Genomic DNA, 115343 nt, shown 5'->3' with positions numbered 1-115343 from the left:
TCTGAGGCCATTGTTACGCAGCCTTCAGCGGGACAGGTTGCCAGCTATAACGCTACGCTGAGCGTGCTCTATGCGCAAAATATCCAGGAAAAACCGTCAGTTACCGATCTGCAAAACCAGCTGTTTGGCCGCTTCAGCGCCTCAATGAATGCGCTCGCTGGCGCTCTGGCAAATCAGGAAGAGCCTGAAACATTAAAAATCAGCCAGGTGAATAAAGGCAGTAATGATGCGCTGACTATCTCTTTTGTCGCGCAGAGTGCAAAAGAAGCGCAGGCGCAGCTGAAAAAGTATCTTACGACTGTGAATAACGAAGTCGTCAGCGATTATGGTCAGGATATAAAACATAGCCTGGGCGTGAAAGCTAAAGAGCTGAAAGAAATTCTGGATGCGCACAAGCAGATCGCCATTAACAAAAAACAGCATCGTCTTGATGTGATTACTCAGGCGCTGAAGGTAGCGGAAGCGGCTGGTCTTGAAAAATCGCAGCTGAGTCAGGCAGAGTATCTCTCTGATGACACACTCTATCTGCTGGGCAGTGAAGCGTTACGCGCGATGGTAACCAATGAAGCGACCAAGCCGCTCGATTTTGATGATGACTATTATAGTGCCGAGCGCGCGCTGCTCTCAATTACGCACGTCACCATCCAGGCAGACAACCTGCAGTCGTTCCGCTACATCGCTGAAGCTGACCTGCCGATTCGCCGCGACAGTCCGAAAAAGGCCCTTACCCTACTGTTAGCCCTGATCCTGGGCGGCGTGCTGGGTTCGGCTATCGTGATTGGCCGCAGCATCGTCAGCAACTACCGCAGTCGTCACTAAAATAAAAAAACCGGCCTCTGAGCCGGTTTTTTTATGCCATCACATCACCAGCAGCTCACCGCTGCGTCCTGCACTTTCCCCCGCCAGCCGCACCGCCAGCATCCCGGACGTGACAAACTTGGTGAGGTTTCTGGCGTAGAGCACGCCGCCATACTCAGCCACCAGCGGCGTAATGTGGTCGCTGACCGGATCGATCACTTCTGCCACCACTTCCCCCGGTTTAATCCACTCACCCAGCTTACGCCGGTTCAGCAGCAGACCGGAGTAGGGCGCATGAATATATTCACAGCCCGCCAGCGGCGTGGGGGGATGGCGCAGGGCAGGAGAGACGCCCGGATCGCCGCTGATATAGCCACTTTCGGTGAGCGCATTAATGATCGCATCGGCATCTTTTTCCGCCTGTTCCGCAGAGACGTCGGCGACGCCACGCAGCTCCAGCGTCACCGGCAGCAGACCGCGCGGCATCGGATAGTCATCGCCAAAGCGTTTTGCCAGCGTCAGCCAGGGTTCGCAGCACGCTTCGTCGAACGGCTCTCCGCCGGAAATCTGCGCCAGCAGCTGCACCTCGCTGCCGAGCCAGCGCGCCAGCGGTTCCACCTCAGACCAGGCGTGAGGCGTTGTATAGAGGTGCGGCAGCGCATCCCAGTCGCAGTGCAGGTCAATCATCAGATCGGCCTGACTTGCCATACGCATCAGGGTATAGCGCTGCGACTCCAGCTCGGTTCTGGCTATCTGATCGCGGTAGTAACGATCGATAGCATCGCGGATCAGGCGTCTGTTTTCATATTCACTCTGCGTCAAAGACCCCGCCAGTTCAGCGGCCAGCTTCTCACCCAGCGCCGGAAAGCGCCGGTTAAAATCCTGGCCAGAGAGAGTATGAAAACGTCCCAGATGCGTGCCGTGCCAGTGCTGACCCAGCGCCAGCGGATTGGCTACCGGGACCAGCGTGATTTTGGCTTTCAGCTTGCCGGCGGACTCCAGCGCCAGCAGCTTCTGTTTGAGATACCAGGCAACCGCCATACCCGGCAGCTCATCGCCGTGCAGAGCGGCCTGAATATAGACGCGCTTTTGCGAGTCGGTACCGAAATGAAAGCTGACTATCTCTCGCTGGGTGCCCAGCGAGGCGCTCAGTAATGGATGATGTTGTTGTTGCATAGGGCGGCCGGTGTCCTGTTTCTGAGGCTGCAGTAGCGCGCAGGCCTGTTAGGGTGACTGAACAGAGTATAGTTCCGTCAAAAAAGCGGCGGCAAACGCGCCGCCAGAGATTCACGGCTGGACAGAGATATCTGTCGCGAAGTAGCGCTTCTGAATAGTGTCAAACGTGCCGTTTTTCTTCAGCTCATCAAACGCGCCGTTGAGCGCCGCTTTCAGTTCAGTGTCGCCTTTACGCAGGCCGATAGCGGTGCCAGGGCCAATCAGCGGGTCCTGCACAATCGGGCCGGCCAGCGCAAAATCTTTCCCCTGCGGATGCTTCAGAAAACCGATAGCCGCCTGCGCAGCGTCGGTAAACACCGCGTCCAGACGGCCGGATATCAGGTCGCTTTCTACCTGGGCCTGGTCGCCATACGGCACCACATTGACGCCGTGCGGCTGCCATTTAGCGCGCGCATAACGCTCCTGCACCGTACCCTGTTCCACGCCCACGCTTTTGCCCTTCAGCGACTCTGCGGTCGGCAGCAGGCCGGAGCCTTTACGCGCTATCAGCTGCACATGCGTGTCATACATCGGTTCGGTAAAGTCGATCTGCTTCAGGCGCTCTTCGGTCACACCCATATCGGAGAGGATAGCGTCAAACTTGCGCGCCTTCAGCGCCGGGATCATGCCGTCAAACTGGCTTTCCACCCAGACGCATCTGGCCTGCATCTGCGCGCACAGCGCGTTGCCCAGATCGATATCAAAGCCTACCAGCTTGCCCTGCGGGGTTTTGGATTCAAACGGTGGATAGGTCGGATCAACTGCGAAACGCACCTGATCAATCTTTGCCTGCGCGCCAAAAGTGCAGCCAGCCAGCAGCGCCAGCGCTGCGGTATTGCGCAGACGCGCGGTAAAACGAGAGTGTGCCATAAACGGGTTCTTCTATTGTAAAAGCGGGTATTCCGAGAGTACCCCCCGCAATGGCGAATGGCAATTAGAGGATTATTTTCATCACGTTACCATTATGCAGCCGCGGATAGTGAGCATTCCGGAATGATAAGCAGGGCCGCTGGTGGCGACCCTGAAAATGCGGGATTACTTATGACGGGCGCGCAGGTTGTTAACGATCGCGCTTAAATCCAGATCCTGGTCCTGCAGCAGCACTATCAGGTGATAGAGCAGGTCGGAGGCTTCATTGGTCAGTTCATGACGATCGTTCACCGTGGCTGCCAGCGCGGTCTCCACGCCCTCTTCGCCAACTTTCTGCGCAATACGCTTGGTGCCGCTGGCGTAGAGGCTGGCGGTATAGGAGCTGGCGGGATCGGCATCTTTCCGCGACGCCAGCAGCTGCTCCAGTTGATAGAGGAACGTCCACTCTGGTGCGGCGGGCGAGAAGCAGCTGGAGGTGCCGAGATGACACGTCGGCCCGATCGGGTTCGCCAGCACCAGCAGCGTATCGTTATCGCAGTCTGGCGTAATGCTCACGACCTGAAGAAAGTGGCCGGAGGATTCGCCTTTGGTCCAGAGACGCTCTTTGGTGCGCGAGAAAAAGGTGACGTGGCCTTCCGCCAGCGTTTTTTCCAGCGCCGCCTCATTCATATAACCGTGCATCAGCACTTCGCCGGAGACGTTGTGCTGCACGATAACGGGCATCATGCCCGCGGTTTTGACCCAGTCCAGGCGGGCCAGTTGGTCTGCTGTTAACACGCGCGAATCTCCACACCGTTGTCGATCAGAAAGTTTTTCAGCTCACTGATATTAATAATCTGCTTATGAAACACCGACGCCGCCAGCGCACCATCAACGTTTGCCTGCGTAAAGGCGTCGAGGAAGTGCGGCATGGTGCCGGCCCCGCCGGACGCGATCAGCGGTACGCTGCACACTTCGCGGACCTTCTGCAGCTGAACCAGATCGTAGCCGTTACGTACGCCATCCTGATTCATCATATTCAGCACGATCTCGCCCGCGCCGAGCTTCTGCACTTCCCGCACCCAGTCAAGGGTTTCCCACTGCGTAACCCGGGTGCGCGCTTCATCACCGGTATACTGATTGACGTGATATTTACCGCTCGCCTCATCAAACCAGGTATCGATACCCACTACTATGCACTGCACGCCAAAACGGTCAGCGAGACGGGTGATCAGCGTCGGATCGGCCAGGGCTGGGGAGTTGACCGAGATTTTGTCAGCGCCAAACTGCAGAATGCGCGCGGCATCTTCTTCGCTCCTGATGCCGCCTGCGACGCAGAACGGAATGTCGATCACTTCCGCTACGCGTGAGACCCAGCTTTTGTCGACCACGCGGCCATCCGATGAGGCGGTGATGTCATAAAACACCAGCTCGTCGGCCCCTTCCTGCGCGTAGCGCTGCGCCAGCGGCACAATGTCGCCGATGATTTCGTGATTGCGGAACTGCACGCCTTTTACAACCTGTCCGTTACGCACGTCCAGACAGGGGATTATCCGTTTTGCCAGCATGAAATCGCCTCCGCTACCGTAAATTTATCTTCCAGCAGGGCACGACCAACGATCACGCCCTGCGCACCGCTGCCGCGCAGCGCGGCGATATCCGCCAGCGAGCCGATGCCGCCGGAACTTTGAAAGGCGATGTCAGGGAAAGCTTCTGACACTTCTTTATAGAGCGCCACGTTTGAGCCGCTCAGCGTGCCGTCGCGTGAAATGTCAGTGCAGAGCACGTGCTTCAGGCCCACCGGCTGATACCAGCTAATCACCTCTTCCAGCGTGACGCCCGCCGCTTCCTGCCAGCCGCTGATCGCCACTTCTTTACGATTGCTGGCGTCAATGCGCACATCCAGCGCCAGTACGATGGCGTCGGCACCGAATTCGCTGAACCAGCTTTTCACTTCTTCCGGCTGTTTGACTGCCGTCGAGCCGACCACCACGCGCGTGGCGCCGGCGGCCAGCAGGGCCGCCACATCATCACGCTGGCGAATGCCGCCGCCAACCTGCACCGGCACACTGACGCCGCGCAGCAGCGTGGTCAGCAGCGGGATCTGGCGCTTAGCCGGATCTTTCGCACCGGTCAAATCCACCAGGTGCAGCACGCTGGCACCCTGGCGTTCATACTCCTGCAGGCGCGGCAGCGGGTCGCTACCGTAGTCGCGCTGCTGACCGTAGTCGCCCTGATGCAGGCGCACCACCTTGCCATCAATCAAATCTAACGCGGGGATAATCATTACATCTCCAGGAAGTTTTTCAGCAGCTGCGCGCCCGCTTTGCCGGAGCGCTCGGGGTGAAACTGCACGCCAAAGAAGTTATCTTTCTGCAGCGCGGCGGTAAAAGGCAGGCCGTAGTCGCACTGCGCAATCGTGGCGGCGTTAACCGGCATCGCGTAGCTGTGCACAAAGTAGAAGTAGCTGCCATCCGGAATATCGCGGAACAGATGGTGTCCCGCTTTGGCGGTGATCTGATTCCAGCCCATGTGCGGCAGCGGCAGGCCCTGCGTATCCATCAGCGCCACCGGCTCATCAACGATACCCAGCGTGCTGATGCCGCCATTCTCATCGCTGCCGCGTCCCAGCAGCTGCATACCGAGGCAGATCCCCAGAACCGGCTGCGTACAGGCTTTGATCAGATCAATCAGCTCGCGCTCTGCCAGCTGGTTCATCGCCGCCTGCGCGGTGCCAACGCCCGGCAGCAGCAGCTTATCGGCGCGCAGAACCACATCGGCATCACGGCTCACTTCAGGCGTATAGCCGAGGCGCTCAATCGCCCATCTGACCGACGAGAGGTTGGCGCAGCCGGTGTCGAGAATGACCACGTTCATCACAGCACTCCTTTTGAGCTCGGCAGGGTATTCCCCTCCACGCGGATCGCCTGGCGCAGCGTGCGGCCAAAGGCTTTGAACAAACTCTCCACGCGGTGGTGATCGTTACGGCCTTTGGTTTTCAGGTGCAGCGTGCTCATCATGGCGTAGGAGAGCGAGCGGAAGAAGTGCTCGACCATCTCAGTACTGAGATCGCCCACGCGCTGATAGCTGAACTCCGCTTTGTATTCAAGATGTGGCCGGCCGGAGATATCCAGCGCGCAGCGCGCCAGACACTCATCCATCGGCAGCACAAAGCCGAAACGGCCAATGCCGCGCTTGTCGCCCAGCGCCCTGAGCAGCGCTTCGCCCAGCGCCAGGCCGGTATCTTCCACTGTGTGGTGATCGTCGATATAGAGATCGCCTTTGACGTCGATATTCATGCGAAAGCCGCCGTGTACCGCGATCTGGTCCAGCATGTGGTCAAAAAAGCCGACGCCGGTGTTGATTTTGCTGCCGCCTTCACGGTCGAGCCACACTTCCACTTTGATCTGCGTCTCTTTGGTGTTGCGGTTGACCAGCGCATAGCGGTCGCGTTTGGTAAGCTGCGCCTGAATGGAGGCCCAGCTCTCGCCCTCGGCGCCGTAGCGCAGGCCCTGAATCCCCATGTTTTCCGCCAGCTGCAGATCGGTCTGACGATCGCCAATCACATAGCTGCTGGCTTTATCCAGTGCGCCCTCTGCCAGCCACGCCTCAACCAGCCGGGTTTTGGGTTTACGGCAGTCGCAGTTATCGGCGGGCAGGTGAGGGCAGATCAGTACATCGCTGAAGTTAATTCCCTGCGAGGTAAAGATCTGCATCATCAGCGTATGCGGCGCATCGAAATCGGCCTGCGGGAAGCTTTCGGTACCCAGACCATCCTGATTGGTGATCATCACCAGCTGGTAACCCGCTTCCTGCAGCGCCAGCAGCGCGGGGATCACATCTTTCTCCAGCGCCAGCTTATCCAGGCGATCTACCTGAAAGTCAGAGGGCGGCTCGGCAATCAGCGTGCCGTCACGGTCAATAAAAAGGATCTTCTGGCTCATGCTTGCTCCACGGAAAAGGCTTGCAGCGCGGCGATCAGGCGCTCGCACTCGGTTCGGGTACCAATTGAGATGCGCAGGCATCCGGCAAGACCGGGATTTTTGTTCTGGTCACGCAGAATAATGCCCCGATCCCACAGCGATTTAAACACGGCTGGCGAGTCGGTGAAGCGCGCAAGGATGTAGTTGGTCTCGCTCGGAAACACCTGCTCAACCACGGGCAGCTGCGGTAGCTGCTCATACAGCCATGCGCGGTTCGCGTTGAGTTCAGCCACGTGCTGACGCATCAGCGCAATACCCGCCTCGCTCAGCGCCTGCGCCGCAACGTCAGCGACCGGCGTGGCCAGCGGATAAGGTGCGATCACCTTCATCAGCAGGTCGATAACCGGCTTGTTAGCCAGGGTGAAACCGCAGCGCAGACCCGCCAGCGCGAACGCCTTTGAGAGCGTGCGCAGGATCACCAGATGCGGATACTCCTGCAGCCATGCCGCAAGCGTTGCGGCCGGACAGAACTCAATATATGCCTCATCCGCTACCACCAGCGCTTTACCGGCGGTCATGGCGAGCAGCGCCCGGATATCATCCTGATTGATCAGGTTACCGGTCGGATTGTTCGGGCTGCAGAGGTAAACCACTTTTACGCCATCGAGCTTAGCGGCAATAGCCGGCAGGTTAAGCTGCCAGTCTTCCAGCGCTGGCACGGTACGGTACTCGATACCGATGGTTTCGGCGCTGACGCTGTACATACCGTACGTCGGCGGGCAGAACAGAATGGCATCTTTGCCCGGCTCGCAGAACGCGCGCATCAGCAGCTCAATGCCCTCATCAGCGCCGCGGCTGACCAGAACCTGCTCCGGGGTTAAACCGGCGTAGGCGGCATAGCGCTCAATCACCAGCCGCGGCTGGCACTCCGGATAGCGGTTCAGCGTCTGCTGTGACAGCTCAAACGGCACCGGCAGCGGAAATTCGTTGGCGTTCAGCCAGACGTCTCCGTTGCCGCCCAGGCGACGCGCTGACTGGTAGGGCGTCAGGGCGCGGACGTTAGCACGCGCTAACGCTTCAATTTCAGTGCTCATGCTTGCTCCTTCAGGGCGGCAACGCGCAGGGTAACGGCGTTTTTGTGCGCATCAAGCTGCTCGGCGGCGGCCAGGGTTTCAATGGTGGCGGCCAGGTTCATAAAGCCCTGCGGCGTCAGCTCCTGCACCGTCATCCGCTTCTGAAAATCTGCCAGTCCGAGGCTGGAGCTGGTGGCGGTATAGCCATAGGTTGGCAGGACGTGGTTGGTACCCGAGGCGTAGTCACCGGCAGATTCCGGTGACCAGTCGCCGAGAAATACCGAACCGGCGCTGGTGATAGCATCGACCAGATCGCGCGGCTGGCGCGTCTGAATGATCAGGTGCTCCGGGCCATACTGGTTTGAAATCGCCACGCACTGCGCCAGATCCTGCGCCACAATCAGGCGGCTGCTCGCCAGCGCCTGGCGCGCGGTGGCGGCGCGCGGCAGTGCAGCCAGCTGCGCCTCAACGGCCTGTGCCACCTCTTCAGCCAGCCTCTGCGACGACGTCAGCAGGATCACCTGAGAGTCAGGGCCGTGCTCCGCCTGCGACAGCAGGTCAGAGGCGACAAACGCGGGCGTCGCCCCTTCATCTGCGATCACCAGCACTTCAGAGGGGCCGGCAGGCATATCGATAGCCGCGCCGTCGAGTCGCTGGCTCACCTGACGCTTCGCCTCCGTCACCCAGGCGTTGCCCGGGCCAAAGATTTTGTCCACTTTCGGCACCGATTCGGTACCAAAAGCCAGTGCAGCAATCGCCTGCGCGCCGCCGACCTGAAACACCTCCTGCACGCCGCACAGCTGTGCGGCATAGAGAATTTCATCGGCAACCGGTGGTGGCGAGCAGAGCACTACGCGGCCGCAGCCGGCAATGCGCGCCGGAGTAGCCAGCATCAGCACGGTGGAAAAGAGCGGCGCAGAACCGCCCGGAATATAGAGGCCTACCGACTGCACCGGCCGCGTAATCTGCTGACAGCGCACGCCAGGCTGCGTTTCGACATCCACCGCGGCCAAAATCTGAGCGTTGTGGAAGGTCTCAATATTGCGCACGGCAACCGCCATCGCCTGTTTAAGCTCGTCGCTCAGGCGGGCACTGGCGGCCTGCATCTCTGCCGCAGAGACGCGCAGCTGGCTGACCTGCGCCTTATCAAATTGCGCGCTGAAATCGCGCAGTGCCGCGTCGCCGCGCGATTTCACTTCCGCCAGCACGTTCTGCACGGTGGCGCTGACGGTGGCAGAAGCGGCAATGGCCGGGCGCTGCAGCAGCGCCTGCTGCTGTGCGGCGTCACACTGCTGCCAGCTGATTGGGGTCATCAGGGTGCTCATCGGTTACTCCAGCATTTTTTCAATCGGCAGCACCAGGATCGAGCTGGCGCCCAGCGCTTTCAGTTTTTCCATGGTTTCCCAGAACAGCGTCTCGCTGCTGACCATGTGCATCGCCACGCGGCTCACTTCTCCCGCCAGCGGCAGCACGGTAGGGCGCTCGGCGCCAGGCAGCAGGGCGATGACCTCTTCCAGCCGCTCGCTCGGTGCGTGCAGCATGATATATTTCGATTCGCGCGCTTTGATCACGCCCTGGATGCGCGTCATCATGGTGTCGACCAGCGCCTGCTTCGCCGCCGGCAGCTCGCCGTCGCGCTGGATCAGTACTGCTTTGGAGCGGTAGATCACCTCGACCTCACGCAGGCCGTTGGCCTCCAGGGTGGCGCCGGTAGAGACCAGATCGCAGATCGCATCAGCCAGGCCCGCGCGCGGCGCAACTTCCACCGAGCCATTCAGCAGACAGGATTTAAACGGGATGCCCTGTTTGTCGAGATACTGTTTCAGCAGGTGCGGGTAGGAGGTGGCGATACGGGCATTATTCAGGCACTGCGGACCGGTATAGTCGGCATCTACCGGCATCGCCAGCGACAGGCGGCAGCCGCCGAAATCCAGACGACGCAGCGTAAAGTAGCGCGGATCCTCACCCTGCGAGCGGCGGGTCAGCAGCTCCTCTTCCAGCACGTTCTCACCGACAATACCGAGATCGACCACGCCATCCATCACCAGACCGGGAATATCGTCATCGCGCACGCGCAGGATATCGATAGGCATGTTCTCCGCAAACGCAATCAGACGCTGCTGCTGAAGGTTGATTTTGATGCCGCAGCGCGCCAGCAGTTCGCGTGATTCATCACTTAAACGGCCAGATTTCTGCATAGCTATGCGTAAACGGGTGTTATCTAACATGGTTCCTGTCCTCTTATTTGATCCTGTCTGAACGTGTTACGTTTGCGTTCGCCCATAAAAAAACCCCCGGAAGATGATCTTCCGGGGGTTCTCTTTGCGCTCGCACCACTGGAAGATCCTGAACGTCTCCCAGCACACATCGCCTGAAAGACTAGTCAGGGTGATGGTGGTGATGATGGTTGAACTGAACGCGTGTCATAATAAATTCCGTTGCTGAATGAGTATTCATTTGCGTGCTGATTAACCTAGCGAAGATGGCGCGGCTTGGCAACCCTTTTTTAACGTCAGTTTACGGAACCTTCCGCAACACTTTGCGCTGGTTTGCCGGGCAGCGCCGCTCTAAGATGAGATAACGATGGCGCGCAACAGCAGGAGCAGAGATGAAACGAGTCGCGATTACGGGTCTGGGCTGGCTGGGGATGCCGCTGGCAATGGCGCTGACGGCGCGGGGCTGGGAAGTGACCGGCACGAAAACCACGCCGGATGGTGTTGAAGCCGCGCGGCGCTGCGGCATTGAGGCGTATCAGCTGAAACTGACGCCGGAGATTGAGTGTGATGCTGACGAACTTGAGGCGCTGATGCAGGTGGATGCGCTGGTGGTTACGCTGCCGGCCAGCCGCACCGTGCAGGGGGCTGACGCCTATATGCAGGCGGTACAAAACGTGGTGGACACGGCGCTGGCAAGTCGGGTGCCGCGCATTATTTTCACCAGCTCCACCTCAGTCTACGGCGCAGGCGAGGGGATCATGAAAGAGCAGAGCGCGCTGCAGCCGGAGACAGTTGCCGGCAAAACGCTCGCCGAGCTGGAGCACTGGCTGCATGGCCTGCCGGGCACCAGCGTGGATATTCTGCGGCTCGCCGGTCTGGTAGGGCCGGATCGCCATCCTGGCCGCTTTCTGGCCGGCAAAACCGGGCTGGAACAGGGCAGTCACGGCGTGAACCTGGTGCATCTGGATGATGTGGTGGAGGCGATTATGCTGCTGCTGCAGCGTCCCAAAGGCGGACATACCTATAACCTCTGCGCGCCGCATCATCCGTCGCGGGATACGTTTTACCCTGACGTGACGAAGAAGCTGGGCCTGGCGCCACCCACGTTCAGTGCGCAGTCCGGCCGTCCGACCGGCAAACTGATTGATGGCACAAAAATCTGCGATGAGCTCGGCTTTGAGTATCGCTATCCCGATCCGGCACGCATGCCGCTGGCATAAACCCGGCGGGAGACGTGCGTCTCCCGCTGCGGCTCAGACGCCCAGCCGATCGCGCAGCGCATACCATACGGCGCCCATCGCCGTCAGAGGAACCTTAAACCGGCGTCCGCCGGGGAACGGCAGGTGCGGCAGCCGGGCAAAGGCGTCAAACCGCTCCGCCTGACCGCGCAGCACCTCGGCAATCAGCCTGCCGGCGAGATGCGTGCAGGTTACGCCGTGGCCGCTGTCGCCCTGCATAAAATAGGCGTTCCGCTCCAGCTGACCAAACTGCGGCATACGCGACAGCGTCAGCAGGAAGTTACCGCTCCAGCGGTGGCTGATTTTAATATTGCGCAGCTGCGGAAACGTGCGCTGCAGCTTGGGCAGGATCAGGGCGTCAATATCAGCCGGTTCGCGCGCGCCATATACCACGCCGCCGCCATACAGCAGACGGTTATCCGCGGTAAGACGAAAGTAATCGAGCAGATAGTTACAATCTTCTACGCAGTAGTTGTTAGGCAGCAGCCCGAGCGCCTGGTCGCGGCTCAGCGGTTCAGTGGTCACAATCTGCGAGCCGCACGGCATGCTTTTGCGGCTCAGGCGCGGCTCCAGCTGCGATGGCAGATAGGCGTTGCCGGCAAAGATCACAAAGGTGGCATGCACCTCCCCGTGCGCGGTGGTAATGCGGTGCGGTGCGCCGTAGTGCACGGCGAGGGCGGCGGAGTGTTCATAAATACGCCCGCCGTGGCGGCGGATCGCTTCCGCTTCCCCCAACGCCAGGTTCAGCGGATGCAGATGCGCACCGCGCTTATCCAGCAGGCCGCCGACATAGCGATCGGTAGCGATTTCCCGCCGGATGCCGCGCTCATCCAGCAGCTCCAGGCTCTGATTGCCGTAGCGCGCCCAGCTCGCCTGCTGACGACGCAGATGGCCCATCTGCCGCGGGTTGAGGGCAGCGAAAATACCGCCCGGCCGGTAGTCGCAGCTGATGGTGTAGCGATCGATACGGTCGCGGATAATATCGGCACCCTCAAACATCATGCTGCCGAGCATCGCGGCGGTCTCCTTACCGTAGCGCTGCTCAATCACATCCACGTCGCGGCTATAGGAATTAACCACCTGACCGCCGTTACGTCCGCTGGCACCAAAGCCGATGGTGGCCGCCTCCAGCACGACCACGTCGTAGCCCGCTTCGGTCAGAAACAGCGCCGAGGAGAGACCAGTAAAGCCGCCGCCGATAATACAGACGTCGCACTGAATACTCTCCTGCAGCGCAGGCCAGGGGGCGTGCGGATTAGCGCTGGCTGCGTAATAGCTCTCCACATGGTGCATCACATCCTCCTCAGGGTCGTGCCCGGTGATAATCGCTGGCGGCCTGAATAAATGCAGTAAACAGCTGGCGTGAAACCGGGTTCTGCTCAGACTGCCACTCCGGATGCCACTGTACCGCCAGCGCAAAAGGGTGATGACGCAGGCTCACCGCCTCAATCACGCCATCTGCGGCGCGTGCTTCTATGCGCAGCTGCGGACCCGGCGTGCGAACGCCCTGCGCATGCAGTGAGTTAACGGCAAAGGGGGTCTGGCAGTCTGGCAGCTGACTCAGCAGCCCGCCCGGTTCCGGCGTGACCAGGTGTGCCGCAGCATACTGCTGTGGCAGCGGCAAAGCAGGATCTTCACGGTGATCCTGAAACCCGTCAACCTGATGCAGCTGACGATAGAGCGCGCCGCCATTGGCGACCACCAGCTCCTGCAGGCCACGACAGATACCCAGCAGCGGCATCTGCCGGCTGGTGGCCCAGGTAATGGCCGCAAAGGCCAGGCGATCGCGCCCCGGATCGCTGTGCGCTTCGCTGCCCGCTTCGCCATAGTGCCAGGGTTCAATATTGCTGGGGCTGCCGGGCAGCAGCAGGCCGTCCAGCAGCGCCATGCTTTGCGCCAGCAGCTTTGGTGCCTGCAGCAGCTGATGCGGCAGCGGCAGCGGTACGCCACCGGCGGCGACCACCGCATCCAGATATTTATTGTGCAGCGTCTGAGCGGGGTGGGGACCGGCCATGTTCTGGCACATCACTATTCCGATCAGCGGTTTTACAGCATCTGTCATCATCGGGTTACCACGCTGAGAGTGCTGACGCTCTGCCGGCAAATTCAGGCAGGCGTTTAAGCGAGCCTGTTATTCTCAATCTAATCTGCCCGCGCCGAACTGCAAACCAGATTGTTACATTTGCACACTATTTGTGTTGGCGCTATGTTAGAGCTGTAGTTCGGAATTAAAGCATCGCGCAAACCTCATTAACGGTAACTGGCGGGTGGTATATGACGAATATCGTGGAAGTAGAAGATTTCACGCGGCACAGTGAAGAGAAGCGAACAAGCGCGTTCCAGCTGGAGGTGAAAACCTGGCTGGAACGCCATCCCGAAACGCAATATGTCGATATCCTGTTAAATGATTTAAATGGTGTTTTTCGCGGTAAGCGCATCCCTGTCGCCGCGCTGCCAAAGCTGGAAAAAGGGTGTTACTTTCCCGCCTCTGTGTTTGCCATGGACATTCTCGGCAACACCGTTGAGGAAGCCGGTCTCGGACAGGCGCTTGGCGAACCCGATAACCTCTGTATTCCCGTTCCTGGCACGCTTATCCCTTCTGCTTCCGATCCGCAACGCATCGCCCAGCTGCTGCTGACGATGTGCAACCAAGATGGCACTCCCTTTGACGTTGAACCCCGAAACGTGCTGAACCGGCTGTGGCAGCAGCTGCGCAATCGCGGGCTGTTTCCGGTGGTAGCGGTAGAGCTGGAGTTCTATCTGGTTGATAAGCAACGTGATGCCGGCGGCTTTATTCAGCCGCCGTGCTCGCCGGGCAGCGCAGAGCGCAACATGCACTGCCAGGTCTACTCCGTGGATAACCTCGACCATTTTGCTGATGTGCTGCGCGATATCGACGCGCTGGCGCAGCAGCAGGGTATCCCGGCAGATGGCGCCCTGGCGGAAGCCTCACCGGGCCAGTTTGAGATCAACCTGCATCACACGCAGGACATCCTTAAAGCGTGCGACGACGCGGTGCTGCTGAAGCGACTGGTGCGGCAGGTGGCGGAAAATCACGGTATGACCGCCACGTTTATGGCGAAGCCCTATGAAGAATATGCCGGCAGCGGCATGCACGTGCATATCAGTATGCTCGACGCGGCGGATCATAACGCTTTCTCACTGGATGATGGCAGCAACTCGCCGCTGCTGAAGCGCGCGCTGGCGGGCATGATTGACCTGATGCCGGCGTCAATGGCGCTGCTGGCGCCCAACGTCAATGCTTACCGACGCTTCTCGCCAGAGTCGTTTGTGCCGCTGCAGGCGTCGTGGGGACACAACAATCGCACCGTGGCGCTGCGTATTCCGTGCAGCGACAAAGAGAACCATCGCGTGGAGTATCGCGTGGCGGGCGCGGATGCAAATCCCTATCTGGTCATGTCAACAATTCTTGCCGGTATTTTGCACGGCCTGGATAATCAGCTACCTTTACCTCATGCGGTGACCGGGAATGGTCATGCAGCGGAGGGGCTGGCACTGCCGATTCGCCAGAGCGACGCGCTTTATGAGTTTGAGAGCAGCTACCCGCTGCAGAAGCTGCTGGGAGAGCGTTTCAGCCGCGTGTGGCATAGCTGCAAGCAGTGTGAGCTGCGCGAATTTGAACGGCTGATCACCGCCACAGAGATTGACTGGATGCTAAAGAACGCCTGACGCACAGAAGAATTGCGTTAACGTCTTGTGTCGATGGCATAAGTTGGGGCAAAATATGCCCCCTGCAAAAGACAGAACATAGCCGACGCACTGAGCGTCGGTTATTTTTTTGCATAATGTTTTTAATACATACATAACCGAGGCCGGACACGTATCCGGATAGATAGACACCGAAACACGCTTCTGCGTGAGATTTGAGGAACAAAGATGGGACTGTTTACAATTGCACCAGCACTGGCTGGTTCTCGCTTTCGTGATGATTACGGCGCGGCGACAATCGCAAACACTAATATCACTTCTCACTGCAGCACGTTGCGCAGTATCCCTGTGGTACAACTGACATCAGTTGCTGCTGTAGGGGGTCTGAACAATGTCGCTTAATACCTCTGCCGCACCTCAGCGTGCACATCTGAAAAAAACTCTGACCCTGCTTCCGGTCGTCATGATGGGCCTGGCGTATATGCAGCCAATGACCCTGTTTGATACCTTTGGCATTGTGTCAGGTTTGACCGACGGCCACGTCGCCACCGCCTATGCTTTCGCCCTGATTGCGATTCTGTTTACGGCTGTGAGTTACGGTAAGCTGGTACGCCGCTTCCCATCTGCGGGCTCCGCTTATACCTACGCTCAGAAAGCCATCAGTCCGCACGTCGGCTTTATGGTGGGCTGGTCATCGCTGCTGGACTATCTGTTCATGCCGATGATCAACATCCTGCTGGCAAAAAGCTACTTTGAGTCGCTGGTGCCGGGCATTCCGTCGTGGATTTTCGTTGTGCTGCTGGTGGCCTTTATGACCATCTCCAACCTGCGTGGTATCAAAACCGTGGCCAACTTTAACAGCGTCATCGTGGTGCTGCAGGTTGTGGTCATGGCCGTGATCACCGGTATGGTGGTTTACGGTGTGGCGCACGGTATTGGCTCCGGTACGCTGGTGAGCACGAAGCCGTTCTGGTCTGAGCATGCTCAGGTGGTGCCGATGATCACCGGTGCGACGATTCTCTGCTTCTCGTTCCTCGGCTTTGACGGTATCAGCTCGCTGTCGGAAGAGACCAAAGATGCTGAACGCACCATTCCGCGCGCCATTTTCCTGACGGCGCTGATTGGTGGCGTGATCTTTATCGCGGTCTCCTACTTCCTGCAGCTCTACTTCCCGGATATCTCGCGTTTCCAGAATCCGGACTCGTCACAGCCTGAAATCATGCTGTTTGTGGCCGGTAAAGCGCTGCAGATCGGGATCCTGATCTTCTCCGTAGTGACCGTGCTGGCGTCAGGCATGGCGGCACACGCAGGCGTTTCACGTCTGATGTACGTGATGGGCCGCGATGGCGTCTTCCCGCAGCGTATCTTTGGCTTCGTGCATCCAAAATATCGCACGCCGTCACTGAACGTACTGCTGGTCGGCGCGGTGGCACTGCTGGCTATCAACTTTGATCTGGTGACCGCTACGGCGCTGATCAACTTTGGTGCGCTGGTCGCGTTTACCTTTGTTAACCTCTCTGTGATCGCGCAGTTCTGGATCCGTGAGAAGCGTAACAAGACGCTGAAAGACCATCTCAACTATCTGGTGCTGCCTGTGATGGGCGCGCTGACGGTGGGAGCGCTCTGGATCAACCTCGAAGAGACTTCCATGGTGCTGGGTCTGGTATGGGGCGCAATTGGTATCATCTACCTGGCGTTCGTGACCCGTACTTTCCGTAATCCGGTCCCGCAGTTCAGCGAAGAAGTGTGATGTTCGTGACCGGGTGCGCAGCGATGCGCACCCGGTCTGCTATTAACTATTCCTGTCCCGCCAGTACCAACTCCCAGCTACCCGCACTTAACGTTTCCCTGCCTGTTTTACTCAGTTCCCTGTCGGTAATAACCTGATCGAAGCACGTCAGCGGCAATGCAAGCCAGGTGGCAATCTTATTATATTTAGAGCTATCGCTAAGCAGAATGCGCTTGCTGCTGACGTCACAGGCGGCCTGCTTAACCGGCACCTTATGCTCATCCGGCGTATAAAGACCCCGCGGCCCCCAGCATGAGGCCGAGATAAAGGCGATATCGATCGCCAGCGTGCGCAGCGTGCGCGCCGCCGCATCACCCACGCTGGAGCGGTTCTCGCGACAGACGCTGCCACCGGTATGGATCAGGCGGCAACCGCTCCCCTCCATCAGCAGGCGGGCAATAACAAAATCGTTGGTGACAACAAGCAGATCGTCACGCGCCAGCAGTTCACGCGCCAGCGCCAGCGTTGTCGTTCCGGCATCAAGATAGATACAGCTGTCAGGCGGGATATGCTGCGCCGCCCGTTGGCCGATGGCCATCTTCTCCTCGCTGTACATGCTGGTTTTTGCCAGATGTGACGGCTCTGTCGCCAGACGCTCCGCGGTACGTACGCCGCCCGATACTGAAATCACCGCTCCCTGTTCCTCCAGCTTCTGCACGTCCCGCCGGATGGTCATATGCGAAACGCCCAGACGTTCGGTTAGCTCAGCAATACTTACCACACCGCGTTCTGCCACCAGCGCCACTATCTGTTGATGACGTTCAGTAGGGATCATTTCACACTTCCTGAATTACCATTTTTTCACATTGTAAGGTATCTGTAATCGGTCCGCAGCAGAAATAAGCCGCGCCTTACCTCATTTATCGGGTGTGAAAAGTTGTTATGCCAGATCTTTGTTAGTTAATTTTTGTGAGGCGGAACACTTTCCGTTCATCACTTCTGCGGCACAATTAACAGCATTGAACAAAATATCACTTAATTTAACAAGAGAGGTGCGCTGTGGCTGCAACCGTAACTAATGTAGGTGTGATTGGTCTGGGATCGATGGGTATGGGCGCCGCGCAATCCTGTATTCGTGCGGGTCTCAACACGTGGGGGGTTGATCTCAACCCACAGGCGCTGGAGAAGCTGCGCCAGGCGGGTGCGCAGGATGCACAGACCACCGCAGCGGGCTTTGCTTCTCAGCTGGAGGCGGTGCTGCTACTGGTAGTTAATGCTGCACAGGTGAATGCCATCCTGTTTGGTGAAGCGGGTCTGGCACCACAGCTGAAGCCGGGTACCGTCGTGATGGTTTCATCAACCATTTCTGCGCAGGATGCGCAGGCCATTGCAGAGCGTCTGGCGCAGCATCAGCTGCTGATGCTGGACGCACCGGTTTCCGGCGGCGCGGTAAAAGCGGCGGCCGGTGAGATGACGGTAATGGCATCCGGCAGCGACGACGCTTTTGCGCGCCTGCAACCGGTACTCCACGCGGTGGCGGCAAAAGTGTACCGCGTGGGCAGCGAAATCGGCCTTGGCTCCACGGTTAAAATTATTCATCAGCTGCTGGCCGGCGTACATATTGCGGTGGGGGCTGAAGCGATGGCGCTGGCAGCACGCGCCGGTATTCCGCTGGAAACCATGTATGACGTGGTGACCAATGCCGCAGGCAACTCCTGGATGTTTGAAAACCGCATGCGTCATGTGGTGGAGGGCGACTACTCACCTAAATCCGCCGTAGACATCTTTGTTAAAGATCTTGGCCTGGTGGCAGATACCGCGAAATCGCTGCACTTTCCGCTGCCGCTCGCCTCAACTGCACTGAACATGTTCACCGAGGCGAGTCACGCCGGTTACGGGCGGGAAGATGACAGTGCAGTGATTAAAATTTTCAGCGGCATTGTACTGCCACAGGCCGGGGAGAAAGCGTAATGCGTTTGGGTGTTATTGCAGATGACTTCACCGGTGCCACCGATATCGCCAGCTTTCTGGCGCAAAACGGGCTGCCGGTTATTCAGTTCAGCGGCGTGCCGCAGCAGGATACTGACGCCACGGCGCAGGCGCTGGTTATCAGTCTGAAGTCGCGCTCCTGTCCGCCGGAACAGGCGATAGCGCAGTCGCTGGCGGCGCTGGCGTGGCTGCAGCAGCAGGGGTGCGATCGTTTCTATTTCAAATATTGCTCCACCTTCGACAGCACCGCGCAGGGCAATATCGGTCCGGTAACGGATGCGCTGCTGACGGCGCTGGGCGAAACGCAGACGGCGATCTCTCCGGCATTGCCAGTTAATGGCCGTACCGTCTATCAGGGCCACCTGTTTGTCGGCGACCAGCTGCTGAACGAGTCAGGTATGCGCCACCATCCGGTCACGCCCATGGAGGATAGCAGTCTTGTGCGTCTGATGATGCGTCAGGCGCGGGGGCGCGCGGCAGTGATCCCGGTGGCACGGATTGAGCAGGGGGCGGCGGCAGTACAGGCAGAGCTGGCCACGCTTAAGGCGCAGGGCGTGAGCTATGTGGTACTGGACGCTATCAGCGAGCAACATCTGCTGACGCAGGGCGCGGCGCTGCGCGATATGCGGCTGGTGACCGGGGGATCGGGTCTCGCCATTGGCATCGCTCGTGCCTGGGCCAGCGCGCAGGCTGCCGGCGAAGCGGAGGCGGCGGGTCGTCCGCAGGGGGGGCGCGCGGTAGTCATCGCCGGCTCCTGCTCGCAAATGACCAATCAGCAGGTTGCCGCCTATCGCCAGCAGGCGCCCGCCATGGCGATCAGCGTTGAGCGCTGTATCACGGAAGCCGCTGCCTATGCCCGTGAGCTGTGTGACTGGATCAGCGCGCACGCTGACAGGCCGCTGGCACCCATGCTTTACGCTACCGCTGACGCGCAGCAGCTGCAGGCCGTGCAGTTACAGTATGGTGCGGCGCGCAGTAGTGAAGCGGTGGAGCAGCTCTTCGCGGCGGTAACGCGTGAGCTGAAAGCGCGTGGCTGGCAGCGTTTTATTGTGGCGGGTGGCGAGACCTCAGGTGTAGTGGCACAGAGTCTCGGCGTCACAGCGTTTCATATCGGACCCGCTATTTCTCCGGGCGTGCCCTGGGTACGTGATACGCAGCAACCGCTCTCGCTGGCACTGAAATCCGGCAATTTTGGTGATGAACAATTTTTTGCACGTGCGCAGACGGAGTTTACTTATGACTGAACAACAGGCCCGTACCGAGATGGTGCAGCTTGGCGCTTCTTTTTTTCAGCGCGGCTACGCCACGGGCTCAGCGGGCAATCTCTCGCTGCTGTTGCCCGACGGTCATCTGCTTGCCACGCCGACCGGCTCCTGTCTGGGTGAGCTGCAGGCGGAGCGGCTGTCAAAAGTTACCCTGCAGGGGGAGTGGATCGGCGGTGACAAACCCTCCAAAGAGGTCGCGTTTCATCGCGCACTCTATCTCAATAACCCGGCATGCAAAGCAGTGGTGCATCTGCACAGCCACTATCTGACCGCGCTCTCCTGCCTGAGCGATCTCGATCGGCAGAATTGTATTCGTCCCTTTACGCCCTATGTGGTGATGCGGGTAGGGGATGTGCCGGTGGTGCCTTACTACAAACCGGGAGACGTCAGGCTGGCTGAAGATCTTGCCCGGCTGGCACCGCGCTACAGCGCATTTCTGCTGGCAAACCATGGTCCGGTAGTCACCGGGAGTTCCCTGCGCGAGGCAGCAAATAATACGGAAGAGCTTGAGGAGACGGCACGCCTGATGTTTACCCTGGGCGATCGTAAAATCCGCTACCTCAGTGCAGATGAAGTTGCTGAGCTGAGGAGCCGCTAATGCCAAAGTTTGCCGCTAATTTATCCACGCAGTTCACTGAATATCCCTTCCTGGCGCGTTTCGCTGCCGCTGCGCAGGCGGGATTTCGCGGGGTAGAGTTCCTTTTCCCTTATGACTATCCGGCTGAAGTGATTCAGGCTGAGCTGACGCGCCATCAGCTGGAGATGGTGTTATTTAACACCGCAGCCGGTAACACCGCTGCAGGTGAATGGGGCGTATCCGCTATTCCTGGCCGTGAGGCTGAAGCGCGCCGGGATATTGATTGTGCGCTGGAGTATGCCCTGGCACTTAACTGTCCGCAGGTACATATCATGGCCGCCACGCTGCCGCCCGGTGCAGAGCGTGCCGCCTATGAAGAGACGTTTGTGCGTAATATGCATTACGCCGCCGCGCGCTTTGCTCCGCACGGTATCCGCCTGCTGCTGGAGGCGCTCAATCCGGTCACTAAGCCGGGCTATCTCTATGCCAGCCAGTATCAGACGCTGGAGATGATGGCGCGTATTGATCGGCCAAACGTTTTTACCCAGCTCGATCTGTTTCATGCCCAGCTGGTCGACGGCAACCTCAGCCATCTGATCCGCACCTTTGCCGGGCGCTACCGGCATGTGCAGATCGCCTCCGCGCCGGATCGCCACGAGCCTGACGAGGGCGAAATCAACTATCCGTGGCTGTTTTCCCTGCTGGATGAAGTGGGCTACGACGGCTGGATAGGCTGTGAATATTTTCCGCGCGGTAACACGGTGGCGGGCCTTGGCTGGCTGCAACCCTGGCTGGAGCCCTGAGCTCCGGCGTCAACACCAGAAACCTGCTGATAACTATAATACTTCTCTGAGGTAAGACATGACGACCCCTCTGTTACTCCTGATCGCGGCGGTCAGCGTGCTGCTGCTCCTGCTGCTGGTGATCAAAGCTAAGGTACACCCGTTTATTGCGCTGCTGGTCGCCAGCCTGTTTGTTGCCCTCACTACCGGTATCCCGGGTGATAAAATCATGACGGTGATTCTGGGTGGGATGGGCAGTCTGCTGGGCAATATCGCCGCGATTATTGTTCTGGGCGCGATTCTCGGTGCGGTGATTGAAGCGTCAGGCGGTGCTGATGCGCTTGCCAGGCGGTTTACGGCGCTGCTCGGACCGCAGCGCATGGTGGCCGGATTGACCACCGTCGCCTTTATACTGGGGCTGCCCGTGTTCTTTGATGTGGGTTTTATTATCGTGGTGCCGCTGATTTACGGCTTCGCCAAAGTGCTGCGTCTTTCGCCGTTGAAATTTGGCCTCTCTATGGCCGGTGTGATGCTGATGGTACACGTAGCGGTGCCAACGCACCCTGGCCCGGCCGCCGCAGCCGCACTGCTGAATGCGGACATCGGCTGGCTGATGATGACGGGCATTGGTATTTCAGTGCCGGTGGGCGTGGTGGGTTATCTGGTGGCAAAGTGGCTTAACCGCAAAAACTATCAGCTGTCGGTCAGCGTGCTGGAGCAGGTGCAGCTGACAAAGCAGCAGGCTCCGGCGCAACAGGTGGCTGCGCCCCCGGCAGCCGGCCTGGTCGCCAGCCTGATTGTGCTGCCGATTGCGCTGATTATGCTGGGCACGCTACTGCCGTCGCACCTGACGCCCGGCAGCATGGCGCACGGTCTGCTGACGCTGGCTGGCGCACCAGCCATGGCGCTGCTGATTACGCTGGCGCTGGCGTGCTGGCTGCTCGGCATCCGGCGCGGCTGGGGCAAAGAGAAGCTGGAGACGCTGTCAGAAAGCGCCATCGCCAACGCCGCCGGTGTGATCCTGGTATCCGGCGCTGGCGGGGCGTTTGGTAAAGTGCTGGTGGAGTCAGGCGTGGGTAAAGCGCTGGCGGAGTCGCTCACCACGATTCATTTGCCGCTGATCCCGGCTGCCTTTATCCTTTCACTGGCGCTGCGCGCATCCCAGGGCTCAGCCACGGTCGCGATTGTCACTACCTGCGGCCTGCTGACTACGGCGGTTACCGGACTGGGTGAAATGCAGCTGGTGCTGGTGGCGCTCTCTGCCTGCTTTGGCGCGCTGGGATTATCGCACGTTAACGACTCTGGCTTCTGGGTCGTCACGCGTTATCTTGGGCTGTCAGTTGCGGACGGACTAAAAACCTGGACCGTACTCACCACGGCGATGGGGCTGGCAGGATTTGCGCTGACCTGGCTTATCTGGTTACTGCTATAACATATGCGCGGCGGCGGGCAACACCCTGCCGCCGCAGCGCCTCTCCTCAGGAGACCAGCGCCTGAGCGTAGTGATAGAGCGCTTTCAGCTGCGCCATCTTATCCGCATCCTCTTCGTGCAGGCTGGCGAGCGACTCCAGCTCCAGCAGAAACGCCTGGACCCGCTCTGCATTTAACGCTTCGCGGCGATGCTGCAGCCAGCGCTGCTGCTCGCGATCGTCGAGCGTGCCGGGAAAATTACGCGCCCGGTAGCGGAACAGCAGCGGATTAACGCGCGCGTCGTTAAACGTGAGATCCAGCGCGGGCAGATTCTGCGGCGCCGTCTGACGCAGAATATTCATGCCGGCGCGATCGGCATCGCTGAAGAAGCCATCATAGAGCTGCGCATCAACATCCTCCGACGGCGTAAACGGCTCCGCTTCCGCAAACAGCGTCACCACTTTTTCGCGTACGGCGACGTGCTGGCGCAGCAGGGCGAGGTTCGCCAGGCAGTGCTGGCGATCGATCCCGAGCCGCTCCGCATCCTCCGGGCGCAGCGTACTGGCCGGGGCCAGCACCGGGCACTTATTGATGTGCACCAGCTTGATCGGCACCGGAACCGCATCGCCCAGTTCGCTCTGCCGCGTATAGAGGCGCTCGCGCAGCGCGTCCGGCTCCAGCTCCAGCAGCGGCGTCATATTGCCCGCCAGGTCCGCCACAATCAGCGCATTTTTATTATCAGGATGCCACGCCAGCGGCACGATCCAGCTGGTATTGCCGCGCGCGGCGCCAAACATACCGGAGACGTGAACCAGCGGCTTCATCTGCGGAATATCAATCAGGGTCATCAGCTTCTGCTTATTGCGATGCGCAAACAGAAATGCATACAGCTTTGGCTGCTTCTCTTTGACCAGTTTTGCCATCGCCAGCGTCGCCCATACATCCGACATCGCATCGTGCGCCTGTTCGTGCGCCACGCCGTTGGCCTGCGTGAGATGCTCCAGCTTAAAGCTGGGAAAGCCCTCATCATTTTCAGGCCAGACAATCCCTTCCGGGCGCAGCGCATAGCAGGCGCGCATCACATCCAGCAGATCCCAGCGCGAATTGCCGTTCTGCCAGCTCCAGCCGTAGGGATCAAAAAAGTTGCGGTAGAAGATATTGCGCGTGACCTCGTCGTCAAAGCGCACGTTGTTATAGCCGATAACACAGGTATTGGGCTGGGTAAACAGCGCGTGGATACGTGCGGCAAACTCCGCTTCCGTAACGCCGCGTGCGCGTGCAACCTGCGGCGTAATGCCGGTGATCATCACCGCTTCCGGCTGCGGCAGATAGTCATCTGCAGGCTGACAGTAGAACACCTGCGGTTCACCCACCGGGTTAAAGTCGGCATCGGTGCGCAGGCCGGCAAACTGGGCCGGACGATCCAGCGACGGGCTCTTCCCGAAGGTTTCATAATCATGGAACAGAAAGGTGAACTCAGAGGCGGGCACGGCGTTATCCTGGATTGAAAAATCAACCCACAGAATAGTCGGGCGTTTCAGTCAGCACAACCCTCATCCATTGCGCTGCGGGCGGGGCTGAGCTTTTTCTGTACGGGACATACTTTTTTTCAATTTATTCAGATATCAAAGCGCTATTTGCCGTACAACGTGCGGCGGTAAATTCATTTTTAAACTGAGGACGATGTGTTGAAAAGGCGTGTGTGGGTAACTCTTTCTGGATTAGTGTTTGTGGCATCAATAGCGCAGGCGGATGACAGCCTGGCGTTTCCCGTGACGGCGCCGGGTATTGATGCCGCATCATGGGTATTAATGGACGCTACCACCGGGCAGATCCTCACTGCCGGCAATCCGGATGCGGAGCGTAATCCCGCCAGCCTGACCAAACTGATGACCGGCTATGTGGTCGATCGCGCCGTCGATCAGGGGAAAATTACCCGGGATGATGTTGTCACCGTGGGCAAAGATGCCTGGGCAGCCGGAAATCCGGTGTTTAAAGGCTCTTCTCTAATGTTCCTCAAGCCAGGTGATAAAGTCACGGTGCGCGATCTGATGCGCGGGGTCATTATCGACTCCGGCAACGACGCCTGCGTGGCGCTGGCAGACTATGTCGCCGGCAGCCCGGAGAGCTTTGTCACCATGATGAATCACTATGTGCAGAAGCTCGGTCTGACGCATACCCATTTTGAAACCGTGCACGGCCTTGATGCGCCGGGTCAGCACACCACCGCGCGCGATCTGGCGGTGCTCTCGCGCGCCATTATTAATGGCGAGCAGGACTTTTACGCTATGTACAGCGAAAAGACCCTGAGCTACAACGGCATTACGCAGAACAACCGCAACGGCCTGCTGTGGGATCAGCATCTGCACGTGGACGGCATGAAAACCGGCCATACCGAGAGTGCCGGGTTTAATATCGTCGCCTCCAGCGTTGAAGGCCGTCACCGGCTGATTGCGGTGATCATGGGCGGCAAAAGTTCCAAAGGACGCGAAGAGCAGGCGCGCAAACTGCTGACGTGGGGGCAGAGTAACTTTGATACCGTACAGCTGTTCCATGCCGGCAAGAAGATCGGCAGTGAAAACGTCTGGTATGGCAATCCGCATAAAGTCGAAGTAGGCACCACGCAGGATATCTATCTGTCTCTGCCGCGCAGCGAAGTGGCTAACGTGATGGCGAAATATGTTATCGATCGCAAAGATCTCACCGCGCCGCTGAAAGCGGGCGAGCAGATTGGTGAGATTCAGGTACTGGATAAAGACAAACAGCTGGCAAGCTATCCGCTCTATGCGCTGCAGACGGTTGAAGAGGCGGGCATCCTTACCCGTATCAGCGACTACGTGAAGCGTAAACTCTGACCGGTTTAATCGTGGTGTTACCACTGCGTTTCCTTATTGAAAGCAGAATGTAACGCCACGGTTACCTGATGGGTACGGATAGAAAAAAAGCGGGAAAAAGCGGCAGCAGGGGCTGAAGCCAGCTGCCATGCCAGGGTAACATAGCGCGCAAATTTTTCCCGTTTCCGGATCACCATGTTACGCGCTGACAAGCCTGTCTCGTCGATTGAATTCTGGTTCTACCGTCACTACCGCGCCGTACACGGCGTGCGTATCGCTATCGCCTTTGTGCTCTGCTTTCTGTTTGTCAGGCTGACAAATATTCCCGAAGGTACCTGGCCCCTGATTACGCTGGTGGTGGTAATGGGACCTATCTCCACCTGGGGAAACGTGCTGCCGCGCGTGATCCAGCGCATCAGCGGAACCTTTGCCGGGCTGATTTCCGGTCTGATTGCGCTGAAGCTGGAGCTAATCTCGCTGCCGCTGATGCTGGTCTGGTGCTTTGCGGTAATGATTGTCTGTGGCTATCTGACGCTGGGCAAACATCCCTATATGGCGCTGCTGATTGGCATCACGCTCGGCGTGGTGGTAGGGGCGCCAGCCGGTGATTTCACCGTGGCGCTGTGGCGCGGCGGCGATGTGATTTTAGGCTCGCTGATGGCGCTGCTGTTCAGCGCTATCTGGGCGCAGCGCGCCTATAGCCACTGGCGTATACAGCTTTCAGATGCGTTTGTCAGCATGGCAAAGATCCATCACGCCGGCTTTTCCCCTAATCTGGTCGAGAAGCCGCGTCTCAATACGCGCTTTCAGAAGCTGCTCAGCAGCGTGATCAGAATGCGCGCGCTGCTTGAGCCCGCCAGCAAAGAAACCCGTATTCCAAAATCGGTGTTTGAAGCGATCCAGACCATCAACCGTAACATGGTCAATACCATGCAGATGCAGATTGAAGCCTGGTGGGCCTCACGCGAGAGTCATCTGCTGCTGCTCAGTGCACCTGCGCTGCGGCGTACCCAGCAGATGACCGAAGAGACGCTGAACGCGCTGGCGCTGCTGCTGCAAAAAGGCGAGACGGAGCAGGTTATCGCAAACAGCCACGCCCTCGAGGAGATCGTACAGGAGCTGGAGGCGCTGATCGCCAGCGGCAGCGCGCAGCTTGAAACCACGGCAATCTACGGCTACGTCTGGCTGAGCCTGGAGCAGGCGCGGCAGCTGGAACGCATGACCGATCTGGTCCGGCTGGCGCTGCGTAAATAGTTTTCTCCGGCAACCACTTAGTGCGAATCGCCCTTTCTTTGCGCTAAGATAAGAGCCAGTCTGAAATTTGCTGTGAGAATTGCTAACCCGGCTCAACAGCCGCTAAGCTACAACTCTTGACGTTATATGACTATTCCGCCTGCTGCTGCAGGCCTTAAGAAAGGTGCCAACATGGAAAATGCCAAGCAATCATTTCAGGACGTGCTGGAGTTTGTGCGTATGTTTCGTCGTAAAAACAAACTGCAGCGCGAAATTCACGATAACGAAAAGAAAATCCGTGATAACCAGAAACGTGTGTTGCTGCTGGATAACCTGAGTGAATATATTAAACCCGGCATGAGCGTGGAGGCGATCCAGGAGATTATCGCCTCTATGCGCGTGGACTATGAAGATCGCGTGGATGAGTACATTATTAAAAACGCCGATCTGTCAAAAGAACGCCGCGATCTGTCGAAAAAGCTGAAAGGCATGGGTGAACCGAAAGGGCACTAAGCTCAACGATGTGGTTTCACTGTGACGAGGTCGCCATTATGGCGACCTTTTTAATGCCTGCGCCAGAACCTGCAGCTGGCGGGCAATTTCATTGTTATTCAGGCCATCCCGCTGCGGAGCGGCCGTGGTTTCGCGCAAAATCAGCCCGGTTTCGAGCAACGGCGCAGGCAGCGTCTCTCCGGCCAGCTGCGCCAGGATCCGGTCCACGCTGATACGCCCAAGCTGCTGCAGATCCTGCCGGATGGTGGTCAGCGGGGGCTGATACCAGGCGCTCTCTGCGGTGTCATCGTAGCCAATCAGCGAGATATCTGCCGGGATCGCCACGCCGTGCTGATGTAGCGCGCGCATCGCACCCAGCGCCATCTGATCGTTAGCCACCAGCAGCGCCTGTGGCAGCCGATTCGGCAGCAGGGTGAGCAGCGCCTGATAGCCGGACGCCGCGCTCCAGTCACCCTCCAGAATGCAGCAGGGCTGCAGCTGATGCTGCGCCAGCGCCCGCTGCCAGTCCGCAAAACGTGCGCGGGCAGACGCTGAGCGCGCCGGACCGTTCAGCACGCCGATTTCACGATGCCCCAGCGCCACCAGATGATCCACCGCCTGCTGTGCCCCGCAGCTGCTCTGATACTGACACTGCGGCACCGGCGCACAGGCTTCGACATCAAGAAACAGGGCGGGTTTACTGCCGCACTGCTGCTGAATCTGCGCCGCCTGCGCGGCATCCAGCGGCAGGTTAATCAGCAGGGCATCAACACGCTGTGCCAGCAGCTCATTGACCGTATCCGGTGCGGCACTCTGCGCGTTAGCCATGGCGATTACCAGGTGATATCCCGCAGCGGCAGCCTGTTGCTGAATCGCAGAGGCGATCTGCGCCGGCGCCATCAGCGCCAGATCGCTGGTGGCCAGCCCCAGCGTGCGCGTTGCCTTTCCCGCCAGCTGCTGCGCCACCCGGTTGGGTACGTAGCTGAGTTCTGCCATCGCCGCCTCTACCCGGGCGCGCGTGCGTGCCGAGACCTGCGACGAATGGTTCAGTACCCGGGATACCGTTTGATAAGAGACGCCGGCCAGGCGGGCGACATCATCCAGCGTTACAGAGCGCGCGGTCATTACATTCTCCTGAATTGACTGCGGCGAGTGTAACAAATTTTCCCGTTGCTCACCTGTTCCCGCGCTGTTCAAAGCCGGGTAACGCCCATGGCTGCCGCCTGCTGCTCCCACGCGAGCACCTCATCGTAGTAGCTGCGGCGGGGCACGGAGAAACCGGCAAGCAGATTGGCCTGCATCAGCGGTTTGAAATCCTCAACGTTGGCCAGTTCAAATAACGCGCTGCGCAGCTTTTCCAGCAGCAGGCTGTCGGTGCGGGCAGAGGTAATAAGCGGCAGGGCCGGGCAGAGCGGCGTCTCGCCAATAATGGCCACATCGGCCAGCGCCTGCGGCTGATATTTCTGCAGCAGCGCCCAGGTAATGCAGTCAATGGCGGCGATATCCGCTTCATTGCGGCGCAGCGCTGCCAGCGACTGCTGATGGCTGCCGCTGAAGTGCGTTTCGGCAAAAAATTTACCGTTCTCTGCAAGCGGTGCAATCGCATAGCGCAGGGCGTTGTAACCGGAGTGTGAGTCAGCGCTGTTGCATACGGCACGGCGTCCGCGAAAATCTTCCAGCATGCGGGCATTCTCCGTCTGGCGCACCACCAGCCAGCTGCGATAACGCAGATCCTGGCAGCCCGCTGCGCACGACTGCAGCGTACCGACCAGCTGTACTTCCGGCAGCTGGCTGACCAGCGCATAGCCGCAGGTCTGGCTCAGCAGCAGATGGTCGTCGCGCCAGTGGCTAAGCAGATTGTCCGGGGCGACCACCTCTGCTGTCACATCACGTTTTGCCAGCAGTTTCAGCAGCGCATCGGTTGTAGCCGCCGTTGTCGCGCTGTCGATGTCATACATAGGTAAAGAGATAAGGTGCATAGGGCATCCCTGAGTGCATCAGCCTGTTCGGCAAATCAGTGCTTTAAGAATAGCTGAGATTGATAAGCGAGAGGGTGGCTGCAGTTGTACAAAAAAGTTGAAGATGCGCACGAAAACTATTGGCTATCACTGCCTGCCGCACTGGCGTACCCTCTGTTTATCGATTTATGCATACGTAACGCCAGGCGGTCCTGTCGCTGGCGGGGAGCACTGAAACATGAAAAAAATTGGTTTTCTCTCATTTGGTCACTGGACGCCGTCGCCTCATTCTGCCACCCGCTCGGCGCAGGATGTACTGCTGCAATCTATCGATCTTGCGGTGGCGGCAGAAGAGCTGGGGGCCGACGGCGCCTACTTCCGCGTCCACCATTTTGCCCGTCAGCTGAGTTCACCGTTTCCGCTGCTGGCGGCGGTGGGGGCGAAAACCCGCCGCATTGAAATCGGGACTGGCGTTATCGATATGCGTTATGAAAATCCGCTCTATATGGCAGAAGATGCGGGCGCAGCCGATCTGATCTCTAACGGTCGTCTGCAGCTCGGGCTGAGCCGCGGTTCACCGGAGCAGGTGATTGAGGGTTATCGCTACTTTGGCTTCGATCCCCGCGCCGGCGAGAGCGATGCAGATATGGGACGCCGGCATACCGAGGCGCTGCTGGACGTGCTGCGCGGCGAGGGGTTTGCAAAGCCAAATCCGCAGCCTATGTTTCCAAACCCGCCAGGGCTGTTGCGCCTGGAGCCGTTCTCTGAAGGGCTGCGCGAGCGTATCTGGTGGGGCTCCGGTTCAAACGCCACCGCCGTCTGGGCTGCAGAGCAGGGGATGAACCTGCAGAGTTCTACGCTGAAAGATGATGAAACCGGCGAACCCTTCCATATGCAGCAGGCGCAGCAGATCCGTGCCTACCGCGCAGCCTGGGCTGCCGCAGGCCATCAGCGCACGCCGCGCGTGTCGGTGAGCCGCAGTATTTTTGCGCTGATGAATGATACCGATCGCGCCTATTTTGGCCGTGGCGGTCAGGATCAGGATTCAGTCGGTTTTCTGGATGAGAAGACGCGCGCCATCTTCGGCCGCAGCTACGCCGCCGAGCCGGATCGCCTGATAAAGATGCTGGCAGAAGATGAAGGCATCGCAGAGGCTGATACGCTGCTGCTGACGATTCCAAATCAGCTCGGCGTGGATTATTGCGCGCACGTTATCGACAGCATCCTCACCCACGTCGCCCCGGCGCTCGGCTGGCGTTAACTGACCGCATATGAAACCAGGGCCGCATTAATGCGGCCCCTACATATACCGCCACCGTAGGGGCGCCATTAATGGCGCCCTGGCCGCCTATGAACCCGAGGGCCGCATCAATGCGGCCCCTACGCGCATCATCATCGTAGGGGCGCCATTCATGGCGCCCTTTACCGCGTGTGAACCCGAGGGCCGCATCAATGCGGCCCCTGCGCGCATCATTATCGTAGGGGCGCCATTAATGGCGCCCTGGCTGCGTATGAAACCAGGGCCGTAATAATGCGGCCCCTACATATACCGCCACCGTAGGGGCGCCATTCATGGCGCCCTTTGCCACGCATGAACCCGAGGGCCGCATCAATGCGGCCCCTACGTACATCGCCACCGTAGGGGCGCCATTAATGGCGCCCTTTGCCGCGTATAAAACCAGGGCCGCAATAATGCGGCCCCTACGCGCATCATCATCGTAGGGGCGCCATTCATGGCGCCCTGGTCGCATGTGAACCTGAGGGCCGCATCAATGCGACCCCTGCGCGCATCATCATCGTAGGGGCGCCATTAATGGCGCCCTTTACCGCATATGAAACCAAGGCCGCAATAATGCGGCCCCTACATACATCGCCACCGTAGGGGCGCCATTAATGGCGCCCTGGCCGCACATATAAAAAAGGGCCGCATCAATGCGACCCCAGCGGCATCAAGCGGTGCCGCGCTCCCACCACAACTTGTCCAGCGCATAATAGCGGTCGCGCTCTTCTTCTGGCTGATTGAGATCGCGCTTCCACGGCTTGGCGAGGATATAGTGCAGGTTTTTAACCTTATCCTGCTGCCACATAGCGCTATGCTGAAATGGCAGCGTCTTCAGCGCGTTATAGATATAGGAGAGCGGCAGCCAGCGTCCGGCAAACACTTCATTCAGCAGATCCTGCTCGGAGAAGGGATAGCGTTTAAGATCGTCAATCTCCTGCACTTTCTGCTGCAGCCAGCTGAACACAGCGTTATCCGGTTTCAGCACCAGAAAACCGCCGTTGAGATAAGCATCAAGCGTGGCGGGTGCTGCTTCACCCCGGTCATGCCAGGTATAGTGGCAGTTTTCCGGCTGCCAGCTGGCCGGATAGCTCGCAATCTGGTTTGGATTACAGCGGCAGGCGTGGCAGGCGGCCAGCGCATACTTACCCATATCCAGCGTAAACAGCTCATCCATATTCTGCAGAACCAGCATATCGGCATCCAGAAAGACCACGCGCTCATAATCGGTCAGCTCCCATGCGCGTAGTTTGCTCCACACCTCGCCAAACTGTGCCGAGGCGTAGTGCTGCTCCAGCGCGCTGTCAGGCATCAGCGGCGCGACCGGGTGGATCACGCAGCCCGCAGCCTGCAGCGCAGCGCGCGTGTCAGCATCGATTGCATCCGTTACCATAACAACCAGCGGCCAGCGGGTTTCACTGCGCTGAAGCGAACGGTGCAGTGCTTTCACGCCAATAACATAATCGGGCTGCGTCAGCAGCGTTACCCAGGCGAACATACTCTCTCCCTGTACAAACATCAGTCAAAAAGCGCGGTGGTATAGTCGTTACTGAAACGACGGGAAGGATCCAGCGTCTCACGCACCGCGCGAAACGCATCCCACTGCGGATAGATATCGCGCCACTGATAGCGCTGCGGATCGTAATATTTTCCCCAGTGCGGGCGTCCGCCTTCGGCGGCCAGCAGCTTCTCCACTTCCGTCAGAAAATGCAGGCCCTCCTGCGACAGCGAGCCATCATCCGCGTAGTAGACCACAAAGCCAAAGAAGCAGGAGGGCTGCTGATGTGACGGGCTCAGCCAGCCCTCCGAGGCGCCGGTGCAGCGCAGGATAATCGGGTAGTGCATATGCGGCTGATGCTCAGCGTACCAGGCTTTGATTTTGCTGATAATCTGCGGCGTCTTATCGAGCGGCACGGCAATTTCTACGTTGATCTGCGGCACCGCGATGCCGCGACAAAAAAGCTGATAAATATCGCCGCTGACATCGGTGAAGTCGCGGAAGCGGGTGACGGTGCGGAACTGTTTACCGCCTTTACCGTGGATTTGCGTATCGCGGTGCATCTGCGCCAGCGTCTGATCGATCGTATGGTTCAGGCTGCTGTCGGCGTTATCGCCATGCTCAATCACCTGACGTCCGTTGGCGTGCCAGGCCTGCGTATCCTCATCGCTCGCCTGCTCAGCGTTCCAGACGTGCATCAGGTTGTCATCGACAAACCACCAGGCTTTGCTCAGCTCGTAGTCGCTGTTCCACTTCAGCAGATCCTGCTCCAGCCCATCGGCGCTGACGGCAAACTTGTAGCAGGTAAATAAGCGAAACGGCTGGGTGCGCAGTGTAACCGCCGTCACAACGCCAAGCGAACCCAGTGCAACCTGCGCTGCCGGGAACTCGGGCTCGCCGCGCGTAAACTCGCGTACGCTGCCATCAGCCAGCACCATACGGATGCGCAGCGCTTCATCGGCCAGTGAGCTCTGCTGTAATCCCTGACCGTGGGTGCCGGTTGCCAGCGCGCCGGCCAGCGTCTGAACGGCAATCACGCCTGGCGAAGAGGCGAGCATGCGATCGCGTGCGGTTAAGGTGTCATAAACTTCCTGCAGCAGCGTACCGGCGGCAAAAGTGATGGAATTGTCATCTTCAGCCACCACGCCGGTAAAGGCGCTCAGGTCAAGCAGCAGATCGTCAGGCTGCACGCAGAGCATCCGGCCTGGCGACAGCCGGCTGCCGACCAGACGCACTTTTCCGCGCGTATCGCGCAGCAGCTGCTGCAGCTCAGCTTCCGTTTGTGGCTGATGCAGCTGCTGACGCTGGCCTACGACAGAGTTCTGCGCCCAGTTCCACAGGGCCGTATCATGTTCAGTATCCTGGGTGTTGCGTAACGGATAGAGAAGGGCATCTTTATTCACTTCAGTGTTCCTTAGTCTCAGGTCTGTGACGGTCCCGTTGATGAGATCAAGCGTAGACCATCACAGCGAACCCGCAGACGACGGGGCCTGGCGAATGTAACGCAGCGTTGCCGCCACGGCCAGCTGACGGTTGCGGCGGATGGTTTCCGCTTCGCTGTCGTCAGGGGTGAACAGCGTATGAAAGGTGTAGCGATTTGACACATGATGCACGCAGATACTGCTGATTAGGCGGTGCACATCCACGCTGTTGAGGTCGCGGTAAAACAGACCCTGCTGCTGGCCACGCGTCAGTATCGCTTCAAGCAGATCGAGCGCGCTGCGGTTAAGCGTTTTGATCCGCTCAGACTGCATGATATAGCGCCCGCGCAGCAGGTTTTCGCTGCAGACCAGCCGCATAAAATCCGGGTGCGCCACATGATAATCAAAGCTCGCCTCAACCAGTTTGATCATCGCCTGCTCCGGTTCGAGCGTGGCAAGCTGCAGGCTGGTTTCATGCTCGCGCATGGCGCGATACACCTGCTCCAGCACCTCGATGTAGAGCGCCTCTTTGCTGGTGAAGTGATACACCACCATGCGTTTCGTGGTCTGCGCCAGCGCTGCAATCTGCTCCATGCGCGCGCCCGGCAGGCCATATTCAGCGAAAACAGAGAGCGCAGCCGCAATGATACGGCGCTTTAATCCTTCCGGATCGTTTTTGCGTTTACCGGGGGTTTCAGACATGGTTTTCACAGTATTGATCAAAAACTCCATGATAACACAGGCTTCCTGCGGCCCGGACAGCACGACGTGTGGCGCGAAGCCAGCGGTGAATTTCAGGCCATAAAGAGCGAATTTAGAAAGCGCGCAGAGAGGAGATCATTTTTACTATAGGGCTCTTTTTAAGACACAATTCAGGAGAAGTTATGTCAGTTCCCTCTTTAATCAGTACCAAAGAAGCTTCCCGGCTTAGCGCATATGCAATGGGCATCGGCAGTGAATTAAATATGAAAGATGTTACCCGGCCCAAAGGTATGCTGGAGCATGTTATCGATGTCTTTACATTAGGCGGAGTCAGAAGAGAAAAAGAGGAAGTCTATAAGTCAGTAATATCTGAGCTTAGAAGCGTGCTTCATGATAAAAAAATTACGCCAGATTCGCTGCAAAGTATGAAAAAAATAAAGTTAAATCTCAATAAAATGGATATTACGTTAAGGCCCGATAGCCGGTATAACGCAATGCAGATTATCGTATCAAAAGGAAGCGAAAAGGCAGAGGGTTTTGTACCTGACAGCAATTTTACTGCTCTCTGTTCATCGATCATGCTCAGAGAAAAATTAGGGCTCAGTAGAGATAATGATCTTCTTATGCCATCAGGAGAAATTAATCTTACAGATATTCATGAAGCTAATTTGAATTCAAAGGATGTTGTTTCGATTCTTAGTAATGTGCCTCCTCAGATAAAATTAATTACAACTGAAGAGAATGTAGATAGGTTAAAACTTGACTGTGATAAATTATCAGGAATAAATCATAATACTAAAGTTTCTGGCAGCAATGAACCAGAAATAAAGATAAATATCTTAGGAAAAAGCATAACAAGCAACGATGTGGTTTTTTTTATCGAACCCCGGAAAAATTCTGACTCTGATTTTGATTCTGCTGCAAAAAATTCTTCGAGTGTACATTTCGGTGGAGAAACGTTAAATCTTTATTATAAGCCTGAAGAAGATGCTGAAAGCCATCCACCTCTTTATGACAATATGCGAAACCGCAAAGACCTGTCGGTTAAAGTCAGTTAACACTTCGCAAAGCCTGACCCTTCAGGCCAGCCTGGTACATCACCAGCCAGTACCACATCAAAACATAATATAGCAAAAAGCCCGCTCAGGTTTCCCTGAGCGGGCTTTTCAGATTCTGGCTCCTCTGACTGGACTCGAACCAGTGACATACGGATTAACAGTCCGCCGTTCTACCGACTGAACNCCTGAGCGGGCTTTTCAGATTCTGGCTCCTCTGACTGGACTCGAACCAGTGACATACGGATTAACAGTCCGCCGTTCTACCGACTGAACTACAGAGGAATCGTGTGAACGAGGCGAATAGTAGCGAGCCCGATCCCGCTTGTCAAAGCCGCACTGCACACTTTTGGTTTAAGTGCGCGCAAAAGCACCATTCTGCTGCTTTTCTGCCTGATATGGCGGCAAAGCAAACTGCCAACAGGATCTCACTTCAGAGGCATTTCCGCTGAGATGTTAGAGGCGTGTCAAATTTTTGCGGTTTGCTGATTTTAAAACAACCGTTTCAGTGCTTTTATGATGAAAATTTCATATGAAGCAAGTATGAAACAAATGAACTGCTTATCATCACGCCGGAAACTATTTTTTACCCGGTAGCGGTGACAGCAAAATTAACCTGTTGATAAGGAGTACGTTCTTCAGAGCAACATCAGCTGGCTTCAGCGCGAAAAGTGCAACTATCCAAAATCTGTACCCATAAATAACGCCAGCCGCGGTGCGCAAAGGCAAAAGATTTTTTTCATTTATTTGATGCATCATGCTGTGCGTGCGTTAACCAACAATAAGAAGGTAGAAGGTGCCCTATGGAATTTAAAAAAGCGTTAGTCACTTCCCTGTTGGCCTGCATGTTGCCCGCTGCGGTTATGGCGAAAGATCTGCAGGTTGGCGTCTCAATGGCGCTGTTTGACGACAATTTCCTGACCATTCTGCGTACGGCCATGCAGAAAGAGATGCAGAAAGATAACGTCAAAGGCCAGCTGGAAGATGCCAAAGGGGATGTGTCGCAGCAACTGCAGCAGGTGCAGAACTTTATCGGGCAGGGCGTGGACGCCATTATCGTTAACCCGGTAGATACCAACGCCGTGAAACCGATCATGGACGCGGCGAAAAAAGCCAACATTCCGCTGATCTTCGTCAACCGTAAACCTGCCGGTGAACTCACGGACAAAATGGCGTATGTCGGCTCAGACTCCGAGCTGGCGGGCCGCCTGCAGATGGAAGCGCTGGCTAAAGCGATGAACGGCAAAGGCAACGTGGCGATTCTGATGGGCGATTTAGCGAACGAATCAACGCGCGACCGCACCAAAGGGGTGGAAGCGGTAGTAGCAAAATATCCTGATATTAAAGTGGTACAGAAGCAGACCGCAAAATTCACCCGTAACGACGCGGTGGATGTGGTCAGCAACTGGATGACCGCTGGCGATGACATCCAGGCTATCGCCTCTAACAACGATGAAATGGCGATTGGCGCCCTGCAGGCGCTGGGTAAAAACCCGAACCATATCCTGATCGCCGGCGTGGATGGCACCCCGGATGCGCTGCAGATGCTGAAAAACGGCAAAATGGTCGCCACGGTTTTCCAGGATGCCAGCGGGCAGGGTGCAGGCGCGGTGCGGGCAGCGGTGAGTCTCGCAAAAGGGGAGAAAGTTGAGAAAGTGATCAACATCCCTTACCAGCTGATCACCAAAGAGAACATGGCGCAGTTTGAGAATCGCAACCAGAAATAACCGCTCCCCCCTTAAGCCGTATGGAGGTGATGTATGACCGCTTTTGCGCTTGAAGCCGAAGGCATCAGCAAGTTCTTCCCCGGAGTGAAGGCACTCGATAACGTCTCACTGCGAATCAGGCCGGGGTCGGTACATGCCCTGATGGGCGAGAATGGCGCAGGCAAATCCACGCTGATGAAATGCCTTATCGGGATTTACCGTCCCGATAAGGGCACCATTCGCATCAAAGGGGAACCCGTGCAGTTTCAGGACACTATGGATGCGCTGCGCTCCGGCATCTCAATGATCCATCAGGAGCTGAACCTGGTGCCGCACATGACCGTGGCGGAGAACATCTGGCTCGGGCGTGAACCGATGAAGTTTGGCTTCGTTGATCACGCCCTGCTAAACCGCCAGACGCAGGCGTTGCTCAACAAACTCAATATCCGCCTCAAGGCGGATCGCATGGTGGGCGAGCTGAGCATTGCAGCGCAGCAGATGGTGGAGATTGCCAAAGCGGTATCGTGGAACTCTGACGTGGTGATCATGGATGAACCCACCTCCGCGCTGACCGAAACCGAAGTGGCGCACCTGTTCACTATCATTCGCGACCTGCGGGCGCAGGGCAAGGCGATTATCTATATCAGCCATAAGATGGATGAGATCTTCACCATTACCGATGAGATCAGCATCTTCCGCGACGGCACCTGGGTCGGCAGCAACGATACCAGCGCGTTTACGCGGCAGTCGCTGATCACCCAGATGGTCGGGCGTGAGCTGACCCAGCTGTTCCCGAAATTCAACGGCACCATCGGCGATGATGTGCTGACGGTGCGCGGCCTGAGCAGCAAAGAGCGCTTCAGCGATATCAGCTTCAGCGTACGCAGAGGAGAGATTCTGGGCGTGGCCGGGCTGGTGGGCGCAGGACGCAGTGAGGTGATGGAGAGCCTGTTTGGCATGGAGAGCTACGACAGCGGCGAAGTGCTGATTGACGGCGTGCCGGTCAGCATCGATTCGCCCTCCACGGCCATCGAGAAAGGCATGGCGTTTCTCACCGAGGATCGCAAGAAGTCAGGGCTGTTTCTGGTTCTCTCAGTAATGGAGAACATGAGCATCGTTAACATGCCCGGCTACACCGGCAAAAGCGGCTTTGTCAGCCATGTGAAAATGGCGCAGGACTGTATGGAGCAGATCCGCAAGCTCAATATCAAAACCCCGACCATGGATCAGATCATCAATAACCTCAGCGGCGGTAACCAGCAGAAGGTGCTGATTGCGCGCTGGCTGCTGGCACAGCCGAAGATCCTGATTCTGGACGAACCGACCCGCGGCATCGATGTGGGAGCCAAAGCAGAGATCTACCGCCTGATCAGCGAACTCGCGAATCGCGGCGTCGCTATCATCATGGTCTCCTCTGAGCTGCCGGAAATTCTCGGCATGAGTGACCGCATCATGGTGATGCACGGCGGGCGCATAACCGGCATCCTCAGTAAAGAAGAGGCCGATCAGGAAACCATTTTGTCGCTGGCATCTGAGTGAGGCTTGAGATCCCTATGAATAATGTAAAAGCTACGGCCCCGCAGGCCACTGAACAAAGCTCCTTCTTCAGTAATCTGCGCCATAAACTGCCGAAAGATACCGGCATTTTTGTGGTGATGTTAGGCATTGCGCTGATTTTTGAAATTGCCGGCTGGTACGTACGCGACCAGTCTTTTCTGCTCAACACCAACCGTTTAGTTCTGATTGTCCTGCAGGTTGCGATCATCGGTATTATTGCGGTTGGCGTTACGCAGGTCATTATCACCACCGGCATCGATCTCTCCTCCGGCTCCGTTATCGCCCTGACGGCGGTGGTGGCGGCAAGCCTGGCGCAAACCTCAGAAAGCCTGTCACCAATGTTCCCCTCGCTGGTTAACCTGCCTGCGGCTATCCCTATCGGCGCCGGTATTGGTGTCGGACTGCTGTGCGGCGTTATTAACGGCGTGCTGATCACCCGCACCGGTATCCCCCCCTTTATCGCCACGCTGGGGATGATGGTGTCCGCGCGCGGCCTGGCGCAGTACTATACGCAGGGTAATCCGATCAGCTTTCTGTCAGACAGCTTTACCTCGATTGGTCAGGGCGCAATGCCGGTGATCATCTTCCTGGTGGTGGCGTTCCTGTTCCACATCGCGCTGAAACATACCCGCTACGGCAAATATGTCTATGCGATTGGCGGCAACATGACGTCAGCCAAGGTGTCCGGCATCAATGTTAACAAGTATCTGATCATTGTCTACACCATCGCCGGCGCGCTCTCAGGCCTGGCAGGCGTCGTACTGGCAGCACGCGTCAGCAGCGGCCAGTCAAGCATGGGAATGGCGTATGAGCTGGATGCTATCGCCGCAGCGGTTATCGGCGGCAGCAGCCTGATGGGGGGGGTGGGCCGTATTACCGGCACGCTGATCGGTGCCGTGATTCTGGGACTTATCAAAAGCGGCTTTACCTTTGTGGGTGTGGACGCCTATGTGCAGGACATTATCAAAGGCATGATTATTGTGGCTGCGGTTTCCATTGATATGCATCGCAACCGCAAAAAACGCTGAGTCACCTCGCTCTGCGGCACGGCTGACCCCGGCATAACCGGGGTCAGGCCGGAGGCAGCAAGCAACGCTGCCGCCTCTCTGTCATCACTTTTTTGCACGTCTGCCTTGCAGGTTTTGCACCAGCAGAGTGCATGCCATTTTCCGCTTTACCCGCCCGCTGCGGCATCAGTACACACCGTTTCCTTTCAGGTAATCACAAAAGCTTATTTTCCAGTCTCTTAATCGCTACCGTCCGCCGTTTTTTTCCGCGATGAAATAACTGGCCTGCTTATTGCAAAACTCTGTTTATCGGCCAGCAGGCCACGCGCCCTTCAGGGGTTAACCGGATTGACGGAGGCAACATGAACTTAAGACGGCTGAAGTATTTTGTGAACATCGTCGATATCGGCAGCCTGACCCGCGCCGCCGAAGTGCTGCATATTGCGCAACCGGCGCTTAGTCAGCAGGTGGCAACGCTGGAGAGCGAGCTGGATCAGCAGCTGCTGATCCGCACCAAGCGCGGCGTAACGCCCACCGACGCGGGTAAAATTCTCTATGCGCACGCCCGCACCATATTGCGCCAGTGTGAACAGGCGCAGGCCGCTGTCAGCAAAGCGGGCCAGACGCTGAGCGGGCAGGTTTCTATTGGTCTGGCGCCCGGCACGGCCGCCTCCTCTCTGACCATGCCGCTGCTGCAGACCATGCGCGAGCAGTATCCTGACGTGCTGGTGTATCTGCATGAAAACAGCGGCAGTTCGCTGAATGATAAAGTGCTGAACGGTCAGCTCGATATGGCCGTGCTCTACGATCGCTCGCCGGCGGCAGGCGTGACCAGCCTGCCGCTGCTGAAAGAGGAACTCTATCTGGTCGGCGCCACCGCCTGTCCGGGATCGGCGGTGGATCTGGCCGATGTGGCGCAGATGAACCTGTTCCTGCCGCGCGACTACAGCGCGGTGCGCAAGCGGGTAGACGAAGCGTTTTCACTGCGCCGCCTGAGCGCGCGCATCATCGGCGAAATTGAATCGATCGCCACCCTGACCGCGGCGGTCTCCAGCGGGCTGGGCGTAACCGTGCTGCCTGAATCCGCGGCCCGGGCGCTGGTCAGCTCGACGCACGCCTGGATGGCGCGCATTACCTCACCGTCGCTGACGCTGCCGCTGTCGCTCAATATGTCTGCGCAGCTGCCGCTCTCACCTGCGGCGCAGGCGGTCAAAACCATACTGCTGTCGCTGCTGAATAAGCCAGCGGTTGCCGATCGCGAGCTGATGCTGGTGGGTTAAAAACCACGGCGCCACGATAACGCTCCTTATTACTAAACCGCATAACAGGCGGTTTTTTATTATTTGTTGTATTGATGCCCGCTCCCTACCATGGCGAAAACCGTGCCAGAAGGGAGAGAGGGTGTGAATTTCCAGCAACTTAAAATTATTCGGGAAGCCGCCCGCTGCGACTTCAATCTGACTGAAGTCGCCAACACGCTGTTTACCTCGCAGTCCGGGGTCAGCCGGCATATCCGCGATCTGGAAGATGAGCTGGGCGTAGAGATATTTATCCGGCGCGGAAAACGTCTGCTGGGCATGACGGAGCCAGGCAAAGCGCTGCTGACCATAGCCGAACGCATTCTCGATGAGGCGGGCAAGGTGCGGCGTCTGGCCGATGTGTTTACCAACGAGACCAGCGGCGTGCTGACAATTGCCACCACCCACACGCAGGCGCGTTACAGCCTGCCGCGCGTTATCAAAGCGTTCCGCCAGCTCTATCCCAACGTGCGGCTGGAGCTGAATCAGGGCTCGCCGCAGGAGATTGTCGCCATGCTGCTGGCCGGCGAGGCGGATGTCGGTATCGCCTCCGAGCAGCTGGTTAACCACGCCAGCCTGGCGGCTTTCCCCTGGTTCAGCTGGCATCACTCGCTGCTGGTGCCGTCCGGTCATGAGCTGCTGCAGCAGCAGCCGGTGTCGCTTGAAAGCCTGAGCGCCTGGCCGTTAATCACCTACCGGCAGGGGATCACCGGCCGTTCACGCGTGGATCGGGCGTTTCAGGCGGCCAGCCTGCGGCCCGATATTGTGCTGAGCGCGCAGGATTCTGACGTGGTGAAAACCTATGTTGAGCTGGGGCTGGGCGTTGGCGTACTCGCCGATCAGGCGTGTGATATCTATCAGGGCGAAAACCTGGTCAAGATTGATGCCCGTCACCTGTTTGAAGCTAACACCGTCTGGCTTGGTCTGAAGCGCGGACAGCTGCAGCGCAACTATGTCTGGCAGTTTCTGGAGCTCTGCAACGCTAATTTGTCGCTGGAGGAGATCAAGCGACAGGCGCTCTCCTATGAGAGTGAAGAAGAGCCGGCGCTCGATTTTCAGATTTGAGGCTGTCAGGCGCGGCAGCGGTGTGGCACTCTTCTTCTGCATTCATTAAGGGAGAACCGCATGAGCATGACGTTGCGTGATATTACGGCGGCCGACGCCGCAGCGGGCCATGCCCTGACGCAGCAGGCGGGCTGGCCACACCGTCCTGAGGACTGGCAGCAGCTGATTGCGCTGGGTGAAGGCGTGGTGATGGAGGAGGCGGGACGACTCTCCGGCTGCGCGCTTGGCTGGCGCTGGGGAAGCAGCGCAGCCACCATCGGTCTGGTGGTGGTGGATCAGCAGGCGCGCGGACGCGGTATCGGCCGCAAGTTAATGCAGGCGCTGATTACGCGCTTCGCCGGTTGCACGCTGCGCCTGCATGCAACGGAAATGGGTAAAGGGCTTTATGCACAGCTGGGATTCAGGGAGTGCGGTCAGGTATGGCAGTACCAGACGGCGGCGTTAGCCGCGCCTCCCGCTATAACGCTGCCGCCAGCGCTAAGCCTGGAGCCGGCATGCAGCGCAGCCTGTGCGGAACTCTGCACGTCCGACTGGCAGGCGACCGGACTGCAGCGTGCGCGTCTGCTGCAGCAGTTGCTGCCCGGCAGCGTGCTGGCACGCGATGCGCAGGGAGTACAGGGCTTTGCCAGCCTGCGTCGCTTTGGCCGCGGCTGGACCATCGGCCCGGTTATCGCCCGTGACGGCACCGTGGCGCAGGCGCTCGTTGCCGCGCTGCTGCAGACGCTGGCCGGTCAGTTTGTCCGGCTGGATACGCCAGACGCCAGTCTGGCGGAGTGGCTGGCAACGCTGGGTCTGCAGCAGGTCGATGCGCCGCACATTATGGTGCACGGCACCCCCTGGCGCCCGACAGAAGATATGCACTGTTTTGCGCTGGTCTCCCCGGCGCTGGGCTAGCCAGCCCACGGGCGCAGTCAGGCCATAATCCGGCAGATCCTCTGCACGCCCGTTTCTGTCAGCTACCCTTAAAAGCTGACAACAGCCTTTAAGGGAGCAGCGGGATGAGTAAAAAAACCAGCGATTTTTTTGTCGAGCGCCTGCAGGCGTGGGGCGTCACGCGCATTTATGGCTATCCGGGCGATGGCATCAACGGCGTACTGGGCGCTATCCAGCGCGCCAATAAAGCGGGTGCCGGGATTGAGTTTATCCAGGTACGGCATGAAGAGATGGCGGCATTTATGGCTGCCGGTCACGCCAAATTTACCGGTGAGCTCGGCGTCTGCCTCTCCACCGGCGGGCCGGGCGCTACCCACCTGCTGACCGGTCTTTACGATGCCAAAATGGATCATGCACCGGTGCTGGCGATCGCCGGACAGGCTGAAGTGACCGCGCGCGGCGCCAGCTATCAGCAGGAGATGAACCTCGATCGCGTGTTTGCTGATGTCGCTAATTTTGTTCAGGAAGCGGCCGCACCGGCGCAGATCCAGCATCTGGTCGATCGCGGCGTGCGCATCGCGAAAGCGCAGAACGGCGTGGCGGTGCTGATCCTGCCGAAAGATATTCAGGATGAAACCTGGCAGCCACCGCAGCACGCACACGGCTTTACCCACTCCGGTCCTGGCTACCAGCGTCCGAAAATCGTGCCGTATGAGGCAGATCTGCAGCGCGCGGCAGAGGTCCTCAACGCCGGCAGCAAGGTGGCGATACTGATTGGCGCAGGTGCGCGCGGCGCGGCAGTGGAAGTGGTGCAGGTCGCGAACCTGCTCGGTGCGGGCGTCGCTAAAGCGCTGCTGGGTAAAGATGTGCTGCCGGACGATGCGCCTTTTGTCACCGGTTCGATCGGCCTGCTCGGCACTAAACCGTCGTGGGATCTGATGCAGGAGTGCGACACGCTGCTGATGATCGGCACCGGCTTCCCGTGGACCGAGTTTCTGCCTGCCGAGGGCAAAGTGCGGGCGGTACAGATTGATATTGATCCGGCGATGCTGGGCCTGCGCTACCCCTGTGAAGTCAACCTGCACGGAGATAGCGCTGAAACCCTGCGGGCGCTGATCCCGCTGCTGCAGCACAAAAGCGATCGCCACTGGCAGGAGCAGATTGCGCTGCAGGTGCGCGACTGGTGGCAGCTAATGGAGGAGCGGGCGCTGGCGCCAGCTAATCCGGTTAATCCACAGCGGGTAGTGTGGGAGATGTCGCCACAACTGCCAGACAACGCCATTGTTACCTCAGATTCCGGCTCCTGTGCCAACTGGTTTGCGCGCGACTATCGCGTGAAGCAGGGGCAGCGCGCCACGCTCTCCGGCGGTCTTGCCTGTATGGGGGCCGCCGTACCGTTCGCGATCGCCGCTAAATTTGCTTATCCCGACAAACCGGTTGTGGCGCTGGTCGGAGACGGGGCGATGCAGATGAATAATATGGCTGAGCTGATCACTATTCAGAAATACTGGCAGCAGTGGGACGATCCGCGGCTGATTGTCTGCGTGTTTAACAACCAGGATCTTAATCAGGTGACCTGGGAGCAGCGCGTGATGGAAGGCAATCCGCGCTTCGAAGCGTCACAGCAGCTGCCGGATGTGCCCTATGCGCGTTTTGCCGAGAGTCTTGGCCTGCAGGGGATCGTGGTGGATAATCCGGATGAGTTAGCCGCCGCCTGGCAGCAGGCGCTGAGCGCAAACCGTCCGGTAGTGCTGGAGGTGAAAACCGATCCGGAAGTCGCACCGCTGCCGCCGCATATCACCTTTAAGCAGGCGAAATCCTTTATGGCCTCCATGGTTAAAGGCGATCGCGGCGTGGCCCAGATTATCGGTGACACTGCCAGCCAGCTTATACGCCCCAAACGCTGATCCCGCCCCATCTGATGCCGCCGTAGGGGGCGCATTTATGCGCCCCTGGCGTCATTAAGGTACCGTGCCCAATTGTTGCCAGGGCGCCATAAATGGCGCCCCTACGAAATTGTGTGGGCGCGACAAATAACGCACCCCCGGTGTCCGTAGGGGACGCATTAATGCGTCCCTGGCATCGTTTATGCGTCCCTGGCACCTATACCATTTTTTCAATCTCGGTCAGCGGGACGGCGTGGCTGAACAGATAGCCCTGCAGCTGGTTACAGCCGGCATTGGCGAGGGCGTGCATCTGTCCTTCAGTTTCCACACCTTCGGCGGTGACGGTCAGGCCCATGGCGTGCCCCAGCCGAACGACTGATTCAATAATCGCGGTTGAGTTATCTGCCACGCCGAGCGACTGGGTAAATGAGCGGTCGATTTTAATCTTATCGACCGGGAAACTGCTCAGATAGTTAAGGCTGGAGTAGCCGGTGCCAAAATCATCCAGCGCGATACGGAAGCCCGCTTCGCGCAGCGCAATGATAGAGCTGCGGGCCGCATGCTCATCCTCAATCAGCACGCCTTCGGTGATCTCCAGCTCCAGGCGCTGCGGATCGGCGCCTTCGCTCGCAACAATCTCCAGCAGCCGGGAGACAAAGCCGCTGCTGCGAAACTGCACCGGTGAAACGTTCACCGCCACCACCACCTGCGGCAGCTTCAGCGACGTCTTACACGCTTCACGCAGCACCCACTCGCCGAGCGGCAGGATCAGCCCGGTCTCTTCGGCGATAGCGATAAAGTCAGCCGGGGAGATATCGCCCCGGGTCGGATGGTGCCAGCGCAGCAGCGCCTCAACGCCGACAACGCGCTCGCCGTTAATCTCCATCAGCGGCTGATACCAGACGGCCAGCCCGGTAAAATTAACCAGCGCCTGACGCAGCTCTGCTGCCAGCTCCTGCCGGGTACGCAGCGACTCATCCATCGCTTTCTCAAACTGGCGAAACTGACCGCGCCCGTGATTTTTGGCGTCATACAGCGCGATATCCGCCTTACGCATCAGCTCCAGCCGGTCCACGCCATCTTTCGGTGCCAGCGCCAGGCCGATACTGACGCCAACCCACAGCTCATTGCCCAGCAGATGATAAGGGGCGCTGAGCGCGCTGATAATGCGCTGCGCCAGCGTATGCACCTGGCCGATAGTCTCCGTATCCGGCATCACGATAATAAACTCATCGCCGCCGATGCGTCCCACGGTGTCGCTGGTGCGCACAATCTCGCTCAGGCGCCGTGCTACCTCGCGGATCAGTTCATCGCCGGCGTGATGGCCCCAGGTGTCATTGATATTTTTAAACCGATCGAGATCGAGCAGCAGCAGCGCCACGCGGCGATCGTGCCGCAGCGCCGCGGCCAGCGCCTGGGTCAGGCGATCTTCTACCAGCGCACGGTTGGGCAGGCCGGTCAGCACGTCATGAAACGCAAGGTGCTGCGCCTGCGCCTCGCTGGCACCCAGCCGGACCAGCGACTGCGACAGGCTGAGCGAGGAGGTCCATATGCGCCGTACCATAAACAGGCAGAGCAGGGTGATAATCAGCACCGACAGCAGCGTTGAGGGCACGATCGTGCGCAGCATCTGCGCGCCGGGCTTATCGGGCTGCCAGCTCAGATAGCCTACCCGCTGCCCGCTCTGCGATGCGAGGGGCCAGAAAGCCATCTCCCTATCGGTGGGCGGCGCGTTGCTAAAGTGCAGCTGCGCCAGCTGGCTGCGATCGGAAAGGTGGCGCAGATAGCCGTCGTCAAGAAACGCGACGCTTACCAGGCTAAACCGGTTTGTTGTATCAGGCGCGCTGATTTCACCCACGGCCAGTGCAGCAGCACGACCGGCGATGCGCACAAAATCGGCCCGATCTTCTGCGCCCGCCGCGCTGGCTACCAGCGGCGTGACGAGCAGGTCGCGCAGCCACGGGCCGACTGCCTGCAGGCTGACCGGCTCACCGTTGCGCCAGGCAGCAACCGGCTGCTGCCTGCTGTCCAGCAGCAGAATCAGCTGATGGGCAAACATCTCATAAAGCCAGCTGCCGACGTTCTGATCCAGCCACGCCCGGTCGGCGTCACGCAGCGTCAGATGAGTGGCGAGCGGTGACCAGCGCGTCAGGCTGCGCAGCTGGCGCAAATGCTCGCTGAGGCTCTGGTCGAATGAGGCGGCAATCATACGCTGCTGCTGCTCACGCGCTTCACTGTTTGTTACGGATGTCCCCCAGTAAAGTCCGCTGCCGGCCCCGGCAAACGACAGCACCAGAATCGCGAGCAGCGGCGCGACCACCTGACGCAAAAAACTGTGCCGGAACTGACGGGATGTTCTGATTGAATTCATTATTTTTTCTTCATATAAACAGGCGGCCGTATTGAATAAGTTAGCAGAAAGACGGGTTTGTGCCTGGCGGAGAGCGGCGCGGCGCGAGATGCATTTATTAATCATCCTGATGCGTTAGCCTCAGCGGCCGCGGCTGATTCATCACGCCGTCACGCCATCGTCACCGCGCTGTCATCTGCCGCGCGCATTCTGAGCGTTCATCAAAACGGGCGGGGCAGCCGGACACGGCGCTGAAAGCGCCCGGCTGTTTATTTTTTATTCCGGTATCCGGAGAGGACCCATGACTTTACTGGCCAGTTTTCATTATTCCGTTGCGGATGCTCAGCAGGCGTCACGCCGCGTCCGCAAAGCGATGAGCGAGCCAGGCGTTATCGTGTCGCTGCCGCTGATGCCAGGGCAGCGCGAACTCTCCTCTGCCGCCAGCGCGCTGCTGCTGACGCGGGAAGAGGGAGCAGATACGCTGTGGCTCGATCCGCAGATTGAGAGTGTGGCGCTGCGCAGCACGCTGCATTTTTGTACCGGCATGCCGCTTGTCTCCGCCTGCAACGCGTCGCTGGCCCTGAGTCACGCCCGTGCGAATCCCGATCCCGCTACTCTGATGGCCGGGCAGGCTGCCGCCGGGCATAACCGCACGCTGATTATTGAGCTGCAAGGCCTGAACGGCGGCCTGACGCTGCGTCTCAGCGGCGAGGGGCTGCGTGAAACGCGCGCGGTTGCACCGCAGCTGCCGCCGGCAGTGCTCGCTTATCTGCGTGAGCATCCGCATCCCGGCCGGCAGCGGTCAGATCTCATTTTTACCTGCGGCGAAACGCTCATGGCGCTGCCGCATACTGTCCGGGTGGCGGTGTGCTGAACGCAGGCTATCAGCGGGAAAGCGGTGTGGCAGCAGCCTGCCGCGCGCGATTAAGCCGTGCGCTGCGCTGACAGGCCCGCTCCAGCGCCTGAACCAGCTGCGCCTGCTGCCAGGGCTTCGCCAGCCGCTCGCACAGCGGTAGCGTAACCTGCGACCGGCGCAGATCCTGCCCGCTGATCAGCAGCGTGGCGAGCTGCGGCCACTGCTGCTGCGCCTGACGTATCACATCGGCGCCGCTGAGCGCACCGGGCAGCATCAGATCGCTGATCAGCAGATCGATATCGGGGGTCTGCTGCAGCAGCGCCAGCGCGCTGGCACCGTCGCCGCACTCCAGCGTCAGATAGCCAAGCTGATGCAGATGGTCACACAGCGTCTGCCGTACGGCGGGTTCATCATCCAGCACCAGCACCAGCCGGTCGCGGCTCGCACCGGGCAGCGTGGGTGGAGGAGCCGCCACCGGCTGTACCGCCTCCGCCGCACGCGGCAGCAGCAGGCGTACCGTGGTACCCTGGCCCGGCGCGGTCTCCAGCGCAATTTCACCGCCTGACTGCCGCACAAAACCATACACCATCGACAGCCCCAGCCCGCTGCCGCTGCCGGTGGGCTTGGTGGTGAAGAAGGGTTCGAACACCTGCTGACGCACCTCCGCTGACATGCCGCAGCCGCGATCGATCACCTCAACCACTACCCACTCGCGTTTCCCCGTCGCGGACGCTTTGCGCTGGTTCCAGACGCGCAGCACTATCTCACCGGGCTGCTGCTGCAGCGCGTCGCGCGCGTTAACCACCAGGTTCATCAGCGCATTTTCAAGCTGACCGGCATCGATCCATGCCGGCCAGCCGGGACGTGCTGCTTCTGTTACCAGCTGCTGACCGGGCAGCAGGGTGTGCTGCAGCAGCGAATGCAAATCCTCTACCAGATCCACGACCGCGACCGCCCGCGGATAGAGCGCCTGTTTACGGGAAAACGCGAGCAGTCGCTGGGTAAGCTGCGCGGCGCGGTCCGCCGCCTGGCGGGCGCGTTCAATGCGGGTAGCCAGCGTGCCAGCCGGCAGCTGATCGGCGGTGAGCGCCAGGCTGCCGATAATTACCGCCAGCAGATTATTAAAGTCGTGCGCCAGTCCGCCGGTCAGCTGGCCCACCGCTTTCATTTTCTGGCTATGCAGCAGCGCCTCTTCCAGCGCTTTTCGCGAGGTGCGCTCCAGCACGGTGTTGACCATGCCGCGACGCGGCACCGGACTGAAACGCAGTTCCAGCGTCCGCCCGTCGGATAGCCTAACCTCCTGCGCATCCTGCAGGCTGAGCAGCTGCACATCCAGCCGTGCCAGCAGCTGCTGATAGTGCAGGCCACGCCGCAGCTCATGCGGCGCAATACCGAGCAGCTGCGCATACTGCGCGTTCCAGACCACCAGCTGACCGCTGTTATCAAACAGCGCAAAGCCGTCGCGCATGGCGAGAAAGGTTGACTCCAGCTGGGTGCTTTTCTCTTTCAGCAGTGAAGAGGTGTGCGCCAGTGAGGCGGTGTTGCGGGCAAAAACGTTAAACGCCCGCGCCAGATCGCCCAGTTCGTCGCGCCGCGTCTGGCCGGGTACGCTGACGCCTTTCTCCCCCTGCGCCAGCTGCGTCATCGCGTGGGCGATAGCGGTAAGGCCGGAGCCGAGATTGCGGTAGATGTAGTAGCCGGCGTAACCGGTGATCAGCAGCGCCAGCAGCATAAACAGCGCGATAAAACCGATGACAGAGTTGAGTTCACGGTGGGTGCTGGCGCTGCGCGCATCGCTCTGCTGCGCCACCTGCTGTACATAGCGGGTAATATCTTCATTGAGCATCGCCACCAGCGCCTTGATACGGTAAGTCGCGTAGGCGATGCCGGTGTCGCTCTCCTCAAGCCCGGCGGCGACCGGCTCCAGCGCGCGAAGGGCATGGACAAAGCGCGCCCGCTGCAGCGCCAGTACGCCCTCCAGCGGCAGGGCTGACCAGATCGGCAGAATGGATGAGAGCTGCTGCACCGCAGCCTGCGGCGCGGCGGAGCGGATCGCCACCGCCAGCAGGCTCTCGCTCTGCTGGCGCAGCGGCAGAAAAGCGGCGTCGCTCGCAAGCGCTGAGATCCGGTTCAGCAGCAGCTGCGCCTGCCACAGCTCGCTCAGCATGGTGTTGCGCTGCAGGTGGCGCTGATGTCCCCGCTGCAGCAGCAGCGTGATGCTCTGCTCCAGCATCTGGCTGCGCTCACGAATGCGGCTGAGCAGGGCAGGCTGCTGCCTGGCCACGGGTGCCGCCGCCAGCTGCGTCAGCGCCTGCTGCAGCGCCTGCTGCGTCTGCTGCAGGCGGGCCGATTCACTCTGATACTCCAGCGCACCCACCACCTGCGACAGGCGTACCGCCGCCGTCGCCACGTTGGCCGTATCACGCGCCAGCGCCAGGCTGCCATTCATATCGGCCAGCGTCTGCGCCTGCGCCTGTTCCTGAATCGTGCCGGCGTGGCGAAATCCGGTAATCGCCACCAGGCTGACCGCCAGCGTCACGCCGACCACCAGCAGATTAAACAGCAGCAGGCGACCACGGGCACCGGCATACCACGGCAGAGTCTGACTCATGCGCCACCCCTCGCAATGCGGAACGTCAGCCGAGTATAAAAGTGGCGCGCAGAGGCAATATGACAAATATGAACGGGCGCTGACATTTTCCATTTATGTTGCGCGGCGACACTGCTCAGCACTATCCGGCAGCAGGAGCGCGGCAATGACAGCACCGATACTGGAGATGCGCGGTATTACCCGGCGCTTCGGCAGCTTTTACGCCCTGAAGGGCGTGGATCTCACTATCTGGCCGGGTGAAGTACACGCGCTGATGGGCGAAAACGGGGCCGGCAAGAGCACCCTGATGAAAATTCTGGCCGGTGCCTACAGCGCCAGCAGCGGAGAGATCCTGATTGAGGGCAAGCCGTACGCCATCCGCGGCCCTAAAGAGGCGCTGGCGGCGGGCATTACGCTGATCTATCAGGAGATCAATCTGGCACCCAACCTCACGGTGGCAGAGAACATTTTTCTCGGCAGTGAGATTGCGCGCGGCGGGCTGGTGAGACGCCGGCAGATGGCGGAAGAGGCGCAGCAGGTGATTGCGCGGCTCGGCGCGCGCTTCAGCGCCACCGACCTGGTCGGCCGTCTGAGCATCGCCGAACAGCAGCAGGTGGAGATCGCCCGCGCGCTGCACCGCAACAGCCGCATTCTGGTGATGGATGAACCCACCGCCGCACTCTCCAGTCGGGAAACAGAGCAGCTGTTTGCGCTGATCAAGCGGCTGCGCAGCGAAGGCATGGCGATTATCTACATCAGTCACCGCATGGCTGAAGTGTATGAGCTGTCAGATCGCGTCAGCGTGCTGCGCGACGGCGAGTATGTCGGCAGCCTGACGCGTGAGCAGCTCAATGCCAGTGAACTGGTGCGCATGATGGTCGGGCGTCCGCTCAGCGATCTGTTTAACAAAGCGCGCGACATTCCGTTTGGCGCTATCCGTCTGGCGGTCAACCACCTGACTGACCGGAACAAGGTTCACCCCAGCAGCCTGGCGGTGCGGGCCGGTGAGATTGTCGGCCTCGCCGGCCTGGTGGGCGCCGGACGCAGCGAGCTGGCGCAGCTGATATTTGGCGTGCAGCAGCCCGCCGGCGGCGAGATCTGGATCGACGGGGAAAAAGTGCACATCCGCTCCCCGCGCGAGGCGATTGCGCGCGGCATCGGCTTTCTCACTGAAAACCGCAAAGAGCAGGGGCTGTTTCTGGAACTGGCCGCCCGCGAAAACATTGTGATGGCGACGCTGGAGCGCGACGCCAGCTACGGCCTGCTGAACCGGCGTAAGGGGCAGAAGATCGCCACTGACGCTATCGCCTCACTCAATATTCGCGTGCCGCATGTGCAGGTTCGCGCGGGCGGGCTATCGGGCGGCAACCAGCAGAAGCTGCTGATCTCCCGCTGGGTATCTATTGCGCCGCGCATTCTGATTCTGGACGAGCCGACGCGCGGTGTGGATGTCGGGGCGAAGAGTGAAATTTACCGCATGATGAATCAGCTGGCGCAGCAGGGCGTGGCGATTCTGATGATCTCCAGCGAACTGCCGGAGGTGGTGGGCATGAGCGATCGCGTCTACGTCATGCGTGAAGGCACCATTGCCGGCGAGCTGAGCGGCGACGCCATCAGCCAGGAAAATATCATGACACTGGCCACCGGCGCTCAGCCGGTTACAGCCTGAGGAGAAAGGAATGACCAGCGAAACCGCACGCGTAACCAGCCCGACGCTGAAACGGGCGTTAATGAGCGACCTGCTGCAGACGGTGGGGATCCTGCCGATTCTGATCCTGATTGTGGCGGTGTTTGGCTTTATCGCACCTAATTTCTTCACCGAGGCGAACCTGCTGAACATTACCCGGCAGGCCTCTATCAACATTGTGCTGGCGGCGGGGATGACGTTTGTCATTCTGACCGGCGGTATCGATCTGTCGGTGGGCTCCATGCTCGGCACCACGGCAGTGGTCGCGATGGTGGTGTCGCTCGATCCCGCCTTTGCCAACCTGACGATCCCTGCGGCGCTGGGCGCCGGACTGATCATGGGGCTCTTCAACGGCATTCTGGTCGCCTGGGCCGGGCTGCCGCCGTTTATCGTCACGCTAGGCACCTATACCGCTCTGCGCGGGGCCGCCTATCTGCTGGCTGACGGTACAACGGTCATTAACTCCAGCATCAATTTTGAATGGATAGGTAACGGCTATCTCGGGCCGGTGCCGTGGCTGATCATCATCGCCTTTGCGGTCATCGCGCTCTGCTGGTTCATTCTGCGCCGGACCACTTTAGGCATCCATATCTATGCGGTGGGCGGCAATATGCAGGCGGCCCGTCTGACCGGGATTAAAGTCGGTGCGGTGCTGATTTTTGTCTACGCCATGAGCGGCCTGCTCTCCGGGCTGGGGGGGCTGATGAGCGCTTCACGACTCTACAGCGCCAATGGCAACCTTGGCGTGGGCTATGAGCTGGATGCGATTGCTGCGGTGATCCTCGGCGGCACCAGCTTTGTCGGCGGTATCGGCACCATCACCGGCACGCTGATTGGCGCACTGATTATTGCCACGCTCAACAACGGCATGACGCTGATGGGCGTCTCCTACTTCTGGCAGCTGGTGATCAAAGGCGGCGTGATCATCGTCGCCGTGTTAATCGATAAATACCGTACCCGTCATCACGTCAGCTGAAGACCGGCAGAACATTTCCAGGTGGCGATCCCGCGGACCGCTGACAATAAAAAAGGCAGGAGAACATCAACTATGCGTTTTAATCCGATTGTAACCGGACTGCTGGCCGCCACGCTGCTGAGCGCGCCGCTGGTACAGGCAAAAGAGCTGAAATCGATAGGGGTAACCGTAGGCGATCTCGCCAACCCGTTCTTTGTGCAGATCACTAAAGGTGCCGAACTGAAAGCCCGCGAGCTGGCAGGTGACAAGGTTAACGTGACGCTGGTCTCCAGCGGCTACGATCTCGGTCAGCAGGTGGGGCAAATTGACAACTTTATCGCCGCCAAAGTCGATATGATCATCCTCAACGCCGCTGACTCCAAAGGCATTGCGCCAGCGGTGAAGCGGGCGCGCGACGCCGGCATTGTCGTGGTGGCGGTGGACGTGGCCGCAGATGGCGCTAACGCCACCATTACCTCAGATAACACCCAGGCCGGCGCGATGGCGTGTAAATATATCTCTGACCGGCTGAAGGCGAAGGGCAATGTGGTGATCATCAACGGACCGCCGGTTTCAGCGGTGCAGAACCGCGTCGAAGGCTGCATGAGCGAGCTGAAGACGCACCCCGATATTAAGCTGCTCTCTTACAACCAGAACGCCAAAGGCAGCCGTGAAGGCGGGCTGGAGGTGATGACCGGTCTGCTCTCCGCTAATCCGAAAATTGACGCCGTGTTCGCCATCAACGATCCGACCGCCATCGGCGCCGACCTGGCGGCAAAACAGGCGCAGCGCAGCGAATTCTTTATTGTCGGGGTCGATGGTTCGCCAGACGGGGAAGAGGCGCTGAAGCGTAAAGGCTCGCTATTTGTGGCGACCCCGGCGCAGGACCCGCAGGTGATGGCGGAGAAAGCGGTGGAAATTGGTTACAACATACTGCAAGGTAAAGCTGCACCCGACAAACCGGTGCTGATTCCGGTAACGATGATCGATCGCGACAACGTGAGCAGCTACAAAGGCTGGACAGTAAAATAACGCGGCAGATTTTCCGGCTGCAACCTCTCTCCTGCCTGCGGAAGAGAGCCGCGGCGGCAGGCAGGTTGCCTGACCGCCGCACCAACCATTTACTCCTCACGTGACGGGAGCACTTCATGGCACTGATATCTCTGGCGCAGGGGCTGGCCCATGCGCAGCAGCACGGCTACGCCCTGGGCGCATTTAATGTCCTCGATACCCACTTTTTGCGCGCGCTGTTTCAGGCAGCAGAGCAGCAGCGTTCACCCTTTATCATCAACCTCGCAGAGGTACATTTTAAGTATGTCAGCCTCGATCACCTGGTCGCGGCGATTCGCTGCGAGGCGGCGCGGCACGCGATTCCGGTGGTGCTCAATCTCGATCACGGTCTGCATTTTGAGGCGGTGGTGCAGGCGGTGCGCCTGGGCTTTACCTCGGTGATGTTTGACGGGTCCGGGCTGAGCTATGACGAGAATGTGCGTCAGACGCAGGAGGTCGTAAAACTCTGTCATGCGGTGGGCGTCTCGGTCGAAGCGGAGCTGGGCGCAGTGGGGGGCGACGAGGGTGGGGCGCTGACCGGTGAGGCGGACAGCGCAAAATTTACCGATCCGGCGCTGGCGGCTGATTTTGTGCAGAGCACCGGCATCGACTGCCTGGCGGTGGCGATCGGTAACGCGCACGGCAAATATAAAGGCGAACCGCGCCTCGACTTTGACCGGCTGGCGGCGATCCGCAGCGCGGCAGGTATTCCGCTGGTGCTGCACGGCGGCTCGGGGATTAGCGACGCCGATTTTCGCCGCGCCATTACGCTCGGCATTCATAAAATCAACTTCTACACCGGCATGTCCCAGGCGGCGCTGGACGCAATAGAAACGCAGATTGGCCAGCGCGACGCCCGCTATGACAGCTTTGCTGAGCTGCTTATGGCGGTGGAGCGCAGTATCAGCAGCGTGGTCGCGCAGCAGATGCAGATTTTCGGCAGCAGCGGACGCGCCTGAGATGACGGCGCGCAGCGGCATTCTGGCCGCCGGCACCCTGCTGGTCGATCATGTACAGCGCATAACGCACTGGCCGGAGCAGGGCTGGCTGACCGAAATTGTGGCGCGTGAGCGCTGCAGCGGCGGCGCGGTGCCGAATGTGATCCTGACGCTGGCGCGCATGCAGTCAGGTTTACCGCTGGCGGCTGCGGGTATCACCGGCGAGGACGCGGACGGTGACTATCTGCTGCAGCGGCTGTGTGAGGAGGGCGTGGATTGCCGCGGCGTAACGCGCACCTGCGCGGCGGCTACCGCTATGACGCAGGTGATGACCGCGCCGGATGGTCAGCGCACTTTTTTTCACGCGCGCGGCGCCAGCGCGCTGCTTGATGTGGCGCATTTCCGCGACCTCACTACTCCGCACCGCATCTTTCACCTCGGCTATCTGCTGCTGCTCGACCAGCTTGACCGGCCCGACGCGCAGTTCGGCACGCGCAGCGCGCGGCTGCTGGCGCAGATGCAGCAGCGCGGCTATCTGACCTCGCTCGATCTGGTCTCCCGCGCCGGCGATCACCGCAGCCTGGTGCTGCCGGCGCTGCGCTGGCTCGACTATTTAATCATTAATGAGCTGGAGGCGGCGGCGCTGACCGGCATCCCCCTGCGGCACAGCGGCACTCTTGCTCCGCCCGAGACGTTTGCCGCCGCGGGTGCATGGCTGCTGCAGCAGGGGGTGCGTCAGCGCGTGGTGATCCACGCGCCGGAAGGAGCGTGGGGGGCAGAAAGGGGCGGAGAGGCGTGCTGGCAGCCGGCGTGGCAGCTTGATGCCAGCGACATTGTCGGCAGCGTGGGAGCGGGTGACGCTTTTTGCGCCGGTGTGCTGTACGCCAGCCACGAGGGGTTTACGCTGTCCGCCACGCTGCAGCTGGCGCACACCTGCGCCTGCTTTAACCTGCGCGCGGCGAACGCGCTGGATGGCATCCGGCCGCTGCCGGAGATGCAGCGCTGGATGGATCAGGCGATCTGCGATACGCGCGTCGCCGGGCGCACCACGTCGGCTGAAAATACATAGCCGAGGCCGCGAATGGTGCGGATAAGGTTTGGCTGATGCGGGTTAGCTTCGATTTTGCGCCGCAGCCGCATGATCAGCACGTCGATAGTGCGGTCAAAGACATCCAGCGTTTCGCTGTGCGTCAGCTCCAGCAGCTGGTCGCGGGTTAACACCTTGCGAGCGTGAGCGACCAGCGCGCGCAGCAGCGTATACTCCCCCTGCGTCAGCGGCACGCTTTCACGCTGCGGATTCAGCAGCTGGCAGCGCACCTCATCCAGCTGCCAGCCGTTAAACTGCCAGCCCGCAGGGATAACAGCACCTGGTTCATCCTGCCTGCCGCTGCGGCGCAGTGCGGCGCGCGCCCGCGCCACGACTACGCGCGGATTGAAAGGTTTAGCGATATAGTCATCGGCACCCATTTCCAGGCCCACCACCATCTCCGCTTCCGATCCCATTCCGGTCAGCATGATCACCAGCACATCCGGCCGCTCGCGCTGGATCTGCTGCAGAACCAGCAGCCCGTTTGTATCCGGCAGCATCATATCGAGCATCACCAGTGAAATATCCGCATGCTGCGTCAGCAGCGCCTGAACATCGCGCCCGAGGTGGCAGCGATACACGGCGGAAACGTGCTCACTCAAGACATCGTGCAGCAGTTCACAGATGGCACGATCATCGTCAACGATCAGTATCGCGGGCTTCATGGTGCGGCCTCGTTATCATGCAGAGAGTAAAGGCACTATAACCTGCTGTTATTAGCCTGCTGAATCGTGCAGCAGAAACGTGAGCGATATCGCCAGGCAGAATGCGAAAGCGTGCGGCACCGCAAAATTATTGTGCTTTAGCGGATAGCGAGGAAAACGATTGCGCAGCAGCGGGGCAATGCACCATAATCGCGCCTCTTTCTGGTTCAGACTTTTCTTAACCGGATGCGCAACGGAAAACGTAAACGATTGCGCAGGAGATGGCACAGCAATTGCTATCAGGACAGGGGAAAGCGGAGGGGGCACCTCACGTCCGGCAGGCTCGCTTTCAGCAACAACCATCAGCTGTTAACCACTTTGGCCAGTGAGAACGCGCAGCCGCTGCGTCTCCGCTCATGAGAGAAAATGATGTTAGAGAAACTGTTTAAGCTTAAAGCGCATAACACCACCGTGCGCACGGAGATCGTGGCGGGGATCACCACTTTCCTCGCCATGGCCTATATCCTGTTTGTTAACCCCTCTATTCTGGGTGCGACCGGCATGGATAAAGGGGCGGTGTTTGTGGCGACCTGCCTGGCGGCGGCGATCGGCTCGATTCTGATGGGACTGATTGCTAACTATCCGATTGCGCTGGCACCCGGCATGGGGCTCAACGCGTTCTTTACCTACACCGTGGTGCTGCATATGGGCTACACCTGGCAGATTGCGCTGGGTGCGGTGTTTCTGTCGGCGGTGATCTTCTTTGCGCTCTCGATTTTTAAAATCCGCGAGTGGATTATTGCCAGCATCCCGCTGCCGCTGCGCGCCGGCATCGCTGCCGGTATCGGCCTGTTCCTGGCGCTGATTGCGCTGGAAGGGGCCGGCATTGTGGTGGATAACCCGGCGACGCTGGTCGGGCTGGGCGATCTGACCAAACCAGGGCCGCTGCTGGCGCTGCTCGGCTTTTTTATCATCGTGGTACTGGAAGCGCGCCGCGTGACCGGCGCAGTGCTGATTGGCATCCTGGTGGTGACCTTTATCTCTATGGGTATCGGCCTGACGCCGTTTGGCGGCGTCTTCTCCGCGCCGCCTTCAATCGCACCGACCTTTATGCAGCTCGATATTGCCGGTGCCTTTAATGTGGGGCTGGTAAGCGTTATTTTTGCCTTTCTGTTTGTTGATGTGTTTGATAATACCGGCACCCTGCTGGGCGTAACCAAACGCGCAGGTCTGGCGGATGAGCAGGGCAACGTGCCAAAAATGGGGCGCGCACTGATTGCTGACAGCGCGGCGGCGCTGTTTGGCTCACTGCTCGGTACCTCAACCACCACCAGCTACGTGGAATCTGCGGCTGGCGTCAGCGCCGGCGGACGCACCGGCCTGACGGCCATTGTGGTGGCCGCGCTGTTTCTGCTGAGCCTGTTCTTCTCGCCGCTGGCGGGTAGCGTACCGGTCTGGGCTACCGCCCCGGCGCTGCTGTTCGTCGCCGTGCTGATGGCATCGGGCCTGGCGGAAATTGACTGGAAAGATGTGACGACGGCGGCACCGGTAACGGTAACGGCGCTGACCATGCCGCTGACTTACTCAATTGCGAACGGCATCGCCTTCGGTTTCATTACCTGGACCGTTGTTAAGCTGCTGAGCGGCCGCGCCCGGGAAGTGAATAGCGCACTGGTGATCCTCTCGCTGCTGTTTGTCATCAAGCTGGGCTGGCTCAGCGCCTGATGAAAAAAAGGGAAGCCCGTCCGGGCTTCCCTGCTGATAATGGCTGGCCGGCGCGTTAGCGGAACGGCGGCTCATTAAAGGTGCGCAGCTTGCGGGAGTGCAGCTTATCGCCCTCGGCGCGCAGCAGCTCTACCGCACAGATGCCAATCTGCAGATGCTCAGAGATGGCCCCTTCATAAAAGCGATTCGCCTGACCCGGCAGCTTGATCTCACCGTGCAGCGGTTTATCTGATACGCACAGCAGCGTACCGTAAGGCACGCGGAAGCGGTAGCCCTGCGCCGCGATGGTCGCGCTCTCCATATCTACCGCCACGGCGCGGCTCAGGTTGAAACGCAGCGCGGAAGCGGCGTAGCGCAGCTCCCAGTTGCGATCGTCCGTGGTCACCACCGTACCGGTGCGCAGCCGCTGTTTAACCTCTTCACCCGGCATGCCGCTCACTGACTTGGTTGCGTCATAGAGCGCACGCTGCACTTCGGCGATGCTGGGCACCGGAATATCCGGCGGCAGTACGCTGTCGAGCACATGGTCATCACGCAGGTAGGCGTGCGCCAGCACATAGTCGCCGATGTTCTGACTTTCGCGCAGGCCGCCGCAGTGGCCAATCATCAGCCAGGCGTGCGGACGCGTCACCGCCAGGTGGTCGCAGATCGTTTTGGCATTGGAAGGGCCTACACCAATATTGACCAGCGTAATCCCGCGCCGGTTAGGCGAGGTAAGATGCCAGGCGGGCATCTGATGCTTTTTCCACGCCAGATCGGACATCATCGCCGCCGGATCGGCCGTTTCCGCCGTGATCACGACATCGCCGGCGCAGGCGAGGCTGTCATACGGCGTGGCGGGATCCTGCACCTGTTCTATCGCCCAGCGCACAAACTCATCGACGTACCGGGTGTAGTTGGTAAACAGCACGAAAGGCTGGAAATGCTCTACTGCCGTGCCGGTGTAGTGGCGCAGACGCGCCAGCGAGAAGTCGGTGCGCAGCGCGTCAAAGTGGGAGAGCGGGAAGCGGGCATCGGCGTTGAACAGGCCATCGGCGGTTTCATCGCCAATCTGCGACAGCTCGGTGGTGGGAAAGTGGCGGGCAATACTGGCGCTCATTGAGCGGTCCAGCGACAGATCCGAGCCGTCAATCACGTAAGGGTAGGGGATCTCCTGCTGCGACGGCCCCACTTCAATCAGCACCTCATACTCTTTCTCAATCATCTGCAGCTGCTCGCTGAGATAGTGGCGCAGCAGCGCAGGACGGGTGATGGTGGTGCTGTAGCGGCCGGTATGGGTAAAGCGGCCCCAGGCGCGGGTGCGGTTCTGCTGCGGACCCTCTCCCTGCCAGGTCAGACGCAGCTCCGGGTAGACAAACAGCCCCTGCTGCCGCTGCTCTGCGTCAGGTAGCGTGCCGCGTTCAGTGAAGTCGCGAATGGCGTTGCGCAGCGCGTCCACTGCTGCGTCATAGCTGCGCTCCAGCTCATCCAGTGCCTGATGGGCAGTCAATCCGTTCCGTTGTGTTTGCATAGATTCTCCTTCAGGAAAATGGATCAGGTTGAGCAGAGCATAGCGGATAAAGCGGCTGACATAATTAAGAATCTGTGACGCTCTGCCAGCGGAATGATTGCAGGCGGAAATTAACGCGGCTGCGCAAAGCGGGCAGAAATAAAAAGTTTGTAATAATGATTAAATGGCCGCTGCAAAGACTTTGCATAATCGCCGGGCGCCTATCATCATTACCTCTCCTCTCTCATCCAAAGTGATTTGGTACTCTCTTGCAAAATCCCGGTGTGGCAGTAATGCGGGCGGTGCGTAATACGGCGTGGTATCCGCGGCGCCGGATGTACCGCACGCTGTTGTGGCGTGAGATCGCGCCGCTGGCGATCCCTATCTTTATTGAAAACCTCTGCGTGATGCTGATGGGCGTGCTGAGCACGTTTCTGGTCAGCTGGCTGGGCAAAGAGGCGATGGCGGGTGTCGGGCTGGCAGACAGCTTCAACATGGTGATTATCTCCTTTTTTGCCGCTATCGATCTCGGCACCACCGTGGTGGTGGCGTTTAGCCTGGCGCGCCGTAACGGTAAACGCGCCCGCGCCGCCACCCGGCAGTCGCTGGGGCTGATGACCGTGCTGGCGCTGGTGCTGGCGCTGGCGATTGAGTTCTGGGGACACCTGATTATCGACGTCATCGCCGGCAGCGCCGATCCGCAGGTCAAACAGCTGGCGCTGAGCTATCTGCAGACCTCCGCCTGGAGCTACCCGGCGGCGGCGATTGCGCTGATCGGCAGCGGCGCCCTGCGCGGGGCGGGCAACACCAAAATCCCGATGCTGATCAACGGTGGCATGAATATCCTGAACATCATTATCAGCAGCGTGCTGATTTATGGCGCGCTGGGCTGGGAAGGGATGGGCTTCGTCGGGGCAGGCCTCGGGCTGACGATTTCGCGCTATATCGGGGCGCTGGCGGTGCTCTATACGCTCTGGCGCGGTATCAGCCCGGCGCTGAAGCTTACGCTCAGCAGCTACTTCCGCCGCTGGGATCGCGCCATTCTGATGGAGGTGCTGGGCATCGGGGTGCCGGCGAGTATTGAGTCCGTGCTGTTTAACGGCGGCAAGCTGCTGACGCAGATCTTTGTCGCCGGTATGGGCACCAATGAAATCGCCGGCAACTTTATCGCCTTTTCTATCGCCACGCTGATTAACCTGCCGGGCAACGCGCTGGGTTCGGCCTCTACCATTATTACCGGCAAGCGTCTGGGCCGGAATCAGGTGTTTCAGGCGGAGCGGCAGATCAGGCATGTATTCTGGCTGGCGATGGTCGGGCTCTGTACGCTGGCGCTGATCACCGTGCCGCTGGCGGGTACGCTGGCGCGCTTCTATACCCGCGATCCGGAAGTGATTGAAGTTACAAAACATCTGATCTGGCTCAACGCCGCGTTTATGCCGATCTGGACCGCTTCCTGGGTGCTGCCTGCCGGACTGAAAGGCGCCCGCGATGCACGCTATACCATGTTTGTATCGATGTTCAGCATGTGGGGCGCCCGCGTGGTGGCAGGCTATCTGCTGGGTATCGAACTGGGCATGGGGGTGATCGGCGTGTGGCTTGGCATGTTCCTGGACTGGACGGTACGCGGTCTCTGCTTCTGGTGGCGGCTCAATAGCGGCAAGTGGCTGCATAACTACCGGCGTATGGTGGCAAAAGCGGCTGGCTCAGCACCATAACTCACGCAAAGGCGTCTGCGGCGGGAAATGGTGGGCACACTGCGCCTGCAGCAGCTCGGCACAGCCCAGCGCGTCCGTCAGCGCATTATGGGCCGGATAGTGCGGCAGATGATAGCGCGCCCGGCTCTCCGGCAGGCAGAGCGAGGGACGTGACCTGCCGCGCCAGAGTCTCTTCAGACGGCTGACCGGGGCGTGCTGACAGAGCAGCCCCTCCAGCGCCAGCGTGTCGATACAGGGAAAAATAATGCCCTCTCCGATGCGCCGCTGCAGCGCCGCGTTCAGGAAATGCTGCTCAATGCCGCGATGGTGCACCACCATGACGCGGCCCGCCATCATCGTCAGCAGCTTCAGCAGCCGCTCGCTCAGATCGGGCGCCTGCGCGACCGTCGCGTGGGTGATGCCGTGGATCACCACCGATTCATGGCGTAAATCGGCCCGCGGGTTGAGGATCCAGTGTGCGCTTTCACTCAGCCGGATACGCGTCAGGCTGAAAGGGATAAGGCCGATACTGACAATATCGTCACGCCGGGTATTCAGACCGGTGGTTTCAAAATCCATTGCCAGCAGCGGCACCTCGCCGATCGGCGTCGCGGCGTCCGGTACGCCAGTCCGATAGTAGTGCTGCAGCGCCGGGTGGCGTGCCGTTGCGGCCTGCTGCGCCAGCAGTGCAGGCCACGCGGGCGCGACTCCCGTGCGCGGCGCTGGCGCAGGGGCGGAACGCAGCAGCTCTTTACTGATATGCAGCATGTTTACCTCACACTTTCCGGCCTGGCTGGTAACGGTATTTGAGAAATTTTTGTGCGTTGCTCAGGATCTGAAACGCATCTTTAAGATTTTTGCGTTCGAACTCAGAGAGATTAAGCGGTTCAATGCGGTTATCCGGCTCCTGACCGCTCTCCACATCCTGCGCCTGATGGCGGATACGCACCATCGAGATAAATTCCAGCGCGTCGCGCAGATCCTGACCGCGCCCGTGCGGCAGCAGGTCGGTTTGCATAATATCCTGCAGCCGATCAAACGAGTTGCGAGCCGCTGAACCGGCCGCCAGCGCATGCACGCGGATCAGATCCGCCAGCGGCGCGGTGCCGCGCCGTTTCATATCGATAGACTGCGTATGCTGACCGGAAGGCTCCATCACAAAATTTTTAAAGAACCCCAGCGGCGGTTTACGCAGCAGCGCGTTGCGCGCCATGCAGGCGAGAAAGCGCGAGTTGTGCCGGACTTTATGCGTAATACGCTTATTCAGCTGCTCGCCCCACGCCAGCTGACCCCATACGGCATCGAGGTCAAAAAAGATCGCGCTGTCGAGCAATGTCTGCGGGGAAGGGGTGTCGATCCACTCATCAAAGTATCCCTCCCAGACGGCCAGCGGCTGCCGCCAGCGCCCGTTGGTGGCCATAATGTTACCGCTGCAGTAGTGATAGCCGCACGCCGCCAGGCCGTCACAGACGCGGCGCGCCAGCGCCATAAAATAGGCTTCATGGCGGGATGCATCATACCGGTTGTCGAGGATCAGCGCGTTATCCTGGTCGGTGACCAGCAGCTGCTCCTGGCGCGCCATCGACCCCAGCGTGATAAAGCAGTAGGGCACCGGCGGCGGCCCCAGCTCCGCTTCAGCCAGCGCCAGCAGCCGCTGCGTAAAACTGCGTCCAATCACCGCCATGGCGCGGCCCGTCATCTGTGAGTTAGCGTCTTCACGCACGATGCGGCTAAAGCAGGCGCGGACCTCATTTTTCAGCGCGCTCAGCTCACTGATGCTGTTGCAGTGAAAAATACGGCTGACGAGAAACAGGCTGTTTTGCGACTCATAGCGGATAATATCTGACTGGGAAATCACCCCTACCGGCAGGTCCTGCTTCAGCACCGGCAGATGATGTATGTTGTGCTGCATCATAATGAGCATCGCTTCAAACACTAGCTGGTGGTGACTGACGTGTGTCAGCTGCCCGGTCATAATGGTCGCGACTGGCGTATCGAAGCTCAGGCCGCGAGCAATTACCCGGTCGCGCAGATCTTTATCCGTGACGATGCCCGTCAGTTTCCGGGAGCGCTCTCCATCCGCCTCCGGGGTGACAATCAGCAGGGATGAGACGCCCTCTTTACTCATTTTCTGTGCGGCTTCACACACCGTGGCACGGCTGTCGATGGTCACCGGTGGCCGGCTGATTAGCGCCTCGATGCGCGACGTCATCAGGCCGCTCGCCTCTTCGGTACGCGCCACGGTCTGCCGCAGTCGGGTGCGATCTTCCACCTCCACCAGGTCGGCAAACTCTTCATATTTGCTGAACAGCTCATTAAAAATCGGGGCGGGAATCAGATAGGTCAGCGTATCTTCCAGAGCGGTAACCGGAAAGCGCACGCTGTTCTCACGCAATAAGCCGAACTCACCAAAATAGCCGCCGGCGCTGAGGCGATTATAGAGGTCGCCGTTGCGGCGATAGATCTCCACTGCGCCGCTGCGGATGAGATACCAGGCGTCAACCTGCTGACCAAAGGTGAGGATCGGCGTGCCGGCTTTGAAATAGCTCACCTCAAGAGTAGCTGCGATCCGTGCCAGCGCCGTCAGCGGCAGGGTATTAAACGGCGGATAGCGCTGAATAAAATCGATGATTTCCTGATGTCCGGCCTGCATGACGATCTCCCTTTATGCAGCGGTAGCGGCGGATAGCCCGGTCGGCTATCCGCCTGCTTACGTGCTATTGATTGCGCACGGCGGGAGCCGGGCGCGTCGGGCGTGGCTCAGAGAGCAATCCCTTTACAACCGCGACCGACGCGACCAGCAGCACCAGCGCAAAGGGCAATCCGGTCGAGACCACCATCGCCTGCAGGGCATCCAGCCCGCCGCCGAGGATCAGCGCAATCGCCACCAGCGCTTCAAACACGCACCAGAAGACGCGCTGCGCGGTAGGGGACTCGATTTTACCGCCGGAGGCGATGATATCGATCACCAGCGTGCCGGAGTCAGCCGAGGTGACAAAGAACACCACCACCAGAATGATAGCAACCACGCAGGTAATTTTTGCCAGCGGCAGCGTGTCGAGCATGGTAAAGAGCTGCAGCGGCAGAATCGCATCGGCAATGCTCTGATACCCTTCGGTAAAATATTGATGGATAGTTGTGCCGCCCAGCACCGTCATCCACAGCACGCATGCCAGCGACGGCACCAGCAGCACTGAGACAATGAATTCCCGTACGGTGCGGCCGCGTGAGATACGCGCGATAAACATGCCGACAAACGGCGACCAGGAGATCCACCACGCCCAGTAGAAGGAGGTCCAGCCGGCGGCGAAGTTGCTGTCGGGGCGGGAGACCGGATTAGAGAGCGCGGGCAGGAACTCAATGTAGGAGACGAGATTGGAGAAAAAGCCGCTGAACAGCAGCATGGTCGGGCCGACCACGATAATAAACAGCAGCAGCAGACCGGCGAGGATCATGTTCGCTTCTGATAAGCGCCGTACTCCGGCATCCAGTCCGGCAACCACGGAAAAGGTGGCGATAGCGGTAATCGCGATCACCAGTACAATCTGCGTGGTTTGCCCCAGCGGTACATCAAACAGGAAATTGAGTCCGGATGCGGCCTGCGAGGCACCCAGCCCGAGCGAGGTGGCGAGGCCAAACAGCGTGGCCAGCACGGCAAGAATATCGATCAGATGACCGGGCCAGCCCCATACGGCGTCTCCCAGCAGCGGATAAAAGAGCGAGCGGATGGTTAGCGGCAGGCCTTTGTTAAAGGTGAAGAGCGCCAGTCCGAGGGCGAGAACGGCGTAGATTGCCCACGGATGGAGCGCCCAGTGGAATATGGTCGCTGCCATAGCCAGTCGCGTCGCATCCTCTGCCGAACCGCCAGCCCCGCCCAGCGGCGCCCAGTCGGTACGTGCGCCATTTTCAGCCACCGTGCCGCCCATCGCGCTGGAGAAGTGTGACAGCGGCTCCGAGACGCCGTAAAACATCAGGCCGATGCCCATACCGGCGGCAAACAGCATCGAAAACCAGGTGACATAGTTGTAATCGGGTCGGGCGAGGGTGCCGCCGAGACGCACCTTGCCCAGCGGGGAGAAAACCAGACCCAGGCAGATGATCACGAAGATATTACCGGCAGAAAGAAAGAACCAGTCGAGTCGGGTGGTAAGCCAACTCAACATGCCTTTAAACAGCGGGGCAACATCACTCTGAAACACCAGCGTTAATATAACGAATACGATTACGGCGATGCCGGATATAGCGAATACCCGGTTATGAATATCGAGGCCAAATGGCCCGACGTTCACGATAATATTATCCTGGCCTACCTGATAGTCAGTATCATAGGGCGATACTTCGCCATCAGGCGTCATCGGATCTCTGGAATCCGCCATAGTGATTTCCTCGCGACTTACGTGTTGTTGTTAAAAACCGGCGCTGCTGTCAGGCCAGGTTCTGTTTTATTTAACGCTTAATGTCGTGATCAATCCCTGATTACCCTGTTTTCCGCAAAAAGATAAAAGCGTGCAGCCTGCTGGTGCATTCGCTGCACATTTATATTCAATACTGCACCGGCTAACTAAATACCACCGTGCGCTTGCCGCTTAAAAATACGCGTTTCTCGACGTGATAACGTACCGCATTAAATAGCGTGACGCGTTCAATATCCTGTCCGCGGCTGATAAGATCGTCGGGATAGAGCGCGTGATCCACACTCTGAATACCCTGCGTAATAATCGGTCCCTCATCCAGATCATTATTAACGTAGTGCGCCGTGGCACCGACCATTTTGACTCCTTTCTCCCACGCCTGATGATAAGGACGTGCGCCTTTAAATCCCGGTAGCAAAGAGTGATGAATATTAATGGCTTTACCGTCGAGCTTTTCACACATCCGCGGTGAAAGAACTTGCATGTAACGTGCCAGAACCACCAGGTCGATATTATATTGTTCCAGCAGAGCCAGAATCTGCGTTTCCTGTTCTGCGCGATTCGCATTATTTACCGGCAGGTGGTACCAGGGGATGCCGTGCCATTCCGCGAGTGAGCAGAGATCGGGGTGGTTTGAAATAATCAGCGGCACATCGATAGTTAATTGCCCGGTGCGATGCCGGAATAACAGATCGTTCAGGCAGTGATCAAATTTAGAGACCAGAATAGCTACGCGTTCGCGATGCTGCGGCGGGGTAAGCTGCCACTGCATCTCAAACGGGGTGACGCGCGGCGTAAAATTATCGCGAAATATATCGGTACTGAAGTGCGCGGCTGGCGAGAAAGCGACGCGAATAAAAAAGTGGTGGCTGACGCGGTCGTCGAACGAATGAATCTCATTAATATAGTGACCCGATTCCGCCATAAACCGGGTCACGACATCCACCGTGCCTAATTTACTCGGGCAGCTGGCGGTAAAAATCCATGAATCGGGCAGCACGCTCATGGGCGACTCCTGATAATAAGGGAAAGGCGTGCCGGCGGAGAGAGCCGCGCCGGCACGGCCGGATATTACGCGCTGATCTTCAGCCCATATTCGCGGCTGGCATCCCGCAGCCAGAGCCAGATGTACTCTGCAAAGCTGCGGCGGACCACCAGCTCCCAGCTCTCCGGACCGGTGCGGCGGATCAGCGCGCTGCTCTTCGTAAACACCGATCCGGCAACTTTGCCGACGGGAAACTGTGACGGATGCAGGTCAAGCACCGTACTCTTTTTCAGCACATCGACCGCGTGTTTACCGGAGAGCGCCAGAATGGTCTGTCCGCCGCTGACGTTCACCACCGAAAAGTGGCCGGTAATTTCAGCGCGTAGCGCTTTCTCCACCGGGAACAGCTGATCCATTGGCAGTATCACCAGCCACTCATCGGGGCTCAGCCAGCGCACGGAGATATCGCCATCTTCGGCAGAGGTCAGCGGCGCGGTGGGCAGCGGCACGCCTAATACCGTCAGGCAGCCCTGCATAAAGCTCGCGCTGTTTTGCGAACCGCGCAGCACCAGATGCCCGCGCAGCGCCAGCTCGCGCAGTTCAACGCCCGCCTGCTGCGACTGGCTGACAGTGACGTTACCGCGATCGGCATGATGCAGCGGCGATTCAGCACGTACCTGCGGCGCAATCTGGTTCATTACCGCGACCTGTCTGACGGCCTCTGCGGGTTTGGTTTCAGGTAAGAGGGTTTCAGACATGTTGACGTTCTCCTTTCGGATCGATAAAGACCGGGCTGCAGATTTCCGCTTCCACCACGCGGCCATCTGCCAGCGGATAGAACACGGTTTCGCCCATACGCTGCAGTCCGCCTTTGATGAAGCCCATCGCGATACTGCGGTTCAGGTTGGCGCTCCAGTAGCTGGAGCTGACGTGGCCCAGCAGATCCATCGGCACCGGCTGCTGCGGATTGGCGACCGCCTGCGCGCCTTCCGGCAGAACCACCAGTGGATCGCGCGTTTTCAGGCCGACCAGCTGTTTACGCTGCTCGCGCACGCAGTCTGCCCGCGCCATACCGCGCTTGCCGATATAGCTGAACGGCTTTGAATCGGCGACGCACCAGCCCATATTGAGATCGTGTGGCGTCACCGAGCCATCCGTATCCTGACCGGCAATAATAAAACCTTTCTCCGCCCGCAGAATGTGCATGGTCTCCGTGCCGTACGGCGTCAGATCATATTTCGCGCCGTGCTCAAACAGCTTCTCCCAGACCGCAAGCCCGTAGTTTGCCTGCACGTTGATCTCAAACGAGAGCTCACCGGTAAACGAGATGCGGAAAATACGCGCCGGTACGCCAGCGACCGTGCCTTCCTGCCAGTCCATGAACTTAAAGGTCTCTTTATCCAGCGACACATCGCTGCAGAGTTCCGCCAGCAGGTTGCGACTCTCCGGACCGGAAACGGTCATGGTCGCCCAGTGATCGGTCACGCTGGTGAAGAACACCTCCAGCTCCGGCCACTCAGTCTGATGATAAAGTTCCAGCCACTCCATAACGTGCGCCGCACCGCCGGTGGTGGTGGTCATCAGAAAGTGGTTCTCCGCGAGACAGGAGGTTACGCCGTCATCAAACACCATGCCGCTTTCACCGCACATCAGGCCGTAGCGGCACTTGCCGACGCCGAGTTTAGCCCAGGCGTTGGTATAGACGCGGCTGATGAATTCACGCGCATCTTTACCCTGAATATCAATTTTGCCGAGAGTAGAGGCATCGAGGATGCCGACGCCGCTGCGCACCGCACGGCATTCGCGATCCAGCGACTGCTGCATGGTTTCACCCGGACGCGGGTAGTACCACGGGCGCTTCCACTGTCCGACATCCTCGAATTTCGCCCCCTGCTGCACGTGCCACTTATGCATTGCGGTAAAGCGTTTGGGATCGAACAGCTCGCCGCAGTTACGCCCCGCGATAGCGCCAAAAGCGATCGGGGTATAGTTCGGACGGAACACCGTGGTCCCGGTCTCGGGAATGGTTTTGCCCGTCACTTTGGCGGCAATCGCCATACCGTTGATGTTGCCGAGCTTTCCCTGATCGGTACCAAACCCCATCGCCGTATAGCGTTTGATATGCTCAATCGCCTCAAATCCTTCGCGCGTTGCCAGCGCAATGCCGGCCGCCGTGACATCGTTCTGAAAATCAACAAACTGCTTTGGCGCGCGGCTGATCGGTTTAGTGTGCGGAATATGAAACAGCGCGGCGGGCGGATGCTCAATCCACTTTTTCACCTCGGGCAGGGCGACCTCAACCGGCGTCAGGCCGAGTTTCAGCACGGCATCCTGACCCGCTTTGATCCCTTCCTGCAGCACATTGTCAAGCGCGTAGCGGCCGTTGATGCCGCCTGCCGTCAGCTGCTGCTGCGCGGTCGGGCCGGGCAGAAAGCCAATCACTTCACTGTTCCAGACCGGACGGCTGCCGGTATGTCCGGCGAGGTGGATCACCGGGCTCCAGCCACCGGAGCTGGCGACGGTATCGCAGGAGAGGGTAAAGGGCTTACCGGTGAGGGCGTCGCCTTTTTTATCGATGGCGGCAATGGTAACGCCGCTGACGCGCTTTTTGCCCTGCACGTCGATCACCGCGCTGCCGCTGATCACCCGAATGCCGCGGCGGCGCACGGCGGCGGCCAGCTCGCCTTTGGTGGCGGCGCGGGTATCCACTACGGCCACCACTTCACGTCCGGCATCGGCCCAGTCCAGCGCGGTCTGATAGGCGCTGTCGTTCGTGGTCATCAGCACCAGCTGATTGCCGGGCACCACGCCGTAGCGGTTGATATAGACGGAGATGGCGGAGGCGATCATGCAGCCGGGCACATCGTTATGGCTGAAGACCAGCGGGCGCTCCTGCGCGCCGGTGGCGAGCACTACCCAGTGCGCCCGCACCCGGTGCATGCGCTGGCGTACCTGTCCGGCTGCCGCGCGGTCGCCGTGGTAATCCGTGCGGTTCTCATTAATGGTGAGGAAATTGTGGTCGTGATAGCCGTTTACCGTCGCGCGCATCAGCAGCGTCACTTCCGGCATGGTGGCCAGCTCGGCCACCACCTCAGCCACCCAGTCAGCGGCAGGCTTGCCCTCAATCAGTTCGCGGCTGGCGAGCAGATGTCCGCCCGGTTCGCTCTGCTCATCTGCGAGGATCACACGTGCGCCGCTGCGGCCGGCGGTCAGCGCCGCCATCAGGCCCGCCGGACCGGCGCCGACGATCATCACATCGCAGTGCTGATTCATGGCGTCGTAGATATCAGGATCTTTCTCGCGCGGCGCGCGGCCCAGACCGGCGGCCTTGCGGATAAATTTCTCGTAGGTCGGCCACATTGACTGCGGATACATAAAGGTTTTGTAGTAAAAGCCGGGCGGCATCACTTTACCGCCGAGATTTCCCACCAGCCCCATCAGGTCGGACTCCACGCTGGGCCAGCCGTTGGTGGCGGAGCAGACCAGGCCCTCATAGAGCGTCTGCTGCGTGGCGCGCACGTTGGGCACCTGCGTCGCCTCTGAGGCCCCAAGCTGCAGCACCGCATTAGGCTCTTCCGCGCCCGCGGCAACGATGCCGCGCGGGCGGCTGTATTTAAAACTGCGTCCGACAATATCGATACCGTTGGCGAGCAGGGCAGAGGCGACGGTATCGCCTTCGTAGCCCTGATACTGACGGCCGTTCCAGGTAAAGTTCAGCGTGGTGGAACGGTTGATTCTGCCGCCGGACGGCAGGCGATTTTTCTGGCTCATGCTCTGCGCTCCTTACCCTTGCTCGCCGGTTTCAGGCTGTTCGTCGAGGGTATATACCCGTTTGATCTCATACGTCTGCGTGTCGCGCGTCAGGTTGAAAAATTTGCGGCAACCGGCGCTGTGCACCCAGAGTTCGTTGTGCATGCCGCGCGGGTTTTTACGAAAGTAGAGAAAGGTTCCCCACTCTTCGTCGCTGCAGGTATCCGGACTGGCGGGCCGGGCGATATGCGCCTGACCGCGCGGATGAAACTCTTCTTCTTCGCGATACTCACCGCAGTGAGGACAGTAAATGTGCAGCATGCTAAAAATCCTTAGTGGGCCACGCCCGCAGCGCCATGTTCATCAACCAGAGCCCCGGTATAAAAGCGGGAGAGGGCAAAAGGTTCAGCTATCGGATGCGGCGTGCCGTGTGCCAGCTGGTGGGCAAACAGGTTGCCGGAGCCGGGGGTGCCTTTAAAGCCGCCGGTGCCCCAGCCGCAGTTGAAAAACAGGTTGCGTACCGGGGTCGCGGAAAGGATAGGGCTGGCGTCAGGGCAGGTATCAACAATGCCGCCCCACTGGCGGTTCATGCGTACGCGGCTGGTGCAGGGGAAGAGCTCAACAATCGCCTGGATCGTATGCTCAATCACGCTGTAGGATCCGCGCTGGCCATAGCCGACCCAGCCGTCGATGCCGGCGCCAATCACCAGATCGCCTTTATCAGACTGGCTCATGTAACCGTGTACGTGGTTGGACATCACAACCGTATCGAGAAAGGGTTTAATCGGCTCGGAAACCAGCGCCTGCAGCGGATGCGACTCAACCGGCAGTTCAAAGCCCGCCATTTTTGCCATCACGCCGGAGTTACCGGCGGTGACGCAGCCCACGCGATCGGCTTTGATCACGCCGTGGTTGCGGGTTTTCACGCCGGTGATCTTGCCGTCGCTGATCTCCATATCGATCACTTCACAGTTCTGGATCAGATCCACGCCCAGGCTGTCGGCGGCGCGGGCATAGCCCCAGGCTACCGCATCGTGGCGGGCGTTGCCGCCGCGGCGCTGCACCGAGGCGCCCAGTACCGGATAACGCGCATCTTTACTGCAGTCCAGTGCCGGGATCTCGCGCTGCAGCTGGTCGCCATAGACCATTTCGTTATCAACGCCCTGCAGGCGGTTGGCGTTCGCCAGCCGCTCATTGGTGCGCAGATCCTGCAGCGTATGGCAGGTGTGGTAGACGCCGCGCTGCGAAAACATCTGGTTGTAGTTCAGCTCCTGCGACAGGCCTTCCCACAGCTTCATGGAGTGCTCATAGAGCGCAGCGGACTCATCCCACAGGTAGTTGGAGCGGACGATGGTGGTGTTGCGGCAGATGTTGCCGCCGCCAAGATGGCCCTTTTCCAGCACCGCCACATTAGTGATGCCGTGCTCCTTCGCCAGATAATAAGCGGTGGCCAGCCCGTGACCGCCGCCGCCGATAATAATTACGTCATAGCGTTTCTGCGGTGTCGGGTTGCGCCAGACCTTCTGCCAGTTCTCATGAAAGCTCAGGCTGTGTCTGAGCAGGCCAAATCCTGAATAGCGTTGCATGTTTATCTACTCCCGTAACGATACCGCGTGTGCGAATGGACAGAGGGTAAGACGGCGCCCCGCGGCAGGCCGGGGGCGTTCTGGCTTAGCGGTAAACCGGGAAGTCTGCACACAGCGACAGCACCTGCTGTTTCACCTGCGCAATTTTCGCTTCCAGCTGCTCCTCGTTGTGCATGACATCGAGGATGTCTGCGATCCAGCCTGCCAGCGTGCGGCAGTTCTCCTCGCTGAAGCCGCGCGTGGTGATCACCGGTGCACCGATGCGCAGGCCGGAAGTCACAAACGGCGACTGCGGATCGCCCGGAACAGCATTTTTGTTGACGGTGATATTGGCGCGGCCCAGCGCGGCGTCCGCCGCTTTGCCGGTCAGGCCCTGTTTGATCAGGCTCAGCAGAAACAGGTGGTTATCGGTACCGCCCGAGACCACATCGTACTGACGCGCAATAAAGACCTCCGCCATCGCCTGCGCATTCTTCACCACCTGGCGCTGATAGTGTGCGTAGTCAGGCTGCATCGCCTCTTTAAAGGCTACCGCTTTGGCGGCGATAACATGCATCAGCGGACCGCCCTGGCCGCCAGGGAATACGGCGGCATTCAGTTTCTTCTCCAGCTCCGGATTGGCTTTCGCCAGGATCAGACCGCCGCGCGGACCGCGCAGAGTTTTATGCGTGGTGGTGGTGACCACGTCAGCGAACGGCAGCGGATTAGGATAGATGCCCGCGGCGACGAGGCCTGCGACGTGTGCCATATCGACAAACAGCCACGCGCCCGTTTTATCGGCGATAGCGCGAAAGCGTGCCCAGTCAACCACGCGTGAGTAGGCGGAGAAGCCAGCCACAATCATTTTTGGCTTATGCTCCAGCGCCAGCGCTTCCACCTGGTCGTAGTCGATCTCGCCCGTTGCTTCATTCAGGCCATACTGCACGGCGTGATAGATCTTGCCGGAGAAGTTGACGTGTGCGCCGTGCGTCAGATGGCCGCCGTGCGCCAGGCTCATGCCCAGCACCGTGTCACCCGGCTGGCACAGCGCCATATAGACCGCCGCGTTAGCCTGCGAGCCGGAGTGCGGCTGCACGTTGGCGTAATCGGCACCGAACAGCGCACAGGCACGTTCAATCGCCAGTTTCTCCACGATGTCGACATATTCGCAGCCGCCGTAGTAGCGTTTGGCCGGATAGCCCTCCGCATATTTATTGGTCAGCACCGTTCCCTGCGCCTGCATAACACGCGGGCTGGTGTAGTTTTCTGAGGCGATAAGCTCGATGTGCTCTTCCTGACGCACCGCTTCCTGCTCTATTGCCTGCCACAGTTCACTGTCAAAGCTCTGAATGGTGTCGCTCTTCGCAAACATGCTCTCTCCTTGCCCGGATAATCGCGCGGCGCCTGCTCCGGAACTGAGCCATTCAGGGCAGCGGTGAATTGAGTGTGGGTTGATAATACCCAGCGCTATTGCGGCCAGGATGTTTGGTAACGCCGGGGCTATGTCAATTTGCGACATAGGGCGCTGCCCGCCACCGTGCGGCAGGGTAAGGCGGCTACGCCGGGCGGAAAATGGCGAGTTCACGGTGGAATGCGTCGTTCTCCGGCATCCATCGATTTTTTACGCCACCGATAATGCAGCAGGTAAACACTACATGGCCGTGAGCCCGGGAGAGCAGAATGAGTATTAGCGTCTTCGATTTATTTAAGGTCGGAATTGGCCCCTCCAGTTCGCACACCGTCGGGCCCATGCGCGCGGCGCAGCGCTTTGTTGAGCAGCTGGGCCAGAGTGCCAGACGGCAGGCGCTCTGCCGCATCAAAATTGAGCTGTTTGGTTCGCTGAGCGCAACCGGACGCGGCCACAGCACCGACAAAGCGGTGCTGCTCGGGCTGATGGGGGCCTCACCGGATACCATCGATCCGCACATCATTGACGCCACGGTACAGGCGATCTGCGAAACCGGTTCGGTGACGCTGCCGTGGGGGGAAAACATTGAATTTGACTGGCATCAGGATCTGCTGTTTGTGGACGACGTGCTCGCTTATCACCCGAACGCCATGCGGCTGAGCGCCTATTTCCGCACCGGCGATAGCCTCTCAGTGGTCTATTACTCCATCGGCGGCGGCTTTGTGCTGGATGAAGAGGAAGCCACGGCCACTGCACACCTGGTGCCGCAGTGCACGCTGCCCTATGACTTTAACAGCGGAGCGGAGCTGCTGGCTCACTGCCGCGAAAAGGGGCTGCGTATCAGCGCGCTGATGCTGGAAAATGAAAAGGTATGGCGTGACGAAGCGGCGATCCGCAGCGGGCTGGCGCAGATCTGGCAGGTGATGCAGCAGTGCATCGCTAACGGGCTGGCTCAGGAAGGTATCCTGCCGGGCGGCCTGCAGGTGCGCCGCCGTGCGCCAGCGCTCTATCAGTCCCTGCGCCGCGCCTCAGCGGAGAATGTCATCAGCTCGACGCTCTCCGCCATGGACTGGATCAATCTCTATGCGCTGGCGGTCAACGAAGAGAACGCCGCGGGCGGGCGCATGGTGACGGCACCGACCAACGGCGCCGCCGGCATTGTCCCGGCCGTGCTGATGTACTACATGCAGTTTGAACCCCGCGCGCGCGAAGAGGATGTGGTGGACTTTCTGCTGGCCGCCGCCGCGGTCGGCGCGCTGTGTAAAAAGAATGCTTCTATTTCCGGCGCTGAGGTGGGCTGTCAGGGCGAGGTCGGCTCCGCCTGTGCAATGGCGGCGGCTGGCCTTACGGACGTGCTGGGCGGTACGCCGGAACAGGTTGAGAACGCGGCGGAAATTGCGCTGGAACATAATCTTGGCCTGACCTGCGATCCGGTGGGCGGGCTGGTGCAGGTTCCCTGTATTGAACGCAACGCGATTGCAGCAATGAAAGCGATCAATGCCGCGCAGATGGCGCTGCGCGGCGATGGTCAGCACTTTATTTCGCTGGATAAAGTGATCCGTACCATGCGCGATACCGGCCGCGATATGCAGGATAAATATAAAGAGACATCGAAAGGCGGCCTCGCGGTCAATGCGATTGAATGTTAATGCTGTGTAACTAATTGGTTACGGCAGCTTATGCGGATCGCCATGCGGGCAGGCAGTGAACAGTGATGTAAAAGGGTGCAAAATGCGCTGACTTAACCAAAACAGGTCAGCGTCTGCACTGTTTTGAGGCTAAAGGGGGCGGTTCATGCAGCAATGATCAAATCTGTGAAGCTGAACAAACATTTGTTTCGCTTATGTTAACTGTGTGTCATTTTCCGCAGGGCTATCCTGGTGACGAATGGCATGTCTGTTGCTTACTCTATAGGTGATGGAAAGCGATTGGGGGAGATGCCCCCGGGTAATGTTTCTGTTTAGCCTAATAGAGGTCAGCGCACATGTTCGACACAGACGCAATTTTGAAAAGTCCCTCTACTGATATTAAAAAGCGCAGCGTAGGCTTTTTACTGGTCAATAATTTCACCATGATGGCTCTGGCAACCGCAGTTGAACCTTTACGCATGGCGAACCAGCTAAGCGGCAAAGAGCTGTATAGCTGGTGTACCGTCAGTGAAGAGGGTGCGCCCGTTGTGGCAAGTGATGGTATTTCAATTACGCCCGATCATTCTATGGCTAACGTGGCAGCACTGGATGTGCTGATCGTGGTCGGGGGTGTCAACATTACCCGCAGTTATACCAGCCGTCAGGTGAGCTGGCTGCAGAGCATGGCGCGCCGCAAAATTCTGATTGGCGGCATCTGTACCGGACCCTATCTGCTGGCGGAAGCCGGGCTGCTGGATGGGTATCACTGCAGCGCGCACTGGGAGTGTATTGCGTCCATGCAGGAGGCGTACCCTAAAGTCATCTGCACCAACCAGCTATTTGTGATTGAGCACGATCGCATGACCAGCAGCGGCGGCACTGTGCCGATGGATATGATGCTGACCATGATCCAGCGCCATTTTGGCCACCAGCTTACCGCCGGCATTTCAGAGATGTTTATCTGCGATCGCGTACGCAATGAATCAGACTATCAGCGTATCCCGCTGCGTCACGTACTCGGCACGGCGCAGCCAAGCCTGGTGGAGGCGGTATCGCTGATGGAGGCCAACATTGAGGAGGCGATCGACCTGGATGAGCTGGCAGGTTACGTCGGCCTGTCGCGCCGTCAGCTGGAGCGGCTGTTTCAGAAATACCTGCGCTGCTCGCCTTCACGTTACTATCTGAAGCTGCGGCTGTTCCGCGCCCGCCAGCTGCTGAAGCAGACCTCCATGTCGATTATTGAAATCGCCCTGGCGTGCGGCTTTGTCTCTACGCCGCACTTCAGCAAATGCTATCGCGAACATCTTGGCGTGCCGCCGCGTGAAGAGCGGCGGGGCGTACACAGTCAGGGAGGCGGCAAAACGCTGGCGCAGTTCTTTATGGCGGAAATGCCCGGCCTGACTAACTGGCAGCAGGAGAGCACGGTATCCGCCTCTCTGCGCATCCTGAATGAGGCACGCTTTGAGCCAACCTTTGGCTCAGTGGCACTCTCAACGGATGTCTGACGCGACCCGTTGCCTGTGATCCGCGCCGGCTGAAAACGCTGCCTTCAGGGCAGCTTTTTTATGTCCGCTCATCGGTTTAAACCATCCGTTCACTTTCCGGGGCTGCGCCAGCTGTCAGGCAAGTGACGTTTTCAGAACAATTCATCCGCAGCGTAAACCCTATTCTGTTTTCATTCGGCCGCACCCGGTTATGAATCAAACCAGAGAGGAAGATATGAACGCTACTGAATTGCACAATTCTGCGATTGTCATCGATGGGCTGGTAATTGCGAAATGGGACAGAGAGCTGTTTGAGGATATGCGCCGCGGCGGGCTGACGGCCGCCAACTGCACGGTCTCCGTCTGGGAGGGATTTCAGGGCACGGTTAATAATATCGTGGAAATGAATAACCTGATCGCGCAGAACGCCGATCTGGTCACCAAAGTGACCAACACCCGCGATATCCGGCGCGCCAAAGATGAAGGCAAAACCGGCATCCTGATGGGCTTCCAGAATGCGCACGCGTTTGAAGATCAGCTGGGCTACATTCAGGTGTTCAAAGAGCTGGGCGTCGGCGTGGTGCAGATGGCCTATAACACGCAGAATCTGGTCGGCACCGGCTGCTATGAGCGTGACGGCGGCCTCTCCGGTTATGGTCATGAGGTCGTGGCGGAGATGAACCGTGTCGGCATGCTGTGCGACCTCTCGCACGTGGGTGCGCAGACCTCAAAAGAGGTGATCCTCGCGTCGAAAAAACCGGTCTGTTACTCCCACTGCCTTCCCTCCGGCCTGAAAGATCACCCGCGTAATAAATCTGATGAAGAGCTGAAGTTTATAGCGGATCACGGCGGATTTGTGGGCGTCACCATGTTTACCCCGTTCCTGAAAAATGGCATCCACTCCACGATTGAAGATTACGTGGAAGCGATTGACTACATCTTCAACCTGGTGGGTGAAGATCAGATCGGCATCGGCACCGACTTCACGCAGGGCCACGGCCAGGCGTTTTTCGAGTGGCTGACGCACGACAAAGGCTACGCCCGCCAGCTCACCGACTTCGGCAAAATCATCAACCCGGAAGGCATTCGCACGCTGGGTGAATTCCCGAACTTAACGGCTGCACTGCTGCGCCACGGCTTTACCGAGAAGCAGGTGCGCAAATTTATGGGCGAGAACTGGCTCAACCTGCTGGCAAATGTCTGGCATGAGTGATCGTCTGGCCTGTTCACACCACTAAGCGAGGTAAACCATGGCACATGCGCCTGAAATGCCAATCAGCGTCGATGATGAAACCGGCGTCTGGACCACCGATGCGTTACCGATGTTGTACGTGCCCCGGCACTTCTTTGTGAATAACCATATGGGCATTGAAGAGGAGATTGGCGCTGAACGCTACGCCGCCATCCTCTACAAAGCGGGCTATAAATCGGCCTGGCACTGGTGTGAAAAAGAGGCTGCGCTGCACGGTCTCTCTGGCGACGCCGTATTTGAGCACTACATGAAACGCCTGTCACAGCGCGGCTGGGGATTTTTTTCCACTGAAGCACTCGATTTGAAACAGGGCACGGCGCGTATCCGGCTCGATCACTCTGCCTTTGTCTATCAGTACGGCAAAGTCAACCGCAAGGTGGACTACATGTTCACCGGCTGGTTTGCCGGCGCGATGGATCAGATTGCGCAGAGCCTCGGCTACAGCGTGAAAACCCGGGCGGTGCAGACGCAGAGCGCGGCCGAAGAGGGATGTGAGTACGGCATTTTTACCGTTTCGCCAGTATAAGACCGGGTACGCAGCGCCGGCTGCGTACCCCGCACAACAACTGAGCCGCAGGCTGGCGGGCCGGATATCAGAACGGAATTAAGGTGAAGCTATGTCACAGTTTGATCTGCTGTTTGAGCCATTAAAAATTAATAAACTGACTATCCGCAACCGTATTGTCAGCACCGCCCACGCCGAGGTGTATGCCACTGACGGCGGGATGACCACCGATCGCTATGTGCGCTATTACGAAGAGAAAGCCAAAGGCGGCTGCGGGCTCTGTATCTGCGGCGGCTCAAGCGTGGTATCGATCGACAGTCCCCAGAGCTGGTGGAGTTCGGTTAACCTGAGTACCGACCGGATTATTCCGCACTTTCAGAATCTCGCCGATGCCGTGCACCAGCACGGCGGCAAGATCATGATCCAGATCTCTCACATGGGGCGGCGCTCGCGCTGGGATGGCGAGAACTGGCCCAATCTGATGTCACCCTCCGGCATCCGCGAGCCGGTGCACCGCGCCACCTGCAAAACCATTGAGGAAGAGGAGATCTGGCGCGTTATCGGCGACTTCGCCAAAGCGGCGCAGCGCGCCAAAGCGGGTGGCCTCGACGGCGTGGAGCTCTCCGCCGTGCATCAGCATATGATCGATCAGTTCTGGTCACCGCGCGTCAATAAGCGCACCGATGAGTGGGGCGGCAGTTTTGAAAAGCGAATGCGCTTTGGCATTGAGGTGCTGAAAGCAGTGCGTGACGCGGTCGGCCCCGATTTTGTGGTCGGCATGCGCATCACCGGGGATGAGTTCCATCCCGACGGCCTCAGCCATGAAGATATGCGGCAGATCGCCGCCTACTACGATAAAACCGGCATGGTCGATTATTTTGGCGTGGTCGGTTCCGGCTGCGACACCCATAACACGCTGGCGAACGTTATTCCGAATATGAGCTATCCGCCCGAGCCGTTTCTGCACCTGGCGGCGGGTATCAAAGAGGTGGTCACGGTGCCGGTGATCCACGCGCAGAATATTAAAGATCCCAACCAGGCGCAGCGTATCCTCGAAGCGGGCTACGTCGATTTTGTCGGGATGACGCGCGCGCATATTGCCGATCCGCACCTGATCGCCAAGATCAAAATGAATCAGGTCGATCAGATCCGCCAGTGCGTCGGCGCCAACTACTGCATAGACCGGCAATATATGGGGCTGGATGTGCTGTGCATTCAGAACGCGGCCACCTCGCGCGAATATATGGGCCTGCCGCATATCATCACCAAAACCGAAGGGCCGGTGCGCAACGTGGTGGTCATCGGCGGCGGACCGGGCGGGCTGGAGGCAGCGCGCGTGGCGGCAGAGCGCGGGCATAAGGTCACGCTGCTTGAACGCGCCAGCGAGCTGGGCGGGCAGGTTACGATTGCGGCAAAAGCGCCGCAGCGCGATCAGATGGCCGGTATCACGCGCTGGCTGGCGATGGAGATTGAGCGTCTCGGCGTGAAGGTGCTAACCAGTACCACAGCGGATATGGCGATGATCCGCGATCTCACCCCCGACGTCTGCATCCTGGCTACCGGCGGGGAACCCTTCCTGGAGCAGAACCCGGAGTGGGGAGCGGCGGAAGGGCTGGTGGTCTCCAGCTGGGACGTGCTGAACGGCGTCGTGGAGCCCGGCAAAAACGTACTGGTGTATGACTCTATCTGTGAATTTTCCGGGATGTCCGTCTCCGATTTCCTCGCCGCGCGCGGTGCGCTGGTGGAGCTGGTAACCGGCGATATCAAGCCCGGCGTGGGCATTGGCGGCACCACCTTTCCGACCTACTACCGCAGCCTGTATGAAAAAGCGGTGGTGATGACCTCCGACCTGGCGCTGGAGAAGGTCTATCGCGAAGGCGAGAAGCTGGTGGCGGTGCTGGAAAATGAATACACCGGGCAGAAAGAGGAGCGGGTGGTGGATCAGATTGTGGTGGAAAACGGCACCCGTCCCAATGAGGAGCTCTATTACGCGCTGAAAGCGGAATCGCGCAATAAGGGGCAGATTGACGTGGAGGCGCTGTTTGATATCCGGCCACAGCCGGTGCTGGAGCAGGCGGGCAGCGGCATGATCCTGTGGCGGCTCGGCGACTGCGTCTCGCAGCGCAATGTTCACGCCGCGATCTACGACGCGCTGCGTCTCTGCAAGGACCTGTAGTTTCGCCGTCGCCGACGTAAAGCGTGCGGTAGCCGGAAGCGGTACCGCACGCCGCATCTAACAGAAATTGTCTGGAAAGGGCACATCATGGTACTTGATCGGATACTCCCCTGGTTACTTCTTGGCGCGGTGATTCTGGCCATCGTGGGTATGGTCAGGCGCGTCCTGCTCTGGCGGCGCGGACAACCGGAACAGGTTGCCCTGCTGAGCGGCCTGATGGCGATGCCCCGCCGCTATCTGGTTGACCTGCATCACGTAGTGGCACGCGATAAATATATGTCGCGCAGCCATGTGGCCACCGCCGGCGGCTTTGTGCTGTCGATGCTGCTGATCCTCGTGGTTCACCTGGCGGGCGTCAGCGGCACGCTGGTGGATGGCGTGCTGGCGGGCGCGCTGCTGGTGATGTTCAGCGGCGCGCTGTTTATCTGGTATCGCCGTCGCAATCCGCCAGCCCGTCTGTCACGCGGGCCGTGGATGCGGCTGCCAAAGAGCCTGCTGGTCTTTGCGGCAACGTTCTTTATCACCACGCTGCCGGTCTCCGATCTGTTTGGCGAAGCGGGACGCTGGGTGATGGCGGCACTGCTGCTGGCAGGGATCTGCTGGGGGCTGGGCGAGATGGTGTTTGGCATGGCGTGGGGCGGGCCGATGAAACACGCGTTCGCCGGCGCGCTGCATCTTGCCTTTCATCGCCGTCCGGCCCGCTTTGGCGGCGGCCGCTCTGTGGGCCTGAAGCCGGTGGATCTGGCTGCCTCAAAGCTTGGCGTCGAAAAACCGGCCGATTTCAAATGGAACCAGCTGCTGGGCTTTGACGCCTGCGTGCAGTGCGGCAAGTGTGAAGCGATGTGCCCGGCGTTTGCGGCGGGTCAGCCGCTCAATCCCAAAAAGCTGATTCAGGATATGGTCATCGGAATGGCGGGCGGCAGCGACGCACGCTTTGCCGGCAGCCCTTATCCGGGCGTGCCGGTGGGAGAAGCGTGCGGAGCGCCGCATCAGCCGATTGTCGGCGGTCTCATTAAAGAAGAGACGCTCTGGTCCTGCACCACCTGTCGCGCCTGCGTGGAGGAGTGTCCGATGATGATTGAGCATGTCGACGCGATTGTGGACATGCGCCGCTTTATGACGCTGGAGAAGGGGCAAACGCCCGGCAAGGGCGCAGAGGTGCTGGATAACCTCAGCCAGACGGATAACCCTGGCGGCTTTAATCCGCGCAGCCGCACGCACTGGTCAGCCGATCAGAACCTGCCGCTGATGCGGGATGTCGGGCAGGCCGACGTGCTGTTCTGGGTCTCCGACGGGGCGTTTGATATGCGCAGTCAGCGTATTCTGCGGGCGTTTGTCAAAGTGCTCAGGGCCGCCGGCGTGAATTTTGCGGTGCTGGGCGATGAGGAGCTCGATAGCGGAGACGTTGCGCGACGCCTGGGCGATGACGCCACGTTTCAGCGGCTGGCGCGCAGCAATATCGCCACGCTGCAACACTATCGCTTTAACCGCATCGTAACCACCGATCCGCACGCCTTTCACTGTCTGAAAAATGAGTATCCCGATTTTTATCCGGCAGGCACGCAGCCCGACTATGAGGTGCTGCATCACACCACCTTCATTAATGAGCTGGTTAAGGCGCAGCTGCTGGATCTGAAAGATTACAAAGGCGGCAGCGTAACCTGGCATGACCCCTGCTACCTCGGCCGCTACAACGGTGAATATGCATCACCGCGTGAGCTGCTGGCGGAGCTGGGGATCAAACTCAGCGAAATGGACCGCTCCGGTTTTCGCTCACGCTGCTGCGGCGGCGGCGGCGGTGCGCCGATTACGGATATTCCGGGGGAGCGGCGTATCGCTGACATGCGGATGGAGGATGCCAAACAGACTGGTGCAGAGCTGATTGCCGTTGGCTGCCAGCAGTGTACCGCGATGCTGGAAGGTGTTGTCGGGCCGCGTCCGGAGGTCAAAGATATTGCTGAACTGGTGGCGGAAGCCCTCAGCGAACCGAAAAAACCGCTGCCGGCGAAGCTGCGCGAGCGCCAAATTGCTGTGGAGGTGATCTGATGGAAACCCCTGTACGCCGCGATCCGCGTCTTGAGTGGATTGCCCGCAACCGGCTGCATCCGCAGCATGCAGAGCTGATGCAGCCGATGCAGGAGAGCCGTGGCCCGTCCGGGCTGCTGCGTAAAAATCCGCACGCCGTCGGCTTTACCGGGCCAAACGGACTGAAGCGCATCGATCGTGAGAACGTCAACGCGTTTTCCCAGCTCTCCGGCCGGCGCAGCGCCGGCACGCCGCACGTCGCTGAGCTGCCGCTGCACCGCGTGGCGCAGCTAGAGTACTGCGTGGCGGCGGTACTGGATATGACCGGCGGCCGCCTGACCAGCCACGATCGCGACGTGCTGGGCCAGGCGCATCAGCTGGTGCGTGATGCCGGCGGTGCAGGTGTGGTCATGGCCGTGGTATTTGGTGAGCATCGGGAAGAGAGCTTTGCCACCGCAGGCGCTGACCGGCTGCTCCATTTCAGCGGCGATCGCTATGAGGGTTACAGTCCGGAGCAGCGCATCCATGCGCTGATGGCGGCAGAAAACGAACTGGCACCGCGCTTCTGGCTGTTTCCGGACAGTGTTGCCGCCGGCTTTGAACTGGGCTGTCGCTTTGCCGCACGCTGCGGGGAGCGACCCGCCACGCAGGTATGGCGCATAGAGGGCGACAGCTGCATCAGCCGGGCGGCGGGCGGCAGCGCCGATATTACGCGTCCGGTTGCGCGCGTCATGCTGCTGACCGCAGAGTGCGCCGATCCGGTGGATGAGACCCGCCATGAAGTGCTGCCGGTGAGCGTCGGGCTGCGAAGCATTGGCGTTGCGCGCATTACCGACTGCGGACTGATGCCGGTCGATCCGGCGGCGGTGCCGCTGGGCGAGGCGGAGTTTATTCTGTCTGCCGGTAACGGCGTCGGCGACTGGGCGCAGTTTCACGCTACCGCAGAGCTTCTGGGGGCGACCGAAGGCGCCAGCCGCGTGGCCGTGGATAATGGCCATATGCCGCGTTTCCGGCAGGTGGGCGCTACCGGCACCTGGGTGACGGCGCGGGTCTATCTTGCAGTGGGCATCTCCGGCGCGGTGCAGCATCTGCAGGGGATTGCGCAGTGCGACCGGGTTATCGCCATTAATACCGATCCCGGCTGCGATATGGTCAGCCGCGCGTCGCTGAGCGTGATTGGCGACAGCGATGCGATCCTCGCTGAACTGGCGCGCCTGGCGCGCGCCTGGCGTAATAAGGAGCTTAACCATGCAGCATAAAGCACACCACAGCGGCTGCCGCATTACGGCGCTGATATCCGTCGGACTCCATCCCGACTCGGGCAGGGCGCGCCGCGCCGGGCAGGATGCGCGTGCGGTAGAGATGGGGCTGGCGCTGGCTTCCGGCGATCTGGAGCTTCTTCACGCCGGCGATCCGCACAATGCGGCGCTGCGCAGCTACGCGGGCATGGGTGTCAGGACGCTGCGCGTGCTGCCGATGACAGAGCAGGGCGATGCGGTGGCGGTGCTGAGTCACTATCTTAAGCAGGATCACCCGGATGTGATCCTCACCGGCGGCCGGGCGGAGCGCGGCGAGTCATCCGGTATGCTGCCTTTTCTGCTGGCAGAAGCGCTGGAGATCCCGGTAGTGGTCGGCGTGGCGGAGATTGTCAGCCTGAACGGCACCGACGCTGAAGTGCTGCAGGCGCTGCCGCGCGGTCAGCGGCGTCTGCTGCGCGTGGCGCTGCCGTTTATCGCCAGCGTGGACATGGCCGCCGCCGCGCCGCGCCAGAGCGCGTTTGGCCCGGCAAACCGGGCAGAGATCACCACCGCTGCGGGCGTGGACGTGCCGGATACAGCGATGGCAGCCTGGGAGATAGCGCCGGCGCGTAAGCGGCCGAAGCGGCTGAAAAAAGTGAAAGCGAAAACGGCGGCGGATCGCTTTAAAGCGGCCACGGCGAAGTCACAGAGCGAAGGTGGCAAAGTGCTGCAGAATAAGCCGGTGAATGAGATGGCGCAGGCGGTTTTTGATCTGCTGCTGGAGGAGGGCGTGATTCGCTAGCGGCGCGCCTGAAAAATAAAAAACCCGGCTGGCGGTTAACGACGCCAGCCGGGTTTTCTGTTATCAGGTCAGCCTTTTACGTTTTTAAGCACGGTTTCGCTGTACCAGTCGATAAAGTTAATCACGCCAAACTCATAAGTTTCAGAATAGGGGCCTGGCTGATAACCAATGGAGTTGATGCCGCGCTGGTTCTCTTCGCCCAGAACGCGATCCTGCTCATTGGTGGCGTCCCAGACGGTGCGCAGACGCTCCGGATCGTAATCGACACCGGCGACCGCGTCTTTATGCACAAACCATTTTGTCGTTACCATCGTCTCCTGCGCGGAGATTGGCAGCACGCGGAACACGATAAAGTGATCGCTTTGCATATGGTTCCATGAGTTAGGCAGGTGCAGAATACGCATCGATCCCTGATAGTGGCTGGTAAAACGGCCCAGCAGCCGGGTGCATCCCTCACGACCATCAATGGTCATGACTTTAGTGCCCTCTTTCAGCGGCATACGCACAATGCGGTTGCGCAGACCAAAGCTCTGATGGCGATGCGGAATACCCTGCTCATCCCACAGCGCCGCCTGCTTGTTGTAGTAGTCATGGAAACTCTGCGGCGCGCGCGGATCGTTGGTGTCATCCCACTCCAGCAGGCTGTTCAGCAGTTCCGGATGGCTGCCGGCGCAGTGGTAGCACTCGCGGTTATTCTCCAGCACCAGCTTCCAGTTGGCTTTTTCATACATATGGGACTCTGCCGCCAGCTTGGTGTTGTCCACATCATAGGGCTCCATATACTCCGCCAGCGTGGCCAGAAATTCATCGAAGTCAGACTCCGGCGGCGTCTCTGCCAGGCAGATAAAGATAAACCCGCCGGCGGTTTTACAGTGCGCTTTTTTCAGGCCGTGCTGCTTCATGTCAAATGACTGATTCATCTCTGAACCGGCGAAGAGCAGGTTGCCTTTTAAATCGTACGTCCACTGGTGGTAGGGACAGACCAGATTGGCCACCTTGCCGCGCTCCTTTGAGCAGAGGCGCGAGCCGCGATGGCGACAGGTGTTGTGAAACGCGTTGATGTTGCCCTCTGCATCGCGCAGAACCAGCACCGGGTTCTGTCCGACCTCAAGCGTGAAGTAGTCGCCCTTTTTCGGGATTTCGCTGCTCATGCCGGCAAACAGCCACTCTTTCTGAAATACCTCCTCCATATCAATGCGAAACAGAGTCGGGTCATTATAGAGCGCCTGCGGCAGCGAATAGTTGGGCTGGCGTTTTTCGAGCAGATCCTGCATGCGATCGCTCGCATCGACAAGGCTTGTACAGGTGATATTCAGCAGATCGTTGTGGCTCATAATGTTGCTCTTCTCGCGCGGTTGAAAAGGGAGTGGTTCGCGCCCGACAGGCGCAGCCGGATATCAACAAAACCGGACTTCCGCGTTACCGGAAGCCCATAAGATCGCTACGGATTACAGATGCAATCCATGCTGCACCGGTCCGGCGCCCGTCAATGTTCTGCCAGCGACATAAATCCCCTCTATTAAAGACGCGCGTGCAGAATTTCCTGCGGATGTGGTTTTTTCAGGCATTTCCGTGTCGCGCATAACTAAATGCTGTCCCGGGGTTACACGGAGAATCGCAGTTTCTGGCTCAAAAGCCTGTGGTTATCCATGCGTCGATACAGGCAATTGATCACTCCAATCCTGACGGGAATGAAATGTATGACAGAGAGAAATATCACGGTACTGAATACCAATGCTTTTGAGCCTGTCACCACGCAGACCTGGACCAACGGCCGTCATGCAGTGCGGTGCGTTAAGGTCATACAGGAAACCTGGGACGTTAAAACCTTCTGCTTTATGGCGGAGCAGCCGGTGATGTTCTTCTTTAAGCCGGGGCAGTTTGTCACGCTGGAGCTGACAATTGAGGATCAGACCGTGTTTCGCTCCTACACCATCTCCAGCTCTCCCTCCGTGCCGTATAGCTTTTCGATCACGGTAAAACAGGTGCCGGGCGGCGTGGTATCTAACTGGCTGCACGCGAATATGCGTGAAGGCATGGATCTGGCGGTACACGGCCCGGTAGGGCAGTTTAACTGCATCGATTATCCCGGCGATAAGGCGCTGTTTCTCTCCGGCGGCGTTGGCATTACGCCAATGATGTCGATGGCGCGCTGGTATTTTGACACCAACGCCGATGTGGACATGGTGTTTGTGCACAGCGCACGCACGCCGGAAGATATTATTTTCCGCCGCGATCTGGAAAATATGACGGCGCGTATTCCCAACTTCAAACTGAGCATCATCTGCGAACGCTACGAATCGGGACAGTACTGGGCAGGTTTTCGCGGCTTTCTGAATCACGCCATGCTGCAGATGATCGCGCCTGATTTTATGGAGCGGGAGATTTTCTGCTGCGGACCGACGCCCTATATGCGCGCGGTGAAAGCGATTCTGGAAAACGTCGGCTACGATATGGCGCATTACCATGAAGAGTCGTTTGGTGCCACGCCGGAGGTGGTACAGGAGCAGGTGGTGCAGGAGGCGGAAGAGGCGGCCGAGCTGGCCGATGCGCTCTGCAGCTCCGAGCTGTTGACCGTGGCGTTTACGCAGAGTGATAAGAGTGTGAAAATTGCGCCGGGTGAAACCGTTCACGCCGCCGCTGCCAAGCTGGGCCTGCATATACCGAAAGCGTGCGGCATGGGGATCTGCGGCACCTGCAAGGTGAAATGCCTGGAAGGTGAGGTTGAGATGAACCATAACGGCGGCATTACCGACGAGGATGCCGAAGAGGGCTATATCCTCTCCTGCTGCAGCGTACCGAAAGGCAATGTGGTCGTGGAATTCTGACCCGCCGCGCACCGCCGGAAAGCAAAAAGCCAGATGTCAGCTGACATCTGGCTTTTTTAATCTGGCTCCTCTGACTGGACTCGAACCAGTGACATACGGATTAACAGTCCGCCGTTCTACCGACTGAACTACAGAGGAATTGTGTNCTGACCCGCCGCGCACCGCCGGAAAGCAAAAAGCCAGATGTCAGCTGACATCTGGCTTTTTTAATCTGGCTCCTCTGACTGGACTCGAACCAGTGACATACGGATTAACAGTCCGCCGTTCTACCGACTGAACTACAGAGGAATTGTGTTTCGGCGCGCATAATAATCAACTCTTCTGCGGCTGTCAAAACGTGATTTAGCGCCCGGCGGTTGTTTGCTGCTTCCTGCAGCAACCTGCTGATTTTGTCAGCATCTGCCACCACCTGATGTCCTGTAAAAGACCGGATTTTGCGCAGAAATAGGCTTATCTCTCAAGCCGTTACGCTTATCACTCCGCCTTGCATTCTGGTTATGACTGCTACACTTGATGCTGTTCACCTGAGCCAGATTACTTCTTCGCTGAAAAAGGAGCGCGTTATGACCGATCGTCCAGAAAATCCGCAACAGGCGCAGCAGCAGCAGTGGCCCGGCAGCTTTCGCGAGATGCAGCCGGTGCCCGATCACGGCGAAACCAGCTATCAGGGCAGCGGGCGGCTGAAAGGCAAAACCGCGATTATCACCGGCGGCGACTCCGGTATTGGCCGCGCAGTGGCCATCGCTTACGCCCGTGAAGGCGCCGACGTGGTCATCTCCTACCTGGATGAACATGAAGATGCAAAAGATACCGCGCAGCTGGTGGAAGCCGTCGGGCAGCAGGCGCTGCTGATTGCGGGTGATATCATGCAGGCGGAGCACTGCCGCAGCATCGTGGCGCAGACGGCGGAGCGTTTTGGCAAAATTGATATTGTGGTCAACAACGCCGCTTTCCAGATGACGCGCGACTCGCTGGATGAGATTGATGATGATGAGTTTGACCGCACGATGAAAACCAATCTCTATGCGATGTTTTACATCTGCAAAGCCGCGGTACCGCATATGCCAGCCGGCGGCTCCATTATTAACACCGCGTCAGTCAACGCCGATCAGCCTAAACCGAAACTGATTGCCTACTCGGCGACGAAAGCCGCCATCATTAACTTTTCCGGCAGCCTTGCCGCGCTGCTGGCGGATAAGGGCATTCGTGCCAATGCAGTCGCACCGGGACCTATCTGGACGCCGCTGATCCCGGCAACCATGCCGCCGCAGCAGGTCGAAAGTTTTGGCAGCCAGGTGCCGCTGCAGCGTATGGGGCAGCCTGCTGAGCTGGCCTCTTCTTATGTCATGCTGGCCAGCGATGAAGCCAGCTATATCTCAGGGGCAACCATTGCCGTAACCGGCGGGGTGGCGGTGATTTAACGCCGGCGCAGACAGCAAAAAGCCCGCTCAGGTTTTCCTGAGCGGGCTTTTCAGATTCTGGCTCCTCTGACTGGACTCGAACCAGTGACATACGGATTAACAGTCCGCCGTTCTACCGACTGAACTACAGAGGAATCGTGTGAACGAGGCGAATAGTAGTGGCCCCGGACGAGCCTGTCAACAGCTTAAAACACAATTGCATTCAACTGGCTAGCAAAGATACAGCCCGCACAGAGATCAGGCAGATTCCGCCGCCAGCGTCGCAAGCCGGGCAGCAGGATCCTGACGGTAAAACAGCTGCAGGTGACGATACATCGCCGGAAAGCGCTGAAGGAGCAGGTCGGGCGCAGTGAAAAAATACTCTGAGAGCACAGCAAAACATTCGGCCGGATCGCTGGCTGCGTAAGGATCAAAGGTCGCGGCCTCTTCACCCGCGAGCGCCACTTCATCGTCAATCTCCTGCATCACCTGCAGCAAATCTTTCTCCCAGCCAGCGACCTCGCGCAGCGGAATAGCGGGGATGCCGCTGGTGTAGCCGCTGCCGCGCGCGTCCAGCTTATGTGCTACTTCATGGATCACCAGGTTATAGCCTGAGAGATCGAACGCGTCGGAAATATCCAGCGCGTTGAGCACCACCGGCCCCTGCGTCCAGCTCTGCCCGGCGTGTACAGCGGGCGCCTGATGCACCAGCCCGCTCTCATCTTCCCAGCGGTCATCAACCGCAAAGGGTTCAGGATAGATAAGCACGTCGTGAAAACCATCCAGCCACTCCACGCCCAGCTTCAGCACCGGCAGGCAAAACAGCAGCGCCAGACGGGCGCTGTGCAGCGCATCCAGTTCAGTGCCCTGCAGCAGGACAAATTTTTTCTGCTGCAGAAAGCGCTGCGCCATGCCGATCAGAACGGCATGTTCATCATGATTAAGCAGAGAAAACACAGGCTGCCGCAGCGCCTGCGTCCAGGGCAGTTCAGCGACAGCATCGGATTTATGCGCGTTCCGGGACCATTTAAACATCGCAGCGCCTGTAGAAGGAGAAAAGGAGTGCCGACGGGACAGAATGTGCCAGACGTCAAACCTGTTATTCAACCTGTTAGCCGGGACGGTGTCTGTGATTGCGCTTGCAAAGTGAAAAGCAAAAATAAGCGGGGCGGGGCGTAAGCGCCTCTTCCGGCGAAAAGAAGAGGCGCGGGCGCATGCTCAGAGCGGTCGGCTTTCGCGTGCAGCGCGTTCAAATTCAATGACCCAGACCCAGGGGTTAACCTCCCAGCTGGTCGCGCCATACTGCTTTTGCCACGCCTTGCGGTAAGCCTCTTTAGGCGACTCTGAATTCATATTCATGGTAAAGAAGTTGTTCAGGAAGTGCGAGTCCGTCTGGACGCCCTCTGCCATGATGTCATCCTCGCTGATATCCTGGATTTTTTCAGCCCGGATCGCGGTGATGGTCAGATCGATGCGGCTTGCCCAGCGCGGCATATGAATGGCCGTCTGCCAGCCAAACTGCTCCGCGTCCTGCAGATCGTCCTCCAGCTGACCAAACTCGTTGCTGTCAGCACGATACTGGCAGAAGTCGGGATGGCGAAACAGCTGGGGATCGCGATCGTACTCTGCCAGCTGCGCCTCCGGCACAATCGGGCCGCGCCAGGTTTCACGCACCCACAGGCGATCGCCAACCTGCCCGAACGGACAGTGCGCGCTGATATCGGACATCGACATCAGTTTGTAGCCGTGGAGATGATTCGCACTGACATCAAACGCATGAACGCCTTCATGGTGGTCCTGTCCTGGACCAAATGCCTGCGTTTTCATAATGCGTCGGGTCTGTGTTTGCTGGCCAACCAGCAGGGCGCGAACCCGCTGTTCGGAAAAAAGAATCGGCCGTTCTTTCATTTTTTACCTCTTGTTATATCACGAACCCGGAAAGCGTTGACGTTACATCCTGTACAGGACGAGACCCTTAGCATAAAGGTTTCAAACAAATTTGCTTAATAATTTGTCTCCTGATAATCAGGCGTTCTCTTCCTGTTCCGGTATTAAAAAAACATCCAGGCAAAAAGTGGGGTGCAGATCGCTCAACTTGCCGGCGAAATGCGGAAATTTCCCCTATACAGTACGTTATAACGGCCAAAATAGAAATATTTTCAGACTATTTCACCTTTTTCTCCGCTAATCACTGGCTATCTGTCAGCGAGGGCTGGAGGCTTAAGTTAACCGCGCGCTGGCATCGCAGTTAAGCGCGACACATAAACTATGTTAACTAAATTTGGTTGCAGCCGGACGGCATAAGGAAAAGCTGAAAACAAAAAGGCTACTGGGAAAGCGGGCTTAACAACGCTATAACATGATCAGGATCGCAGATTTTTCCCTCTCACACTAAAAATGCTGTAAGAAAAGTGTCATGACCTGCCCGCTAAGATAGGGCTGAGTCTGAAGAGCTCCCGCCGCGCATCACATGTCATAACAGGAGAAGCATCATGTCCATTACACACTGGCAACAACGTTATGAACACTGGCTGCGGCTGAACTGGCAGCATGACGATAAGGCGCACGACGTGGGGCATCTGCGCCGGGTCTGGATGAGCGCGGCACGTATCATGCAGGAGACGCCTGCAGATGCCATGGTGGTGCTGACCGCCAGCTATTTCCATGACGTGGTGAATCTGCCGAAGAATCATCCCCAGCGTCATCTCGCCTCTACGTTTGCCGCTGAAGAGACGCGCCGCATTCTGCAGCAGGATTTTCCCGATTTTCCCGCTGAACTTATAGATAGCGTTGCGCACGCGGTGCAGGCGCACAGTTTCAGTGCTGCCATTACGCCGCTGACTGCAGAAGCAAAAATTGTGCAGGATGCCGATCGTCTGGAGTCGCTGGGGGCTATCGGACTGGCACGCGTGTTCTACACGGCTGGCGCACTGGGCCGGCCGCTGTTTGACAGTGACGATCCATTAGGTCGCGATCGCGAACTCGACGATGTGAAGTGGACGCTGGATCACTTTCAGAAAAAGCTGCTGCGCCTGCCTGAAACCATGCAAACGGCCGCAGGACGTCGTCTGGCTGAATATAACGCCGATTTTCTGGTGCACTATATGGCTAAACTCTGCGCTGAACTGCAGGGGAATCTGGCAGGGGTTGATGAATCCGTGCTGCGCGACTTCTGCTGCACGTTACAGGAATATTAAATTTTTATGACAGGCTGTTAACTCGCATTATCTTCCGCTACGTTTGTGAAAAAAATAGCAGGGAGTGTGGAAATGACTGAAACCGTGAACATTACGATTAAAATTGATCCGGCACTGAAAGAGGAGATTAAGCAGCTTGCCGCTGACAATCAGCTTTCAATGAGTCAGGAGATTGTTAACCGGCTGCAGGCGAGCCTGCAGAGTGCCCCGCAGCAGGAGACGGCGGTAGATAATCTGCACTCCGATGAGACGCCGGACGATCGGTTAAGCGCTACGGAACTGCGTCAGATCCGTGCGCTACTGAAAAAGAGCAAGAAGAAGAAGTAGTCTCTGCCACCCGCCGCCCGGCGGGTGAGCTATTTCTTATGCGCGATCAGCTATTAGCCTGCTCTGGCGCGTTCAGCCTGTAGTGTTCAATCAGCGGCAGCAGCAATTTCGCGACCGCAGCGAATACCGGCACCACCACGGAATTGCCAAACTGACGATAGGCCTGGGTATCAGAAACCGGAATGCGAAATTGCGCTTCACCCGGCGCTTCAAACCCCATCAGGCGCGCGCACTCGCGCGGACTCAGCCGGCGCGGTCGCCGCGCCATGTTCTCAGCGGCGGTAAAGTTCTGTTCACCCAGCGCGCGATCCCAGCCGCGGTCAATCAGGATCTCTGAGCCATCTTTATAGTAGCGCGCTGAAAGCGTGCGCACGCAGCAGTGCAGGTTCTGCGGATCGTTCAGGCCAAAGCCAAAGCCGTTGCCTTTCGCCTTGTGCTTTTGCGCATAGCGATAGAGGTAGTGCCAGAGCGTGGGCGACAGGGTATATTTTTCACCCGGCTCTGCGTCCAGCAAACTCTGCAGTGGCGGCACCTGCGGCGGATAGAGCGCCGGCAACGCGCGCAGTGAAAAGGGCTGCTTAACGCCGCTATCGCGCCGGATGCCGACCAGCACAATGCGTTCACGGTGCTGCGGCAGAAAATAGCGCGCGTCGATCACTTTGGCGTCCGGTGTGCCTTTATCATCCGCATCCGCCACGTCATAACCCAGCTCATCCAGCGTTGCCATAATAATGGCGAAGGTGCGGCCCTTATCGTGGCTCTTCAGATTTTTGACATTTTCCAGCACAAAAAACGCGGGCTTTTTAGCCGCGAGAATGCGCGCCACGTCAAAAAACAGCGTGCCCTGCGCCTCACACTCAAAGCCGTGCGCCCGACCGAGCGCGTTCTTTTTACTGACGCCCGCCAGTGAAAAAGGCTGACAGGGAAAGCCGGCCAGCAGCACCTGGTGATCGGGGATAGCGCGATCGATATGCTGATAGATAGCCGCCTCCTCAGTGAGGCCGGCTGGCTGCGTGACGAGACGAATATCGGTATTGAACCGGTGGCGCAGCGGATCGCAATAGTGGTTCGCTTTATAGGTGCGGATCGCCTCTTTATTCCATTCGCTGGTAAAAACGCACTCGCCGCCGGCCTGCTCAAAGCCGCGCCGGATGCCGCCGATACCGGCAAAGAGATCGATAAACTGAAAGGCGGGCCTCTCATAGTGGGCCGGTCGTGATGGCAGCAGGGCGCGCAGGCTGGCGATCTCAGACGGGAGAAGCATTACCGACGCGGCTTTGCCACTGCGCAGACGGTTCAGCTTCGCCACGCTCCAGTGGCCTGTGCCGGCGGCGTTGAGGGTCTGCATCACATCGCGCGCCGCGTAGATATCCAGTACCTGCAGTAACAGCGCTAAATCATCCTGCGCAGCGGTTAACGAAGAGGGGGTAGCCGGTGCGGCGGGATCGGGAACGAGCATGCGTTTTTCCTTAACAGTTGAGCGGCTATGCTACCACTCATCTGGCAGGGTTGAAATTAGCGTGTCGTGTCGCGCTGCGTGCCGTGCCGCACTCTTTTACGCTGCCGCTTTCGCTTTTGCCGTAAAACGCTAAAGTTGAATAGGCCCGCAGGAAAAGGAAACGGCATGGCTGACGTTCACTCACAAGAGATCCGCAGTAAAAATATGCGCGCGATCCGCAATCAGGATACGGCGATTGAACAGCGCGTGGCCGCGATATTGAAAGATCGCGGCTTCAGCTTTCGCGTGCAGGATAAAGCGCTGCCGGGGCGGCCCGATTTCGTGCTGCCTGAGCAGCAGGCAATCATCTTTGTGCACGGCTGTTTCTGGCATCGTCATCACTGCTATCTGTTTAAAATGCCCGCCACGCGCACCGGCTTCTGGAACGGCAAAATCAACAGCAACGTTGAGCGTGACCGGCGCTATGTGCAGCAGCTGCAGGAGACCGGCTGGAAGGTACTGATAGTCTGGGAGTGCGCGCTGCGCGGTAAGCTGCGGCTGGATGACAATCAGCTGATTGAGCGCCTTGAGGAGTGGCTGCTGGCCGCCGGGCAGAGCGCGGAGCTGGATCATCAGGGACTGCATCATTACCAGCCGCTCTAGCCGGCGATGATTGCTTTTCGCGGCAATAACCGTTTAGATCACGTTTTTCTCTGGGACGCGGAGCACTACCATGAGCAGTATTAAACTGACGGTCAGACGGCTCTATCAGCTGCGTGATGAGCGGCTGGTGGCGACACAGGCCACGGCACGCATCTGGCTCGACGATCGGCTGATTGCCACCGAAGAGATCAGCGGCATGACCGAAAGCCCGGTGAGTAAATATCTGCACGCAGCGGATACGCAGGGAAAAACGTTACGCGTTGAATGGGACTGTGAGGGCATCGCCGACATGTCGGTGACGTGGGTTGAGCGCTGCCCCTGTTGTCAGGAACACTAACCGGAATAAGGATTACCATTTTGGCAGGAACCAGTTTACTTACGCTTCTGGATGATATCGCAACGCTGCTGGATGACATTTCAGTCATGGGCAAGGTTGCGGCAAAAAAAACCGCTGGCGTGCTGGGCGACGATTTGTCGCTTAATGCGCAGCAGGTCACGGGCGTCAAAGCCAATCGCGAACTGCCGGTGGTCTGGGGCGTTGCGAAGGGCTCATTTCTGAATAAGCTGATCCTGGTGCCGCTGGCACTGGTGATTTCAGCGTTTGCTCCCTGGCTTATCACGCCGTTATTGATGCTGGGCGGTGCCTACCTCTGCTATGAAGGGGTGGAAAAGGTGTTACACAGCCTGCAGCACGATAAAGAGGAAAAGAGCCCGGAGGCGCGTCAGCAGCGACTCGACAATCTGGCAAAACAGGATCCGCGCGCGTATGAAAAGAGCAAGGTCAAAGGTGCGGTACGCACTGACTTTATTCTTTCAGCGGAGATCGTGGCGATTACGCTGGGCATCGTTTCAGAGGCGCCGCTGCTCAACCAGGTGCTGATCCTCGCCGGTATCGCCATTCTGGTGACCATCGGTGTCTATGGCATTGTGGCGATGATTGTGAAGATCGATGACCTCGGCTACTGGCTGCGGGAAAAGTCCTCTTCACTGGCGCAGGCGGTGGGCGGTTTTCTGCTGGCGATGGCGCCGTGGCTGATGAAAATTCTTACTGTCGTCGGCACGCTGGCGATGTTTCTGGTGGGCGGCGGCATTATTGTGCATGGTATCACGCCGCTGCACCACGCTATCAGCGAATACAGCAGCGGCTTTAACGGTCTGGTTTCCGGCCTGCTGAGCAACGGGGCCAACCTGGTACTTGGGTTTATCGTCGGCGCGATTGTGCTGCTGGTGGTTAACCTCGTCGCCAAAGTTCGCGGTAAATCGGCATAACAGGCCAGCGCGGCGAGCGGCGCACAAGCCGCTTACCGCTTATCTCTGGCAATGCGTTATAACGCGCGGCACACTAATTTTCAGGAGAGTGATGATGAACGACGATATGTTTGAATTTGATATCGATGCCCAGCTGGAACAGGCTGAAGCGAAAGCGGCGGAAAAAGCCAGCGAAGTGCCGGCTGAACTCAGTGATGATGCTGAGTGCGAAGGCTGCAAAATCTGACGGTCACAGCTAAAAATTTCAAAGCCGGTAATAAACATTACCGGCTTTGTTTATGAACCAGATTTTGCACTGCTTATTCCTCTTTTATCACACTAATAACATTATCCTATAGGCAAATTGTCTGTCCGGCTGCTATACCTTTAAGCGTTTAATCAACGGTAAAAGGGAGGGCGCGGTATGACCTTTGCAGTGAGTGATGAAGTTCAGCACAAACAGGGCGGACCCACGATGGTGGTAACCGGCTATGCCAGCGGAATGGTTGAGTGTCGTTGGTATGATGGCTATAGCGTGCGCCGCGAAGCATTCCATAGTGATGAACTGAGTCACATGACGACGGAATCCCGGCTCGCCAGCTGAATCTGATCGGGACGGTTTCGCCGTCCCGTATCCCGTTACACTTTTCCCTCGTTATCTTCTTCCACCGCCTGGTAAATCCGCTGCAGAATATCCGGAAACGCCGACTGAACGCGACTCCAGCTCGGAATAAAGGGCTTATCGTTGGGGCGTTCAATAAACGACTGACCGGCGTCGAGAATGGCCTGGGTAAACATCTCCACCGCCGCTTCCTCTTTGTGCTGATCGAACGACAGGCCGTTCATGGTTGCTTCATGCCGGTAGATCTCCATCATATCCAGCGCGTTACGGTAATAAGTCGCCTTCAGCACGCGAAAAGAGTCGCTGGTCAGCGGCACGCCCATGGTCGCCAGCTTGCGCAGCAGCGACTGGACAATATCGCTGCTCATGCGCTTCAGCCCCCCGGTACCATCCTCTTCGGCCAGCGGCTGATGCTTGTGGTCATAGTGATCGGCGATCTCGACCTGACAGCTCTGGCGGGTTGTATAGTTGCGATAGATCTCAGACAGCACGCCGATCTCCAGCCCCCAGTCGCCAGGGATCTTAATGCCGTTAAGCACATGGGTGCGCATGGCAAACTCGCCGGAGAGGGGATAGCGAAAGCTGCTGAGGTAGTCGAGATACTCGGAGTGGCCATACACCTGCTGCAGCGAACGCAGCATTGGTCCGACCAGCAGACGGCCGACGCGGCCATTGAGCTTGCCATCCGCGACGCGCGCATAAAACCCTTTGCAAAACTCATACTGAAACGCCGGGTTGGCCAGCGGATAGAGCAGACGCGCCAGCATGCCGCGCTCATAGGTCACAATGTCGCAGTCGTGCAGCGCCACGCACTGGGTGCGATCGGATGCCAGGGTGTAACCGGTACAGAACCAGACGTTGCGCCCTTTGCCGGGCTGGCTGGGTGAGAGACCCTCTTTATCCAGCTCAGCATCAATCGCTTTCAGGCGCGGCCCGTCATTCCACAGAATGCGGTGCCGCTGGGGCAGGCGCGAGAAGAAGTCGCGGGCAAACAGAAACTGATCGCGATCGGCGCGATCGAGACCAATCACAATCTCTTCCAGATAGGGTACCTGCGCCAGTTCATTGACAATATTATCCAGCGCCGGGCCCTCCAGCTCGGAGAACAGCGAGGGCAGGATCAGGCCCATCTTGCGCCGGCGGGCAAACTGCACCATCTCTTTTTCCAGCGACTCCACGTGGCGATGGGTGAGGTTATGGAAATTCGTAATGACGCCATTCTGATAAAAGTCACTCATCGTCTCATCCTCTGATTACGGCTTATGGGGGGCCAGAAAGTGATCTATGCCTTCGCTCCAGCCGTTTGGCCCGGTTTGCGTTGTGCGATAGATATGGTCGCTATCGGTACGGCTGAGTTCAACCGGCGACTTACTGAAGCCTTTGATAATGACCGCGTAGTCCGCCTGCTCTAGCATCGGAATATCATTGGGGCCGTCACCCAGACCCAGCGTTATCCGGCTTACGCCATCCTGCTGCATCAGCTGCTGCTGCAGCTGCGTCAGCGCAATACCTTTACCGCAGTTTTCCGGCATCACGTGCCAGAAGCGGCCACCCTGCGTCAGCGCAAGCTGATGCCGGGCCAGCGCGGCGCGAAACGCCTCCAGCTTATCGCTCTCGTCGCGCCACAAAATCACCTCCGAGGCGTCACGCAGGCGGCTTAGCCGGGCGTCACTCAGCGCCAGACCGGTAAAGCTCGCCACGTCGCTATCACTGAGATCGTGAAAGCCGGTAAAGCGAAATTCCGCTTTCAGCGCAGCCAGCCTGTCGCACAGCGCCAGATAGTCAGCGCCCGGCTCATCGTTAACCGTAACGTCGTCGCCAAAGCTGATGCGGGCACCATTTTCAGCGATAAACGGCGCTCCGCTTAAACCCAGACGCTTCTGCAGCGGGATAATCTCTGCAGCGGTCTTGCTGGAACAGAGCACTACCGGGATCTGGCGTGCGGCAAAATAGTCCAGCCACGGGCGGGCGGCTTCCCAGTTGTAATCGTGGTGATCCAGCAGCGAGCCGTCCAGGTCGGTTACCACCAGCAGAGGGGAATCGGGATCAATCATCGTCATACTCCTTACACCACAGAGGTGAGTAAAGCAGAGAGTAATCAGTATAATAGCGTTATGAGGATTGCACGTTTTTCCGGCTTAGCGAACGCGACAACCAGGAATAATCTTAAAAGGCAGCTTTACTCCGGCTGCCGGTGCATAAAGTGTGCAGGGTAAAGCGCAGGCGGTACGGCTCTCTGACAGGTTTAACGCCAGGAGATATGCATATTTCTGCACTTTATATGCACAAAAGCCGGTTGCCTTCATACACAGTGAGCGTAATCTGAAACGGCATTACCGTTTCCTGGTGTAACGAATCCATTGATAAATTTAACCCGGCCTGAGCCGGGTTTTTTTTAAATTACTCTCAGCGATTCGCTTCGCAAAAGCTGCAATCGTGAATATCCACTTCGCACTGTTCAGAAAGGCAGCGCGCCTGATCCACGGTTTTACCTGATGAATCAAACCACTCCGGGTCGCGCTCTTTTTCCTGTTCCGGATTGCCTGCCGACAGGGAGCGAGGACGGGTTTCTTCTGCACGCATACGGGGACTCCGCAAAGCCAGGGTGAGTCTTGAGTATAGTGCGGCACGCGCATACGCGCGCAGCGCGACAGGCAAAAAAAAGCCCGCGCTGCGCGGGCAAAAATCCTTGTTACTTTTAGGTTGGCTGCTTCTTTGGGGTTGATGCAGCGAAATGATGATAAGCGTTTTCTCCGTCAGGGTTCTCGCAGTAAAACGTTAAGAGAGTGAAAAAGCGGCTTTTGACAGTTCTTTACCTGACATCGCTCCTGTTTTTACCGGAAGCAGCTATGCTTAATGCTGTTTGATTATTATTGATAACAAGGAGTTAGTATGGATTTGCTGCGCATTATTATCGCTATTTTGCTGCCACCGCTGGGCGTATTTATGCAGGTGGGTTTTGGCGGAGCGTTCTGGCTGAACATTCTGCTGACGCTCTGTGGCTATATTCCCGGCATCGTCCACGCTGTCTGGGTTATCGCCCGTCGCTGATCGCGATCACTATTTCGCCGCCTGTTTACGTTACACTGACGCAAAACAGTCGCTGAGAGGTCGCAATGCAGGTAGGTGAACACGTAACGGTGAAAACAGACGGCGGCCCGCGCCGCGCAGGTAAACTGCTGGCGGTGGAGCCGTTTAACGAAGGGACCATGTATCTGGTGGCGCTGGAGGATTATCCACTGGGCATCTGGTTTTTTAACGAAAGCGACCACGCCGAAGGCGTATTCGTTGAGCCTGCCAGCACCGGCTGAGCAAACCAAACCGCGCGCCCCGTCTGACGATTCAGCGGGGCGCGTGCTGTCAGAAGGTCTCCCAGTTATCGCTGCCGGATACCGCCAGTGCCGGACGCACCGTGCGCTGAGCCGCTGGCACCGCGTTGGCCGGCGCCGTAACCTTCGTTGTGGCGTAAGCGCTGTCGCTGAGGCGGAATGCAGCCACCGCCTGCGTCAGTTTACCCGCCTGATCTTCAAGCGAGGCCGCTGCAGAAGAGGCTTCTTCAACCAGCGAGGCGTTTTGCTGCGTCACATTATCCATCTCCGTTACCGCCAGGCTGACCTGCTGGATACCGCGGCTCTGCTCATCTGACGCTGCGGCGATCTCTGCCATGATATCGGTGACGCGCCGTACGGCTTCAACGATGTCACTCATGGTGGTTCCCGCTTCGCCCACCTGATGCGATCCGTCACCAATCAGCGCGACCGACTCGGCGATCAGCGTTTCGATCTCTTTCGCCGCCTGAGCGCTGCGCTGTGCCAGGCTGCGTACTTCGCTGGCGACAACGGCGAAACCGCGGCCCTGTTCACCCGCCCGGGCGGCTTCTACCGCAGCGTTAAGCGCCAGAATATTTGTCTGAAAAGCGATGCTGTTAATCACGTTGGTGATTTCGGCGATCTTTTTCGAGCTGCCGGAGATGTTGTTCATGGTTTTCACTACGCCGCTGACCAGATCGCCACCGTTGCGCGCTTTATCAGAGGCGTCAGCCGCCAGCTGACTGGCGTGATGGGCATTTTCCGCATTCTGCTTCACCGTCGCGGTGAGCTGCTCCATACTGGCCGCGGTCTGTTCCAGCGCGGATGCCTGCTGCTCGGTGCGGGAAGAGAGGTCGGTGTTCCCGGCGGAGATTTCGCTGGTTCCCTGATAAATAGCCTCCGCTCCTTCGCGCACGCTGCCCACGGTGCGTACCAGCGCCGCCTGCATCAGCTGCAGATTATGCAACAGCATGCCGATTTCGTTACGCCCGCACGGCACATCGGCGGCGGTCAAATCGCCCCGGGCAATTCGTTCAATGCGGACGACCGCCTGGCGCAGAGGATTAATAATGATCCGCCGCAGAAAAATAAAGGTTAGTCCGACCAGCACTAATGCAGCCGCAAACGCCGCTGCCATGGCGATAAAGCCGAGGCGCGCCTGATGCGCTGCCTCAGCGTTAATCGCTTCGGCCCGTTCGGTACGAATTTTAATGGCTTTCAGCAGCAGTGCATTATAGGCATCATCCAGTTTACGGGTGACATCGGTCTCCTGCGCCACAATGCCTTCAAAACTACCCTGACGCGCTGATTCGATCATCGGCTTCACGCCTTTATCGATATATTGATTGAAGCTGGCGGTCAGCGGCGCATCCAGGGCCAGATCGGCGGGTGTTTTAACATCGCGCGCCATATAAAGCGTAAATCCTTCGCGCGCCTGTTTAATGCGCGTTTCTGTCCGCGCCAGATCGGCGCGATAGCTATCCATCTCGCCAATACGCGTCGCCGCGCCCGCCTGCAGTATATTAAGGCGGGCAGTGCGCAGGTGATTAGAGCTGTTGGAGATGCCCATGCGCACCTGAATCTCCTCAGTGGCATCGTTCAGCGAATTGTTGCTCTGAATGAGAAAATAGCTGGCGAGGCCAATACACAGAGCAAAAAGCAGCAGAATGCCGCCGAATATCACGCTGAACAATGGCATCAGGCGCAGGTTTTGCCAGAGGCTGAGCTTATTATCTACATCGGTCGATGCTGTTTTCATTTCCTTGCTCTCATAGTGGTAAGGGTTCTGAAAGCAAACATCGGCAGGGCAGGGTAAAGGCTTAGGTGAGAATATGGGATCGCGATCGCAAAAGCGTTAAAAAACAACAGGGCCGGTCATCAGACCAGCCCTGTGGCAGCATAAATTATGTAGCAGACAGTTTATCGCACGTTAACATAAATGCCGGAGGTTACATTATCTGTCAGGCGTACTACATGATAGATAACCTGTTTATTATGCGTTTTGATTTTACGCTTAATATTGCCTTTATGTGACGAAACGGTTTTAGCCTTAATCTGCATTTTGTCTGAAATCTGAATGGTGTCATGGCCTGACATCCACATTTTCAGCATATTTGATTCGGTCTGGCTTAGCGTCAGTGGATGAATGTCCATCCCGGCGGAAATACGCGGTGACGCATTGAGTTTCTTTTGCAGGTAAGTACCCAGCAGTGAATCCAGAGTCGATGTCTTGATCGATTTTGATGTAATAATCAGGTTCTTACGAACGTAGAGATATTCCTCAAAATGGATATTTGAGATCGCCATAAAGATAAAGAAAAGAGTATCCGGGTGCTGTGTGATAATAGCACGAATGCGATCGCTGGAATCGGCTTCGTGAATAAAGCAATCTTCGTTAATAAATACTACGCCAGGTTTTAATTGCTCGCATTTTTGTTGTAGCTGTTCGATATCCGTGGCTGCAGTAATGTTTTTCTTTTTAACTCCTTTTGCCGACATATAGTCCGACAGTCCCAGGCGTGTGTAGTTACATGAATCCATAATAATCGTTGGCATTATAGCGACCCTCACCAATTTGTTATCCGTTTAAATCAACGATGAATACGCGTTTGCGGTACGAGAGAAATTTTCAAAGACACTTTTTTATTCTGCTTTGCAGTCTGGCAAATTATATCCCTGCGCCATCATGACTCTTCCCTGACCCGTTCTGCGAAGTTTTTTGTGTTCCATCCACGTCATTCTTTCCCCGGCGATAGCGGGAATCACCAGGAATTTGCTTTAAGTATACCTTCCGCCCTGTTTTTGAGAGCTGTGTCACTATCGCGCATGTCACAGGCAATTCTGATAGGACAAATCTTAAAAACATTTGTTTCGCGAAAGTGTGACGCTTCAGCGAGTGTTGACAATGCCGGAAAAAGGGAAATTAGACAAGAAAAATCGCTTTTAAATTTTTTTTGTTTAAAAACATACCCTTGAGCATTTTGCCAACCGATTCGTCAGGGAAACCACCTTAAGAATCGTCTGACTAAAATACTCCACGGGCCGTTTAATAAGAATGTTTTTCACGATAAATATCGATTTATCAGATTTTCCTCAGTTGATTTCTGAAAAAAATGGTTTGAAAAGTATACGGAATGATTTTGACTGCTTAACTATCACTTCAGAATGGTAACAGTATCGTTAACTAACGTGCAGGGGAAAGTTCTGAGACAAATCGGGCGAGTAAATCAAAGACTTCGCTGAACAGATGTTCGCAGAATGGGGCAAGAAGCGGCATCAGCATACCCATAGAGAGGATGCCGACCGTTAAGGTCACGGGAAAGCCGATAGCGAAAACCGACAGTTGAGGTGAAACACGGTTTAACAAACCCAGTGCCAGGTTTAGCGTGAGGAGCAAAATGATTAAGGGCAGCGCTAACATCATGCCATTAAGGAAAATTAGCCCGGCGCCTTTGACCAGTCCCATAAAGGCATCAGCACTCAGCGGCTCTGCACTGACGGGCAAGGTCTGAAAACTGTCTGCCAGCAGCGAGATCAGCCACAGATGTCCGTTAAAGGTCAGAAACAGCAGCATCGCCAGCATATCGAGAAAACGCGCCAGCAGCGGCATGTTAACCCGCGTGTTCGGGTCCAGCAGCGTAGCGAAAGATAATCCCATCTGTAAACCAATGATTTCACCCGCCAGCTTTACGGCTGAAAACGCCAGTTGCATGGTCAGACCGATACCGGCACCAATCAGTAGCTGCTGGATCAGCATCCAGAAACCGGCAGGTGAGAACAGAGTAACGTCGACCGGCGGTAACAGCGGCAGCAAAATCCAGGTGATCACAAACGCAAGCGCCACCTTCACCCGCTTGGGTATATTGCGCTCGTTCAGCACCGGCGCGCTGGCAAACAGCGCCAGCAGGCGCGCCATCGGCCAGAAAAACTGCGCCACCCAGTGGATAAGCTGACTGCTGTCGAAAGTAACCATCAGCCGATGATATAAGGCAGGTTGCTGAACAGGGTGCGAATGTAATCCAGCATCAGATTCAGCATCCAGGGTCCGGCGATTACGCCGGTGGCCGCCACCGCCAGAATTTTGGGAATAAAAGAGAGCGTCTGTTCGTTAATCTGCGTTGCCGCCTGCAGGATACTGATGATCAGCCCGCTTACCATCGCGACCAGCAGTAGCGGAGCCGCCATCATCAGCGCGACGCGCATCGCCTCCTGGCCCATTACCATTACCGATTCCGGGGTCATACTGTGCTCCTGTCAGGGAAAGATTAATGAAGGGTCAGGAATAAAAGCTTTGAGCCAGCGATCCCACCAGCAGCTGCCAGCCGTCGACCAGCACAAACAGCATCAGCTTAAACGGCAGCGCAATTGTCGCCGGCGGTACCATCATCATACCTAATGCCATCAGTACACTGGCGACCACCAGGTCGATAATCAGAAAAGGGATAAAGACCGTAAAGCCAATCTGGAATGCGGTTTTCAGCTCGCTGGTCACGTAGGCGGGCAGCAGAATACGCATCGGTACCGCTTCCGGGCCGTCGATAGGCGCGGTATTGGCCAGGCGGGCAAACAGGGCCAAATCGGCTTCGCGCGTCTGGCGCAGCATAAACTCACGCAGCGGCTGGGCACCTTTATCCAGCGCCACTTCCATACTGATTTTGTCCTGACTGAAGGGCAGGTAGGCATCCGCGTAGATTTTGTCGAACGTCGGCGCCATGATGAAAAAAGTCAGGAACAGCGCCAGGCCGAGCATCACCTGGTTAGGCGGGGCCGAAGGGGTACCCAGCGCGTTTCGCAGCAGGCCAAACACGATAATGATGCGTGTAAAGCTGGTCATCATCAGCAGTACGGCCGGGATAAAGGTCAGCGAGGTGATAAACACCAGCGTCTGTACCGGCAGCGACCAGCTCTGCCCGCCATTAGCCAGCGGCTGGCTGACCAGACCAGGCAACTGCGCGTGCGCAGCCGGTGCCAGCAGCATCAGCAGTAGCGGCAGCGGCAGCAGCAGCAGAGAGAGTAATCGACGCATCATTAAGGTTTTCCGGGACGTTTAACCAGGTTGTGGAGGATCTGACGAAAATCCGGTGGTACAGGCTGAGCCTGCGGGTGCTCTTCAGGCGGCAGCGGCGGCAGCGAATGCAGATGGGTGATCTGCTGCGCTGTTACCCCCAGCACCAGGCGCGCATCGGCGGTTTCAACGATCACCACCCGCTCCTGACGCCCGACCTGTACGCTGGCGCTGACTTTCAGCGCCTGTGCATTAACCGTTTTTGGCGCAAAGCCCATGCGCTTCGCCAGCCAGCCGCAGGCCAGAATCAGCAGAACAATCACCGCCAGCATGGTGCCGACCTGGCTCACCACGGAGCCGGTAGAGACCACCGGCTGCGCGTGTGCTGGCTGCAGGGTTTGTGCGCTGTTTTGCATGATCAGCGGCTCAGACGACGCATGCGTTCAGAAGGCGTAATGATATCGGTGATACGCACGCCATATTTATCATTCACGACCACGACTTCACCCTGCGCAATCAGATAGCCGTTGATCAGAATATCCAGCGGTTCACCGGCGAGACCATCCAGCGACACCACAGATCCCTGCGTCAGACGCAGCAGCTCTTTGATTGTCATTTTGGTACGGCCCAGTTCAACGGTGAGTTTGACCGGGATATCCATGATCAGATCGATATCCTGCATGGCACCGCTGGCGCCGGCGCTCTCAAACGCCTTAAACACGTTTTCACTGGCGGCCGGTGCGCTGCCGCTGCTGGTCTGCTCGTTCATTGCTTCAGCCCACAGATCGTCCGCGGAGATATCGTCGGACGGGTTTTTGCTGTCACTCATTGGGCTGTTCCTCATTCAGCGAATTCAAAATCGGGTTAATCAGATGTTCAACGCGCAGCGCGTACTGGCCATTCAGCATGCCGTACTGACTGGTCAGTACCGGAACGCCATCCACATGGGCAATGATGCGATCCGGCTTTTCAATTGGCAGTACATCGCCGGGTTTAAGCTGCAAAATGCGCGACAGGCGCATTGAGGTTTCGGCAAAATGTGCAATCAGCTCCAGTTCAGAGTGCTGCACCTGCTTCACCAGATTATCGCGCCAGTGCGTATCCTCCTGGCGGGAGTTCTCCAGCGGTGGATTGACCAGCAGCTCGCGCAGCGGCTCAATCATGGAAAACGGAATACAGATGTTAAACTCACCAACCAGGTTGCCAATCTCCACCTGGAAAGGGGTGTTGACGACAATATCGTTAGGTGAGGTGGTGATGTTGGTGAACTTCACCTGCATCTCTGAACGGACATACTCCACTTCCAGCGGGTAGATCGCTTTCCACGCGTCGCTGTAGCCATCCAGCGCCAGCTTCAGCATGCGGCGGATCACGCGCTGTTCAGTATGGGTAAACTCGCGCCCCTCTACTTTGGTCGGAAAGCGCCCGTCGCCACCAAACAGGTTATCCACGGCGATAAACACCAGGCTTGGCGAGAACACCACCAGCGCCGTGCCGCGCAGCGGCTGCAGATGGATCAGGTTCAGGTTGGTTGGCACCGGCAGATTGCGGGCAAACTCGTGGTAGGGCTGAATTTTTATCGCCCCTACGCTGATATCCGGGCTGCGGCGCAGCAGGTTAAACAGCGCCATACGAAAATGGCGCGCAAAACGTTCATTGATGATCTCCAGCGCCTGCAGCCGCTCACGTACCACACGACGCTGGGTATTGGGGTCGTAAGGGCGAATGTCGCCATCGCTCCCGGTGGAAATTTTCTCTACTTCCGCGCTGTCACTGTCGCCGTTAAGCAGCGCATCAATTTCAGCCTGGGAGAGAATGCTATCGCCCATTAAATCACCTCAAAATGAAGGCGGTAAACAGCACATCACTGACCACCTGTGCAGGTTGTCCGGTTACCAGCGGCGGCGCCATTACCTGTTTAATCTGTCCAACCAGGGCCTGTTTGCCCTGTTCGGTTGCCAGCTGCGCCGCGTTCTGACGCGACAGCAGCAGCAGCAGACGGCTGCGCACTTCCGGCAGGTAATCGTTCAACCGGCGACGGGTATCCTCATCCGGCAGACGCAGGGTAAAGCCTACGTACAGCACGCGATCGGGATCGTTGTCAGGATTGACCAGGTTAACCGTAAACGTATCCATTGCAAAAAAGACGGGGGCGGGCGGTGGCTCAACTTTCGCGGCTTCCGGTTTGTCACCCTCGTGTTTATTCATCATTCGCCAGACTGCATAGCCTGCTACGCTGCAAGCGGCCAGCGTTACAATCAGTAACACCGGAATCAGTAATGAACGTTTGCGGCCTTTTGCTTTCGCGTTATCAGACATGTTTGCAGTACTTCCTGTGAATTATGGGCAAGCCTCTCGGCTTACCTGAACAGATTATCCCGCGTCTTAAGTCAAACAATGGGAAGAAAAGACGCGGGTTTTACGCTTACCTTCAGCGTTTAGCCGCTGTCAGGCAAAAATATCGACGCCACCGCTGCCGGCGGCGCGCGCCTGCAGGGCCGCCGGAACGGCCACAGGCGTTATCTCACTGTCACTCTCCAGCGCCTGAGTAAAACGGCCATACTGACCATCGCGCTGGTTCTCGTGCTGTCCGGCGTGCTGCTGCTGGCTCTGGGCAAATGCGTCGCTGCTCACCTGGCTCTGGCCCAGATTAATGCCGCTCTCCGCCAGGGCACTGCGCAGCTGCGGCAGGGCCGCTTCCAGCGCCGCCCTGACATGGCTGTGGCCTGAGACCAGCGTCAGCTGCGCCTGATCCTTATCCATGGTCAGACTGATCTGCAGCGCGCCTAAATCTTCCGGATGCAGCCGCAGTTCAGCATTCTGCTGTCCGTTGCGGCTGAACATCACAATCTGCTGCCCCAGCGCCTGCTGCCACTCCTGACTGCCAAGCTGCGCATTCAGCATCGGCGTTGACGGGGTGCCCTGCAGGCTGGCGCTGGCCGTATTGACCGGCGCGCTGCTGCTTAACATGGCGCTGAGATGGGCCGCTGGCTGCTCCTGGCCGGCTGACAGCGCCTGCCGCTCATCGCTTTTACTGAGTCCTCCCAGCATCTGCCGGAAACTCTCATCCAGCGTCAGTGCAGCGCTGCTGGCGGGCGCCGTGCTGCCGTGGCTGCCGGCGGCCGGGCCATCAGCGCGCGCGGTAAGCGCGGGCGTATCCTGACTGCGGGTGTGTGGTGTCGCCGCCTCTGCCTGCTCAGTTGCCGGTGCGGTGCCCGGCAGCAGTGCACCGCTCAGCGCGGCGTTCAGCGGCGTGCCTGCGGCGGCATCAGCCGCAGCCTGTGGCGGCGTGCCCGAAGCCAGCGGCGGCCGGTTTTCCACCATCGCCGGCAGCATGGCAAACAGCGCCTGCACATTCTGTAAGTCGCTGGCGCTTAACGGCGTTACAGCATGTTCACTACTATCATCGGCGGATTTAAGCCCGGCTTTAGATCCCGCCGGCTGGAAAAGTGCATTTAAGGCGTCTGGTTTGTCCAGTGCCTGCAGCAGGTTACTCAGTGACGCTTTATCATCGTTACCGGCAACGTCGCCTGCGCCACGGGTCTCACCCGGCTGCAGTTTTCCCTGCTGTTTAGCCAGCGCCAGCAGCTGATTTCCCAGCTCGGTGATAAAGTGGGACGGCAGGCCGTCACCCGTTGCCTGGCTCTCTGGCGCTGCATCAGCTGCGGCAGCTGTTTTAGCGACTTTTGCAGTATGCGTAAGCAGGGCTTGCAGCGTAGTCATTCGCTTTTCCTCAGTGCGGCCCGTTGGGCAAATTCATCCATTCGTTTCTGATCGAGACGGTTTTCCTGACGCAATGCACTCTCCTCAGCGCGGGTGATCAGCATCTGATAGGCATTGAGTTTCTTGTGTTTTTCCCGCCAGCTGCCCAGCGCCTGTTCCGTGCGCTGATCCCACTGGCTGAGCTGCTGGCGATGCTGGTCAATCGCTTTTTCCAGCGTCTGGATAAACTGGTGATAGTTACTCCAGCGCATGCTGGTAATACCGCCGGACATATCCTGATTGAGCTTGTTGCGATACTCATCCAGATAGTCCAGCAGCATGCTGAGCTGCTCATTGGCCTGCTGCTGGCCGCGCCGCATATTGCCCAGATGGAGCACAGCGTCATCCAGATCCTGTTCTGCCAGGTCGCGCAGGGTGTCAATTGCACTGGCGGTTTTCATCGGCTAGCCTCGTCTGATAACCACGTTAACCAAACAGCGTCTGCAGGTGCAGGCAGGCGTCATCATATTCACTGCGTTCAAAAATTCCCTGATGCAGAAACGCTTCCATCTGCGGATAGAGCGTAATGGCCCGATCCAGCATCGGATCGCTGCCGGCGGCATAGGCGCCGACGCTCACCAGGTCGCGGTTACGCTGATAGCTCGACAGCAGCTGCTTAAACTGCCGCACCCGGGCGTAATGCGTTTCATCAATCAGCGACGTCATGACGCGACTGATTGACGCTTCGATATCGATTGCCGGGTAGTGGCCCGCTTCCGCCAGACGGCGCGACAAAACAATGTGCCCGTCCAGAATGGCGCGCGCGGAGTCAGCGATTGGATCCTGCTGGTCGTCACCCTCGGTCAGCACGGTATAAAACGCCGTGATTGAACCGCCGCCGTCGATGCCGTTCCCCGCCCGTTCCACCAGCGCCGGCAGCTTGGCGAATACGGAAGGGGGATAGCCTTTGGTTGCCGGTGGCTCACCAATTGCCAGCGCAATTTCACGCTGCGCCATCGCATAGCGCGTCAGCGAGTCCATGATCAGCAGCACGTGCTGGCCGCGATCGCGGAAATCTTCCGCAATGCGCGTGGCGTAGGCGGCACCCTGCATGCGTAGCAGCGGAGAGACATCGGCCGGCGCGGCGATCACCACCGAGCGGGCGCGGCCTTCGGCCCCCAGAATATTTTCGATAAACTCTTTGACTTCGCGGCCGCGTTCGCCAATCAGGCCGACCACGATCACATCGGCTTTGGTATAGCGCGCCATCATGCCAAGCAGCACCGACTTGCCCACGCCGGAACCGGCAAACAGGCCCATACGCTGACCGCGTCCCACCGTCAGCAGGGCGTTAATGGCACGCACCCCGGTGTCGAGCACGTCATGAATAGGCGTACGCTGCAGCGGGTTAAAATGCGGGGTGATCAGCGGTGCGCGATAGCCGGTTTCCGGTGCGGGCAGGCCATCCAGCGGCTTGCCGCTGCCGTCGAGCACGCGACCCAGCAGCTCCGGCCCCAGCAGCAGCTGTTTGCCGCTGTGATCGCCGTTCATCCGCGCGTAAACGCGGGCGCCAGGCAAAATGCCGTCAACTTCTTCCAGCGGCATCAGAAACAGCTTCTGCCCGTTAAAACCCACCACTTCACTCTCTACTTCAGTGATGTGGCCGTTGTCATGGCGTTCGATAATGCAGGTTGCGCCCAGCGGCAGCTGCAGCCCGGTCGCTTCCAGCACCAGACCGGTGGCCCGCGTCAGGCGCCCATAGCGCCGCACGGACTGCACCTGGCTGATACGCTGTTCAAAGGAGTCGAGTGCGCCAAGCCAGCGCGACAGGCGAGACGTCATCAGAGTGCTCCCGGTGCCGCCAGGCGGCACAGCTCCTGCCAGCGGGTAGCCACGCTGGCGTCGAGATCGCCATCCTCAGCGCTGAGCTTACAGCCGCCGGGGTGCAGCGTGCTGTCAGCCAGCAGCCGCCAGCCATGCAGATCCAGCGTGGGGCCGAGCGTCTGCTCCACGCGCTGCAGATCGTCCGGATGCACGCGCAGCTGCGGTTTGCCGCTGAACATCGGCTCCTGCTGGATCAGCTGCTGGATTTGCCGCAGCAGGGCGCTGCCATCCACCTGCGTCGCCTGACCGATAACGGTACGGGCGGCCTCGAGCGCCAGCTGCATCAGCCGTGAAGCGATGACGCTGTCCAGCGCTTCCAGCGTATGGTGGAACTCCGTCACCAGCTGCTGCATGCGCGCCTGCAGCGGCGCCTGCTGCTGCTGTGCGTCAGCCAGACCCTGCTGAAAGCCGGCGTCGTAGCCATTCTGCTGCGCTTCCGCAAATCCTTTCTGATAGCCTTCGCTGTAGCCCTGCGTCTGCGCATCTTTGCGCATCTGCTGCTGCATCAGCTCCAGCTGCTGCCGCTGCTCATCCTCTTCGCTGAACGCCACGGCGTCAGCATCATGTTCTGCAGGTGGCAGTTCGGGCACGCTGCTCAGCGGCGCAGCCAGATCGTCAGGCAGCCAGCGCTGCCACGGACGGGCAGAAAATGCATCAGACATAGGTTTCCTCGCCGCCACCGATGACCATTTCGCCCGCTTCTGCCAGACGACGCACCACCAGCAGAATCGCTTTCTGTTCGTTCTCTACCGCAGACATACGTACCGGGCCGCGGTTGGCCAGGTCGTCGCGCAGAATATCGGCTGCACGCGCCGACATATTCTTGAGGAACTTCTCGCGCAGCGGCTGCTCGGAACCTTTCAGCGCAATCAGCAGCTGCTCGGACTCCACTTCCTGCAGCAGACGCTGGATGCTGCGGTCGTCCACTTCCACCAGGTTCTCGAACAGGAACATCTCGTCGATGATTTTCTGCGCCAGCTCACCGTCGAAGTCGCGTACGGCTTCGATGACCGCCTCTTCCTGCTGCGTTTTCATCAGGTTGATAATCTCGGCCGCAGTTCTCACGCCGCCCATCTTCGCGCGCTTGAGGTTGGTGCCATCCAGCAGGCTGTTCAGCACTTCGGTCAGCTCCGCCAGCGCCGCTGGCTGAACGCCGCCAAAGGTGGCGATACGCAGCATCACATCGTGACGCAGTCGTTCATCAAACAGCGCCAGAATATCGGCCGCCTGACCACGCTTCAGGTGCACCAGGATGGTGGCGATAATCTGCGGATGCTCGTCGCGGATAAGATCGGCGGCCGCCTGCGGCTCCATAAAGTTGAGCGTCTCCATACCGCTGGTGGTTTCGCGCGTTTCCAGAATATCTTCCAGCAGGCTGGAGGCACGCTCCTCGCCCAGCGCTTTGACCAGTACCGAGCGCAGGTAATCGTTGGAGTTCAGGCTCAGCGCCGCGAACTGCTCAGCGTCGGTCTCAAATTCACGCAGGACTTCCGTCAGCTGCTTGTGCGATATCTGCTTCATGTTGGCCATCGCCGCGCTGAGGTGCTGCACTTCACGCTGGTTCAGGTGTTTAAACACTTCAGCTGCGCGCTCTTCGCCGATAGTCATCATCAGGATGGCGCTTTTTTCTGTACCGGTCAGACTCATAGTTCGTTACTCATCCATTCACGGATAACCAGCGCCACGACGCGCGGATCGTTTTCAGACATATCGCGGATGCGCTGGCTCATCACTTCGGCACTCATGCGGTTAGAAGACTTCCGCTCCTGATCCAGCTCATCTTTATTAATCTGCACGCTGTAAGCGGCTTGCTCTTCCTGCGCAGCGGCGCGGGCGGCAACGGCTTCTGCAGCGGCCTGTTCCGCTTCGCGTTTGCGCAGCAGCTGCGGACGCACCAGCTTGCGGTAGAGGATGAATGCGACCAGCGCCACCAGCAGCCAGCGACCGGCATTCATCAGCTGATCGAAGAACGACTGCTGCTGCCAGAACGGCAGATCGCCACCCGCAGGCTCGGTGGTATTGAAGACCGAGTTCACCACATTGATGCTATCGCCGCGCGTCTGTGAATAGCCCATCGCTTCGCGGGTTAAATCTTCAATCTGTTTGATCTGCTGATCGTTCAGCGCGACCGCTTTGCCTTTACCGTCATCGCGGTAGTTCACGACCACGGCGACCGACAGACGCTGCACGTCGCCAACGTTGAGTTTGGTGTGGCGGATTGAGCGATCGAGCTCATAGTTCACCGTATCATTACGGCTGGAGCTGCTCGGGCCGCTGCTCTGGCCTGCGGTGCTGGTGGTGGTACCGGCATTCTGCGCCGCATTGTTCTGGGCATTAGCCGCATTCTGCTGCGGTGGATTCGTCACCGGTGCATTGTTAGCGGGCGCCGGCTGATTAGAGAGCGCCCCAGGCACGCCACCCGGATAGGCGCTGCCGTTCTGATCGCTGGTGCTGGTCTGACGCGAGCGCACCGCCGAGTTGTTCGGATTGGCGTTTGGCTGATACTTCTCATCCGTCTGTTCGCTGCGGTCGAAGTTAATCTGCGCGGTAACCTGTGCATGCACGTTACCCTGGCCGACAATCGGGTTCAGGATCGCTTCGATACGCTGCTGATAACGCGCTTCAACTTCTGCGGCATATTTCAGCTGAGCGTCGTTGAGATCGCGTCCTTCGCTGTCGGAGCGGGTCAGCAGGCGACCGGTCTGATCGACCACGGTGACGTTGCCTGGCGGCAGGCCCGCGACGCTGCTGGAGACCATATGCTGAATCGCCTGGATCTGACCTTCATCCAGTGCCCGGCCAGGCTGCAGCGTCAGCGTCACTGAAGCCGACGGCGCTTTCTGTTCGCGGACGAAGAGGGTGGGTTTCGGCATCGCCAGATGCACGCGCACGCCCTTGACCGGACCCAGCGTTTCGATAGTGCGTGCCAGCTCACCTTCCAGCGCACGCTGGTAGTTGATCTGCTCGCTGAACTGGCTGATACCAAACTTCTCTTTATCCATCAGCTCAAAACCTACCGAGCCGCCTTTCGGCAGACCCTGCTGCGCAAGGCGCAGGCGCAGTTCATGCACTTTATCGGCCGGCACCATCAGGGCGCCGCCGTTTTCGGCGAACTGGTAGGGGATGTTCATCTGCGTCAGCTGGGTGACAATGGCGCCACCATCTTCATCAGAGAGGTTGTTATAGAGCACGCGGTAGTCGGGCGCTTTGGCCCAGAGCACCAGCGCCAGCACGACCGCAATGGCTGCGGCCGCGGCGATGATTAAGGGAATTCGCGGATTAGCGCGCAGGCGGGCGAAAAGGTCTGTTATGCCTTTCTTTGCTGATTCCTGTGTAGCGGCTGCACTCGCATTCATGACCGATTCCTGCCTGACATAATTGACCGGGTAAGTTGTGGTAACAAAACAGACTCCCTGATACGTCTACCCGGTCTTTGCGCTGCTGGCCTGCAGAGTGCCGGCGGTAGCTGACTAAGTGAGCTCCCCGCACGGGCGTTTCCCTTCGGACCGCGGCGCAAAAACTTTAGGGTAAAAATGAAATTCCAATCTTATGGCAGGCATTATTGATGAATCGCATCACTTCGATGGCTGAATAAGCCGGGGTTTTAGGGGCTATTTAGCGCCTTTGTCCTATTGACACTGTGCTAACTTTGCAGACGTAAAAAATTCACTCCCTTTTTCTGCGAGGTATAAAGATGTCAATTCAGGCAATAGATGGCGTACTGCAGCAGCTGCAGATGACCTCACTGCAGGCGGCCGGCAAGGATACTCACTCTTCCAGCCAGCTCGATTTTGGTGCCACCATGAAAGCGGCGCTCGATAAGATCAGTGAAACCCAGACTACCGCCCGCGCGCAGGCGCAGGATTTTGAGCTCGGGAAACCTGGCGTGCAGCTCAACGACGTTATGGTTGATCTGCAGAAGTCTTCTATCTCTATGCAGATGGGCATTCAGGTGCGCAACAAGCTGGTGAGTGCGTACAGCGACATTATGAATATGCAGGTTTAGCGGTTTAAGTAGCTGAATATAAATATAAATATAAATACTACACCGCAGCCTTAGTGGAGCACGTATGTAGCACAAGATCGTTCATTTTCGTGTTGATGAGGGATAGCTGAGCCGTATGGTTCTCTGACATCCAGGTACCCTAAACCCGGCAGACCCTCTGCGCATCTGAATGGCCCATTTGCGCGGCGACATCATTCGGGCTTGCGCCTGCAGACAATGCCCAGCATGCGAAGGTATGCATGGACTGATATGCTTTACGGTGGCGAAGGCCTGCACGCTTAATTGCTGCCCGCCACGTCTGTGGGATAAAAGCAATTGTATAGTAATTATTGCTGATCGCGTTTGCTTTTGGGTTTAAAACGAATGTGGCCTAAAATGTTTTTCCCTACTTACGCGATAACAGAGTGATAACTGCCGACGAATGCATGCGAGTGATTTCAAGCTGATCCTTCAGTGCCCTAATTGCTGAGTCGACCAGAAACACGGTGCGCACACCTGCGTCTGTTTTGGGTGGAGTGAAGTCTCCCTGCTTAGTGAGGTTTCACCTGACGGTTATGGTTCTCCTAATCAGATCAATACCCTCTCATGCGAGCGCGCAAAGTTCTCCATGTCGCAATCCGGTATACACAGCTACCGATCCGAAGTTCTTCAGTTGACGAGACTGGCAGCACTTTATTAGCCGGATGAATTCCTCCCAGCTTAGCGGATCAGGTTTTGGTGTATCTATTTTAAGAGGCGAAAGGGTCGCTACAACATTCCGGTCGGTTTAATCGTTCTCATGCGCAAACCTAAAAAAGCAAGTACAGGCCTGAAATATATGTGT

104 protein-coding genes, 5 tRNA genes and 1 other annotated feature (1 of these 110 running past the window's edge) are annotated in these 115343 nt (G+C 58.5%); of the genes, 49 read left to right on the top strand and 60 right to left on the bottom strand.

The window, feature by feature from the left end:
- On the top strand, positions 1-819 hold the 3' portion of the coding sequence (gene wzzB / locus F3I15_RS02640) for an LPS O-antigen chain length determinant protein WzzB (RefSeq protein WP_150016445.1). 180 nt of this gene lie to the left of the window's left edge; 819 of the gene's 999 nt are visible here — the last part of the coding sequence; its start codon lies off the left edge, out of view; the stop codon is at positions 817-819.
- 39 nt (positions 820-858) lie between these two features.
- On the opposite strand, the gene F3I15_RS02635 is transcribed toward wzzB, so the two are convergent.
- From F3I15_RS02635 to hisL, 11 genes are all read right to left on the bottom strand, one after another.
- Positions 859-1974 carry a succinylglutamate desuccinylase/aspartoacylase family protein gene (locus tag F3I15_RS02635; RefSeq protein WP_150016444.1) on the bottom strand — a complete coding sequence of 372 codons (1116 nt, stop codon included), beginning with the start codon at positions 1972-1974 and terminating at the stop codon, positions 859-861.
- Between the two features lie 111 nt (positions 1975-2085).
- On the bottom strand, positions 2086-2883 hold the full coding sequence (locus F3I15_RS02630) for an ABC transporter substrate-binding protein (protein ID WP_150016443.1): 798 nt from the start codon (positions 2881-2883) through the stop codon (positions 2086-2088).
- 165 nt (positions 2884-3048) lie between these two features.
- A complete protein-coding gene (gene hisIE / locus F3I15_RS02625; protein WP_150016442.1) occupies positions 3049-3660 on the bottom strand; it encodes a bifunctional phosphoribosyl-AMP cyclohydrolase/phosphoribosyl-ATP diphosphatase HisIE in 612 nt (203 codons plus the stop codon).
- Entirely contained in the window at positions 3654-4430 is a 777-nt protein-coding gene (gene hisF, locus F3I15_RS02620; protein ID WP_150016441.1) for an imidazole glycerol phosphate synthase subunit HisF, read from the bottom strand. Before hisF ends, hisIE begins: the two co-directional genes overlap by 7 nt.
- Entirely contained in the window at positions 4412-5149 is a 738-nt protein-coding gene (gene hisA, locus F3I15_RS02615; protein ID WP_150016440.1) for a 1-(5-phosphoribosyl)-5-[(5-phosphoribosylamino)methylideneamino]imidazole-4-carboxamide isomerase, read from the bottom strand. The genes hisF and hisA overlap by 19 nt, the downstream gene beginning before the upstream one ends.
- On the bottom strand, positions 5149-5739 hold the full coding sequence (gene hisH / locus F3I15_RS02610) for an imidazole glycerol phosphate synthase subunit HisH (RefSeq protein ID WP_039385312.1): 591 nt from the start codon (positions 5737-5739) through the stop codon (positions 5149-5151). Before hisH ends, hisA begins: the two co-directional genes overlap by 1 nt.
- The gene (gene hisB, locus F3I15_RS02605; protein ID WP_150016439.1) at positions 5739-6806 is read right to left on the bottom strand and encodes a bifunctional histidinol-phosphatase/imidazoleglycerol-phosphate dehydratase HisB; all 1068 of its coding nucleotides are present in this window, start codon (positions 6804-6806) and stop codon (positions 5739-5741) included. Before hisB ends, hisH begins: the two co-directional genes overlap by 1 nt.
- Positions 6803-7879, bottom strand: coding sequence for a histidinol-phosphate transaminase (hisC, locus tag F3I15_RS02600; RefSeq protein ID WP_150016438.1), 1077 nt, complete (start codon positions 7877-7879; stop codon positions 6803-6805). The genes hisB and hisC overlap by 4 nt, the downstream gene beginning before the upstream one ends.
- Positions 7876-9183, bottom strand: a complete 1308-nt coding sequence (hisD, locus tag F3I15_RS02595; protein WP_150016437.1) for a histidinol dehydrogenase — start codon at positions 9181-9183, stop codon at positions 7876-7878. Before hisD ends, hisC begins: the two co-directional genes overlap by 4 nt.
- Positions 9184-9186: 3 nt before the next feature.
- Positions 9187-10086, bottom strand: coding sequence for an ATP phosphoribosyltransferase (gene hisG / locus F3I15_RS02590; RefSeq protein ID WP_039385304.1), 900 nt, complete (start codon positions 10084-10086; stop codon positions 9187-9189).
- Between the two features lie 54 nt (positions 10087-10140).
- Positions 10141-10262, bottom strand: a sequence feature (His leader region).
- Entirely contained in the window at positions 10238-10285 is a 48-nt protein-coding gene (hisL, locus tag F3I15_RS02585) for a his operon leader peptide (RefSeq protein ID WP_100396937.1), read from the bottom strand. It overlaps the preceding feature by 25 nt.
- Before the next feature lie 181 nt (positions 10286-10466).
- On the opposite strand from hisL, the gene F3I15_RS02580 reads away from it, so the two are divergent.
- A complete protein-coding gene (locus F3I15_RS02580) occupies positions 10467-11294 on the top strand; it encodes an SDR family oxidoreductase (protein ID WP_150016436.1) in 828 nt (275 codons plus the stop codon).
- A gap of 33 nt (positions 11295-11327) precedes the next feature.
- On the opposite strand, the gene F3I15_RS02575 is transcribed toward F3I15_RS02580, so the two are convergent.
- Positions 11328-12605: an FAD-binding oxidoreductase gene (locus F3I15_RS02575; protein WP_150016435.1), complete on the bottom strand. Its 1278-nt coding sequence runs from the start codon at positions 12603-12605 to the stop codon at positions 11328-11330.
- Between the two features lie 10 nt (positions 12606-12615).
- Positions 12616-13377, bottom strand: a complete 762-nt coding sequence (puuD, locus tag F3I15_RS02570) for a gamma-glutamyl-gamma-aminobutyrate hydrolase (protein WP_150016434.1) — start codon at positions 13375-13377, stop codon at positions 12616-12618.
- A gap of 209 nt (positions 13378-13586) precedes the next feature.
- On the opposite strand from puuD, the gene F3I15_RS02565 reads away from it, so the two are divergent.
- Positions 13587-15002 carry a glutamine synthetase family protein gene (locus F3I15_RS02565; protein ID WP_150016433.1) on the top strand — a complete coding sequence of 472 codons (1416 nt, stop codon included), beginning with the start codon at positions 13587-13589 and terminating at the stop codon, positions 15000-15002.
- Between the two features lie 370 nt (positions 15003-15372).
- Positions 15373-16731, top strand: a complete 1359-nt coding sequence (locus F3I15_RS02560) for an APC family permease (RefSeq protein ID WP_104085170.1) — start codon at positions 15373-15375, stop codon at positions 16729-16731.
- Between the two features lie 46 nt (positions 16732-16777).
- Here F3I15_RS02560 and ygbI read toward each other — a convergent pair whose 3' ends face one another.
- Complete coding sequence (gene ygbI, locus F3I15_RS02555; protein WP_150016432.1) at positions 16778-17545, bottom strand: DNA-binding transcriptional repressor YgbI; 768 nt, start codon at positions 17543-17545, stop codon at positions 16778-16780.
- A 224-nt stretch (positions 17546-17769) separates the two neighbouring features.
- Between ygbI and ltnD the strand changes: the two genes are divergently transcribed.
- The 5 genes from ltnD to F3I15_RS02530 are packed head-to-tail and all read left to right on the top strand — an operon-like array spanning position 17770 to position 22755.
- Complete coding sequence (gene ltnD, locus F3I15_RS02550; protein ID WP_150016431.1) at positions 17770-18681, top strand: L-threonate dehydrogenase; 912 nt, start codon at positions 17770-17772, stop codon at positions 18679-18681.
- On the top strand, positions 18681-19943 hold the full coding sequence (gene otnK / locus F3I15_RS02545; protein WP_150016430.1) for a 3-oxo-tetronate kinase: 1263 nt from the start codon (positions 18681-18683) through the stop codon (positions 19941-19943). The genes ltnD and otnK overlap by 1 nt, the downstream gene beginning before the upstream one ends.
- Positions 19936-20562, top strand: a complete 627-nt coding sequence (locus F3I15_RS02540; protein ID WP_150016429.1) for an aldolase — start codon at positions 19936-19938, stop codon at positions 20560-20562. The genes otnK and F3I15_RS02540 overlap by 8 nt, the downstream gene beginning before the upstream one ends.
- Positions 20562-21344 carry a 2-oxo-tetronate isomerase gene (otnI, locus tag F3I15_RS02535; protein WP_150016428.1) on the top strand — a complete coding sequence of 261 codons (783 nt, stop codon included), beginning with the start codon at positions 20562-20564 and terminating at the stop codon, positions 21342-21344. Before F3I15_RS02540 ends, otnI begins: the two co-directional genes overlap by 1 nt.
- 58 nt (positions 21345-21402) lie before the next feature.
- Positions 21403-22755, top strand: coding sequence for a GntP family transporter (locus tag F3I15_RS02530; protein ID WP_150016427.1), 1353 nt, complete (start codon positions 21403-21405; stop codon positions 22753-22755).
- 46 nt (positions 22756-22801) lie between these two features.
- Here the strand turns inward: F3I15_RS02530 and sbcB are convergent, their stop codons facing one another.
- Complete coding sequence (sbcB, locus tag F3I15_RS02525; protein WP_150016426.1) at positions 22802-24223, bottom strand: exodeoxyribonuclease I; 1422 nt, start codon at positions 24221-24223, stop codon at positions 22802-22804.
- Between the two features lie 195 nt (positions 24224-24418).
- On the opposite strand from sbcB, the gene dacD reads away from it, so the two are divergent.
- From dacD to F3I15_RS02510, 3 genes are all read left to right on the top strand, one after another.
- A complete protein-coding gene (dacD, locus tag F3I15_RS02520) occupies positions 24419-25588 on the top strand; it encodes a serine-type D-Ala-D-Ala carboxypeptidase DacD (RefSeq protein WP_150016425.1) in 1170 nt (389 codons plus the stop codon).
- Positions 25589-25762: 174 nt separating this feature from the next.
- Positions 25763-26821, top strand: a complete 1059-nt coding sequence (locus tag F3I15_RS02515) for an FUSC family protein (RefSeq protein WP_150016424.1) — start codon at positions 25763-25765, stop codon at positions 26819-26821.
- Between the two features lie 171 nt (positions 26822-26992).
- Positions 26993-27313 carry a DUF496 family protein gene (locus F3I15_RS02510; RefSeq protein WP_150016423.1) on the top strand — a complete coding sequence of 107 codons (321 nt, stop codon included), beginning with the start codon at positions 26993-26995 and terminating at the stop codon, positions 27311-27313.
- A 36-nt stretch (positions 27314-27349) separates the two neighbouring features.
- Here the strand turns inward: F3I15_RS02510 and F3I15_RS02505 are convergent, their stop codons facing one another.
- Positions 27350-28417, bottom strand: coding sequence for a LacI family DNA-binding transcriptional regulator (locus F3I15_RS02505; protein WP_150016422.1), 1068 nt, complete (start codon positions 28415-28417; stop codon positions 27350-27352).
- Positions 28418-28485: 68 nt separating this feature from the next.
- A complete protein-coding gene (locus tag F3I15_RS02500) occupies positions 28486-29271 on the bottom strand; it encodes a phosphate/phosphite/phosphonate ABC transporter substrate-binding protein (protein WP_150016421.1) in 786 nt (261 codons plus the stop codon).
- A gap of 217 nt (positions 29272-29488) precedes the next feature.
- Between F3I15_RS02500 and F3I15_RS02495 the strand changes: the two genes are divergently transcribed.
- Complete coding sequence (locus F3I15_RS02495; protein ID WP_150016420.1) at positions 29489-30511, top strand: LLM class flavin-dependent oxidoreductase; 1023 nt, start codon at positions 29489-29491, stop codon at positions 30509-30511.
- A 688-nt stretch (positions 30512-31199) separates the two neighbouring features.
- Here the strand turns inward: F3I15_RS02495 and F3I15_RS02490 are convergent.
- Genes F3I15_RS02490 through F3I15_RS02480 form a run of 3 tightly spaced genes read right to left on the bottom strand, consistent with a single transcriptional unit; the run spans position 31200 to position 34150 of the window.
- Positions 31200-32027, bottom strand: coding sequence for a glycosyltransferase family 8 protein (locus F3I15_RS02490; RefSeq protein ID WP_150016419.1), 828 nt, complete (start codon positions 32025-32027; stop codon positions 31200-31202).
- Between the two features lie 20 nt (positions 32028-32047).
- Positions 32048-33430, bottom strand: a complete 1383-nt coding sequence (locus tag F3I15_RS02485) for a D-arabinono-1,4-lactone oxidase (protein ID WP_150016418.1) — start codon at positions 33428-33430, stop codon at positions 32048-32050.
- Between the two features lie 60 nt (positions 33431-33490).
- Complete coding sequence (locus tag F3I15_RS02480) at positions 33491-34150, bottom strand: TetR family transcriptional regulator (RefSeq protein WP_104085360.1); 660 nt, start codon at positions 34148-34150, stop codon at positions 33491-33493.
- A 182-nt stretch (positions 34151-34332) separates the two neighbouring features.
- Between F3I15_RS02480 and F3I15_RS02475 the strand changes: the two genes are divergently transcribed.
- Entirely contained in the window at positions 34333-35208 is an 876-nt protein-coding gene (locus F3I15_RS02475) for a hypothetical protein (protein WP_150016417.1), read from the top strand.
- 116 nt (positions 35209-35324) lie between these two features.
- On the opposite strand, the gene F3I15_RS02470 is transcribed toward F3I15_RS02475, so the two are convergent.
- Positions 35325-35400 (bottom strand) — tRNA-Asn (locus F3I15_RS02470).
- Positions 35401-35414: 14 nt separating this feature from the next.
- Positions 35415-35490, bottom strand: a tRNA-Asn gene (locus tag F3I15_RS02465).
- A 518-nt stretch (positions 35491-36008) separates the two neighbouring features.
- On the opposite strand from F3I15_RS02465, the gene F3I15_RS02460 reads away from it, so the two are divergent.
- The 7 genes from F3I15_RS02460 (at position 36009) to F3I15_RS02430 (ending at position 44618) form a co-directional block, all read left to right on the top strand.
- Positions 36009-36932 (top strand): sugar ABC transporter substrate-binding protein, encoded by a 924-nt coding sequence (locus F3I15_RS02460; RefSeq protein ID WP_150016416.1) that lies wholly within the window; start codon positions 36009-36011, stop codon positions 36930-36932.
- Between the two features lie 33 nt (positions 36933-36965).
- The gene (locus F3I15_RS02455) at positions 36966-38450 is read left to right on the top strand and encodes a sugar ABC transporter ATP-binding protein (protein WP_150016415.1); all 1485 of its coding nucleotides are present in this window, start codon (positions 36966-36968) and stop codon (positions 38448-38450) included.
- 14 nt (positions 38451-38464) lie between these two features.
- On the top strand, positions 38465-39496 hold the full coding sequence (locus F3I15_RS02450; RefSeq protein ID WP_065648961.1) for an ABC transporter permease: 1032 nt from the start codon (positions 38465-38467) through the stop codon (positions 39494-39496).
- Between the two features lie 341 nt (positions 39497-39837).
- Positions 39838-40755, top strand: coding sequence for a nitrogen assimilation transcriptional regulator NAC (nac, locus tag F3I15_RS02445; protein ID WP_150016414.1), 918 nt, complete (start codon positions 39838-39840; stop codon positions 40753-40755).
- A gap of 123 nt (positions 40756-40878) precedes the next feature.
- On the top strand, positions 40879-41838 hold the full coding sequence (gene cbl / locus F3I15_RS02440; protein ID WP_150016413.1) for an HTH-type transcriptional regulator Cbl: 960 nt from the start codon (positions 40879-40881) through the stop codon (positions 41836-41838).
- 60 nt (positions 41839-41898) lie between these two features.
- Positions 41899-42732, top strand: a complete 834-nt coding sequence (locus tag F3I15_RS02435; RefSeq protein ID WP_150016412.1) for a GNAT family N-acetyltransferase — start codon at positions 41899-41901, stop codon at positions 42730-42732.
- 104 nt (positions 42733-42836) lie between these two features.
- Positions 42837-44618 (top strand): thiamine pyrophosphate-requiring protein, encoded by a 1782-nt coding sequence (locus F3I15_RS02430; RefSeq protein WP_039385251.1) that lies wholly within the window; start codon positions 42837-42839, stop codon positions 44616-44618.
- Between the two features lie 196 nt (positions 44619-44814).
- Here the strand turns inward: F3I15_RS02430 and F3I15_RS02425 are convergent, their stop codons facing one another.
- Entirely contained in the window at positions 44815-46968 is a 2154-nt protein-coding gene (locus F3I15_RS02425) for a putative bifunctional diguanylate cyclase/phosphodiesterase (RefSeq protein WP_370513322.1), read from the bottom strand.
- Between the two features lie 280 nt (positions 46969-47248).
- Between F3I15_RS02425 and F3I15_RS02420 the strand changes: the two genes are divergently transcribed.
- The gene (locus F3I15_RS02420; protein WP_150016411.1) at positions 47249-47821 is read left to right on the top strand and encodes a phosphonate C-P lyase system protein PhnH; all 573 of its coding nucleotides are present in this window, start codon (positions 47249-47251) and stop codon (positions 47819-47821) included.
- Positions 47822-47831: 10 nt separating this feature from the next.
- Here F3I15_RS02420 and F3I15_RS02415 read toward each other — a convergent pair whose 3' ends face one another.
- Positions 47832-50414 (bottom strand): ATP-binding protein, encoded by a 2583-nt coding sequence (locus F3I15_RS02415; protein WP_150016410.1) that lies wholly within the window; start codon positions 50412-50414, stop codon positions 47832-47834.
- Positions 50415-50559: 145 nt separating this feature from the next.
- Here F3I15_RS02415 and F3I15_RS02410 point away from each other — a divergent pair, with 145 nt between their 5' ends.
- The 5 genes from F3I15_RS02410 (at position 50560) to F3I15_RS02390 (ending at position 56092) form a co-directional block, all read left to right on the top strand.
- Positions 50560-52062 (top strand): sugar ABC transporter ATP-binding protein, encoded by a 1503-nt coding sequence (locus tag F3I15_RS02410; protein ID WP_150016409.1) that lies wholly within the window; start codon positions 50560-50562, stop codon positions 52060-52062.
- A 10-nt stretch (positions 52063-52072) separates the two neighbouring features.
- Complete coding sequence (locus tag F3I15_RS02405) at positions 52073-53056, top strand: ribose ABC transporter permease (RefSeq protein ID WP_150016408.1); 984 nt, start codon at positions 52073-52075, stop codon at positions 53054-53056.
- 72 nt (positions 53057-53128) lie between these two features.
- On the top strand, positions 53129-54067 hold the full coding sequence (locus tag F3I15_RS02400; RefSeq protein WP_150016407.1) for an ABC transporter substrate-binding protein: 939 nt from the start codon (positions 53129-53131) through the stop codon (positions 54065-54067).
- Between the two features lie 116 nt (positions 54068-54183).
- Positions 54184-55044, top strand: a complete 861-nt coding sequence (locus tag F3I15_RS02395) for a ketose 1,6-bisphosphate aldolase (RefSeq protein ID WP_150016406.1) — start codon at positions 54184-54186, stop codon at positions 55042-55044.
- Between the two features lies 1 nt (position 55045).
- Complete coding sequence (locus tag F3I15_RS02390) at positions 55046-56092, top strand: carbohydrate kinase family protein (protein ID WP_150016405.1); 1047 nt, start codon at positions 55046-55048, stop codon at positions 56090-56092.
- Here the strand turns inward: F3I15_RS02390 and F3I15_RS02385 are convergent.
- Complete coding sequence (locus F3I15_RS02385; RefSeq protein ID WP_150016404.1) at positions 56035-56775, bottom strand: response regulator; 741 nt, start codon at positions 56773-56775, stop codon at positions 56035-56037. The two genes, F3I15_RS02390 and F3I15_RS02385, sit on opposite strands and share 58 nt — an antisense overlap.
- Before the next feature lie 405 nt (positions 56776-57180).
- Here F3I15_RS02385 and F3I15_RS02380 point away from each other — a divergent pair, with 405 nt between their 5' ends.
- Positions 57181-58479, top strand: a complete 1299-nt coding sequence (locus tag F3I15_RS02380; RefSeq protein WP_217647492.1) for an NCS2 family permease — start codon at positions 57181-57183, stop codon at positions 58477-58479.
- Between the two features lie 55 nt (positions 58480-58534).
- On the opposite strand, the gene F3I15_RS02375 is transcribed toward F3I15_RS02380, so the two are convergent.
- A complete protein-coding gene (locus tag F3I15_RS02375; protein ID WP_150016403.1) occupies positions 58535-59989 on the bottom strand; it encodes an AMP nucleosidase in 1455 nt (484 codons plus the stop codon).
- Between the two features lie 272 nt (positions 59990-60261).
- Between F3I15_RS02375 and F3I15_RS02370 the strand changes: the two genes are divergently transcribed.
- On the top strand, positions 60262-61683 hold the full coding sequence (locus F3I15_RS02370; RefSeq protein WP_150016402.1) for an EmmdR/YeeO family multidrug/toxin efflux MATE transporter: 1422 nt from the start codon (positions 60262-60264) through the stop codon (positions 61681-61683).
- Here the strand turns inward: F3I15_RS02370 and F3I15_RS02365 are convergent.
- The 9 genes from F3I15_RS02365 to glyA all read right to left on the bottom strand — a co-directional run bounded on the left by F3I15_RS02365 (position 61672) and on the right by glyA (position 73746).
- Positions 61672-62430, bottom strand: coding sequence for a 3'-5' exonuclease (locus F3I15_RS02365; protein ID WP_150016401.1), 759 nt, complete (start codon positions 62428-62430; stop codon positions 61672-61674). The genes F3I15_RS02370 and F3I15_RS02365 overlap by 12 nt on opposite strands.
- A 7-nt stretch (positions 62431-62437) precedes the next feature.
- Positions 62438-64315 carry a DUF294 nucleotidyltransferase-like domain-containing protein gene (locus tag F3I15_RS02360; RefSeq protein WP_150016400.1) on the bottom strand — a complete coding sequence of 626 codons (1878 nt, stop codon included), beginning with the start codon at positions 64313-64315 and terminating at the stop codon, positions 62438-62440.
- 64 nt (positions 64316-64379) lie between these two features.
- Positions 64380-66038 carry a BCCT family transporter gene (locus F3I15_RS02355; protein ID WP_150016399.1) on the bottom strand — a complete coding sequence of 553 codons (1659 nt, stop codon included), beginning with the start codon at positions 66036-66038 and terminating at the stop codon, positions 64380-64382.
- A 181-nt stretch (positions 66039-66219) separates the two neighbouring features.
- Positions 66220-67080, bottom strand: a complete 861-nt coding sequence (purU, locus tag F3I15_RS02350; RefSeq protein ID WP_150016398.1) for a formyltetrahydrofolate deformylase — start codon at positions 67078-67080, stop codon at positions 66220-66222.
- Positions 67081-67145: 65 nt separating this feature from the next.
- Positions 67146-67817 carry a sarcosine oxidase subunit gamma gene (locus F3I15_RS02345; protein WP_150016397.1) on the bottom strand — a complete coding sequence of 224 codons (672 nt, stop codon included), beginning with the start codon at positions 67815-67817 and terminating at the stop codon, positions 67146-67148.
- Complete coding sequence (locus F3I15_RS02340; protein ID WP_150016396.1) at positions 67810-70830, bottom strand: sarcosine oxidase subunit alpha; 3021 nt, start codon at positions 70828-70830, stop codon at positions 67810-67812. The genes F3I15_RS02345 and F3I15_RS02340 overlap by 8 nt, the downstream gene beginning before the upstream one ends.
- A gap of 12 nt (positions 70831-70842) precedes the next feature.
- Positions 70843-71130, bottom strand: a complete 288-nt coding sequence (locus F3I15_RS02335) for a sarcosine oxidase subunit delta (protein ID WP_150016395.1) — start codon at positions 71128-71130, stop codon at positions 70843-70845.
- Positions 71131-71141: 11 nt separating this feature from the next.
- Positions 71142-72395, bottom strand: a complete 1254-nt coding sequence (locus F3I15_RS02330; RefSeq protein ID WP_039385222.1) for a sarcosine oxidase subunit beta family protein — start codon at positions 72393-72395, stop codon at positions 71142-71144.
- Positions 72396-72480: 85 nt separating this feature from the next.
- Entirely contained in the window at positions 72481-73746 is a 1266-nt protein-coding gene (glyA, locus tag F3I15_RS02325; protein ID WP_150016394.1) for a serine hydroxymethyltransferase, read from the bottom strand.
- A 308-nt stretch (positions 73747-74054) separates the two neighbouring features.
- Here glyA and F3I15_RS02320 point away from each other — a divergent pair, with 308 nt between their 5' ends.
- From F3I15_RS02320 to F3I15_RS02285, 8 genes are all read left to right on the top strand, one after another.
- Positions 74055-75431, top strand: a complete 1377-nt coding sequence (locus F3I15_RS02320) for an L-serine ammonia-lyase (RefSeq protein WP_150016393.1) — start codon at positions 74055-74057, stop codon at positions 75429-75431.
- 335 nt (positions 75432-75766) lie between these two features.
- Positions 75767-76915, top strand: a complete 1149-nt coding sequence (locus F3I15_RS02315; protein ID WP_150016392.1) for a GlxA family transcriptional regulator — start codon at positions 75767-75769, stop codon at positions 76913-76915.
- A 214-nt stretch (positions 76916-77129) separates the two neighbouring features.
- Positions 77130-78107: a dipeptidase gene (locus F3I15_RS02310; RefSeq protein WP_065648990.1), complete on the top strand. Its 978-nt coding sequence runs from the start codon at positions 77130-77132 to the stop codon at positions 78105-78107.
- Between the two features lie 37 nt (positions 78108-78144).
- Positions 78145-78672, top strand: a complete 528-nt coding sequence (locus tag F3I15_RS02305; protein ID WP_039385210.1) for a DUF5943 domain-containing protein — start codon at positions 78145-78147, stop codon at positions 78670-78672.
- A 91-nt stretch (positions 78673-78763) separates the two neighbouring features.
- Positions 78764-80827 (top strand): dimethylglycine demethylation protein DgcA, encoded by a 2064-nt coding sequence (gene dgcA / locus F3I15_RS02300; RefSeq protein WP_150016391.1) that lies wholly within the window; start codon positions 78764-78766, stop codon positions 80825-80827.
- Between the two features lie 87 nt (positions 80828-80914).
- A complete protein-coding gene (locus F3I15_RS02295) occupies positions 80915-82873 on the top strand; it encodes a (Fe-S)-binding protein (protein WP_150016390.1) in 1959 nt (652 codons plus the stop codon).
- The gene (locus F3I15_RS02290; protein ID WP_150016389.1) at positions 82873-84111 is read left to right on the top strand and encodes an electron transfer flavoprotein subunit alpha/FixB family protein; all 1239 of its coding nucleotides are present in this window, start codon (positions 82873-82875) and stop codon (positions 84109-84111) included. Before F3I15_RS02295 ends, F3I15_RS02290 begins: the two co-directional genes overlap by 1 nt.
- On the top strand, positions 84101-84892 hold the full coding sequence (locus F3I15_RS02285) for an electron transfer flavoprotein subunit beta (RefSeq protein ID WP_150016388.1): 792 nt from the start codon (positions 84101-84103) through the stop codon (positions 84890-84892). The genes F3I15_RS02290 and F3I15_RS02285 overlap by 11 nt, the downstream gene beginning before the upstream one ends.
- A gap of 68 nt (positions 84893-84960) precedes the next feature.
- Here F3I15_RS02285 and F3I15_RS02280 read toward each other — a convergent pair whose 3' ends face one another.
- Positions 84961-86226 (bottom strand): aromatic ring-hydroxylating dioxygenase subunit alpha, encoded by a 1266-nt coding sequence (locus tag F3I15_RS02280; RefSeq protein WP_150016387.1) that lies wholly within the window; start codon positions 86224-86226, stop codon positions 84961-84963.
- Positions 86227-86592: 366 nt separating this feature from the next.
- Between F3I15_RS02280 and F3I15_RS02275 the strand changes: the two genes are divergently transcribed.
- Positions 86593-87720 carry a hybrid-cluster NAD(P)-dependent oxidoreductase gene (locus tag F3I15_RS02275; RefSeq protein ID WP_304621809.1) on the top strand — a complete coding sequence of 376 codons (1128 nt, stop codon included), beginning with the start codon at positions 86593-86595 and terminating at the stop codon, positions 87718-87720.
- Positions 87721-87782: 62 nt separating this feature from the next.
- On the opposite strand, the gene F3I15_RS02270 is transcribed toward F3I15_RS02275, so the two are convergent.
- A tRNA-Asn gene (locus F3I15_RS02270) sits at positions 87783-87858 on the bottom strand.
- A gap of 74 nt (positions 87859-87932) precedes the next feature.
- Positions 87933-88008: transfer RNA gene (locus tag F3I15_RS02265), tRNA-Asn, on the bottom strand.
- 275 nt (positions 88009-88283) lie between these two features.
- Here F3I15_RS02265 and F3I15_RS02260 point away from each other — a divergent pair.
- Positions 88284-89141 carry a glucose 1-dehydrogenase gene (locus F3I15_RS02260; protein WP_150016386.1) on the top strand — a complete coding sequence of 286 codons (858 nt, stop codon included), beginning with the start codon at positions 88284-88286 and terminating at the stop codon, positions 89139-89141.
- A 58-nt stretch (positions 89142-89199) separates the two neighbouring features.
- On the opposite strand, the gene F3I15_RS02255 is transcribed toward F3I15_RS02260, so the two are convergent.
- The 3 genes from F3I15_RS02255 to F3I15_RS02245 form a co-directional block, all read right to left on the bottom strand.
- Positions 89200-89275, bottom strand: a tRNA-Asn gene (locus F3I15_RS02255).
- A gap of 103 nt (positions 89276-89378) precedes the next feature.
- Positions 89379-90155 (bottom strand): DgsA anti-repressor MtfA, encoded by a 777-nt coding sequence (gene mtfA, locus F3I15_RS02250; protein ID WP_039385190.1) that lies wholly within the window; start codon positions 90153-90155, stop codon positions 89379-89381.
- Positions 90156-90338: 183 nt separating this feature from the next.
- Complete coding sequence (locus F3I15_RS02245; RefSeq protein ID WP_150016385.1) at positions 90339-91028, bottom strand: hypothetical protein; 690 nt, start codon at positions 91026-91028, stop codon at positions 90339-90341.
- A 584-nt stretch (positions 91029-91612) separates the two neighbouring features.
- Here F3I15_RS02245 and F3I15_RS02240 point away from each other — a divergent pair.
- Entirely contained in the window at positions 91613-92317 is a 705-nt protein-coding gene (locus tag F3I15_RS02240) for a phosphohydrolase (protein WP_150016384.1), read from the top strand.
- Between the two features lie 72 nt (positions 92318-92389).
- On the top strand, positions 92390-92644 hold the full coding sequence (locus F3I15_RS02235; protein ID WP_094111324.1) for a hypothetical protein: 255 nt from the start codon (positions 92390-92392) through the stop codon (positions 92642-92644).
- A 46-nt stretch (positions 92645-92690) separates the two neighbouring features.
- Here the strand turns inward: F3I15_RS02235 and dcm are convergent, their stop codons facing one another.
- Entirely contained in the window at positions 92691-94103 is a 1413-nt protein-coding gene (gene dcm, locus F3I15_RS02230; protein ID WP_150016383.1) for a DNA (cytosine-5-)-methyltransferase, read from the bottom strand.
- Positions 94104-94268: 165 nt separating this feature from the next.
- On the opposite strand from dcm, the gene F3I15_RS02225 reads away from it, so the two are divergent.
- From F3I15_RS02225 to F3I15_RS02210, 5 genes are all read left to right on the top strand, one after another.
- Entirely contained in the window at positions 94269-94745 is a 477-nt protein-coding gene (locus F3I15_RS02225) for a very short patch repair endonuclease (protein WP_150016382.1), read from the top strand.
- A 70-nt stretch (positions 94746-94815) separates the two neighbouring features.
- The gene (locus tag F3I15_RS02220; RefSeq protein ID WP_039385177.1) at positions 94816-95082 is read left to right on the top strand and encodes a hypothetical protein; all 267 of its coding nucleotides are present in this window, start codon (positions 94816-94818) and stop codon (positions 95080-95082) included.
- 20 nt (positions 95083-95102) lie between these two features.
- Positions 95103-96014 carry a DUF808 domain-containing protein gene (locus F3I15_RS02215; protein ID WP_150016381.1) on the top strand — a complete coding sequence of 304 codons (912 nt, stop codon included), beginning with the start codon at positions 95103-95105 and terminating at the stop codon, positions 96012-96014.
- A 91-nt stretch (positions 96015-96105) separates the two neighbouring features.
- Positions 96106-96240, top strand: coding sequence for a hypothetical protein (locus F3I15_RS18405; protein WP_255402073.1), 135 nt, complete (start codon positions 96106-96108; stop codon positions 96238-96240).
- 177 nt (positions 96241-96417) lie between these two features.
- Positions 96418-96597: a YodC family protein gene (locus tag F3I15_RS02210; protein WP_039385173.1), complete on the top strand. Its 180-nt coding sequence runs from the start codon at positions 96418-96420 to the stop codon at positions 96595-96597.
- Positions 96598-96632: 35 nt separating this feature from the next.
- On the opposite strand, the gene F3I15_RS02205 is transcribed toward F3I15_RS02210, so the two are convergent.
- The 3 genes from F3I15_RS02205 to F3I15_RS18145 form a co-directional block, all read right to left on the bottom strand.
- A complete protein-coding gene (locus F3I15_RS02205; protein ID WP_108569573.1) occupies positions 96633-97853 on the bottom strand; it encodes a glycosyl transferase in 1221 nt (406 codons plus the stop codon).
- Positions 97854-97868: 15 nt separating this feature from the next.
- On the bottom strand, positions 97869-98669 hold the full coding sequence (locus F3I15_RS02200) for a mannosyl-3-phosphoglycerate phosphatase-related protein (protein ID WP_150016380.1): 801 nt from the start codon (positions 98667-98669) through the stop codon (positions 97869-97871).
- 352 nt (positions 98670-99021) lie between these two features.
- On the bottom strand, positions 99022-99198 hold the full coding sequence (locus F3I15_RS18145; protein WP_190314880.1) for a hypothetical protein: 177 nt from the start codon (positions 99196-99198) through the stop codon (positions 99022-99024).
- Between the two features lie 309 nt (positions 99199-99507).
- On the opposite strand from F3I15_RS18145, the gene F3I15_RS02195 reads away from it, so the two are divergent.
- Positions 99508-99666, top strand: a complete 159-nt coding sequence (locus F3I15_RS02195) for a YqaE/Pmp3 family membrane protein (RefSeq protein ID WP_039385165.1) — start codon at positions 99508-99510, stop codon at positions 99664-99666.
- Between the two features lie 65 nt (positions 99667-99731).
- On the top strand, positions 99732-99926 hold the full coding sequence (gene dsrB / locus F3I15_RS02190) for a protein DsrB (protein WP_150016379.1): 195 nt from the start codon (positions 99732-99734) through the stop codon (positions 99924-99926).
- 49 nt (positions 99927-99975) lie between these two features.
- Here dsrB and F3I15_RS02185 read toward each other — a convergent pair whose 3' ends face one another.
- The 15 genes from F3I15_RS02185 to fliF all read right to left on the bottom strand — a co-directional run bounded on the left by F3I15_RS02185 (position 99976) and on the right by fliF (position 113870).
- Entirely contained in the window at positions 99976-101682 is a 1707-nt protein-coding gene (locus F3I15_RS02185; RefSeq protein ID WP_150016378.1) for a methyl-accepting chemotaxis protein, read from the bottom strand.
- A gap of 161 nt (positions 101683-101843) precedes the next feature.
- Complete coding sequence (rcsA, locus tag F3I15_RS02180) at positions 101844-102479, bottom strand: transcriptional regulator RcsA (RefSeq protein ID WP_039385157.1); 636 nt, start codon at positions 102477-102479, stop codon at positions 101844-101846.
- A 628-nt stretch (positions 102480-103107) separates the two neighbouring features.
- Entirely contained in the window at positions 103108-103896 is a 789-nt protein-coding gene (gene fliR / locus F3I15_RS02175; protein WP_150016377.1) for a flagellar biosynthetic protein FliR, read from the bottom strand.
- Positions 103896-104165, bottom strand: coding sequence for a flagellar biosynthesis protein FliQ (gene fliQ / locus F3I15_RS02170; RefSeq protein WP_039385151.1), 270 nt, complete (start codon positions 104163-104165; stop codon positions 103896-103898). The genes fliR and fliQ overlap by 1 nt, the downstream gene beginning before the upstream one ends.
- Positions 104166-104199: 34 nt before the next feature.
- Positions 104200-104949, bottom strand: a complete 750-nt coding sequence (fliP, locus tag F3I15_RS02165) for a flagellar type III secretion system pore protein FliP (RefSeq protein WP_150016630.1) — start codon at positions 104947-104949, stop codon at positions 104200-104202.
- 2 nt (positions 104950-104951) lie between these two features.
- Positions 104952-105344, bottom strand: coding sequence for a flagellar biosynthetic protein FliO (gene fliO / locus F3I15_RS02160; RefSeq protein WP_150016376.1), 393 nt, complete (start codon positions 105342-105344; stop codon positions 104952-104954).
- Positions 105345-105346: 2 nt separating this feature from the next.
- Positions 105347-105757: a flagellar motor switch protein FliN gene (gene fliN, locus F3I15_RS02155; protein ID WP_039385146.1), complete on the bottom strand. Its 411-nt coding sequence runs from the start codon at positions 105755-105757 to the stop codon at positions 105347-105349.
- Entirely contained in the window at positions 105750-106757 is a 1008-nt protein-coding gene (gene fliM, locus F3I15_RS02150) for a flagellar motor switch protein FliM (protein WP_039385143.1), read from the bottom strand. The genes fliN and fliM overlap by 8 nt, the downstream gene beginning before the upstream one ends.
- 4 nt (positions 106758-106761) lie before the next feature.
- The gene (gene fliL / locus F3I15_RS02145) at positions 106762-107247 is read right to left on the bottom strand and encodes a flagellar basal body-associated protein FliL (protein ID WP_039385141.1); all 486 of its coding nucleotides are present in this window, start codon (positions 107245-107247) and stop codon (positions 106762-106764) included.
- A gap of 129 nt (positions 107248-107376) precedes the next feature.
- Complete coding sequence (locus F3I15_RS02140; protein WP_150016375.1) at positions 107377-108651, bottom strand: flagellar hook-length control protein FliK; 1275 nt, start codon at positions 108649-108651, stop codon at positions 107377-107379.
- Positions 108648-109091 (bottom strand): flagellar export protein FliJ, encoded by a 444-nt coding sequence (gene fliJ, locus F3I15_RS02135; RefSeq protein WP_039385135.1) that lies wholly within the window; start codon positions 109089-109091, stop codon positions 108648-108650. The genes F3I15_RS02140 and fliJ overlap by 4 nt, the downstream gene beginning before the upstream one ends.
- A 25-nt stretch (positions 109092-109116) precedes the next feature.
- The gene (gene fliI, locus F3I15_RS02130; RefSeq protein WP_039385131.1) at positions 109117-110472 is read right to left on the bottom strand and encodes a flagellar protein export ATPase FliI; all 1356 of its coding nucleotides are present in this window, start codon (positions 110470-110472) and stop codon (positions 109117-109119) included.
- Positions 110472-111176 (bottom strand): flagellar assembly protein FliH, encoded by a 705-nt coding sequence (gene fliH / locus F3I15_RS02125; RefSeq protein ID WP_150016374.1) that lies wholly within the window; start codon positions 111174-111176, stop codon positions 110472-110474. Before fliH ends, fliI begins: the two co-directional genes overlap by 1 nt.
- Positions 111169-112161, bottom strand: a complete 993-nt coding sequence (gene fliG / locus F3I15_RS02120; RefSeq protein ID WP_108569578.1) for a flagellar motor switch protein FliG — start codon at positions 112159-112161, stop codon at positions 111169-111171. Before fliG ends, fliH begins: the two co-directional genes overlap by 8 nt.
- Positions 112158-113870, bottom strand: a complete 1713-nt coding sequence (fliF, locus tag F3I15_RS02115) for a flagellar basal-body MS-ring/collar protein FliF (RefSeq protein WP_150016373.1) — start codon at positions 113868-113870, stop codon at positions 112158-112160. Before fliF ends, fliG begins: the two co-directional genes overlap by 4 nt.
- Positions 113871-114208: 338 nt before the next feature.
- Here fliF and fliE point away from each other — a divergent pair, with 338 nt between their 5' ends.
- On the top strand, positions 114209-114520 hold the full coding sequence (gene fliE, locus F3I15_RS02110; RefSeq protein ID WP_039385118.1) for a flagellar hook-basal body complex protein FliE: 312 nt from the start codon (positions 114209-114211) through the stop codon (positions 114518-114520).
- Positions 114521-115343: the final 823 nt, after the last annotated feature.

The organism is Pantoea sp. M_9 (genome assembly GCF_008631385.1).
In the GTDB taxonomy this organism is placed as follows: domain Bacteria; phylum Pseudomonadota; class Gammaproteobacteria; order Enterobacterales; family Enterobacteriaceae; genus Pantoea; species Pantoea eucrina.
Note: the sequence above shows the minus strand (reverse complement) of the source record. Positions and strands in the feature narration are given on the sequence as shown.

Coding starts and splice junctions, on each gene's coding strand:
- F3I15_RS02400 (WP_150016407.1), top strand. CDS start 53,129: ATGCGTTTTAATCCGATTGTAACCGGACTGCTGGCCGCCACGCTGCTG.
- F3I15_RS02335 (WP_150016395.1), bottom strand. CDS start 71,130: ATGCTGCACATTTACTGTCCTCACTGCGGTGAGTATCGCGAAGAAGAA.
- mtfA (WP_039385190.1), bottom strand. CDS start 90,155: ATGTTTAAATGGTCCCGGAACGCGCATAAATCCGATGCTGTCGCTGAA.
- F3I15_RS02425 (WP_370513322.1), bottom strand. CDS start 46,968: ATGAATTCAATCAGAACATCCCGTCAGTTCCGGCACAGTTTTTTGCGT.
- F3I15_RS02495 (WP_150016420.1), top strand. CDS start 29,489: ATGAAAAAAATTGGTTTTCTCTCATTTGGTCACTGGACGCCGTCGCCT.
- ygbI (WP_150016432.1), bottom strand. CDS start 17,545: ATGATCCCTACTGAACGTCATCAACAGATAGTGGCGCTGGTGGCAGAA.
- hisB (WP_150016439.1), bottom strand. CDS start 6,806: ATGAGCCAGAAGATCCTTTTTATTGACCGTGACGGCACGCTGATTGCC.
- F3I15_RS02435 (WP_150016412.1), top strand. CDS start 41,899: ATGAGCATGACGTTGCGTGATATTACGGCGGCCGACGCCGCAGCGGGC.
- otnI (WP_150016428.1), top strand. CDS start 20,562: ATGCCAAAGTTTGCCGCTAATTTATCCACGCAGTTCACTGAATATCCC.
- F3I15_RS02515 (WP_150016424.1), top strand. CDS start 25,763: ATGTTACGCGCTGACAAGCCTGTCTCGTCGATTGAATTCTGGTTCTAC.
- puuD (WP_150016434.1), bottom strand. CDS start 13,377: ATGATGACAGATGCTGTAAAACCGCTGATCGGAATAGTGATGTGCCAG.
- F3I15_RS02290 (WP_150016389.1), top strand. CDS start 82,873: ATGGAAACCCCTGTACGCCGCGATCCGCGTCTTGAGTGGATTGCCCGC.
- F3I15_RS02245 (WP_150016385.1), bottom strand. CDS start 91,028: ATGAAAGAACGGCCGATTCTTTTTTCCGAACAGCGGGTTCGCGCCCTG.
- glyA (WP_150016394.1), bottom strand. CDS start 73,746: ATGTTTGCGAAGAGCGACACCATTCAGAGCTTTGACAGTGAACTGTGG.
- F3I15_RS02420 (WP_150016411.1), top strand. CDS start 47,249: ATGACTTTACTGGCCAGTTTTCATTATTCCGTTGCGGATGCTCAGCAG.
- dcm (WP_150016383.1), bottom strand. CDS start 94,103: ATGCTCGTTCCCGATCCCGCCGCACCGGCTACCCCCTCTTCGTTAACC.
- fliP (WP_150016630.1), bottom strand. CDS start 104,949: ATGCGTCGATTACTCTCTCTGCTGCTGCTGCCGCTGCCGCTACTGCTG.
- F3I15_RS02395 (WP_150016406.1), top strand. CDS start 54,184: ATGGCACTGATATCTCTGGCGCAGGGGCTGGCCCATGCGCAGCAGCAC.
- otnK (WP_150016430.1), top strand. CDS start 18,681: ATGCGTTTGGGTGTTATTGCAGATGACTTCACCGGTGCCACCGATATC.
- F3I15_RS02340 (WP_150016396.1), bottom strand. CDS start 70,830: ATGAGCCAGAAAAATCGCCTGCCGTCCGGCGGCAGAATCAACCGTTCC.
- purU (WP_150016398.1), bottom strand. CDS start 67,080: ATGAGCGTGCTGCCCGATTCATGGATTTTTACCGCCAGCTGCCCGAGT.
- F3I15_RS02500 (WP_150016421.1), bottom strand. CDS start 29,271: ATGCACCTTATCTCTTTACCTATGTATGACATCGACAGCGCGACAACG.
- F3I15_RS02225 (WP_150016382.1), top strand. CDS start 94,269: ATGGCTGACGTTCACTCACAAGAGATCCGCAGTAAAAATATGCGCGCG.
- nac (WP_150016414.1), top strand. CDS start 39,838: ATGAACTTAAGACGGCTGAAGTATTTTGTGAACATCGTCGATATCGGC.
- F3I15_RS02360 (WP_150016400.1), bottom strand. CDS start 64,315: ATGCAGGCCGGACATCAGGAAATCATCGATTTTATTCAGCGCTATCCG.
- F3I15_RS02330 (WP_039385222.1), bottom strand. CDS start 72,395: ATGCAACGCTATTCAGGATTTGGCCTGCTCAGACACAGCCTGAGCTTT.
- fliH (WP_150016374.1), bottom strand. CDS start 111,176: ATGTCTGATGCATTTTCTGCCCGTCCGTGGCAGCGCTGGCTGCCTGAC.
- F3I15_RS02315 (WP_150016392.1), top strand. CDS start 75,767: ATGTTCGACACAGACGCAATTTTGAAAAGTCCCTCTACTGATATTAAA.
- F3I15_RS02210 (WP_039385173.1), top strand. CDS start 96,418: ATGACCTTTGCAGTGAGTGATGAAGTTCAGCACAAACAGGGCGGACCC.
- F3I15_RS02185 (WP_150016378.1), bottom strand. CDS start 101,682: ATGAAAACAGCATCGACCGATGTAGATAATAAGCTCAGCCTCTGGCAA.
- hisD (WP_150016437.1), bottom strand. CDS start 9,183: ATGAGCACCCTGATGACCCCAATCAGCTGGCAGCAGTGTGACGCCGCA.
- fliG (WP_108569578.1), bottom strand. CDS start 112,161: ATGAGTCTGACCGGTACAGAAAAAAGCGCCATCCTGATGATGACTATC.
- F3I15_RS02310 (WP_065648990.1), top strand. CDS start 77,130: ATGAACGCTACTGAATTGCACAATTCTGCGATTGTCATCGATGGGCTG.
- fliE (WP_039385118.1), top strand. CDS start 114,209: ATGTCAATTCAGGCAATAGATGGCGTACTGCAGCAGCTGCAGATGACC.
- rcsA (WP_039385157.1), bottom strand. CDS start 102,479: ATGCCAACGATTATTATGGATTCATGTAACTACACACGCCTGGGACTG.
- fliL (WP_039385141.1), bottom strand. CDS start 107,247: ATGTCTGATAACGCGAAAGCAAAAGGCCGCAAACGTTCATTACTGATT.
- F3I15_RS02530 (WP_150016427.1), top strand. CDS start 21,403: ATGACGACCCCTCTGTTACTCCTGATCGCGGCGGTCAGCGTGCTGCTG.
- F3I15_RS02575 (WP_150016435.1), bottom strand. CDS start 12,605: ATGCACCATGTGGAGAGCTATTACGCAGCCAGCGCTAATCCGCACGCC.
- F3I15_RS02385 (WP_150016404.1), bottom strand. CDS start 56,775: ATGAAGCCCGCGATACTGATCGTTGACGATGATCGTGCCATCTGTGAA.
- F3I15_RS02635 (WP_150016444.1), bottom strand. CDS start 1,974: ATGCAACAACAACATCATCCATTACTGAGCGCCTCGCTGGGCACCCAG.
- F3I15_RS02475 (WP_150016417.1), top strand. CDS start 34,333: ATGTCAGTTCCCTCTTTAATCAGTACCAAAGAAGCTTCCCGGCTTAGC.
- F3I15_RS02365 (WP_150016401.1), bottom strand. CDS start 62,430: ATGCTGCATATCAGTAAAGAGCTGCTGCGTTCCGCCCCTGCGCCAGCG.
- F3I15_RS02405 (WP_150016408.1), top strand. CDS start 52,073: ATGACCAGCGAAACCGCACGCGTAACCAGCCCGACGCTGAAACGGGCG.
- F3I15_RS02410 (WP_150016409.1), top strand. CDS start 50,560: ATGACAGCACCGATACTGGAGATGCGCGGTATTACCCGGCGCTTCGGC.
- F3I15_RS02320 (WP_150016393.1), top strand. CDS start 74,055: ATGAGTATTAGCGTCTTCGATTTATTTAAGGTCGGAATTGGCCCCTCC.
- hisC (WP_150016438.1), bottom strand. CDS start 7,879: ATGAGCACTGAAATTGAAGCGTTAGCGCGTGCTAACGTCCGCGCCCTG.
- F3I15_RS02370 (WP_150016402.1), top strand. CDS start 60,262: ATGCGGGCGGTGCGTAATACGGCGTGGTATCCGCGGCGCCGGATGTAC.
- F3I15_RS02140 (WP_150016375.1), bottom strand. CDS start 108,651: ATGACTACGCTGCAAGCCCTGCTTACGCATACTGCAAAAGTCGCTAAA.
- hisG (WP_039385304.1), bottom strand. CDS start 10,086: ATGTTAGATAACACCCGTTTACGCATAGCTATGCAGAAATCTGGCCGT.
- fliQ (WP_039385151.1), bottom strand. CDS start 104,165: ATGACCCCGGAATCGGTAATGGTAATGGGCCAGGAGGCGATGCGCGTC.
- F3I15_RS02490 (WP_150016419.1), bottom strand. CDS start 32,027: ATGTTCGCCTGGGTAACGCTGCTGACGCAGCCCGATTATGTTATTGGC.
- F3I15_RS02430 (WP_039385251.1), top strand. CDS start 42,837: ATGAGTAAAAAAACCAGCGATTTTTTTGTCGAGCGCCTGCAGGCGTGG.
- F3I15_RS02260 (WP_150016386.1), top strand. CDS start 88,284: ATGACCGATCGTCCAGAAAATCCGCAACAGGCGCAGCAGCAGCAGTGG.
- F3I15_RS02505 (WP_150016422.1), bottom strand. CDS start 28,417: ATGACCGCGCGCTCTGTAACGCTGGATGATGTCGCCCGCCTGGCCGGC.
- F3I15_RS02275 (WP_304621809.1), top strand. CDS start 86,593: ATGACAGAGAGAAATATCACGGTACTGAATACCAATGCTTTTGAGCCT.
- F3I15_RS02220 (WP_039385177.1), top strand. CDS start 94,816: ATGAGCAGTATTAAACTGACGGTCAGACGGCTCTATCAGCTGCGTGAT.
- fliJ (WP_039385135.1), bottom strand. CDS start 109,091: ATGAAAACCGCCAGTGCAATTGACACCCTGCGCGACCTGGCAGAACAG.
- F3I15_RS02450 (WP_065648961.1), top strand. CDS start 38,465: ATGAATAATGTAAAAGCTACGGCCCCGCAGGCCACTGAACAAAGCTCC.
- F3I15_RS02455 (WP_150016415.1), top strand. CDS start 36,966: ATGACCGCTTTTGCGCTTGAAGCCGAAGGCATCAGCAAGTTCTTCCCC.
- F3I15_RS02540 (WP_150016429.1), top strand. CDS start 19,936: ATGACTGAACAACAGGCCCGTACCGAGATGGTGCAGCTTGGCGCTTCT.
- F3I15_RS02390 (WP_150016405.1), top strand. CDS start 55,046: ATGACGGCGCGCAGCGGCATTCTGGCCGCCGGCACCCTGCTGGTCGAT.
- F3I15_RS02630 (WP_150016443.1), bottom strand. CDS start 2,883: ATGGCACACTCTCGTTTTACCGCGCGTCTGCGCAATACCGCAGCGCTG.
- F3I15_RS02205 (WP_108569573.1), bottom strand. CDS start 97,853: ATGAGTGACTTTTATCAGAATGGCGTCATTACGAATTTCCATAACCTC.
- F3I15_RS02195 (WP_039385165.1), top strand. CDS start 99,508: ATGGATTTGCTGCGCATTATTATCGCTATTTTGCTGCCACCGCTGGGC.
- F3I15_RS02415 (WP_150016410.1), bottom strand. CDS start 50,414: ATGAGTCAGACTCTGCCGTGGTATGCCGGTGCCCGTGGTCGCCTGCTG.
- F3I15_RS02480 (WP_104085360.1), bottom strand. CDS start 34,150: ATGTCTGAAACCCCCGGTAAACGCAAAAACGATCCGGAAGGATTAAAG.
- F3I15_RS02375 (WP_150016403.1), bottom strand. CDS start 59,989: ATGCAAACACAACGGAACGGATTGACTGCCCATCAGGCACTGGATGAG.
- F3I15_RS02240 (WP_150016384.1), top strand. CDS start 91,613: ATGTCCATTACACACTGGCAACAACGTTATGAACACTGGCTGCGGCTG.
- hisH (WP_039385312.1), bottom strand. CDS start 5,739: ATGAACGTGGTCATTCTCGACACCGGCTGCGCCAACCTCTCGTCGGTC.
- fliM (WP_039385143.1), bottom strand. CDS start 106,757: ATGGGCGATAGCATTCTCTCCCAGGCTGAAATTGATGCGCTGCTTAAC.
- F3I15_RS02460 (WP_150016416.1), top strand. CDS start 36,009: ATGGAATTTAAAAAAGCGTTAGTCACTTCCCTGTTGGCCTGCATGTTG.
- F3I15_RS02580 (WP_150016436.1), top strand. CDS start 10,467: ATGAAACGAGTCGCGATTACGGGTCTGGGCTGGCTGGGGATGCCGCTG.
- F3I15_RS18145 (WP_190314880.1), bottom strand. CDS start 99,198: ATGCGTGCAGAAGAAACCCGTCCTCGCTCCCTGTCGGCAGGCAATCCG.
- F3I15_RS02295 (WP_150016390.1), top strand. CDS start 80,915: ATGGTACTTGATCGGATACTCCCCTGGTTACTTCTTGGCGCGGTGATT.
- fliR (WP_150016377.1), bottom strand. CDS start 103,896: ATGGTTACTTTCGACAGCAGTCAGCTTATCCACTGGGTGGCGCAGTTT.
- fliO (WP_150016376.1), bottom strand. CDS start 105,344: ATGCAAAACAGCGCACAAACCCTGCAGCCAGCACACGCGCAGCCGGTG.
- F3I15_RS02280 (WP_150016387.1), bottom strand. CDS start 86,226: ATGAGCCACAACGATCTGCTGAATATCACCTGTACAAGCCTTGTCGAT.
- F3I15_RS02285 (WP_150016388.1), top strand. CDS start 84,101: ATGCAGCATAAAGCACACCACAGCGGCTGCCGCATTACGGCGCTGATA.
- dsrB (WP_150016379.1), top strand. CDS start 99,732: ATGCAGGTAGGTGAACACGTAACGGTGAAAACAGACGGCGGCCCGCGC.
- F3I15_RS02355 (WP_150016399.1), bottom strand. CDS start 66,038: ATGGCGGATTCCAGAGATCCGATGACGCCTGATGGCGAAGTATCGCCC.
- F3I15_RS02345 (WP_150016397.1), bottom strand. CDS start 67,817: ATGTCTGAAACCCTCTTACCTGAAACCAAACCCGCAGAGGCCGTCAGA.
- hisF (WP_150016441.1), bottom strand. CDS start 4,430: ATGCTGGCAAAACGGATAATCCCCTGTCTGGACGTGCGTAACGGACAG.
- F3I15_RS02510 (WP_150016423.1), top strand. CDS start 26,993: ATGGAAAATGCCAAGCAATCATTTCAGGACGTGCTGGAGTTTGTGCGT.
- F3I15_RS02380 (WP_217647492.1), top strand. CDS start 57,181: ATGATGTTAGAGAAACTGTTTAAGCTTAAAGCGCATAACACCACCGTG.
- F3I15_RS18405 (WP_255402073.1), top strand. CDS start 96,106: ATGATGAACGACGATATGTTTGAATTTGATATCGATGCCCAGCTGGAA.
- fliN (WP_039385146.1), bottom strand. CDS start 105,757: ATGAGTGACAGCAAAAACCCGTCCGACGATATCTCCGCGGACGATCTG.
- F3I15_RS02235 (WP_094111324.1), top strand. CDS start 92,390: ATGACTGAAACCGTGAACATTACGATTAAAATTGATCCGGCACTGAAA.
- F3I15_RS02305 (WP_039385210.1), top strand. CDS start 78,145: ATGGCACATGCGCCTGAAATGCCAATCAGCGTCGATGATGAAACCGGC.
- hisA (WP_150016440.1), bottom strand. CDS start 5,149: ATGATTATCCCCGCGTTAGATTTGATTGATGGCAAGGTGGTGCGCCTG.
- dgcA (WP_150016391.1), top strand. CDS start 78,764: ATGTCACAGTTTGATCTGCTGTTTGAGCCATTAAAAATTAATAAACTG.
- F3I15_RS02565 (WP_150016433.1), top strand. CDS start 13,587: ATGACGAATATCGTGGAAGTAGAAGATTTCACGCGGCACAGTGAAGAG.
- F3I15_RS02560 (WP_104085170.1), top strand. CDS start 15,373: ATGTCGCTTAATACCTCTGCCGCACCTCAGCGTGCACATCTGAAAAAA.
- F3I15_RS02200 (WP_150016380.1), bottom strand. CDS start 98,669: ATGATTGATCCCGATTCCCCTCTGCTGGTGGTAACCGACCTGGACGGC.
- fliI (WP_039385131.1), bottom strand. CDS start 110,472: ATGACGTCTCGCCTGTCGCGCTGGCTTGGCGCACTCGACTCCTTTGAA.
- fliF (WP_150016373.1), bottom strand. CDS start 113,870: ATGAATGCGAGTGCAGCCGCTACACAGGAATCAGCAAAGAAAGGCATA.